This window comes from Streptomyces sp. NPDC002787, from assembly GCF_053592095.1.
The window spans coordinates 57,672-154,793 of sequence record NZ_JBSFVC010000027.1 but is presented as its reverse complement, the minus strand read 5'-3'; the positions used below and the strand labels follow the sequence as shown (position 1 = coordinate 154,793).

The following is a 97,122-nucleotide window of genomic DNA, read 5'->3' as shown; positions in this document are numbered from 1 at the left end:
TACCACCGCGACCCCGAGCCCCACCCCCGGGGACTTCCGGGGGCCCCCGCCGCACCCCGCCCCCCAAAGGGGCGCGGGAAACTGCGCGAGCAACCCCACGCGACCCGCACCGAACCAACCACCGCACACCCCGGTGCGGCCCCCATGGAATCCGCCGCGCACCCCTCGTGTTTCACGGGTAGACGGCCCTCACTGTGGCCTGAAGGCGATCCTGGGGCCCGGGATCGCTACCATGGGTGCTCCGGAGCCTGACCGGGGGACCCGGATCGCGCACGAGGAGCCCTCTTGCCAGACGAGGCCCAGCACCTGACCGCCGCCAAGCCCGAGTCCGCCTCGGGCCCCGCGGCCAAGCCCGCGCAGCACACGACGAAGGCGAACCCCGCGACGTCCGCGCAGGGCTCGGTCGAGCACGCCCAGTCCGCGCCCGCGGACAAGGCCGCCGGCCCGTCGCGCCCCAAGCCGGCCACACCCGAGAGGCCCGCGCCCGCGCCCACTCCGGCGCCCCCGGCCCGCCCCACGGCCACGGGCCAGCCCGCCCGCACCGGCTCCTCCAACCGCGTACGCGCCCGGCTCGCCCGCCTCGGTGTACAGCGCTCCAACCCGTACAACCCGGTCCTGGAGCCGCTGCTGCGGATCGTGCGCAGCAACGACCCGAAGATCGAGACATCGACGCTCCGCCAGATCGAGAAGGCCTACCAGGTCGCCGAGCGCTGGCACCGGGGCCAGAAGCGCAAGAGCGGCGACCCGTACATCACGCACCCCCTCGCGGTGACCACCATCCTCGCCGAGCTGGGCATGGATCCGGCCACCCTGATGGCGGGCCTGCTGCACGACACGGTCGAGGACACCGAGTACGGCCTCGACCAGCTCCGCCGCGACTTCGGCGACTCCGTCGCCCTCCTCGTCGACGGCGTCACCAAGCTCGACAAGGTCAAGTTCGGCGAGGCCGCCCAGGCCGAGACCGTGCGCAAGATGGTCGTCGCCATGGCCAAGGACCCCCGCGTCCTGGTCATCAAGCTCGCCGACCGCCTGCACAACATGCGCACCATGCGCTACCTCAAGCGCGAGAAGCAGGAGAAGAAGGCGCGCGAGACCCTGGAGATCTACGCGCCGCTCGCCCACCGCCTGGGCATGAACACCATCAAGTGGGAGCTGGAGGACCTCGCCTTCGCGATCCTCTACCCCAAGATGTACGACGAGATCGTCCGGCTGGTGGCCGAGAGGGCACCGAAGCGTGACGAGTACCTGGCCATAGTGACCGACGAGGTCCAGCAGGACCTGCGGGCCGCCCGTATCAAGGCGACCGTCACCGGCCGACCCAAGCACTACTACAGCGTCTACCAGAAGATGATTGTCCGCGGCCGTGACTTCGCGGAGATCTACGACCTGGTCGGCATCCGCGTCCTGGTGGACACCGTCCGCGACTGCTACGCGGCCCTGGGCACGGTCCACGCCCGCTGGAACCCGGTTCCGGGGCGGTTCAAGGACTACATCGCGATGCCCAAGTTCAACATGTACCAGTCGCTGCACACGACGGTCATCGGACCCAACGGCAAGCCCGTCGAACTCCAGATCCGCACGTTCGACATGCACCGCCGCGCCGAGTACGGCATCGCCGCGCACTGGAAGTACAAGCAGGAGGCCGTCGCCGGCGCCTCGAAGGTCCGTACGGACGCGCCGAGGAGCACCGGCAAGGACGACCACCTCAACGACATGGCCTGGTTGCGGCAGCTGCTGGACTGGCAGAAGGAGACCGAGGACCCCGGCGAGTTCCTGGAGTCCCTGCGCTTCGACCTGTCCCGCAACGAGGTCTTCGTCTTCACCCCGAAGGGCGACGTCATAGCGCTGCCGGCCAGCGCGACCCCCGTCGACTTCGCGTACGCGGTCCACACCGAGGTCGGCCACCGCACCATAGGCGCCCGGGTCAACGGCCGCCTGGTCCCCCTCGAATCCACCCTCGACAACGGCGACCTGGTGGAGGTCTTCACCTCCAAGGCGGCCGGTGCGGGCCCCTCCCGCGACTGGCTCGGCTTCGTGAAGTCGCCGCGCGCCCGCAACAAGATCCGCGCCTGGTTCTCCAAGGAGCGGCGCGACGAGGCGATCGAGCAGGGCAAGGACGCCATCGTCCGCGCCATGCGCAAGCAGAACCTGCCGATCCAGCGGATCCTCACCGGCGACTCGCTGGTCACCCTCGCGCACGAGATGCGCTATCCGGACATCTCCGCGCTGTACGCCGCCATAGGCGAGAGCCATGTCTCCGCGCAGAGCGTGGTGCAGAAGCTCGTCCAGGCCCTCGGCGGTGAGGAGGCCGCCACCGAGGAGATCGACGAGGCCGTACCGCCCACCCGCAGCCGCAAGCGGCGCGGCAGCAACGACCCCGGTGTCGTGGTCAAGGGCGTCGACGACGTCTGGGTCAAGCTGGCCCGCTGCTGTACGCCCGTCCCCGGCGACCCCATCATCGGCTTCGTCACCCGGGGCAGTGGCGTATCGGTTCACCGCAGCGACTGCGTCAACGTCGAGTCGCTCTCCCGTGAACCCGAGCGCATCCTCGACGTCGAGTGGGCCCCGACCCAGTCCTCGGTCTTCCTCGTCGCCATACAGGTCGAGGCCCTGGACCGCAGCCGACTGCTGTCGGACGTCACCCGTGTCCTGTCCGACCAGCACGTCAACATCCTGTCAGCCGCCGTCCAGACCTCCCGCGACCGCGTCGCCACCTCCCGCTTCACCTTCGAAATGGGCGACCCCAAGCATCTGGGCCACGTCCTGAAGGCGGTCCGGGGCGTGGAGGGCGTCTACGACGTGTACCGCGTGACGTCGGCGCGGAGGCCGTAGCGGCCGTCGAAGACCGACAGCGGGCTGAAGCGAACAAGTGAGGGGCTCCCGTACGAACCGTACGGGAGCCCCTCACCCATGAGCCGTCGGCGTCAGCCGCCGAACTCCTGCAGACCCTTCAGCGCCTGGTCCAGCAGCGCCTGGCGGCCGTCGAGCTCGCGCTGGAGCTTGTCGGCCTTGGCGTTGTTGCCCTGGGCGCGAGCGGCCTCGATCTGGCCCTTCAGCTTGTCGACGGCGGCCTGGAGCTGCCCCGTGAGACCGGCCGCGCGGGCGCGGGCCTCCGGGTTGGTACGGCGCCACTCGGCCTCCTCGGCCTCCTGGATGGCGCGCTCCACCGCGTGCATCCGGCCCTCGACCCTCGGGCGGGCGTCCCGCGGCACATGGCCGATGGCCTCCCAGCGCTCGTTGATCGAGCGGAACGCGGCACGGGCGGCCTTCAGGTCCGTGACCGGCAGGATCTTCTCCGCCTCCCCGGCCAGCTCCTCCTTGAGCTTGAGGTTCTCCGACTGCTCCGCGTCACGCTCGGCGAACACCGAGCTGCGGGCGGCGAAGAAGACGTCCTGGGCGCCGCGGAAACGGTTCCACAGATCGTCCTCGTGCTCGCGCTGGGCGCGGCCCGCCGCCTTCCAGTCCGCCATCAGCTCGCGGTAGCGCGCCGCCGTGGGACCCCAGTCGGTCGAGTTCGACAGCGCCTCGGCCTCCGCGACCAGCTTCTCCTTGGTCTTGCGGGCGTCCTCGCGCTGCGCGTCCAGCTGTGCGAAGTGGGCCTTGCGGCGCTTGGAGAACGCCGAGCGGGCGTGCGAGAAGCGGTGCCAGAGCTCGTCGTCGGACTTGCGGTCCAGCCGCGGCAGACCCTTCCAGGTGTCCACCAGCGCGCGCAGCCGCTCACCGGCGGCCCGCCACTGATCGGACTGGGCCAGCTCCTCCGCCTCCGTGACCAGCGCCTCCTTGGCGTGCCGGGCCTCGTCGGACTGCTTGGCCCGCTGCTGCTTGCGCTCCTCGCGGCGCGCCTCGACGGTCTCGACGAGCTTGTCCAGCCGCACCTTGAGGGCGTCCAGATCACCGACGGCGTGGTGCGCGTCGACCTGCTCGCGAATGTGGTCGATCGCGGCCTGCGCGTCCTTCGCCGACAGGTCGGTGGTCTTCACGCGCTTCTCGAGGAGGCCGATCTCGACAACCAGGCCTTCGTACTTGCGCTCGAAGTAGGCCAGCGCCTCCTCAGGGGAGCCGGCCTGCCAGGAACCGACGACCTGCTCGCCGTCGGCCGTACGCACGTACACGGTCCCCGTCTCGTCGACGCGGCCCCACGGGTCGCTGCTCACAGCGCCTCCTCCACATGATGCCTGCGGGGGGCCTGAAGCTCCCCCGGGCATCGTCCACAGTTTCGTCACGGCCAACATAGGCGACCGGCGGGTTGCCTGTCCGCATCCCGCGCGACCGAAATTTCACTGTTGGCGGTCAGGACTTCTTGACAGTCGCCTTGTTGATCACCACGGTCGCGTTGGGCGTCCCATCACCCATCCCCGTGTTCTCACCCGCGTCGGCGATCTTCTTCAGGACCTTCATGCCGTCCTCGGAGATCGTGCCGAACGGCGTGTAGTTGGCCGGAAGCGGGCTGTCCTGGAAGACCAGGAAGAACTGGCTGCCGCCGCTGTTCTTGCCCTCGCCGGTCTGCGCGTTGAACTGGTTCGCCATCGCGACCGTGCCCGCCGGGTACACATCGCCCTTCAGACGCGAGTCCTTGAGGTTCTCGTCCGGGATCGTGTAGCCGGGACCGCCCATGCCGGTGCCCTGCGGGTCACCGCACTGCAGCACGTAGATGCCCTGCGTGGTGAGCCGGTGGCACTTGGTGTGGTCCAAGTACCCCTTGTTCACCAGGAAGTTGAACGAGTTGACGGTGTGCGGGGCCTTCGCCGCGTCCATCGTTATGGGGATGGAACCGCAGGTCGTCTGCAGATCCATCGTGTACTTCGCGGTCTTGTCGATGGTGATCGCGGGCTCCTTCTTGAAGGTGAGCTCCTTCACCTTGCCCGCGGCCGCCTTCTCGCAGGGGTCCGGCGCCTTGCTGGGCGAGGCGCTCGGGGTCACCTCCGCGCTCGCGTTGTCCTTCTTGTCGTCGCCCTTGAGGACGTCGGTCGTGTAGAGCGCCACACTGCCCACCAGGATCACGCCGAGCACCGAAGCGATCACGGCGTTGCGGACCTGTGCCTTGCGCCGCGCGGACGTGCGCCGCTGCTGCTGCCGCAAGAACTTCTCCCGGGCGAGCTGACGCCGCCGCTGCTCCTGGCTGACCACCGGGTTCTCTCCTCAAGCGTCTGTACGTCGACGGGTACGTCGCACGTCTCGTGAGTCGACTGTTTGCGTGTGACCCGTACCGTATATGGGTTCGCTGAGGAAACGGCAGCGCCGGTAGGCTCTGATCCACAGCAACCCACCCTCGTACGACACAAGAAGGACGATCGTGCTCATTGCCGGGTTCCCCGCCGGGGCCTGGGGGACCAACTGTTATCTGGTCGCCCCCGCCGCCGGTGAGGAGTGCGTGATCATCGACCCGGGCCACCAGGCCACCCAGGGAGTCGAGGAGACGCTGAAGAAGCATCGGCTCAAGCCCGTCGCCGTCGTCCTCACCCACGGCCACCTCGACCACGTGGCCTCGGTCGTCCCGGTGTGCGGCGCGCACGACGTACCGGCGTGGATCCACCCCGACGACCGGTACATGATGAGCGACCCGGAGAAGGTGCTCGGCCGGTCCATCGGCATGCCGCTCATGGGCGAGCTGACCATCGGGGAGCCCGACGACGTCAAGGAGCTGACCGACGGCGCGAAGCTGGAGCTGGCCGGTCTGGAGCTGTCCGTCGCGCACGCGCCCGGCCATACCAAGGGGTCGGTGACCTTCCGGATGCCCGAGACCACGGAGATCCCCTCCGTGTTCTTCTCCGGGGATCTGCTCTTCGCCGGCTCCATCGGACGCACCGACCTGCCCGGCGGTGACATGGCCGAGATGCTCGACTCGCTGGCCCGCGTGTGCCTGCCGCTCGACGACTCGACCGTGGTGCTGTCCGGCCACGGCCCCCAGACGACCATCGGCCAGGAGCGCGCCACCAACCCGTATCTGCGGCAGGTGGCGGCCGGCGGCCAGGGAGAGGGTCCGACGACCCCTCCCCGACGAGGAATGTGACGAGAGACCTTCCGTGAGCACCTTTCAGGCCCCCAAGGGCACGTACGACCTGCTGCCCCCGGACAGCGCCAAGTACCTCGCCGTCCGCGAGGCCATCGCCGCGCCGCTGCGCAACTCCGGTTACGGCTACATCGAGACCCCCGGCTTCGAGAGCGTCGAACTGTTCGCACGCGGTGTCGGTGAGTCCACCGACATCGTGACCAAGGAGATGTACGCCTTCGAGACCAAGGGCGGTACCAAGCTCGCCCTGCGTCCCGAAGGCACCGCCTCCGTGCTGCGCGCCGCCCTGGAGGCCAACCTGCACAAGGTCGGCAACCTCCCGGTCAAGCTCTGGTACTCCGGCTCGTACTACCGCTACGAGCGACCCCAGAAGGGCCGCTACCGCCACTTCTCCCAGGTGGGCGCCGAGGCCATCGGTGCCGAGGACCCGGCCCTGGACGCCGAGTTGATCATCCTGGCGGACCAGGCGTACCGCTCGCTTGGCCTCAGGAACTTCCGCATCCTCCTCAACAGCCTGGGCGACAAGGAGTGCCGTCCCGTCTACCGGGCCGCCCTCCAGGAGTTCCTGCGCGGCCTGGACCTGGACGAGGACACGCTCCGCCGTGCGGAGATCAACCCGCTGCGCGTCCTCGACGACAAGCGCGAGTCGGTCCAGAAGCAGCTCGGGGACGCCCCGCTGCTGCGCGACTACCTCTGCGACGCCTGCAAGGCGTACCACGAGGAGGTGCGCGAGCTGATCACCGCCGCGGGCGTCGCCTTCGAGGACGACCCCAAGCTGGTGCGCGGCCTGGACTACTACACCCGTACGACCTTCGAGTTCGTCCACGACGGTCTGGGCTCGCAGTCCGCGGTGGGCGGCGGCGGCCGCTACGACGGCCTCTCCGAGATGATCGGCGGCCCCGCGCTGCCCTCGGTCGGCTGGGCCCTCGGCGTCGACCGCACGGTCCTCGCCCTGGAGGCGGAGGGCGTCGAGCTCGAACTCCCCGCCGCCACCAGCGTCTTCGCCGTCCCGCTCGGCGAGGAGGCCCGCCGCCTCCTCTTCGCCAAGGTCACCGAACTGCGCAAGGTGGGCATCGCGGCCGACTTCTCGTACGGCGGGAAGGGGCTGAAGGGCGCGATGAAGAACGCCAACCGCAGCGGCGCGCGGTACGCGATCGTCGCCGGTGAGCGCGACCTCGCCGAAGGCATCGTCCAGCTGAAGGACATGGAGTCCGGCGAGCAGGTCGCCATCGGCGTGAACGAGATCGTCGCCGAGCTGGAGGCCCGGCTGGGCTGAGTTCGAACCGTTGTCGCCCTCGTCGCCCTTTACGGGTGGCGGGGGCGACTTTTACGTCCAGTGAACGGTGCGCGCGCGAGGGTGTACGGCACAATGACCGTGCCCAGCGGCCCCTTCGAAGCTATGGAATCGACGGAATCGACGTGATGAGCAAGACGACAGTCAGGGACGTCTCGACCACCGACCGGGAACACACCGAGGCCCCGCGCACGGTGGGCGGAAGCCGGGCCTTCGCGATCCTGCTGCTGATCACGGGTACGGCCGGGCTGCTCGCGTCCTGGGTCATCACGCTCGACAAGTTCAAGCTGCTCGAAGACCCGAACTTCACGCCGGGGTGCAGTCTCAACCCGGTGGTCTCCTGCGGCAACATCATGAAGAGCGACCAGGCCTCCGTCTTCGGGTTCCCCAACCCGATGCTCGGCCTCGTCGCGTACGGCATCGTCATCTGTGTCGGCATGAGTCTGTTGGCCGGGGCCACCTACCCCCGCTGGTACTGGCTCACCTTCAACGCCGGCACCGTCTTCGGCGTCGGTTTCGTGACCTGGCTCCAGTACCAGTCGCTCTACAACATCAACTCGCTCTGCCTGTGGTGCTGTCTCGCCTGGGTCGCCACCATCCTTATGTTCTGGTACGTCACGTCCTCCAACATCCGGAGCGGCCTCCTTCCCGCGCCCGGCTGGCTGAAGGGCTTCTTCGGCGAGTTCACCTGGGTCCTGCCCGTGATGCACATCGGCATCATCGGCATGCTGATCCTGACCCGCTGGTGGGATTTCTGGACCAGCTGACGGCCCGACCGGACTGTCAGTGGCGTGACATAGGGTTTTCGGTGTGGAGCCCGATCTGTTCACCGCCGCCGCAGAAGAACGCCAGGAGAAGGACCCGGCCGCCAGCCCCCTGGCCGTACGGATGCGCCCGCGCACCCTCGACGAGGTCGTGGGCCAGCAGCACCTGCTGAAGCCCGGATCGCCCCTGCGCAGACTGGTCGGCGAGTCCGGCGGCGGCCCGGCCGGCCCCTCCTCGGTGATCCTTTGGGGACCACCCGGCACGGGCAAGACGACCCTGGCGTACGTCGTCTCCAAGGCCACCAACAAGCGCTTCGTGGAGCTCTCCGCGATCACCGCCGGTGTCAAGGAGGTCCGCGCGGTCATCGAGGGCGCCCGCCGCGCCACCGGCGGCTTCGGCAAGGAGACCGTCCTCTTCCTCGACGAGATCCACCGCTTCAGCAAAGCCCAGCAGGACTCCCTGCTCCCGGCCGTCGAGAACCGCTGGGTCACCCTGATCGCCGCGACCACCGAGAACCCGTACTTCTCGGTGATCTCCCCCCTCCTGTCCCGCTCCCTCCTGCTCACCCTCGAACCGCTCACCGACGACGACCTGCGCGGCCTCCTCAAGCGCGCCCTCACCGACGAGCGCGGTCTCAAGGGCGCCGTCACCCTCCCCGAGGACACCGAAACCCACCTCCTGCGGATCGCGGGCGGCGACGCCCGCCGCGCCCTGACCGCTTTGGAAGCAGCGGCCGGCGCGGCCCTCGACAAGGGGGAGCAGGAGATCGGGCTCCAGACGCTGGAGGAGACCGTCGACCGCGCCGCCGTGAAGTACGACCGCGACGGCGACCAGCACTACGACGTGGCCAGCGCCCTCATCAAGTCCATCCGGGGATCGGATGTGGACGCCGCGCTGCACTACCTGGCGCGGATGATCGAAGCCGGTGAGGACCCACGCTTCATCGCCCGCCGTCTGATGATCTCCGCCAGCGAGGACATCGGCCTCGCCGATCCGAACGCGCTGCCGATGGCCGTCGCCGCTGCCCAGGCCGTCGCCATGATCGGCTTCCCCGAGGCCGCCCTCACCCTCAGCCACGCCACCATCGCCCTCGCCCTGGCCCCGAAGTCGAACGCCGCGACGATGGCCATCGGCGCCGCCATGGAGGACGTGCGCAAGGGCCTGGCCGGTCCCGTGCCGCCCCATCTGCGGGACGGGCACTACAAGGGCGCGGCCAAGCTCGGTCACGCCCAGGGGTATGTGTACCCGCACGACCTGCCCGAGGGGATCGCCGCCCAGCAGTACGCGCCGGACGCGATCAACGGACGCGAGTACTACACGCCGACCAGGCACGGAGCCGAGGCCCGGTACGCCGACGCGGTGGAGTGGACCAGGAAACACCTCGGTCGGAAGCAGTCCTGAAGCCCCTGTAGACTCCTCTGTAGTGCTGCGTCCCGTGTCCGGCTCCGGTCGGCGCCTCAGGCGGGACATCCAGCCGGATCTTTTGATCCAGGAGCGTCGCGCACCGTCGTAGGTGTCGCGGGCAGCCCACCACCACTCGGATTCCCGGGACCGGTCGGTGGGCCGTTCGTGTGCTGCACGTATGTGCCCAGACCAGGGGAGCGGCTGCCCGGCAAGTCCTCGTGGACCTGACGGGAATCCCCCGGCTGCGGATGCGACCTCCCGTAACCCTGAGGCAGCCGATTGAAGGAAAAGGAAAAGAAGTGGCGAACCAGTCCCGCCCCAAGGTCAAGAAGTCGCGTGCCCTCGGCATCGCGCTGACCCCGAAGGCCGTCAAGTACTTCGAGGCCCGCCCCTACCCGCCGGGTGAGCACGGCCGTGGTCGCAAGCAGAACTCGGACTACAAGGTCCGTCTGCTCGAGAAGCAGCGTCTGCGCGCGCAGTACGACGTGTCCGAGCGCCAGCTCGTCCGCGCCTACGAGCGTGCCTCCAAGGTCCAGGGCAAGACCGGTGAGGCCCTGATCATCGAGCTCGAGCGCCGTCTCGACGCGCTGGTCCTGCGTTCGGGCATCGCCCGCACGATCTACCAGGCCCGCCAGATGGTCGTCCACGGCCACATCGAGGTCAACGGCCACAAGGTCGACAAGCCGTCCTTCCGCGTCAAGCCGGACGACGTCGTCATGGTCCGTGAGCGCAGCCGTCAGAAGCCGCTGTTCGAGGTCGCCCGCGAGGGTGGCTTCGCCGCCGACGGTGAGACCCCGCGCTACCTGCAGGTGAACCTCAAGGCCCTGGCCTTCCGCCTGGACCGCGACCCGAACCGCAAGGAAATCCCGGTCATCTGCGACGAGCAGCTGGTCGTCGAGTACTACGCCCGTTGATCCTCTTTCGACGTACGTAGTACACACGCACCGAGCGTCAGCCCGTCGTCTCCCCGCCCTTTTCCGGCGGGCGGGGCGGCGGGCTCTCGCCTTACTGCGGTACGCGTTAATGCGGTTCTGAGCGATCGCCCCGGCGCGATAGGCTCGGGACACGACTTTCGACGTTCAGGCATGTTCCAGGGAGCGGGTGCACACAGTGTCCGGTGGAGAGGTGGCCGGGATCCTGGTGGCCGTCTTCTGGGCGATCCTGGTCTCCTTCCTCGCCGTCGCGCTGGCGAGGCTGGCCCAGACGCTCAAGGCGACCACCAAACTCGTCGCGGACGTGACCGACCAGGCCGTCCCCCTCCTCGCCGACGCGTCCACCGCGGTCCGCTCCGCGCAGACCCAGATCGAGCGGGTCGACGCCATCGCGTCCGACGTCCAGGAGGTCACGTCGAACGCCTCGGCGCTCTCCACCACCGTCGCGTCCACCTTCGGCGGCCCCCTCCTCAAGGTCGCCGCCTTCGGCTACGGCGTACGCCGGGCCATGGGCGGCCGCCGGGAGGGTGAGCCCGCCAAGGAGCAGCGCCGTACCGTGATCGTGGGACGCACCGTCGCCGGCACCCGCCGGAGCCGGCGCGACACCCGTGGAAAGAAGGACTGACCGAGCGATGTTCCGCCGTACGTTCTGGTTCACCACAGGTGTCGCCGCCGGAGTGTGGGCCACCACCAAGGTCAACCGCAAGCTCAAGCAGCTCACCCCCGAGCACCTCGCCACCCAGGCGGCGAACAAGGCGATCGAGGCGGGCCACAAACTCAAGGACCGGGCGGTCGGGTTCGCGCTCGACGTCCGCGACAACATGGCCCAGCGCGAGGCCGAACTGGGCGAGGCACTCGGCATCGAGACCAACCCCGACGAGTACCCGGAGCTTCCGGCCCCGAGGCGCGTCGTCGCCATCGAGAACAGCAACACCCCGAAGTACAGCAGGAATTCGAGGTACGTCGACAGCTCGTCGTACCCGTACAACCGGAATGAGGACCACTGATGGAGTCGGCCGAGATTCGTCGCCGCTGGTTGAGCTTCTTCGAGGAGCGCGGTCACACCGTTGTCCCTTCGGCGTCGCTCATCGCGGACGACCCGACTCTGCTCCTGGTCAACGCGGGCATGGTCCCCTTCAAGCCGTACTTCCTCGGTGAGGTCAAGCCGTCCTTCGCCCGCGCCACCAGCGTGCAGAAGTGCGTCCGTACGCCGGACATCGAAGAGGTCGGCAAGACCACCCGGCACGGCACCTTCTTCCAGATGTGCGGCAACTTCTCCTTCGGCGACTACTTCAAGGAAGGCGCCATCAAGCACGCCTGGGAGCTGCTCACCAGCCCCCAGGACAAGGGTGGTTACGGCCTGGAGCCGGAGAAGCTCTGGATCACCGTCTACAAGGACGACGACGAGGCCGAGCGCATCTGGCACGAGCAGATCGGCGTGCCCAAGGAGCGCATCCAGCGCCTCGGCATGAAGGACAACTACTGGTCCATGGGCGTCCCCGGCCCGTGCGGCCCGTGCTCCGAGATCAACTACGACCGCGGCCCGGAGTTCGGCGTCGAGGGCGGCCCCGCCGTCAACGACGAGCGGTACGTGGAGATCTGGAACCTGGTCTTCATGCAGTACGAGCGCGGCGAGGGCACCTCGAAGGAGGACTTCGAGATCCTCGGCGAGCTGCCCAGCAAGAACATCGACACGGGCCTCGGCCTGGAGCGCCTCGCCATGATTCTGCAGGGCGTGCAGAACATGTACGAGATCGACACCTCCATGGCCGTCATCAACAGGGCCACCGAGCTCACCGGTGTCTCCTACGGCGACGCCAAGGACTCCGACGTCTCCCTGCGCGTGGTCACCGACCACATCCGCACCGCCGTGATGCTCATCGGCGACGGCGTCACCCCCGGCAACGAGGGCCGTGGCTACGTCCTGCGCCGCATCATGCGCCGCGCCATCCGCAACATGCGCCTCCTCGGCGCCACCGGCCCGGTCGTCCAGGACCTCATCGACGTCGTCATCGGCATGATGGGCCAGCAGTATCCCGAGCTGCTCACCGACCGCGAGCGCATCGAGAAGGTGGCCCTCGCCGAGGAGAACGCCTTCCTCAAGACGCTGAAGGCCGGCACGAACATCCTCGACACGGCCATCACCGACGCCAAGGCCGCCGGTGGCAAGCAGCTGCCCGGCGACAAGGCGTTCCTGCTCCACGACACCTGGGGCTTCCCGATCGACCTCACCCTGGAGATGGCCGCCGAGCAGGGCCTCTCCGTGGACGAGGACGGTTTCCGCCGCCTGATGCAGGAGCAGCGGGACAAGGCCAAGGCCGACGCCCGTTCCAAGAAGACCGGCCATGCCGACCTCGGCGCCTACCGCGAGATCGCCGACGCCGCCGGCGAGACCGAGTTCATCGGCTACTCCGACACCGAGGGCGAGTCCACGGTCGTCGGCATCCTCGTCGACGGGCTCTCCTCGCCCGCCGCCACCGAGGGCGACGAGGTCGAGATCGTCCTCGACCGCACCCCGTTCTACGCCGAGGGCGGCGGCCAGATCGGCGACACCGGCCGGATCAAGGTCGACTCCGGTGCCGTCATCGAGATCCGCGACTGCCAGAAGCCGGTCCCGGGCGTCTACGTCCACAAGGGTGTCGTCCAGGTCGGCGAGGTCACCGTCGGCGCCAAGGCCCACGCCTCCATCGACGGCCGCCGCCGCACCGCCATCGCCCGCGCCCACTCGGCCACGCACCTGACCCACCAGGCCCTGCGCGACGCCCTCGGCCCGACGGCCGCCCAGGCCGGTTCCGAGAACCAGCCCGGCCGCTTCCGCTTCGACTTCGGCTCCCCGTCCGCCGTCCCGACGGCCGTGATGACCGACGTCGAGCAGAAGATCAACGAGGTGCTCGCCCGCGAACTGGACGTCCGCGCCGAGGTCATGGGCATCGACGAGGCCAAGAAGCAGGGCGCCATCGCCGAGTTCGGCGAGAAGTACGGCGACCGCGTCCGCGTCGTCACCATCGGCGACTTCTCCAAGGAGCTGTGCGGCGGTACGCACGTCCACAACACCGCGCAGCTCGGCCTGGTGAAGCTGCTCGGCGAGTCGTCCATCGGCTCCGGTGTCCGCCGTATCGAGGCCCTGGTCGGTGTCGACGCCTACAACTTCCTCGCCCGTGAGCACACGGTCGTCGCCCAGCTCCAGGAACTGATCAAGGGCCGTCCGGAAGAGCTCCCGGAGAAGGTCTCGGCCATGCTCGGCAAGCTGAAGGACGCCGAGAAGGAGATCGAGAAGTTCCGCGCCGAGAAGGTTCTGCAGGCCGCCGCCGGTCTCGCCGAGTCCGCCAAGGACGTCTCCGGCGTTGCTCTGGTGACCGGTCAGGTCCCGGACGGCACCACCGCCGACGACCTCCGCAAGCTGGTCCTCGACGTGCGTGGACGCATCCAGGGCGGCCGGGCCGCCGTGGTCGCCCTCTTCACCGCGGTGAACGGCAAGCCGCTGACGGTCATCGCCACCAACGAGGCCGCCCGCGAGCGCGGCCTCAAGGCCGGCGACCTGGTCCGTACGGCCGCCAAGACCCTCGGCGGTGGCGGCGGCGGCAAGCCCGACGTCGCCCAGGGCGGTGGCCAGAACCCGGCCGCCATCGGCGAGGCCGTGGACGCGGTCGAGCGCCTGGTCGCCGAGACGGCCAAGTGAGCACAGCGGATCACACGAGCGAGGCCGACGGCCCGGCCATGCGCCGCGGCCGTCGGCTCGCGATCGACGTCGGGGACGCCCGCATCGGAGTCGCCTCCTGCGACCCCGACGGGATCCTCGCCACCCCGGTCGAGACGGTTCCCGGACGTGATGTCCCGGCTGCTCAGCGGCGGTTGGGTCAACTCGTCGAGGAGTACGAACCGATCGAGGTCGTCGTCGGCCTCCCTCGTTCCCTCAAAGGGGGCGAGGGCCCGGCGGCGGCCAAGGTCCGTGGCTTCGCCCAGCAACTGGCGCGCATGATCGCGCCGGTTCCGGTCAGACTCGTCGACGAGAGGATGACCACAGTGACGGCGAGTCAAGGCCTGCGCGCTTCGGGGGTGAAGTCGAAAAAGGGCAGGTCGGTCATTGACCAGGCAGCAGCCGTGATCATCCTGCAACAGGCGCTGGAATCCGAAAGGGTGTCAGGTAAAGCTCCTGGCGAAGGCGTCGAACTGGCCGACTGATCGCGATACGGTAACGTTCCGCGCGATGCGGTGGCCTTCGAACAGCCTCCGCACAAAAAGAGGCGGGGACGAAAGCCGAGCCACAAGCCCCGCGTGACCGCCGCCTCGCGGCTCTAGGGGATCGATGACTGAGTATGGCCGGGGCCCAGGCTCCGAACCGTGGCATCCGGACGACCCGTTGTACGGGGACGGCGGATGGGACGGGCAGCAGGCCCAGGCGGGCAGGCAGTCCCCTTACGGCGGCCAGCCGCAGCAGCACTACCCGGAGCAGCAGTACCAGCAGCAGTACGGCAACGGAAACAGCAACGGCAACGGCGGCTGGGGCAACGGCCATCAGGACGCCTACGCCCAGCAGCAGTACCAGCAGGAGTACGGGGACGCCGGGCAGCAGTACCCCGGCCAGAACCAGCACCAGCATCAGAATCAGAACCAGCAGCAGTACGGTCAGGTCGACGGCGGCTGGAACAACGGAACGCACCAGCAGGCGCAGGGCGCTTACGTCGCCGATCCGGCCGACCCCTACGGGGGGCAGCAGCAGGCGATGGCCTACGGCGGTGGTCAGCCCGACTTCTACGGCACGCCCGACGCCTATCCACCGCCGGAGCCGCCGTCGCGCCGTGGCGCGGAACCCGCATCCGCCCCCACACCCGAACCCGAGCCCGAGCCCGAGAAGCAGCCGGCCGCCGAACGGACCGACTGGGACCCCGGACCGGACCAGGGTGAGCACGCGTTCTTCGCGGGCGGCGGGGACGACGACGATGACGACGATGACGACGAGGCCGAGGGACGCGGTGGCCGCGGCGACCGGAAGGGCCGCGGCGGCAAGTCCGGGAAATCGGGCAAGGGCGGCAAGAAGCGCCGCAGCGGTTGCGCCTGCCTGGTGGTCGTCATGGTCTTCGGCGGCGGTTTCGCCGGGGTCAGCTATTTTGGCTACCAGTTCTATCAGAGCCGTTTCGGGGAGACTCCCGACTATTCGGGATCCGGCACGAACGAGACCGTTACGATCACGGTCGCCAAGGGCGAATTCGGGTCGGTGATCGGGCAGAAGTTGAAGGCGGCCGGAGTCGTCAAGAGCGTTGACGCCTTCACGGCCGCACTGGCGCAGAATCCGGACAAGAACCAGATTCAGGCGGGCGTTTATCTCCTCAAGAAGGAGATGTCCGCTGAAAGCGCTATCGCGCTGATGCTCGACCCGAAGAGCCAGAACAACTTCACCGTCCGCGAAGGGGAGCGGAACAACGCGGTCTACACCTTGATCGACAAAGAGTTGGGGCTCACGAAAGGCACGACCGAGGACGTCGCCGAGAAGAAGTGGGAGTCACTCGGCCTTCCGGAGTGGGCGAACGACAACCCCGACATCAAGGATCCGCTGGAGGGATTCCTCTATCCGTCGACCTATCCGATCGCCAAGGGCATGAAGCCCGAGGCCGTCCTGAAGGAAATGGTCGACCTCGCCAAGGCGAAGTACGAGGAACTCGACCTGGAAGACAAGGCTGATGATCTGAAGCTGGACAATCCGCTTCAGGTGCTCACCGTGGCGAGCCTCGTTCAGGCCGAGGGATACAGCAAGAAGGACTTCGAAAAGGTCGCCAGGGTCGTCTACAACCGGCTCGATGCGAACAACACCGAGACGTATGGTCTGCTCGACTTCGACTCGACGGTGAATTATCTGCGCGGTGAGTCCAAGCTGGCCACGGGTTCGGTCGACTCCCTACGACAGATCGACGACCCGTACAACACGTACAAGATCAAGGGCCTGCCCCCCGGTCCGATCGACAACCCGGGTGAGGTGGCCATCAAGGCGGCTCTCAAGCCGGCCAAGGGCGACTGGTACTACTTCGTCTCCATCAGCAAGGATGAGACGCTGTTCGCCGTGACCAACGAAGAGCACAACAAGAACCGCAGGAAGTACCAGGAAGCACAGAACGGACAATGAGCCGCACCGCCACCAAGAACCGGGCCGCCGTGCTCGGTTCCCCGATCGCCCACTCGCTCTCCCCGGTGCTGCACCGGGCCGCGTACGCCGAACTCGGGCTCAGCGACTGGACGTACGACAGTTTCGAGGTCGACGAGGAGGCGCTGCCCGGGTTCGTCGAGCAGCTCGGGCCGGAGTGGGCGGGCCTCTCGCTGACGATGCCGCTCAAGCGGGCGGTCATTCCGCTGCTGGACGAGATCAGCGAGACGGCGACCTCCGTCGAGGCGGTCAACACCCTGGTGTTCACCGAGGACGGGCGGCGGGTCGGCGACAACACCGACATCCCCGGGATGGTGGCCGCCCTGCGGGAGCGGGGGATCGAGCAGGTGGAGTCGGCGGCCATTCTCGGCGCGGGAGCCACGGCCTCCTCCGCGCTGGCCGCGCTCGCCCGGATCTGCACCGGCGAGGTCGTGGCGTACGTACGCAGCGAGGCCCGGGCCGCCGAGATGCGGCAGTGGGGCGAGCGGCTGGACGTCGAGGTGCGTACCGAGGACTGGGAGCGGGCCGAACGCGGGCTGAGCGCACCGCTCGTCATCGCCACGACGCCGGCCGGGGCGACCGACGCGCTCTCCGGCGCGGTGCCGGAGCGGCCGACGACGTTGTTCGATGTGCTGTACCACCCGTGGCCGACGGAGTTGGCGGCGCGGTGGTCGGCGTACGGCGGTGCCGTGGTCAGTGGCCTTGACCTGTTGGTGCACCAGGCGGTTCTGCAGGTCGAGCAGATGACCGGGTGCAAGACAGCTCCCGTCGGTGCGATGAGGCAGGCGGGGGAGCGGGCGCTGGCCGAGCGGGGGTAGTGCCGTGTGTGGTGATGCTGGTTACCCCTTGTACCAAGGGGTAACCAGCGGCAATCATCACCGGGCGGCCCGGCGACGCAGGCGGGGCGTCGAACGGAGCTTCCATGTCACGTCACTCCCGGCGCAGGTTTCTCACCTATCTGGTGGCCGCGCCCACCCTCGCCGTCGCGACCAAGATAGGTCTGGACGTCTATGAGCCCGGCACGGCGGACGCGGCGATTCCCACGCTGCCGGCGCCGGCGGACCTGGTGGACCTGGGCGATCTGCTGATCCTGGCCGGGGCGCCGACGGCGAACATGCTGGTGCTGACGGTCGACGAGGAGGGCATCGCCCACTTCCGGCTGCCGAGGGAAGAGGTCGGGCAGGGGCTCACCACGGCGGTGGCGATGCTGGTGGCGGAGGAGTTGGACACTCCGCTCGACCGGATTCGCGTCCAACTGGACGACGCGCGGCCCGAGTTGCTGTTCAACCAGCTCACCGGCAGCTCCAACTCCATCCGCTCGCTCTACGACCCGGTGCGTCACACGGCGGCCGCCGCACGCGCCCGTATGGTCCACGCCGCCGCGAAGCGCTGGGGGCTCGGTGCCAGTGACTTGACGGTGCGTCAGGGTGTCGTGATCGCGCCGGACGGACGTACCGCCTCCTACGGCTCGCTGTCGACGGCCGCCGCCTCCCTCGACCTCGGCTCGCTCACCGTCACTCCCAAGAAGGAGTCCGAGCACACCCTCGTCGGCACCCCCACCTCCCGTATCGACGCCCGTGCGCTGGTCACCGGCAAGCAGGCCTACACGCTCGACCTCGACGTGCCCGGGGCCAAGCCGTGCATGGTGCGCCGGCCGCCGACGATCAACGGCACCGTGAGGTCGGTGAACAACGAGGCGGCCGTGCGGGCCATGCCGGGTGTGCTCGACGTCGTGACCATCGACACGGGTGTCGCCGTGGTCGCCGAAACGTTCGGGCAGGCTCTCGACGGCAAGGAGGCCCTGGACGTCACCTGGGGCCCGGGGAGCGTCGACGCCCTGTCGGACGACGGCATCAAGGCCAGACTGAAGGCGGCCACGTCGTCGCCGGACGTGCTCGGGCCGCTGGTGAAGAAGGTGGAGGCGGAGTTCGACTTCGCGTTCGCCAGCCATGCGCCGTTGGAGACCAACTCGGCCGTGGCGGACGTGCGGGCGGACCGGGCCGAGGTCTGGTCGGGGCTGAAGTCGCCGATCGTCGCGCAGGCCGCCATCGCGAAGGCCGTCGGACTGCCCGTGTCCAAGGTCGACGTACATGTGGTGCAGTCGGGCGGGTCCTTCGGACGGCGGCTCTTCCACGACGCCGCTCTGGAGGCCGCCGTCGTGTCGAAGAAGAGTGGACGTCCCGTACGGCTGATGTGGTCGCGGATCGACGACATGCGGCACGGACGGATGCGGCCGGCCACACATCACCGGGTCCGGGCCACGTACGCGGCGGGCCAGGTGCTGACCTTCCAGCACCGGGTGGCGGCAGTGGAGACCGACTTCCGGCACGGCCTCGGCGACGCGATCACCGCCGCCGCGGCGAGCCTGCCCTCCGGCATCGGCAACGCGACCTTCGCGCAGACCCTGTTCCTGACCACGGTGAAGTCCCCGTACAACTTCGGCATCACGACGCAGACGCTCACCGAGGTGCCGATCAGGATGCACACCGGGTCGTGGCGGTCGGTGTACTCGGCCAACACGCGGGGCGCCGAGGAGATGGTCGTCGACGAACTGGCGGCCAAGCTCGGCAAGGACCCCGTCGCCTTCCGGCGGGAGTTCCTGAAGACCGCGCGGCAGCGGGCCGTGCTCGACAAGGTCGCGCAGGAGGGGGACTGGGGGCGGAGTCTCCCGGACGGTTGGGCGCAGGGCGTCGGCTTCCACGACGAGTACAAGGCCTGCACGGCCTGTCTGGTCGAGATCGACGCCACCGATCCGAAGAAGCCCCGGGTGACCAAGGCGGTCATCGCGGCCGACGTCGGCCGGGTGATCAACCCGCGCGGACTGGAGGCCCAACTGCTCGGCGGGCTCACCGACGCCATCTCCACCACCCTGCGGGCCGGGCTCCACATCGACGAGGGGCTGCCACTGGAGGGCAGCTACTCGCAGTTCCACTACGCCCGCCAGAAGGACTCCCCGAAGGACGTCAGCCTCTTCGTCATCGAGGGAGCGCACGAACCCGGCGGCGCGGGCGAGCTCGGCGTCCCGGCCGCCGTGGGCGCCGTCGCCAACGCCTACGCGCGGGCCACCGGCACCAAGCCCCGCAGCTTCCCCGTCAACTTCGACGTGGACTTCACGCCCTTCCCCCGCTGACCCACGCCAGGCTCCAGGAGCACATCCATGCCCTCCCACACCTTCACCGTCAACGGCGAGACCGTCACCGTCGAGGCCCCCGACGATCTGCCCCTGCTGTGGGCCCTGCGTGATCTGCTCGGCGTCCGAGGCCCCAAGTACGGCTGCGGCATCGACGTCTGCAAGGCCTGCACCAGCCACCTCGACGGCGAGGCCGTCCGGCCCTGTGTGGTGCCGGTCGCCGAGGCGGCGGGCCGTGAGGTCACCACCATCGAGGGGCTGGCCGACGGCGACGAATTGCACCCCGTCCAGGAGGCGTGGCTGGAACAGGACGTCGCCCAGTGCGGCTACTGCCAGCCCGGTCAGATCATGGCCGCCGTCGCTCTGCTCAAGCGCACGAAGAACCCCACCGACGCCGACATCGACGAGATCGCGAACGTCTGCCGCTGCGGCACGTACTTCCGCATCCGCGAGGCGATCAAGAGCGCGGCGGCCAAGATGGCGTGACTCGCGGCGATCTCCCGCACGGCCCGTCCGTCTGCTGGACCTGTGACCGGGCCGAGCCCCGGACGTGGGAGGATCGGAGGTGGCGGGCCGGGGCCGCGCACCCGGTAGCCGTCGCCGTACGCGAGGACGCGTGTACACGAAGGCAGTACGCAGGGGCGCGAGCACTGAGGAGCACCGTTGAGCAGGTTGCGCTGGCTGACCGCGGGGGAGTCCCATGGTCCCGCACTTGTGGCGACGCTGGAGGGCCTTCCCGCCGGCGTGCCGATCACCACGGAGATGGTGGCGGACCATCTGGCCCGTCGGCGCCTGGGGTACGGCCGCGGTGCGCGGATGAAGTTCGAGCGCGACGAGGTCACGTTCCTCGGCGGGGTGCGGCACGGTCTGACCATGGGTTCGCCGGTGGCGATCATGGTGGGGAACACCGAGTGGCCGAAGTGGGAGCAGGTCATGGCGGCCGACCCGGTCGACCCGGAGATCCTCGCCGGCCTCGCCCGCAACGCCCCGCTGACCCGCCCCCGCCCCGGTCACGCGGACCTGGCCGGCATGCAGAAGTACGGGTTCGACGAGGCTCGTCCGGTGCTGGAGCGGGCTTCGGCGCGGGAGACCGCGGCCCGTGTGGCCCTGGGCGCGGTGGCCCGGTCGTACCTGAAGGAGACGACCGGCATCGAGATCGTCTCGCATGTGGTGGAGCTGGCCGCCGCTAAGGCACCTCGGGGTGTCCACCCGACCCCCGCCGATGTCGAGAAGCTGGACGCCGACCCGGTGCGCTGCCTGGACGCCGACGCGTCGAAGGCGATGGTCGCCGAGATCGACCAGGCCCACAAGGACGGCGACACACTCGGCGGAGTCGTCGAGATCCTGGCGTACGGGGTGCCGGTGGGCCTCGGCTCCCACGTGCACTGGGACCGCAAGCTGGACGCCCGCCTGGCCGGTGCGCTCATGGGCATCCAGGCCATCAAGGGCGTCGAGATCGGTGACGGTTTCGAGCTGGCGCGGGTGCCGGGCTCCAAGGCGCACGACGAGATCGTGAACACCCCCGAGGGCATCCGGCGGGTCTCCGGCCGCTCCGGCGGCACCGAGGGCGGCCTCACGACGGGTGAGCTGCTGCGGGTACGCGCCGCGATGAAGCCGATCGCGACCGTGCCCCGCGCGCTGCAGACCGTGGACATCACCACCGGCGAGGCCACGCAGGCCCACCACCAGCGATCGGACGTCTCCGCGGTGCCGGCCGCCGGTATCGTCGCCGAGGCGATGGTGGCCCTCGTCCTGGCGGACGCGGTGGCGGAGAAGTTCGGCGGCGACAGCGTCACCGAGACGGCCCGCAACGTCCGCTCCTACCTCGACAACCTCGCGATCCGGTGAGCCCGGTGCCTCTGGTCGTCCTCGTCGGCCCCATGGGTGTCGGCAAGTCCACCGTCGGACGGATGCTCGCCGAGCGCCTCGGTGTCGGCTACCGGGACACCGACGACGACATCGTGGCCGAGCAGGGCCGCGAGATCGCGGAGATCTTCGTCGACGAGGGCGAGCCCGCCTTCCGCGCCGTCGAGAAGCAGGCCGTGCGTGCCGCGCTCGCCGGGCACGACGGCGTCCTCGCCCTCGGCGGCGGCGCCATCCTCGACGCCGACACACGCGCACTGCTCGCCGGGCAGCGGGTCGTCTACCTCTCGATGGACGTCGAGGAGGCCGTCAAGCGCACCGGCCTCAACGCCGCCCGCCCGCTGCTCGCCGTCAACCCGCGCAAGCAGTGGCGGGAGCTGATGGAGGCCCGGCGGAACCTGTACGAGGAGGTCGCCACGGCCGTCGTGCCCACCGACGGCCGCACTCCCGAGGAAGTCACCCAAGCGGCCCTGGACGCACTGGAGTTGAAGGAAGCATGAGCGAGACAGTGACCCGGATCCAGGTCGGCGGCACGGCGGGTACCGAGCCGTACGAGGTCCTGGTGGGGCGTCAACTCCTGGGCGAGCTGGGCGGGTTGATCGGCAACCGGGCCAAGCGGGTCGCGGTGGTCCATCCCGAGGCGCTGGACGACACCGGTGAGGCCCTGCGGGCGGATCTGGCGGAGCAGGGCTTCGAGGCGGTCGCCATCCAGGTGCCGAACGCGGAGGAGGCCAAGACGGCCGAGGTCGCCGCGTACTGCTGGAAGGCGCTGGGGCAGTCCGGGTTCACCCGCACCGACGTCATCGTCGGCGTGGGCGGCGGCGCCACCACGGACCTCGCGGGGTTCGTGGCGGCGACCTGGCTGCGGGGGGTGCGCTGGATCGCCATCCCCACCACCGTCCTGGCCATGGTGGACGCGGCGGTGGGCGGCAAGACCGGCATCAACACGGCCGAGGGCAAGAACCTGGTCGGTTCCTTCCATCCGCCGGCCGGGGTGCTGTGCGACCTGGCCGCGCTGGACTCGCTGCCGGTCAACGACTACGTGTCCGGGCTGGCCGAGATCATCAAGGCCGGGTTCATCGCGGACCCGGTGATCCTGGACCTGATCGAGGCCGACCCCCAGGCCGCCCGCACCCCTGCCGGGCCGCACACCTCGGAGCTGATCGAGCGGTCGATCCGGGTCAAGGCCGAGGTCGTCTCCGGGGACCTGAAGGAGTCCGGGCGCCGCGAGATCCTCAACTACGGCCACACCCTGGCCCACGCGATCGAGAAGAACGAGCGCTACCAGTGGCGCCACGGCGCGGCGGTCTCCGTCGGCATGCACTTCGCGGCCGAACTGGGGCGCCTCGCGGGCCGGTTGGACGACGCGACCGCCGACCGCCACCGCACGGTCCTCGAATCCGTCGGCCTGCCGCTGCACTACCGCTACGACCAGTGGCCCAAGCTGCTCGAGACGATGAAGGTCGACAAGAAGTCCCGGGGCGATCTGCTGCGCTTCATCGTGCTGGACGGTCTGGCCAAGCCCACGGTCCTGGAGGGCCCCGACCCGGCCGTCCTCCTCGCCGCCTACGGCGAAGTGGGCCAGTAACACCCACTCGGGCGGCTCTTGTCCGATTCGCCTTGTGGTCATGGCCACTTGGGCACTTCGGGCTGCCCCCGGCCGTTCACCAAACGGTGGCCGGGGACGGTACCGTTCGGTAGGGGCGGGGTCGAAAGGCCCCGCCCGCCAGTGTCGATGTGACTGTACGAGACGGAGTGGCACCGGATGCAGCACGCAGTGGGAGCTCCGCTGCCGCCGCCCCATCGGCCGGGGCAGGACCCGGCGACCCCGTGGTCGCCGACCGTGAACCACCAGGGTCACCCCGCCCCCGCTCACCCGGGACCGCCGGGCGCGAACCCTCCGGGCCACGTGGGTCCGAGCCAGCCCGTCCCCCCGGGCACACATCCGGGCCCGGTGCCGCCGCCCCCGCCCGCTCCCGCGGCCCCGCCCGCACCGGCCGTGCCGCCGGCCTCGGCCCCTCCGCCCGCCCCCGCCCCTCCCGCGTCGGTGCCGCCCGCCCCGGGCTTCGCCGGCGGCCCCGGGCACCCGCACACCTCGGCCCCGCAGCAGACCGCAGTTCCGAGGGACACGACCGGACACGTGCAACTGCCGCCGGGCGGCCCGGTCACCATGCCGAGCCCGCCGCCCGCCACCGGCTCGCCCGACGTCACGACCACCACGCTCGCGGTCCTGCTCATCGGGCCCGCCGGGGCCGGCAAGACCAGCGTCGCCAAGTACTGGGCGGACCACCGCCGGGTGCCCACCGCGCACATCAGCCTGGACGACGTACGCGAATGGGTGCGCTCCGGGTTCGCCGACCCCCAGTCCGGCTGGAACGACAACTCCGAGGCGCAGTATCGTCTCGCCCGCCGCACCTGCGGCTTCTCCGCCCGGAACTTCCTGGCCAACGGCATCTCCTGCATCCTCGACGACGCCGTCTTCCCCGACCGCCCCGTCGTCGGCCTCGGCGGCTGGAAGCGGCACGTCGGCCCCGGCCTGCTCCCCGTGGTCCTCCTGCCGGGCCTGGAGATCGTCCTCGAGCGGAACGCCGAGCGCTCGGGCAACCGCCGCCTCACCGACGAAGAGGTGGCCCGCATCCACGGCCGCATGGCTGGCTGGTACGGCTCCGGCCTCCCGATCATCGACAACTCCCAGCTGGACGTCCCGGCGACGGCGAGGGTCCTGGACGAGGTCCTGGCAAGGTCGATCGCGAGCCCGCCGAAGTGGTAGCCGCGGGGAAGCGGACGGCCCCGGTGAACACGCTGGACTGAGCCGGCCCAAGAGGGGCGCGGGGAACTGCGCGACAAGCCCCCACCGGCTCACAGACGGCGCACAACTGCTCGTCGCACCCCGTCCCGCGTCAGGGCGCACCCCCACTCGGCCTCACTGAACCGGCGGCTCACCTGCGGAGCTCATACGCTCGACTCATGTCAGAGGTCTACGCGGCCCGCCGAGCCCGGCTGAGAGAACGCTGCCAAGCCGGCGGCAGCGCCACCGCACTCGTGACCCGCCCGGCCAACGTCCGGTATCTCGCGGGCGCGGCACCCCGCGACGCCGTCCTGCTGCTCGGGCGGAGCGAGGACGTACTCGTCTGTGGCTCGCCCCCGAGCGGTCAGGTCGGTGAGGGCCGCCCCGACGAGGCCGTCCGTGTCCAGGTGCTGCCGAGACCCGGCGGCGACCCGGCGGTCGCGGCCGCCGACCTGGCCACGGCCCTCGGCGCCGAGTCCCTCGCCGTGGAGGAACACCACCTCACCGTGGCCCGGCACAGGGCGATCCGCTCGGTCGCACCCCGGCTGCGGCTCGCCGACGTCGGCTGCGCGGTCGAGCAGTTGCGCGTGGTCAAGGACGAGGAGGAGATCTCCTGCCTGCGGATCGGCGCGGAGATCGCCGACCAGGCACTCGGCGAGCTGCTCGAATCCATCCTCGTCGGCCGCACCGAGCGTCACCTCGCCCTGGAGCTGGAGCGTCGCCTTGTCGACCACGGCGCCGACGGCCCCGCCTTCAGCACCTCCGTCGCCACCGGCCCGAACTCCGGCCGCCCCGGTCACCTCCCCACCGAGCGCCGGGTCGAGGAGGGCGACTTCCTTTCCGTGTGCCTCGGCGCGACGTACCGCGGCTACCGCTGTGAGATCGGCCGTACCTTCGTGATCGGGACCTCGCCCGCCGACTGGCAGATCGAGCTGTACGACGTGGTCTTCGCAGCCCAGCGGGCCGGTCGGGAGGCCCTGGTGCCCGGTACGGCGTACCGCACCGTGGACCGCGCGGCCCGCCAGGTTCTGGACTCCGCGGGGCACGGTGACGGCCTCCCGGTACTGATGGGGCACGGGGTCGGGCTCGAAATCGACGAGGACCCGCAGTTGGCCCCCGCGGCCATGGGTAAACTGGACGCTTGTGTGCCGGTCACCGTCGAACCGGGGGTCCACCTCCCGGGCCGGGGCGGTGTCCGGATCGATGACACGCTCGTCGTACGCCCCGAGGCGGACGGCGGACCCGAGCTACTCACCATCACGACCAAGGAGCTGCTCGCGCTCTAGCTCATCGGCTGGGCGTGTGGCCCGGGGTCGTCCACGTCAGTCCAGGAGATTCCGCAACCGTGGCTTCCACGAACGACCTCAAGAACGGCCTGGTGCTCAAGCTCGAAGGCGGCCAGCTCTGGTCCGTCGTCGAGTTCCAGCACGTCAAGCCCGGCAAGGGCCCGGCCTTCGTGCGCACCAAGCTCAAGAACGTGCTCTCCGGCAAGGTCGTCGACAAGACGTTCAACGCCGGCGTCAAGGTCGAGACGGCCACTGTCGACAAGCGCGACATGCAGTTCTCCTACATGGACGGCGAGTACTTCGTCTTCATGGACATGGAGACCTACGACCAGCTGATGGTCGACCGCAAGGCCGTCGGCGACGCCGCCAACTTCCTGATCGAGGGCTTCACCGCCACCGTCGCGCAGCACGAGGGCGAGGTGCTCTTCGTCGAGCTGCCGGCCGCCGTCGAGCTCGTCATCCAGGAGACCGAGCCGGGCGTCCAGGGCGACCGCTCCACCGGTGGCACCAAGCCGGCGACGCTGGAGACCGGTCACCAGATCCAGGTGCCGCTCTTCATCACCACCGGCGAGAAGATCAAGGTCGACACCCGCACGAGTGACTACCTCGGCCGGGTGAACAGCTAACCGTGGCTGCCCGTAACACGGCCCGCAAGCGTGCCTTCCAGATCCTCTTCGAAGGCGACCAGCGCGGGGTCGACGTCCTCACCGTCCTCGCGGACTGGATCCGGCACGCCCACAGCGACACGCGACAGCCCCCGGTCAGCGAGTACACCATGCAGCTGGTCGAGGGGTACTCGGAGCACGCCAAGCGGATCGACGAGTTGATCGCGCAGTACTCGGTGGGGTGGACGCTCGACCGGATGCCGGTCGTGGACCGCAACATCCTGCGGCTCGGGGCGTACGAGCTGATCTGGGTCGACGCGACTCCGGACGCGGTCGTGCTGGACGAGATGGTGCAGCTGGCGAAGGAGTTCTCCACGGACGACTCGCCGTCGTTCGTGAACGGTCTGCTCGGCCGGCTGAAGGACCTGAAGCCTTCGCTTCGCCGGGAAGCCGAGTAAGAAGCGGGGGAACGCAGCGCCGCTGGGGGTGCTGTGCGGAGTCGGCTGCGGGTGGTCCGTGGCTGGCCGCGCAGTTCCCCGCGTCCCTTCGGGGCGCTGCCGCCGCTCCTCTGTGACAGCGCGCCGCACGACAAGCCGAAAAACCGCCGGGGTGGCCCGAACCGAATGGTTCGGGCCACCCCGGCGGCACGTTTCTGCTGAGCCCGGGGGCCCGGTCAGCTCTCCTCGTGGGAGACCGCGCGGCGCGCGTCCGCGTCGAGGACGCCCCAGCTGATCAGCTGCTCGGTGAGAACCGAGGGGGACTGGTCGTAGATGACGGCGAGTGTGCGCAGGTCGTCCTGGCGGATCGAGAGCACCTTGCCGTTGTAGTCACCGCGCTGAGACTGGATCGTCGCCGCGTAACGCTGCAGCGGACCCGCCTTCTCGGCCGGCACATGGGCCAGGCGCTCCAGATCGAGGACAAGCTTCGGCGGGGGCTCGGCGGCGCCACCAGGGGTCGTACCAGGAAGCAGCTCCTGCACAGGGACCCCGTAGAAGTCCGCCAGCTCCGCGAGGCGCTGCACGGTGACGGCGCGGTCGCCGCGCTCGTACGAACCGACCACGACCGCCTTCCAGCGTCCCTGGGACTTCTCCTCGACACCGTGGAGGGAAAGGCCCTGCTGGGTGCGGATGGCCCGGAGCTTGGCCCCGAGCTGTTTGGCGTATTCGCTGGACATATAGCTCCCCGGACGAAGGCTGGTGACTCACTGTGAGGTTACGCAGCGTGACTCTCCCCCGTCAAGCCGAATGGTCCGGACCGACTCTTCCGTGGTAACCGTGATCGGTTGCGCCAAGGGGGTGATCAGGGGTGTTGTCGGGGCCTGCTAACGTTGACGGCGCAATTCCGACGTCCTTTAAGGTCCGTCCCGTGAGGCGGAGAAGGAGGTCCGTTTCGTATGGACACGCAAGACAATCCGCAACAGGTTCAGTCGTCCGACGCGAGGCCGGTGCTCGAAGGCCCGGACATCGCGCGCGTACTGACCCGTATCGCCCACGAGATCGTCGAACGCGCCAAGGGCGCCGACGACGTGGTACTCCTCGGCATTCCCACCCGGGGCGTCTTCCTCGCCCAGCGCCTCGCCGCCAAGCTGGCGGAGATCACCGACCGCAAGATCCCGGTCGGCTCGCTGGACATCACCATGTACCGCGACGACCTGCGCATGCACCCGCCGCGTGCGCTGGCCCGCACCGAGATCCCCGGTGACGGCATCGACGGCCGCCTGGTCGTCCTTGTCGACGACGTGCTCTTCTCCGGCCGCACGATCCGCGCGGCCCTCGACGCGCTGAACGACATCGGCCGCCCGCGCGCCGTCCAGCTCGCGGTCCTCGTCGACCGCGGCCACCGCGAACTGCCCATCCGCGCCGACTACGTCGGCAAGAACCTCCCCACGTCGCTGCGGGAGACGGTCAAGGTCCAGCTCGCCGAGGAGGACGGTCGGGACACCGTGCTGCTCGGCGCGAAGCGGACCGCACAGCAGTAGCACCCGCGCGTACGGCCCCGCGCCGTACGTCGCCCCGTGGTGCCCCTGACTGCCCGGAATCTCCCGAACTGCCTTACGGAGCCTGACAGATGCAGCGTCATCTCATCTCGGCCGCCGACCTCACCCGCGACGACGCCGTCCTGATCCTCGACACCGCCGAGGAGATGGCCCGGGTCGCGGACCGGCCGATCAAGAAACTGCCGACCCTGCGCGGCCGCACGATCGTCAACCTCTTCTTCGAGGACTCCACCCGCACCAGGATCTCCTTCGAGGCCGCCGAGAAGCGCCTCTCCGCGGACGTCATCAACTTCTCCGCCAAGGGCTCGTCGGTGTCGAAGGGCGAGTCCCTCAAGGACACGGCCCAGACCCTGGAAGCCATGGGCGTCGACGCCGTCGTCATCCGGCACGGTGCCTCGGGGGCCCCGTACCGCCTGGCGACCTCCGGCTGGATCGACGCCGCCGTGATCAACGCCGGCGACGGCACCCACCAGCACCCCACCCAGGCCCTCCTCGACGCCTTCACCATGCGCCGCCGCCTCGTCGGCCGGGACGCCGGGCTCGGGCAGGACCTGTCCGGCAGGCGCATCACGATCGTCGGCGACGTCCTGCACAGCCGTGTCGCCCGCTCCAACGTCGACCTGCTGCACACCCTCGGCGCCGAGGTCACCCTCGTCGCCCCGCCCACCCTGGTCCCGGTCGGCGTCGAGACCTGGCCCTGTGAGGTCTCCTACGGCCTCGACAGCACGCTCGCCAAGTCCGACGCGGTGATGATGCTGCGCGTGCAGCGTGAGCGGATGAACGCCGCGTTCTTCCCGACCGAGCGCGAGTACTCCCGCCGCTACGGCCTCGACGGCGACCGCATGGCGCGGATGCCCGAGCACGCCATCGTGATGCACCCCGGCCCGATGGTCCGGGGCATGGAGATCACGGCCGAGGTCGCCGACTCCGACCGCTGCACCGTCGTCGAGCAGGTCGCCAACGGCGTCTCCATCCGGATGGCCGTGCTGTACCTGCTGCTCGGCGGCAACGAGCCCGCCGTCGCCCACACGTCGCCCGCCACCACCCTTTCAACGAGGCGCTTCGCGCCCACCTCCGAATCCCGCACCACCGAGGAGAAGTAAGTCCATGAGCAAGATCCTGATCCGTGGTGCGAAGGTGCTGGGCGGCGAGCCGCAGGATGTGCTGATCGACGGCGAGATCATCGCCGAGGTCGGCACCGGTCTCTCCGACGAGGACGCCGTGGTCGTCGAGGCCGAGGGCAAGGTGCTCCTGCCTGGCCTCGTCGACCTGCACACCCATCTGCGCGAGCCCGGCCGCGAGGACTCCGAGACCGTGCTGACCGGCACGCGCGCGGCGGCCTCCGGCGGCTACACGGCCGTCTTCGCCATGGCCAACACCTTCCCCGTCGCCGACACCGCCGGTGTGGTCGAGCAGGTCTACCGGCTCGGCCGGGAGCACGGCTACTGCGACGTCCAGCCCATCGGCGCCGTCACCGTCGGCCTGGAGGGCAAGAAGCTCGCCGAGCTGGGCGCGATGCGCGAGTCGGCCGCCGGGGTCACCGTCTTCTCGGACGACGGCAAGTGCGTGGACGACGCGGTGATCATGCGCCGGGCGCTGGAGTACGTGAAGGCCTTCGGCGGAGTCGTCGCCCAGCACGCCCAGGAGCCGCGCCTCACCGAGGGCGCCCAGATGAACGAGGGCGTCGTCTCCGCCGAACTCGGGCTGGGGGGCTGGCCGGCGGTGGCCGAGGAGTCGATCATCGCCCGCGATGTCCTGCTCGCCGAGCACGTGGGCTCCCGCGTCCACATCTGCCACCTCTCGACCGCCGGCTCGGTGGAGATCGTCCGCTGGGCCAAGTCGCGCGGCATCGACGTCACCGCCGAGGTCACCCCGCACCACCTGCTCCTCACCGACGAGCTCGTGCGGACGTACAACCCGGTCTACAAGGTCAACCCGCCGCTGCGCACCGAGCGCGACGTGCTGGCCCTGCGTGAGGCGCTCGCCGACGGCACGATCGACATCGTCGCCACCGACCACGCCCCGCACCCGCACGAGGACAAGGACTGCGAGTGGGGGGCGGCCGCCATGGGCATGGTCGGCCTGGAGACCGCGCTGTCGGTGGTCCAGGAGACGATGGTCACCACCGGTCTGCTCGACTGGGCGGGCGTCGCGGACCGCATGTCCGTCAAGCCCGCCAAGATCGGGCAGGCGGCCGGTCACGGACGTCCCGTCTCGGCAGGTGAGCCCGCCAACCTCACGCTCGTCGACACGGCATACCGTGGGTCCGTGGACCCCGCGGGCTTCGCCTCGCGCAGCCGCAACACCCCGTACGAGGGCCGCGAGCTGCCGGGCCGTGTCACGCACACGTGGCTGCGGGGCAAGGCCACGCTCGTCGACGGGAAGCTCACGTGACACCTGTAATTCTGCTGGCCGCCGAGAAGGAATCGGCCGAGGTCACCGACTGGGCCGGGCGCATCGGCTGGGTCGTCGGACTCGCCCTCTTCGTCGCGCTCGTCTACTGGCTGATGCGCGAGGGCTGGAAGTGGCGCGGCACGCTCCAGAGCGATCTGCCGGAACTGCCCACCTCGCCGGACGAGCCCGGCGAGGCCAGACTGAGCATGAGCGGCCGCTACCACGGCTCCACCACCGCCGGGCAGTGGCTCGACCGCATCGTGGCGCACGGCCTGGGCACCCGCAGCCGGGTCGAGCTGACGCTGACGGACGCGGGCCTGGACGTCGTACGCCCCGGAGCGACGAACTTCTTCGTCCCGGTCGAGGCCCTGCGTGAGGCCCGGCTCGACAAGGGCATCGCCGGCAAGGTCCTCACCGAGGGCGGGCTGCTGGTCGTCACCTGGGAGCACGGCGGCAAGCTGCTCGACTCCGGGTTCCGCTCCGACCGCGCGGCCGAGCACAACGAGTGGGTCAAGACCCTGAACCAGATGATCAACAAGACGGAAACGGAAGGCGCACGATGACGACCTCCACTCAGGGGAACGCCTCGAAGAGGAAAGGGGCGCTTCCCGCCGTACTCGTCCTGGAGGACGGCCGGATCTTCCGCGGCCGCGCCTACGGGGCCGTGGGGGTGACCTTCGGCGAGGCCGTGTTCTCCACCGGGATGACCGGCTACCAGGAGACCCTCACCGACCCGTCGTACCACCGCCAGGTCGTCGTCATGACCGCCCCGCACGTCGGCAACACCGGCGTCAACGACGAGGACCCCGAGTCCAAGAAGATCTGGGTCTCCGGATACGTCGTCCGCGACCCCGCGCGCGTGCCCTCCAACTGGCGCTCCCGCCGCTCCCTGGACGAGGAGCTGGACCGACAGGGTGTCGTCGGCATCAGCGGCATCGACACCCGGGCCCTCACCCGCCATTTGCGTGAGCGCGGCGCCATGCGCGTCGGCATCTTCTCCGGCAACGCGCTGCCCGACGAGGGCACCATGCTCACCGAGGTCCGCCAGGCCCCCGAGATGAAGGGCGCGAACCTCTCCGCGGAGGTCGCCACCAAGGAGGCCTACGTCGTCCCCGCGATCGGCACGAAGAAGTTCACCGTCGCCGCCGTAGACCTCGGCATCAAGGGCATGACCCCGCACCGCATGGCCGAGCGCGGCATCGAGGTGCACGTGCTCCCGGCCACGGCGACGGTCGAGGACATCTACGCCGTGAACCCCGACGGCGTGTTCTTCTCCAACGGCCCGGGCGACCCGGCCACCGCCGACCACCCCGTCGCCCTCATGCAAGCGGTCCTGGAGCGCGGCACCCCGCTCTTCGGCATCTGTTTCGGCAACCAGATCCTGGGCCGCGCCCTCGGCTTCGGCACCTACAAGCTGAAGTACGGCCACCGGGGCATCAACCAGCCGGTGCAGGACCGTACGACCGGCAAGGTCGAGGTCACCGCGCACAACCACGGCTTCGCCGTCGACGCCCCGCTCGACAAGGTCTCCGAGACCCCTTACGGCCGCGCCGAGGTCTCCCACGTGTGCCTCAACGACAACGTGGTGGAGGGCCTCCAGCTCCTCGACCGGCCGGCCTTCAGCGTCCAGTACCACCCCGAAGCGGCAGCGGGCCCGCACGACGCCGCCTACCTGTTCGACCGCTTCACCTCTTTGATGAACACCGTCCTGATGGAGGGCCAGCGTGCCTAAGCGCACCGATATCCAGTCCGTCCTGGTCATCGGCTCCGGCCCGATCGTCATCGGCCAGGCCGCCGAGTTCGACTACTCCGGCACCCAGGCGTGCCGGGTCCTCAAGGCCGAGGGCCTGCGCGTCATCCTCGTGAACTCCAACCCGGCGACGATCATGACCGACCCGGAGATCGCCGACGCCACGTACGTCGAGCCGATCACCCCGGAGTTCGTCGAGAAGATCATCGCCAAGGAGCGCCCGGACACTCTCCTGCCGACCCTCGGCGGTCAGACGGCCCTCAACACGGCCATCTCGCTGCACGAGGCCGGGACGCTGGAGAAGTACGGCGTCGAGCTGATCGGCGCCAACGTCGAGGCCATCAACAAGGGCGAGGACCGCGACCTCTTCAAGGACGTCGTCGAGGCCGTCCGCGCCAAGATCGGGCACGGCGAGTCCGCCCGCTCGGTCATCTGCCACTCCATGGACGACGTGCTCAGCGGCGTCGAGACCCTCGGCGGCTACCCGGTCGTCGTCCGCCCCTCCTTCACCATGGGCGGCGCCGGCTCCGGCTTCGCCCACGACGAGGACGAGCTGCGCCGCATCGCCGGCCAGGGCCTGACCCTGTCTCCCACTACCGAGGTGCTCCTGGAGGAGTCCATCCTCGGCTGGAAGGAGTACGAGCTGGAGCTGATGCGCGACAAGCACGACAACGTCGTGGTCGTCTGCTCCATCGAGAACTTCGACCCCATGGGCGTCCACACCGGCGACTCGATCACCGTCGCCCCCGCGATGACCCTGACCGACCGCGAGTACCAGATCCTCCGCGACATCGGCATCGCCGTCATCCGCGAGGTCGGCGTCGACACCGGCGGCTGCAACATCCAGTTCGCCGTGAACCCCGTCGACGGCCGGGTCATCGTCATCGAGATGAACCCGCGCGTCTCGCGGTCCTCGGCGCTCGCCTCCAAGGCGACCGGCTTCCCCATCGCCAAGATCGCCGCCAAGCTGGCCGTCGGCTACACGCTCGACGAGATCCCGAACGACATCACCGAGCAGACCCCCGCCTCCTTCGAGCCGACGCTCGACTACGTCGTCGTGAAGGCCCCGCGCTTCGCCTTCGAGAAGTTCCCGTCGGCCGACTCCACGCTGACCACCACCATGAAGTCGGTCGGCGAGGCCATGGCCATCGGCCGCAACTTCACCGAGGCGCTGCAGAAGGCGCTGCGGTCGCTGGAGAAGAAGGGCAGCCAGTTCACGTTCGTCGGCGAGCCCGGCGAGAAGGAAGAGCTGCTGCGGGAGGCCGTACGGCCCACTGACGGCCGCATCAACTCCGTCATGCAGGCCATCCGCGCGGGCGCCACGCCCGAGGAGGTCTTCGAGTCCACCAAGATCGACCCGTGGTTCGTCGACCAGCTCTTCCTGATCAAGGAGATCGCGGACGAGCTGGCCGCCGCCGCGAAGCTCGACCCCGAGCTGCTCGCCGAGGCCAAGCGGCACGGCTTCTCCGACCAGCAGATCGGCGAGATCCGCGGGCTGCGCGAGGACGTCGTGCGCGAGGTCCGGCACGCGCTGGGCGTACGCCCGGTGTACAAGACGGTCGACACCTGCGCCGCCGAGTTCGCCGCGAAGACGCCGTACTTCTACTCGTCCTACGACGAGGAGACCGAGGTCGCCCCGCGCGAGAAGCCCGCCGTGATCATCCTCGGCTCCGGCCCGAACCGCATCGGCCAGGGCATCGAGTTCGACTACTCCTGCGTCCACGCCTCCTTCGCGCTCAGCGACGCGGGCTACGAGACCGTGATGGTCAACTGCAACCCGGAGACCGTCTCCACGGACTACGACACCTCCGACCGCCTGTACTTCGAGCCGCTGACGCTGGAAGACGTGCTGGAGATCGTCCACGCCGAGTCGCTGGCCGGCCCGATCGCGGGCGTCGTCGTGCAGCTCGGCGGCCAGACCCCGCTGGGCCTGTCGCAGGCGCTCAAGGACAACGGCGTACTGGTCGTGGGCACCTCCCCGGAGGCCATCCACGCCGCCGAGGACCGCGGCGCCTTCGGCCAGGTCCTCGCCGAGGCCGGCCTCCCCGCGCCGAAGCACGGCACGGCGACCACCTTCGCCGGCGCCAAGGCCATCGCCGACGAGATCGGCTACCCGGTCCTCGTCCGCCCGTCCTACGTGCTCGGCGGACGCGGCATGGAGATCGTGTACGACGAGACCCGACTGGAGTCGTACATCGCCGAGTCGACCGAGATCAGCCCCTCCCGGCCGGTGCTCGTCGACCGCTTCCTCGACGACGCCATCGAGATCGACGTCGACGCCCTGTACGACGGCCACGAGCTCTACCTCGGCGGCGTGATGGAGCACATCGAGGAGGCCGGCATCCACTCCGGCGACTCGGCGTGCGCCCTGCCCCCGATCACCCTCGGCGGCTTCGACATCAAGCGCCTGCGCGCCTCCACCGAGGCCATCGCCAAGGGCGTCGGCGTGCGCGGCCTGATCAACATCCAGTTCGCGATGGCCGGGGACATCCTCTACGTCCTCGAAGCCAACCCGCGTGCCTCCCGCACCGTCCCCTTCACCTCGAAGGCGACGGCGGTGCCGCTGGCCAAGGCCGCCGCCCGGATCTCGCTCGGCGCGACCATCGCCGAGCTGCGGGCGGAGGGGCTGCTTCCGGCCAACGGCGACGGCGGTGAGCTGCCGCTCGACGCGCCGATCTCCGTCAAGGAGGCCGTCATGCCGTGGTCGCGCTTCCGCGACATCTACGGCCGCGGAGTCGACACGGTCCTCGGCCCGGAGATGCGCTCCACCGGCGAGGTCATGGGTATCGACTCCGTCTTCGGTACCGCGTACGCCAAGTCGCAGGCCGGCGCGTACGGGCCGCTGCCCACCAAGGGTCGCGCCTTCATCTCCGTCGCCAACCGCGACAAGCGCTCGATGATCTTCCCCGCGCGTGAGCTGGTCGCCCACGGCTTCGAGCTGCTCGCCACGTCCGGCACGGCCGAGGTGCTCAAGCGCAACGGCATCAACGCCACGGTCGTCCGCAAGCAGTCCGAGGGCACCGGCCCGAACGGCGAGAAGACCATCGTCCAGCTCATCCACGACGGCGAGGTCGACCTCATCGTCAACACCCCGTACGGCACCGGAGGCCGCCTCGACGGCTACGACATCCGTACGGCCGCCGTGGCGCGCTCGGTGCCGTGTCTGACGACCGTCCAGGCGCTCGCCGCGGCCGTCCAGGGCATCGACGCGCTCAACCACGGTGACGTGGGTGTGCGCTCACTCCAGGAACACGCCGAACATCTGACCGCGGCCCGCGACTAGCAGCCCGAGGGGGACACCGGAAACGGTGTCCCCCTCCGCATGAGGACACTCACATGTACAAGCTCTTCTTCCGTCTGGTCTTCCAGCGGATGGACCCCGAGCAAGCCCACTACCTGGCCTTCCGTTGGATCAGGCTCGCCGTCCGAGTCCCCGTGCTGCGTACGTTCGTCGCCGCCGCCCTCGCCCCCCGCTACAAGGAGCTGCGCACCGAGGCGTTCGGGCTGCGCATGCACGGGCCCTTCGGGCTGGCCGCCGGCTTCGACAAGAACGCCGTCGCCATCGACGGGATGTCGATGCTCGGCTTCGACCACGTCGAGATCGGCACGGTGACGGGGGAGGCCCAGCCCGGCAACCCCAAGAAGCGGCTGTTCCGCCTCGTCGCCGACCGCGCCCTGATCAACCGCATGGGCTTCAACAACGAGGGCTCGCTCGCCGTCGCGGCCCGCCTGGCCTCCCGTACGCCCGTGTTCAGGACCGTCGTGGGCGTCAACATCGGCAAGACCAAGGTCGTCGCGGAGGACGAGGCGGCCGGGGACTACGTGAAGTCCACCGAGCGCCTCGCGCCGTACGCCGACTACCTGGTCGTCAACGTCTCCTCACCCAACACCCCCGGCCTGCGCAACCTCCAGGCCACCGAGGCCCTGCGACCCCTGCTGACCGCCGTCCGCGAGGCCGCCGACCGTACGGTGCGCACGCGCCGGGTGCCGCTGCTGGTGAAGATCGCGCCGGACCTCGCCGACGAGGACATCGACGCCGTCGCCGACCTCGCCGTGGAACTCGGCCTGGACGGGATCATCGCCACCAACACCACGATCGCGCGCGAGGGGCTCGGTTTGAAATCCGAACCCTCCCTGGTCAAGGAGACGGGCGGCCTCTCCGGCGCCCCCGTCAAAGCCCGCTCCCTCGCCGTCCTGCGCCGCCTCTACGCGCGCGTGGGCGACCGGATCACCCTCGTGGGCGTCGGCGGCATCGAGGACGCCGAGGACGCCTGGCAGCGCATCCTCGCCGGCGCCACGCTCGTCCAGGGCTACAGCGCCTTCGTCTACGAGGGCCCCTTCTGGGCCCGCGCCATCCACAAGGGCCTCGCCGCGCGCCTGCGGACGAGCCCGTACGCCACCCTTGCCGACGCGGTCGGCGCCGACGTGAGGAAGACGGTATGACCGAGCCCTTCGGCGCGCGGCTGCGCCGTGCCATGGACGAGCGCGGCCCGCTGTGTGTCGGCATCGACCCGCACGCCTCCCTGCTCACCGACTGGGGCCTGAACGACGACCTCGCGGGTCTGGAGCGCTTCAGCCGCACGGTCGTGGAGGCGCTGGCGGACCGGGTGGCCGTGTTCAAGCCGCAGAGCGCGTTCTTCGAGCGCTTCGGGTCGCGCGGCATCGCCGTACTGGAGACGTCGGTACAGGAAGCCCGGGCGGCCGGCGCGCTGGTCGTCATGGACGCCAAGCGCGGCGACATCGGCTCCACCATGGCCGCCTATGCCGAGACCTTCCTGCACAAGGACGCGCCCCTGTTCTCGGACGCGCTGACCGTCTCCCCGTACCTGGGCTACGGCTCCCTGAAGCCCGCCGTGGAGCTGGCGCGCGAGAGCGGGGCCGGACTGTTCGTGCTGGCGCTCACCTCCAACCCGGAGGGCGGCGAGGTGCAGCACGCCGTGCGCGGTGACGGCCGGAACGTCGGCGCGACCATGCTGGCGCACCTGGCGGCCGAGAACGCGGGGGAGGAGCCCCTCGGGTCCTTCGGCGCCGTCGTCGGCGCCACGCTGGGTGACCTCTCGTCGTACGACCTGGACATCAACGGACCTCTCCTCGCGCCCGGCATCGGTGCCCAGGGAGCCACGCCGGCCGATCTTCCGGCGGTCTTCGGGGACGCTGTGCGCAACGTGGTTCCGAACGTCAGCCGAGGTGTTCTTCGTCACGGTCCCGACGTTGTCGCGCTGCGTGACGCCTCGGATCGTTTCGCGGACGAGATCCGCACCGCGACGGCGACCACCTGAGACCTCCGATGAGTCCTGAGGGGCGGTTCCCGGACGGCTTGAGTCTGAATACATTCTCAAATCCGGGGCATTATGCGGCTTATGTCCGACTCCATGGAGGCTGACCAGGACTTTTCCGCTGTTCTCGCTGACTCTGGCGGAGTTGGCCGCTAGTCTCCGAGCAGGGTCAACGGGCAAGCGTGTTGCTCGTGGCACCCCAGGTGTGGGGCGACTAGGTTCCTCACCGGTCCGTATCCGACAGTTCGACATCCGAGGTGACGTAGGCGTGGCTCTTCCGCCCCTTACCCCTGAACAGCGCGCAGCCGCGCTCGAAAAGGCCGCCGCGGCTCGCCGGGAGCGGGCCGAGGTCAAGAATCGACTCAAGCACTCCGGCGCCTCCCTGCACGAGGTCATCAAGCAGGGCCAGGAGAACGACGTCATCGGCAAGATGAAGGTCTCCGCCCTGCTCGAGTCCCTGCCGGGCGTGGGCAAGGTCCGCGCCAAGCAGATCATGGAGCGACTCGGCATCTCCGAGAGCCGTCGGGTGCGCGGCCTCGGTTCCAACCAGATCGCTTCCCTGGAGCGTGAGTTCGGCAGCACCGGTTCCTGATCCCGCCCGCTGACGGGAAGGGAGTCCCGGGCACTCCGGGATTGCTGGAATAATCGCTGCATGGCTGCAACATTCCGGGGGACGACCCCCGAGCCCCCGGACGTACGTCCGCGGCTGACCGTGCTCTCCGGCCCCTCAGGGGTCGGCAAGAGCACGGTCGTCGCCCATATGCGCAAGGCGCATCCCGAGGTCTGGCTCTCGGTGTCGGCGACGACCCGCAAGCCGCGCCCTGGTGAGCAGCACGGAGTCCACTACTTCTTCGTCACCGACGAGGAGATGGACAAGCTGATCGCCAACGGTGAGCTGCTGGAGTGGGCCGAGTTCGCCGGCAACCGCTACGGCACTCCCCGGGCCGCCGTTCTCGAACGCCTGGAGCGGGGCGAGCCGGTCCTGCTGGAGATCGACCTCCAGGGGGCCCGGCAGGTCCGCGAGACCATGCCCGAAGCCCAGCTGGTGTTCCTGGCTCCTCCCTCCTGGGAGGAGCTGGTGCGCCGGCTCACCGGGCGGGGCACCGAACCGCCCGAGGTGATCGAGCGCCGCCTGGAGGCGGCCAAGATCGAGCTGGCGGCCGAGCCCGAGTTCGACGTGACCCTGGTCAACACCTCCGTCGAGGACGTGGCCCGCGAGCTGCTAGCCTTGATGGATGTTGTGTGATCACGGGTTCTGTCCGCTTTCTGTGATCACGACCGATCTTTTCCCATCCATCGGAAGGTAGAGCGTGTCCTCTTCCATCTCCGCGCCCGAGGGCATCATCAACCCGCCGATCGACGAGCTCCTCGAGGCCACCGACTCGAAGTACAGCCTCGTGATCTACGCGGCCAAGCGTGCCCGCCAGATCAACGCGTACTACTCGCAGCTCGGCGAGGGCCTCCTCGAGTACGTCGGTCCCCTCGTCGACACCCACGTCCACGAGAAGCCGCTCTCGATCGCCCTGCGCGAGATCAACGCGGGTCTGCTGACGTCCGAGGCCGTCGAGGGCCCCGCGTAAGTCGTATTGGCAGATCGCAGTAGATTTTTCCACAGGCCCGGCAGTGCGACTGTCGGGCCTGTGGTGTGTCATTGAGGCGTACACAGAGGCGTACACATCCGAGTGCGGGGAGGCCCGGTGGGCAAGCCGAAGGTCGTTCTGGGGGTCAGCGGTGGCATCGCCGCCTACAAGGCGTGCGAGCTGCTGCGCCGGCTGACCGAGTCCGGGCATGACGTACGGGTCGTACCGACCGCCTCCGCGCTGCACTTCGTCGGCGCCGCCACCTGGTCCGCGCTCTCCGGCCACCCCGTCTCCACCGAGGTCTGGGACGGCGTCCACGAGGTGCCGCACGTCCGCATCGGCCAGGAGGCCGACCTGGTGGTCGTGGCCCCGGCCACCGCCGACATGCTGGCCAAGGCCGCCCACGGCCTGGCCGACGACCTCCTCACGAACACCCTCCTCACCGCCCGCTGCCCGGTCGTCTTCGCCCCCGCCATGCACACCGAGATGTGGGAACACCCGGCCACCCAGGAGAACGTGGCCACGCTGCGCCGCCGAGGTGCCCTCGTCATCGACCCCGCCGTGGGCCGGCTGACGGGCGTGGACACCGGCAAGGGGCGGCTGCCCGACCCCGCCGAGATCTTCGAGGTGTGCCGCCGGGTCCTGGCCCGCGGTGTCACCGAGCCGGACCTCGTCGGCCGGCACGTCGTCGTGACCGCCGGCGGCACCCGTGAGCCCCTCGACCCGGTCCGCTTCCTCGGCAACCGCTCCTCCGGCAAGCAGGGCTACGCTCTCGCCCGCACGGCCGCCGCGCGGGGCGCCCGGGTGACGCTGATCGAGGCCAACACCGGGCTGCCGGACCCCGCCGGCGTGGACGTCGTCCGGGTGGGCACGGCGGTCCAGCTGCGCGAGGCGGTGCTCAAGGCGGCGCCGGACGCGGATGTGGTGGTGATGGCGGCGGCGGTGGCCGACTTCCGCCCCGAGACGTACGCCAGCGGCAAGATCAAGAAGAAGGACGGTCAGGAACCCGAGCCCGTCGTCCTGGTGCGTAATCCGGACATCCTCGCGGAGATATCCGCGGACCGCCCCCGCCCCGGTCAGCTGGTGGTCGGATTCGCCGCCGAGACCGACGACGTCCTCGCCAACGGCCGCGCCAAACTGGCACGCAAGGGGTGCGACCTGCTGGTGGTGAACGAGGTGGGGGAGCGCAAGACCTTCGGCTCCGAGGAGAACGAGGCCGTTGTGCTCGGAGCCGACGGGAGCGAGACTCCGGTGCCGTACGGCCCGAAGGAAGCCTTGGCCGAAACCGTGTGGGATCTGGTGGCGAGCCGCCTGGACTGACTACTCCATTCGCGCCACGGGCCCCTCGAACCTCGCACATTGAGGCGTGGCGACCCTGGCGGACACCGACGGCCATTGGGCAGAATGCACGTGCCGCAGGTCACAGAGCTCCCGAGAGGCGAGACAGGTGGGCCGGTGGCCGAGCCCGACCGATAAACTGTTCTCGGACGACGCCGGGCGCAGCCCCCAGCCCGTCCGCCCATGATCAGCCAGCAGCCGCTGCAACCCCAGGGAGCGTTGTGTCCCGTCGTCTGTTCACCTCGGAGTCCGTGACCGAGGGTCACCCCGACAAGATCGCTGATCAGATCAGCGATGCCATTCTCGATGCGCTCCTGCGTGAGGACCCCACGTCCCGTGTCGCAGTGGAGACGCTCATCACGACCGGCCTGGTGCACGTGGCCGGAGAGGTCACGACCAAGGCGTACGCGCCGATCGCCCAGCTGGTGCGCGACACGATCCTGGACATCGGCTACGACTCGTCGAAGAAGGGCTTCGACGGCGCCTCCTGCGGTGTGTCGGTGTCGATCGGCGCGCAGTCCCCTGACATCGCGCAGGGTGTGGACACGGCCTACGAGTCCCGGGTCGAGGGTGACGAGGACGAGCTGGACCGCCAGGGTGCGGGCGACCAGGGCCTGATGTTCGGTTACGCGACGGACGAGACGCCGACGCTGATGCCGCTGCCGATCTTCCTGGCGCACCGTCTGTCGAAGCGCCTGTCCGACGTCCGCAAGAACGGCACCATCCCCTACCTGCGTCCCGACGGAAAGACCCAGGTCACCATCGAGTACGACGGTGACAAGGCGGTCCGCCTGGACACGGTCGTCGTCTCCTCCCAGCACGCGAGCGACATCGACCTGGAGTCCCTCCTCGCCCCCGACATCCGCGAGTTCGTCGTGGAGCCGGAGCTGAAGGCCCTCCTGGACGACGGCATCAAGCTGGACACCGAGGGCTACCGCCTCCTGGTCAACCCGACCGGACGCTTCGAGATCGGCGGCCCCATGGGCGACGCCGGCCTCACCGGCCGCAAGATCATCATCGACACCTACGGCGGTATGGCCCGCCACGGCGGCGGCGCCTTCTCGGGCAAGGACCCGTCCAAGGTCGACCGCTCCGCCGCGTACGCGATGCGCTGGGTCGCCAAGAACGTCGTCGCGGCGGGCCTCGCGTCCCGCTGCGAGGTCCAGGTCGCCTACGCCATCGGCAAGGCTGAGCCCGTCGGTCTCTTCGTCGAGACCTTCGGCACGGCCAAGGTCGACACCGACCGGATCGAGAAGGCCATCGAAGAGGTCTTCGACCTCCGCCCGGCCGCGATCATCCGCGACCTCGACCTCCTCCGCCCCATCTACGGTCAGACGGCCGCGTACGGCCACTTCGGCCGCGAGCTTCCCGAGTTCACCTGGGAGCGCACGGACCGCGTGGACGCCCTGCGTCAGGCTGCTGGGCTGTAAGGCCTGCGGCTCTTCGCTTCTTCGGCGAGGCCCGGTGTCCCTTGTGGACGCCGGGCCTCGGCGCGTTCGAGGGACGCCCGCGGGGAGCTCGGGCGGCGCCGGGTGTCAGTGGGGTTTGGTAAGAATGCAGGCGTGAGCAGCGAGGACGGGAAGAGGGGCGGCGGCGCGGCGGGGGACGCGGGGCCGGAGCAGCTCGCGCTTGTTCGGGAGGCCGTGCGGAAGGCCAAGGTGCCGCGGGCGAAGCCGCGGACCTGGCGGGGGGCGCCGCTGGCGAAGGAGTTGCCGGTCGCCCGCGTGCTGGTCGACAAGGGTGTGCTGCATCTCGACCGGTACTTCGACTATGCCGTGCCGGAGGAACTGGACGCGGTCGCACAGCCCGGGGTGCGGGTGCGGGTGCGGTTCGGGGCCGGAGGACGGAACGTCAGAGAGGGGCGGCGGGAAGGGGGCTCGCTGATCGACGGGTTTCTCGTCGAGCGGGTCGCCGAATCGGACTACGCGGGGCCGCTGGCCGCGCTCGCGCAGGTCGTCTCGCCGGAGCCCGTGCTGGGGCCCGAGCTGCTGGGGCTGGCGCGGGCTGTCGCCGACCGGTATGCGGGGAGCCTCGCGGACGTGCTGCAGCTGGCCGTGCCGCCGCGGCACGCTCGGGCGGAGGCCGTGAAGATGGGCGGGCCACCGGCTCCGCCTGCCGCGCCGGACCCCGGGCCCTGGCAGCGGTACGGGCGCGGGGAGGGGTTCCTGCGGGCCTTGGCCGACGGTGGCGCCCCTCGGGCCGTGTGGACCGCGTTGCCGGGGCCGGAGTGGGCCGAGGAGATCGCGCGGGCCGTGCGGGCGACGCTGGCCTCGGGGCGGGGGGCGCTTGTCGTCGTACCGGCCGGGCGGCCGGCCGCCCGGGTCGACGAGGCGCTCACGGCATTGCTCGGGGAGGGGCGGCATGCGCTGCTGACGGCCGAAGCGGGGCAGGAGCGGCGGTACCGGGAGTGGCTGGCGGTGCGGCGAGGGGCCGTGCGGGCTGTCGTCGGCACCCGGGCGGCCATGTTCGCACCCGTGCGGGATCTCGGGCTCGTGGTGATCTGGGACGACGGCGACGCCAGTCACAGTGATGACAACGCTCCGTTCCCGCATGTGCGGGAGGTGCTGGAACTGCGTGCCTCGCGCGACAAGTGCGGCTTCCTGCTGGGGAGTTGGAGTTGCACGGTCGAGGCCGCCCAGCTCGTCGAGAGCGGGTGGGCCGCGCCGATCGTCGCCGCGCGGGAGCGGGTACGGGCCGCCGCGCCGCTGGTGCGGACCGTCGGGGACGGGGAACTGGCCCGGGACGAGGCGGCCCGGGCGGCACGGCTGCCCAGCCTGGCCTGGCAGGTCGCCAGGGACGGGCTGAGGGACGGGCCCGTGCTCGTGCAGGTGCCTCGGCGGGGGTATGTGCCCCGGATGGCCTGCGCGCGGTGCCGGGAGCCCGCGCGGTGCCGGCACTGTGCGGGGCCGTTGGAAGCGCGGGACGGCGCCGGGGCACTGGTGTGCGGGTGGTGCGGGCGTGAGGAAGCCGGCTGGCACTGTCCCGAGTGCGGGGGGTACCGGCTGCGGGCACAGGTCGTGGGGGCGCGGCGGACCGCCGAGGAACTGGGGCGGGCCTTTCCCGCCGTGCCTGTGCGGACCTCCGGGCGGGAGCAGGTGCTGGACACCGTGCCCGGGACGCCCGCACTGGTCGTGAGTACGCCGGGGGCGGAGCCCGTCGCCGAGGGCGGGTACGCGGCCGCCCTGCTGCTCGACGGGTGGGCCATGCTCGGACGGCCCGATCTGCGGGCGGGGGAGGACGCGTTGCGCCGTTGGATCGGTGCCGCCGCGCTCGTGCGCAGCCAGGGGGCCGGCGGGACGGTGGTCGTCGTCGCCGAGCCGACGCTGCGGCCCGTGCAGGCGCTCGTGCGGTGGGATCCGGTCGGGCACGCGGTGCGGGAACTCGCCGAGCGGCGCGAGCTGGGGTTTCCGCCGGTTTCGCGGATGGCCGCCGTGTCGGGTCCGGCCCAGGCCGTGGTCGACTTTCTGGGTGCGGTCGAACTGCCGCCTGACGCCGAGGTGTTGGGGCCGGTGCCCATGGCTGCGCCTGCCGCTGGGGCTGGGGTCACTGCGGATGCGGGGAGGGCGCGGCGGGTGGGGGTGCCGGCGGCGGGGGAGCAGTGGGAGCGGGCGTTGATCCGCGTACCGCCGGGGAGCGGGGCGGCGTTGGCCGGTGCGTTGAAGAGCGCGCAGGCGGCGCGGATGGCGCGTGGGGGGAGTGAAGGGGCGGCGCGGGTGTGGATTCGGGTGGATCCGTTGGACATCGGGTGAGGGACTGCGGGCTTGCGGGCTGCGGGGCACGGCTGTGGGGTGCCTGGCGTGCGTGTGGGTACGGCCGTGGGGACTGGGGACTGGGGGCCGGGGCGGCTGAGGCTGCTGGGCGTCTCTGGCATGCGACTGCCTCCCGGTTGAGGGCCGGGAGGCAGTCAGCGGGTCTCGGTCAGCCGTTGCGTGGGCCGGGGAAGACCGTGGGTCTCACCTCGTCGCGAAGTGTGGGGCTGCCCGCTGTGGGCTGGGCCGGCATGTGCGCGGGCATCTGCGCGGGCATCTGCGTCGGCACCGAGCGGGCCGCGGGGACGGTGGGCACCGCGGGCAGGCCGGGGCCGACGTTGACGGTGCGGGTGCCCTGGGGCTCTCCCGTGCGTTCCGCTTCCGCCGCGGCCTGGGCGGCGGCGCGGCGGGCGCCGTAACGGCGGTGTACGGCCTGTTTGGTGACTCCGAGGGCCGAGCCCACCGCGTCCCACGAGAAACCGAGTGAGCGGTCGAAGTCCACGGCGGCCGTGACCAGGGTCTCGACACTGTCCCGCAGCTCCTGGGCGAGGCGGACGGTCGGGGCGGGGGCGCGTCCGTAGACGACGAAGCCCGTGGAGGGGCCGGAGCGGCGCGGGCGGTAGACGTTGCCCAACTGGGCGGTGAGGGTCCGCAGTGCGTCCACCTGCCGGCGGACCCGCTCGATGTCCCGCACCAGCAAGTGCAGGCTGGCCCGAGCCTGGGCGTCGTGGGTTGCGTGGTCGGCCATGAACAAGCCTCTCGAACCGGCGTTGAAGAAAGGGATGTGCCGCGATTGCGGCCCGTAGTGTCAACTCTTTCTTGACCAACGCGAATTCGCTCCGCTGGTCACGGTGTGGGGGCGTGGCGGCATATGCGCGGGGCGCGCGCGTGGGGGTGCGCCCCCGCTGCCGCTGGGCTTTGACAGGGGTCTCGCACCCGCGCACCGCCCGTGCGAGCCGGCTGACAGGTACGGGTCTCCCTTGGGGGTGCTTCGCCGTTGGCGGCTGTGACCTCGTCAGGCCTGCGGCGGCCGCGGGTTGTCGTACCGGCGTGCGGCCGCCGTGCGTTGTCGTCCGGGCCTGCGGCCGTTGTGGTGGTGCAGTCCCGGCCTCGGTGGGTGCGAGGAACATAGACTGGGGTGTTGTCCCGTGTCGGGTGCGTGGGGCGTTGGAGTTCTGTTCGAGAGGCCGTCAGTTATTCATGAAGCTTGTCTTCGCTGGTACCCCAGAGGTCGCTGTCCCCGCGCTGGACGCGTTGCTGACGTCGGGGAGGCACGAGGTGGCCGCTGTCGTCACGCGGCCGGACGCGCCTGCGGGGAGGGGACGGCGGCTGGTCGCGAGCCCGGTGGCGCAGCGGGCGGAGGAGGCGGGCATCGAGGTGCTGAAGCCGAACCGCCCCCGGGACGAGGAGTTCCTCGCACGGCTCCGGGAGATCGCTCCCGACTGCTGCCCCGTCGTCGCGTACGGGGCCCTGCTGCCCCGGGTCGCCCTCGATGTGCCCGCCCATGGCTGGGTCAATCTGCACTTCTCCCTGCTGCCCGCGTGGCGGGGTGCCGCGCCCGTGCAGCACTCGATCATGGCGGGGGACGAGATCACCGGGGCGTCCACGTTCCTGATCGAGGAGGGGCTCGACTCCGGGCCCGTGTACGGGACGGTCACCGAGGAGATCCGGGCGACGGACACCAGTGGTGACCTGCTGACCCGGCTCGCCTTCGCGGGGGCCGGGCTGCTGGCCGCCACGATGGACGGGATCGAGGACGGTTCGCTGAAGGCCGTGCCGCAGCCCGCAGAGGGGATCACCCTCGCGCCGAAGATCACGGTGGAGGACGCCCGGATCGACTGGGCCACGCCCGCGTTGCGCGTGGACCGGGTCGTGCGGGGGTGTACGCCCGCGCCGGGGGCCTGGACCATGTTCCGTGGTGAGCGGCTGAAGCTCATCCACGTCGTGCCGGTGCCCGAGCGGACCGATCTCGCCCCGGCCGCGCTCGACGTCGGCAAGAACAACGTGTACGTCGGGACCGGGTCGTACGCCGTCGAACTGCTCTGGGTGCAGGCGCAGGGCAAGAAGCCGATGCGGGCCGCCGACTGGGCGCGTGGGGTGCGCATCTCCTCCGGCGAGTCCCTCGGCGCCTGAAACAGTTGGCGTAGGCACCGGTGACGGCCTTGGACCTCGTTCAGGCTGCCCCCGGCCGACCTCAGCCCACGGCGTACGCTGGGCTCGGTATCTCGTCCCGTATCCGGAGCACCTTTTTCGTGAGTGAGCAGTCCAGCCGTCCGCGTAAGCCGGGCAAGCCGTACCGTCGGCCTCAGAAGGACCCTGTCCGCATGCTCGCCTTCGAGGCGTTGCGGGCGGTGGACGAACGGGACGCGTACGCGAACCTCGTTCTGCCGCCGCTGCTGCGCAGGGCGCGGGAGAAGGAAGGGCCCGACAAGTTCGACGGGCGCGACGCGGCGCTGGCGACCGAGCTGGTCTACGGGACGCTGCGACGGCAGGGGACGTACGACGCCGTCATCGCGGAGTGCGTGGACCGGCCGTTGCGTGAGGTTGACCCGCCGGTGCTCGATGTGCTGAGCCTCGGCGCGCATCAGTTGCTGGGGACGCGGATTCCCACCCACGCCGCCGTGTCCGCCTCCGTCGATCTCGCGCGGGTCGTACTCGGGGACGGGCGGGCCAAGTTCGTGAACGCGGTGCTGCGCAAGATCGCGCAGCACGATCTCGACGGGTGGCTGGAGCGGGTCGCGCCGCCCTACGAGGACGATCCGGAGGATCACCTCGCCGTCGTGCACTCGCATCCCCGATGGGTCGTCTCCGCGTTGTGGGACTCCCTCGGTGGCGGACGGGCCGGGATCGAGGATCTGTTGGAGGCCGACAACGAGCGGCCCGAGGTCACCCTCGTCGCTCGGCCCGGGCGGGCCACCACCGAGGAACTGCTACGCGAGGAGTCCACGGTGGCGGGGCGCTGGTCGCCGTACGCCGTGCGGCTCGCCGAAGGCGGGGAACCGGGTGCCGTCGACGCCGTACGGGAAGGCCGTGCGGGTGTGCAGGACGAGGGCAGCCAGCTCGTGGCGCTCGCCCTGGCCAACGCGCCGCTCGACGGGCCCGACAAGGCGTGGCTCGACGGGTGTGCCGGGCCCGGCGGCAAGGCCGCGCTGCTCGCCGCTCTCGCCGCCGAGCGCGGGGCCGTGCTCCTCGCCTCCGAGAAGCAGCCGCACCGGGCGGGGCTGGTCGCCAAGGCCCTGCACGGCAACCCCGGCCCGTATCAGGTCATCGCGGCGGACGGGACCCGTCCCCCTTGGCGGCCAGGCGTGTTCGACCGGGTGCTGATGGATGTGCCCTGTACGGGGCTGGGTGCCCTGCGCCGCCGCCCCGAGGCGCGTTGGCGGCGACGGCCCGAGGACCTGGAGGGGTTCGCCCCGCTCCAGCGCGGGTTGCTGCGGACCGCACTGGAGTCCGTGCGGGTCGGCGGTGTCGTCGGCTACGCGACCTGCTCGCCGCATCTCGCCGAGACCCGCGCGGTCGTCGACGACGTGCTCAAGCAGTACGGCGACGCGGCCGAGCTCGTCGACGCACGGCCCCTGCTGGAGGGCGTACCGGCGCTCGGCGAGGGCCCCGACGTACAGCTGTGGCCGCATCTGCATGGGACCGATGCCATGTATCTGGCCCTGATTCGCCGGGTCGCATAGCCCTCAGCCGTCAGGTCGATCGACGGTTTCGGGGTGTCTCACCTGCTGGGTCTCACGACCGGACGAACGTATGCTGGCCGTCATGAGGCGGACATCCTTTGCGCAGTGGCCCTGCTCGATCGCGCGGACCATGGACTTGCTCGGGGACTGGTGGACGCCGTTGGTGCTGCGTGAGGCGTTCTACGGAATCCGGCGCTTCGACGCGTTCCAGGAGTCGCTGGGGATCGCCCGCAACACACTGACGGACCGGTTGCGGCGGCTGGTGGAGGAGGGGCTGCTGGAGAAGCAGCCTTACCAGACGGAGCCGGTCCGGTACGACTACGTGCTCACCGAGAAGGGGCGCGACTTCTACGGCGTACTGCTGGTGATGAACCGGTGGGGGGACCGCTGGCTGGCCGGCGAGGCGGGTCCGCCGGTGGTCGTGCACCACGACGTGTGCGGGCAGGAGAGTCATGCCGAGGTGGTGTGCGCCGCCTGCGGAGAGCCGATGACCGCGGACAACACCCGCTCCCGGATGGGGCCCGGCTATCCGCCGCATCTGGCCGAACGGCCAAACGTACGAGAACGGTTCGCGGGCTGACCCAACGGTCCGGGGTTCGGGGTAGCCCTGTCTGCCCTTGACAAGTGAGTCTATCTACACAACTTTACTGGTCAGATTCCTGGTGGTGAAGGGATCTTGCTACGGGCAAGGAGGCGTCAGGATCATGGAGTGGACGGGTGCCCGCTATGCGGACAAGCCGACGGCCGAGGTCAGCACCTGGATCGCGGCTCCGCCGGCCCGGGTGTGGACACTGGTGGCCGACATCGAGCTGATGCCGCGTCTGAGCGCCGAGCTGCAGTCGGTGGAATGGCTGGACGGCCGGAGCGGCCCCGCTCTCGGCGCCCGGTTCGTCGGCCGCAGCAAGCACGACGCGCTGGGGGAGTGGGCGACCACCTCCCACATCGTCGAGTACGACCCGCCGAGGGTGCTGGCCTGGGCGGTCCAGGATCCTCAACACCCCACGGCCACCTGGCGGTTCACCCTGGCGCCGAAGGACGGCGGCACGCTGCTGGGCCAATGGATGCAGATGGGGCCGGCCCGTTCGGGCCTCTCCTTCGCCATCGATCGCATGCCGGAGAAGGAACAGAAGATCGTCTTCGTGCGGATGCGGGAGTTCGAGGCCGGCATGGCCGCCACTGTCGAAGCGATCAAGAAGCTGGCCGAGAGTGCTCCGTCGGAAGAGGCGAGCCGCTGATGCGTACGTCCACCACGATCGAGGCCTCCGGGGGCGACTGGCGGGAGACCGTCGACTACGTCACCGAGGCGGAGCGGCTCGGCCTGGACATCTGCTGGGTCGCGGAGGCCTGGGGCTCCGAGGCGCCGTCACCGCTGGGCTACCTCGCCGCGAAGACCGAGCGCATGCTGCTCGGCTCAGGAATCATCCAGCTCGGCACCCGCACACCCATGGCCATCGCCCGCGCCGCCATCACGCTGTCGCAGATCTCCCAGGGACGCTTCCTCCTCGGGCTCGGCCCCTCTGGACCGCAGGTGATCGAAGGATTGCACGGTGTACCGTTCGCCCGGCCGCTGTCCCGGATGCGCGAGACCGTCGAGATCGTGCGCCAGGCTGCCTCGGGGGAGAAGGTCTCCCACCTGGGCCGGGAGTTCCAGATTCCGCTGCCCGGGGAGGCGAAGCCGATGCGTCTGTCGATGCGCGCCGAGCACGACATCCCCGTCTACCTGGCGACCCTCTCGCCGAAGATGCTCCAGTTGACCGGGGAGATCGCCGACGGCTGGCTGGGCACCAGTTTCGTGCCCGAGGGCGCGCGTGAGGCGTACTTCGATCACCTGGACGCGGGGCTTGCCGCGGCCGGTCGCAAGCGGGTGGACCTCGACATCTGCCAGGGCGCCGAGGTCGCCTTCGCCGTCGACGAGGACGAGCTGCGCGCGATGGTGGCCGGACGCAAGAAGGAGCTGGCCTTCAGTCTGGGCGGTATGGGCTCCGCGAACACGAACTTCTACAACAACGCCTACAGCCGTCAGGGTTGGGCCGAGGTGGCGGCGGAGGTTCGGACGCGCTGGCAGGCCGGGGACCGGGACGGCGCGGCCGGCCTGGTCACCGACGAGATGGTGCTGGCGACCACGCTGATCGGAACCGAGGACATGGTGCGCGAGCGGCTGCGCGTGTGGCGCGCTGCCGGAGTCGACACCGTTCGCTTCTATCCCGCCGGAGAGACCCTCGACGCCCGGCTCGCCACGCTGGGTCGGGCCATCGAATTGGTCCGCGATATCGAGGACGAGGCGGCACGCTAATGCTCTGGCCGCATAGGCGCGCCGGGGTGTCGTGGCGCGTCCGATCGCTATTGCTTGGTTCGGTGCACAGGGCACAGCCGTCGCTATGACGTCGGATGACCTGCCCGGCTGGCTGGTCGGCTGGTGTGTGGACCAATTGGGGAACGAGCCGGTCAGCGTGCTGTTCGGGAGGCGGTCGCTGTCGGCGGTGTTCGGGCTGCGGCTGGTCGGTGGGCGAGACGTCGTAGTGAAAGCGCGGGAGGGCGACGGCGGAGCCGATTGCCTTTGGCCTCGGCGGCCTGCAGTCCGTCGTAGTCAGCTCGCGCTGGAGGTCGCACAACAGATCGCTGCCCTGCTCCAGGCACCCTTGCTGCGGTCGGCGAAGGTGCGGGCTGCGGTGACGAGGCTGTCGGAGCGGCTCCCCGGATCGGGTCGCGAGCCGGACAGCGACGGCCGTTCCCTGGTGATCGCCGTTGCCCGCGACACTTCCGGCCGGCCGCTGGCCTCGACAGCTCTTACGGGGCCCGATCCGTATGAGATGACAGGCGCCCTCCTGGCGTGGGGCGCGGTCCACGCGGCGGCACCGGATGCCGTTCTCAAGCCCGGCGCACGCGGCCCGGTCGCGGCCTTCGGGCTCGAGACTCTCACGCTCGGTGCAGCCGAGGCTGGTGTACACGAGGTCGCCGAGGCGTCGGCCCGCCCTCGATGATGGTCCACCAGGGCATAGATCACGGCATCGGAACGCTGAAGCGGAGGTCCAGGTGACTGCTCCCGAGGCGGTCGACGATGTGGTCGCCCTCCTCGTCCTGCAGCGGTGTGCTGAGGCGGGCGGCGACGGAAGCCGTCGCTGTTGAATAGGTGAACAAAACAGGTTTTTCGATCGGGAGCGGGTCGGCCCCTCAGCGGAGGCCGGCCGCCTCAGCGGAAAGGAACAGTCCATGGAGGAGCAGGGTGAGCGCTTCGACGTCGTCGTTCTCGGCGCCGGCCCCGGCGGGTACGTGGCCGCCATCCGGGCCGCCCAGCTGGGCAAGAGCGTCGCGGTCGTCGAGGAGAAGTACTGGGGCGGCGTCTGCCTGAACGTGGGCTGCATCCCCACCAAGGCCCTGTTGCGCAATGCCGAACTCGCGCACGTCTTCACGCGCGAGGCGAAGACCTTCGGCATCAAGGTCGATGGCGAGGTCTCCTTCGACTACGGGGAGGCCTACCGCCGCAGCCGCAAGGTCGCGGACGGCCGGGTCAAGGGCGTCCACTACCTGATGAAGAAGAACAAGATCACGGAGATCAGCGGCCGCGGGACGTTCCTCGACGCCCACACGATCGAGGTGGCCGACTACGACGGCAACACCCGCACGATCGGCTTCGAGAACTGCGTCATCGCCGCCGGGGCGACCCCCAAGCTGCTGCCCGGCACCAAGCGCAGCGCGCGCGTGGTGACGTTCGAGGAACAGATCCTCGCCGAGGACCTCCCGCAGTCGATCGTCATCGCGGGTGCCGGGGCCATCGGCATCGAGTTCGCCTACGTCCTGCACAACTACGGCGTGAAGGTGACGATCGTCGAGTTCCTGGACCGCGTCGCCCCGCTGGAGGATGCCGAGGTGTCCGCCGAACTCGCCAAGCAGTACCGGAAGTTGGGCATCGACGTCCTCACCTCGACCCGCGTCGCGTCGATCGACGAGTCCGGTCCGCAGGTGCGGGTCACGGTCACCGGGAAGGACGGCACTCAGCGGGTCCTGGAGGCCGACAAGGTCCTGCAGGCGATCGGCTTCGCGCCGAACGTCACCGGCTACGGACTGGAGAACACGGGAGTCCGGGTCACCGAGCGAGGCGCCATCGACGTCGACGGCCGCTGCCGCACCTCCGTCCCCCACATCTACGCCATCGGGGACGTCACGGCGAAGCTGATGCTCGCGCACGCCGCAGAAGCGATGGGCGTGGTCGCCGCCGAGACGCTCGCGGGCGCGGAGACCATGGAGCTGGACTACGTGATGATCCCGCGGGCCACCTTCTGTCAGCCCCAGATCGCCAGCTTCGGCTATACCGAGGCGCAGGCGACGGAGAAGGGCTTCGACGTCCAGGTGGCGAAGTTCCCGTTCACGGCGAACGCCAAGGCCCATGGCCTGGGCGATGCGACCGGCTTCGTGAAGCTGATCAGCGACGCCAAGTACGGCGAGCTCCTCGGCGGCCACCTCATCGGCCCCGACGTCACCGAGCTGCTGCCCGAACTGACTCTGGCCCAGCAGTGGGACCTCACCGTCCACGAGGTCGCGCGCAACGTCCATGCCCACCCCACCCTGGGCGAGGCCGTCAAGGAAGCGGTCCACGGGCTCGCCGGCCACATGATCAACATGTAGGGGGCGGCGCACACCTGGGCCACGGCGTGGGTACGGCCCGGGTGCGCTGCCCATTCCCCCGCACTGTGCGCGAGGCAGCGGAGATGGGGTGCCATGCCTTCCCATGCGTCGGAGGGCGGGATCGTCACCTAACGCAGGTGCAAGGTGCGGGCTGGGTGGTGGCACCGTCTACCGGGGACTTCGCAGTGCACAGTCCTCGGGATGCAGTCCTGCCCGCACCGTCGGCGCAGGGGAAGATCTCACTGGGCCTGTTTCATGCGGAACCCGGGGCCGGGGATGCTTTCGACGTCACCGGCCTGGACGGGGTGGCCTTCTGAGCAGCGGATCTGGGTGTGGACGTGGGCGCCGCATCCGCGGTGTCGTGTCAGCATGGCCGGTCCTTCCGGGTCTGCGCGGTAACGGTCGCCCCACTGCAGGAGCCCCAACACGGCGGGCACCAGGTCCATGCCCTTGGGCGTGATCACGTACTTGGGCCGGCTGCGCGCGCCGGGTTCCTTGTAGGTCTCGGTGGCCAGGATCCCTTCCTCCACGAGCATGCGTAGCCGGGTGGCGAGGAGGTTGCGGGGACAGCCCAGGACGCGTTCGAAGTCACTGAAGCGGGACGAGCCGTACCAGACCTCGCGCAGGATCAGGATCGTCCACTTCTCGCCCACGATCTCCAGGGTCCGGGCGATCGAGCAGTTCGACGTGTCCCGGTCGAGTCGGGGGTCCAGGCCGGTGTCTGCCAGTGCCTCGCTCAATGCATCCATGTGGTGATACTAACCGCAGCTGAGTTTACTTTTCTATACTCAGCGCGGTAGCGTCGACACCAGCACACCAACCTCGCCGCGCACCGAACACGGACGCGACCCCCGCACAAGGAGCGCCACCATGGCAGTCAGCCGGCAAGCACACGAGTTCGCAGAGTTCCTCGCCGGCGTGAGCGCGAAGTCGTCCACGCCGGGTCTCGACCTGGCCGTCATCCGCGACATCGTCGACTCCAACCACAAGGCGTCCGCGGAGCCGGAAGGGGTCACCTACGCCGAGGTTGACGCAGGCGGCGTACCCGCCCTCTGGGCCATCCCCGAAGGCGCCGACCCCGGCAAGGCGCTGCTCCACTTCCACTTCGGCGGCTCGGTCGCCGCCTCGATGCACTCCGACCGCAAGGCCGCCGGCCACATCGCCAAGGCGGCCGGGGTCCGCTCCCTCGTCGTCGACTTCCGCCTGGCACCCGAGCACCCGTACCCCGCGCAGCTCGACGACGCCGAGACCGCCTACCGCTGGCTGCTTTCCCAGGGCTACGAGCCCCGCAACATCGGCAGCACCGGCCACTCGATCGGCGGCACCCTCGCCGTCATGCTGCCGCTGCGCCTCCTCGCCAACGGCGAGGCCACCCCCGGCGCAATCGTCAGCATCTCGCCGTGGACGGACCTCACCATCCAGAACGCGTCGGTGGACGAGAACGAGGACAACGACAAGATGCTCAGCAGGACCACCCTCGAACTCTTCCGCGCCGCCTGGCTGCAGGAACCCGGCCTCGACTTCGCCGACCCCCGCATCAGCATCGCCAACGCCGACCTCACCGGTCTGCCCCCCACCACCGTCCACTACGGCGAGTACGAAACCCTCGCCGACGACGGCGCCGACCTCGGCCGCCGACTTGCGGACTTCAAGATCACCTCCGAAGTCCACCCCATGCCTGAAGGGCAGCACTCCTTCATCCTGGGCGCGGGGCGCGTGCCCGAGGTGGACCAGGCGATCCAGCAGATGGGTCAGTGGCTCCGCCGGCACCTCGGCAACTGAAACGCACCAGCTGCCCGAACAAACGCACCCACCGTGAAGAAACCCCCGAAAAAGATCACGCAGAAGGCTGACTGACATGAAGGCATTCGTCGTCGAGAAGTACGGCAAGGACGGCGCGCGCGCCGCAGAGGTGCCGGAGCCCATCGTCGGGGACCGCGACGTGCTGGTCAGAGTGAGCGCCAGCAGTATCAACCCGCTGGACAAGATGATCCGCAACGGGGAGTTCAAGCAGCTCCTGAAGTACAAGGCTCCGTTCGTGCTCGGCCACGACGTGGCCGGGGTCGTGACGCGGGTCGGCTCCGCCGTACGCGGCTTCAAGGTCGGCGACGAGGTCTACGCCCGTCCGCGCGATCTGCGGATCGGAGGCTTCGCGGAGTTCATCGCGATCGACCAGGACGACGTCGCGCCCAAACCGGCCTCGCTCACCCTCCAGGAGGCGGCCTCAGTGCCGCTGGTGGCCCTGGCCGCCTGGCAGGCTCTCGTCGACCGTGCAGCTGTGAAGCAGGGCCAGAAGGTGCTCATCCACGCCGGTGCCGGCGGCCTCGGATCCACGGCCGTCCAACTCGCCAAGCACCTCGGAGCCACCGTGGCGACGACCGCCGGCGCCGATTCCGAGAAGCTGGTCAGAAGCCTCGGCGCCGACGTGGTCGTCGACTACACCAAGGAGGACTTCTCGAAGGTGCTGTCCGGCTACGATCTGGTGCTGGACTCCGTGGGCGGGGCGAACCTGGAGAAGTCGCTGACCGTGCTGAAGCCCGGCGGCCTGGCCATCAGTGTTGTCGGCCCGCCGGACGCCGGGTTCGCCAAGCAGCTCGGCGCCCCCTCGTTCATGGGCCTGGTCATGAACACGCTCAGCCGCAAGGTGCGTAAGCAGGCCAAGTCACTGGGCGTGCGTTACCAGTTCTTCTTCATGCAGGCCAACGGCTCCCAGCTGCGTGAGCTCGGTGCTCTCTACGACAGCGGGAAGCTCCGCCCCGTCATCGATCGGACCTTCCCGTTCGACCAGACGCTCGAGGCGATGGCGTACGTCGAGCAGGGCCGCACCAAGGCCGGCAAGGTCGTGGTGTCGATGGTGCCCGACAACGATTGAGGGTACGGCAGGAGTTGGCAGACAGGCGTCCGCCGCCTGGCGGGCAGACAACGGCTACGTACTCCGGCGAACAGGGACGGTCGCTCCGCGGTTCGCCGACTACCTGGGGCTAGTCTCCCCCCTCTGAACGGCCCCTGCAGGGAGCAGGTGCGCGAGCAACAAGGATTGCCCCATTGCGCAGTGCGGCCGTCGGCGTGTCCACGTGTGAGATCGCGGATCCGAACACTGTGACCGGGACCTCTTCCACAGCGAAGGGTGGGTGGACGCAGGTGTCCCAGGTCTCGGAGAATTGGGCGTGCCGGGAGAGCGCTTGCACGGTCTTCGAGTCGTGCTTGTCGGAGCCGCTGAGCGTGGTGGTGCAGGCCGAGCATGGTGGTGTGTATGTGCTTGAGGTCGTGGAAGCGTGTTCTGTCCGAAGCCCGGCTTGCTTCACGGCCTTTCGCCACTTCTGGTGGAAGTCGCCGGGCAGTACAGGTCGGCCGTGGCGGTTCGTTACGATCAGACCCTCGTCCAGCGGCTCGACGTAACCGCGTGCCGGCGGCGGCGTTCGGCACCCGGCGAGACGGGTTCCGGCTCAGAGAACCGTGACATGTGCGGTGCCAGCCGCTCGAGCAGGAAGCGATCCACCGGCAAGGTTGCGTAACTGGCCTTGGTCTTGAGGCGTACGGCCCTTACCGCACTGCCGTTGTTCTTCGATGTGAAGGGTGACTCTGCTCAGCAGCGCAGCTCGTCCGGCTGCAGGCACAGGTCACCGTAGGGGTAAATGTGCGGCAGGGCCGTGGCGCGCGGATGCAGGGGCAGGGGCGGGCCGGTGATCGTCACGCGTGGCCGGTGCCGGTGCCGGTACGTGATCCGCACCATGTAGCGCCTGTTAGCGGGAGTGGGCTGCAGGGGAACAGCGCAGACGAGTTCGCCGCCGTGCACGGTTCCCTGTGCCTCGGGAAGAAGTGCCTTGATCGAGGCGAGCTGCAGGCCGAGGTTGATCGCGCGCGGCGGAATGCTGGCCATAGAAGGTGTGGTCCCGCTTACGGGGACCGTTCGCGTACGGGGAGAGCAGGCCGGTGGCGCCCATCCGCTGGTGGGCGGCGGTGCCCATGTGCTCCGCGTGCCGGGTTGGGCACCCACCACTCGTCGCCGCTCTTCTCGATGTAGCGCGGCATGCCGTCCAGCACGCTGCGTACTGCGGTGAACAGGTCCTCCTCGCCGGTGTAGGCGCGTCCGGCGAGCGTCGTGATGAGGATGGACGGGGGCCGGTTGTCGGTGTCGTCGGCGAACATGACCATGCAGTGCCACTTGAGGATCTGGACGACCCGCTGCAGCGGGCTTCGGGTCTGCCGGGTAGGGACGTCGGCGACGTTGACGTGCCGCTTTTCGAGGATCTTGCGAGACAGCTCCGAGCGCTTGTGGAACCAGGCCGCATATCCGCGGGGGTTGCCGCGCTGCCACTCCCACAGCTCCTTGTCCGTCAGGCGGATACCGGTGGGCGGATGTTTCTCGTCCGGGATGGCCGGCAGGACGTCGAGACGGAATCCCGGATACTCCAGAGTCCAGCAGCGGCGGCGGGTTCGAGGCTGTCGGGGCCATCGGTGTGACCCTGGCCGTTGTTCGCCCCTACCCCGCCGTCGATGAGCCGTGCCCGTCCAGGGACATCCCGGGAAGGTAGGTCGGAGCGGCGTAGGTGGCCAGTGCAACGTTCACGGCCTGTTCCCGCCAGTCGCGCTTGAGGGCGGGCAGATGCAGGGTCCGGAAGAGGTAGACGTCGTCGGCGGCGACGTTGTACGAGGTGATCACCAGGCGCTTCGTGCTCTCCCTCCGAAGGTCCGCTCGTCCGAACACATGACCGTGAGGCGAACTGCTCATGGCACTACTGAGACGCGACTGATCAGTGCAGGTAGGCGGGGTGCGATTGGTCAGCGGATTCGAGAACCTACACGTTACGCCGTGCTCTTCGCCGGTTCCTCCGGCGGTGTGGCGCCCCCGTCCTCGTGGGCCAGGCGGTGGGGCCACCACACCTTCGGTCCTACGTCCAGGAACAGTGCCGTGACCAGCACGGACCGCACGACGAAGGTGTCCAGGAGGACGCCCAGGGCGACCGCGAAGCCGATCTCGGCGAAGGCGACCATCGGGAGGGTGCCGAGGGCGGCGAAGGTGCCGGCGAGGACCAGACCGGCCGAGGTGATCACCGCGCCCGTCGCCGCGAGGCCCGTCACCACACCCTTGCGGGTGCCCTGGTGGGCGGCCTCCTCGCGGATGCGGGTGGTCAGGAAGATGTTGTAGTCGATGCCCAGGGCGACCAGGAAGACGAAGACGAACAGCGGGAAGTCGGTCGACTCGCCCGCGTAGTCGAAGAGGTGTCTGAAGGCGAGCGCGCTGATGCCCAGCGCGGCGGCGAAGGACAGGATCACCGTCCCGATCAGCAGGAGCGGGGCGATCAGGGCGCGGAGCAGGACACAGAGGATCAGCAGGACCACGACCAGCACCAGCGGGATGATCAGGATGTTGTCGTGGGTGGTCGCCTCGTCCATGTCCAGCAGGGCCGCGGTACCGCCGCCCACCCGGGCGTCGGCGTCCGGCACGTCGTGGACGGCGTCCCGGACGCGTTCCACGGTCTGCTTCGCGGCCGCGCTGTCGGAGGGGTCGGACATGGTGGCCTCGAAGAGGACCTTGCCCTCGTGGGCGGGCTTCGTGCCGGGTGGCAGGCCGAGCGAGTCCGCCACGACGCCTTCGGTGTCGGCGACCACGCGGCCCACCTGCCGCGCCTGCGCCTGGTTGCTGATGATCACGAGGGGGTCGCCGCTGCCCGCCGGGAAGTAGCGTGCGGAGACCTCCTGGCCGACGATCGAGTCCGGCTCGCCGGTGAAGGCGTCCGCGTTGCTGATGCCTTCCGCGCGCAGCTGGATCAGACCCAGCGAGCACAGGGCGAGGGCGGCCGCCGTGGCGACCCAGACCATGCGGGGCCGGCGGCTGAAACGGCGTCCCATGCGGGCCCACACACCGCGCTCGGTCGGGTCGGGGGTCCCGAGGTGGGGAATGACCGGCCAGAAGATCCAGCGGCCGAAGATCACCAGCAGGGCGGGGAACAGGGTCATCATCGCGAGCAGGGCGACGGCGACGCCGATGGCGGCGACCGGGCCCAGACCGCTCGTCGAGTTCATCTCGGCGGCCAACAGCACCAGCATGCTGAGGACGACCGTGGCACCGGACGCCAGCACCGCCGGGCCCGCGCGGTGCAGGGCCAGGGCCATCGCCTCGTGGCGGTCCTCGTGGCGGCGCAGTTCCTCGCGGTAGCGGGCGACGAGCAGCAGGGCGTAGTCGGTGCCCGCGCCGAAGACGAGGACGGTGAGGATGCCCGCGCTCTGGCCGTTCACGGTCAAGCCGGTGTGCTCCGCCAGCAGATAGATCAGGGCCTGGGCCGTGAACAGGGCGGCGACGACCGCGATCAGCGGGACCAGGATCAGGGTCGGACTGCGGTAGGTGAGCAGGAGCATCACGATGACCACGGCCATCGCCGACATCAGCAGCGTGGAGTCGATGCCCTCGAACGCCTCGGAGAAGTCGGCGGACGTGCCGCCCGGACCCGTGATGTGCACGGCGAGACCGCCGCCGCCCTCCCCCACGTCGTCCCGGATCGAGTCGACCGCCGGCGCGATCCGCTCCCAGCCCTTCTCGCCCATCGTGATCGGCACGTAGACCTGGGCGGCCCTGGGGCCGGTTTCACGGTCGTGGACGGGACCGCGCGTCTGGGAGCCGATGATCCCGTGGTCGGTCAGCTGCCTGAGCTCCCGTACGTCCGCCTCGATCCGCGTCCGGTCCTCGGCCGTGAGGCCGCTCTCGCGGGCGTAGACGACCACCGCGGGGATCTGCTCGGGCCGGAAGCCCTCGGAGAGCTCCAGGACCTGGGTGGACTCGGCCGAGCCCGGCAGCCAGGAGGCCGCGTCGTTGTCCTGGGCGTCGGTGAGCTTCGAGGCGAATGGGGCGGTCAGGAACAGCACCACCAGCCACAGCACCAGCACGACCCACTTGGCGCGCCGCCCACAGACGAGATGCCCGATGCCCCGGTTCGCTGTCATGGCCGCTCCTGGTGACGCGCCCCGTCAGGGGCGCGGGACTGTGTCATGTGCGGCTCCGTCGCGTGGGCGCGGCGGAGCCACCGACGGTCAGCAGCCGAGATACCAGCGTCCCGACCCGAGACCGATGCCCGCGACACCTGGCGGGCATGGCAGGCTTGGTCCATGGCCGCGCAGATCAACCCAAGCATCCTGTCCGCCGACTTCGCCCGTCTCGCCGACGAGGCGAAGGCGGTCGAAGGCGCCGACTGGCTCCATGTGGACGTGATGGACAACCATTTCGTCCCGAACCTCACGCTCGGTGTGCCGGTCGTGGAGTCCCTGGCCCGTGCGACGCAGACGCCGTTGGACTGCCATCTGATGATCGAGGCCCCCGATCGGTGGGCGCCCCAGTACGTGGAAGCGGGTGCCGGTTCCGTCACCTTCCATGTCGAGGCGGCCGCCGCACCGGTGCGGCTCGCCCGCGAGATCCGGGCCAAGGGCGCAAGGGCCTCCATGGCACTCAGGCCGGCGACGCCGATCGAGCCGTACGAGGACCTGCTGCCCGAACTCGACATGGTGCTGATCATGACGGTCGAACCGGGCTTCGGAGGCCAGGCCTTTCTCGACATCATGCTCCCCAAGATCCGCCGGACCCGCGAGTTGATCAGCAAGCACGGACTCGACCTGTGGCTCCAGGTCGACGGCGGGGTCGCCGCGTCCACCATCGAGCGCTGCGCCGAGGCGGGCGCCGACGTCTTCGTCGCCGGTTCCGCGGTGTACGGGGCCGAGGACCCGGCCGAGGCGGTGCGCGCACTGCGGGCCCAGGCGGACGCCACGACGGCAACCGCCGGCTGGGCCTGCGGCCACTGAGTCAAGGAGGTGCGGAGGTGCGATCGCCGAGGCGGGCGGGGCACGTCGTGCGACCAGAGGGCCAAGGGAACGTGAACGGCGCCCCATCGGGCTGATCGAAAACGCCGGATCTGCAAGGATGAACGGCGTATCCATGTGTGAAGAGCAGTGAGGAGATGGCCGTGTCGGGTATGTCGGCGGGCCGGTCAGCCATGCGGATGGGACCCGCTGAGCTGGTTCAGGCGGCGGCCATGGCCCGCCGCTTCTACCTCGAGGGCAAGTCCAAGATCCAGATCGCCGAGGAGTTCGGCGTGAGCCGCTTCAAGGTGGCCCGAGTTCTGGAGACCGCCCTCGAACGGGATCTCGTACGCATCGAGATCCGCGTCCCCGCGGAACTGGACGCGGAGCGCTCCGACGCGCTGCGCGCCCGCTACGGCCTCAGGCACGCCGTGGTCGTCGAATCCCCGGCCGAGGCCCAGGAGTCGCCCGACCCGGAGAACCTCGGCGAGGTGGCGGCGGACCTGCTCGGCGAACTGGTCAACGAGGGCGACGTCCTCGGTCTCGCCTGGGGGCGCTCCACCATCCACATGGCGGCCGCCCTGGACCGGCTGCCGCCCTGCACCGTGGTGCAGCTGACGGGTGTGTACGACGCCGGGACCGCCGAGCGCGGCTCGGTGGAGGCCGTACGGCGGGCCGCGCAGGTGTCGGGCGGCGACGCCCACCCCATCTACGCGCCGATGCTGCTGCCGGACGCGGCCACCGCGGCCGCGCTGCGCCACCAGACCGGGATCGCCCGGGCCTTCGAGTACTTCGACAAGGTCACCGTCGCCTGTGTCTCCATCGGCTCCTGGGAGGCGGGCATCTCCACGGTGCACGACATGCTCAGCGACGAGGAACGGGGCCACTACGCCTCCCTCGGTGTCGCCGCCGAGATGTCCGCGCACCTCTTCGACGCCGACGGTCGCCGGGTGGGGCGCGATCTCGGCGAGCGGTGCATCACGGTCAAGGCCGACCAGCTCCGCCGTATCCCCGAGGTCGTCGCGATCGCGGGCGGGCAGCGCAAGGCGGCCGCGATCGACGCCGTGCTGCGGTCGGGGCTGGTCACCAGCCTCGTCACCGACACCTCCGCGGCGGACTACCTGCTGACGGCCGGTCAGACGCCGCGTCCGGCGCTCAACCGGGCGGACCCGGACGGGCCCTGACGGGGCGCTCCGGCGCTCCGCGAGTGACCGACGCGGCGCTCCGCGATGGCTGCTGACGGGATGCGTCCGCGGAGCCGGGTGTGTGCATCGCCGCGGGTCCGCCGGGCAGGGGCGCATCCCTTCGGGGCGCGTCCCGGCCCGGCGGACCCGTACGGCGTGGTGTGCTACATCGGTGATCACTACGACTCGACCGGGACGGTACTCACATGACTGACGCCACGCTCGCGGAAGCGCTGGCCGTCGGCGGCTGGGCACACATCGAACTGGACCTCGCGGGCGTCACCGCCAAGCCCGCCTTCATGGACCGCTGCGCCCGCGCCCTCGACCTGCCCGACCACTTCGGCCGCAACTGGGACGCCCTCGCCGACTGCCTCACCGACCTGTCCTGGGCGCCGCCCGTACGGGGCCGGCTGGTCGTGATCTCCGGCTGGCGGGAGTTCGCCCTGGCCGTGCCGAACGACTGGAGCATGGCGCAGGAGGTGTTCACCGAGGCCGTCGACCACTGGAACGGCACCGCGACCGAACTGAAGGTCGTGCTGGCGCTGGGCGGGGCCGCCTAGCGCGTGCGGCCTCGGAGGATCCTCCGAGGCCGCCCGGGGGTCCTCTGGATGATCCGTCGGGGCCGCTCGTACCCGCCGACATGGGACAATGAAGTACGTGCTCTTCCCCCTGACGGTCCTGTCAGGGGGTCACCTCTGAACGACTGGGATGTGCGGCACGTGCGTTTCCTCAATGACATCCAGCCCGCGTACGACCTGACGTACGACGACGTCTTCATGGTCCCGAGCCGTAGCGCCGTCGGATCGCGGCAGGGCGTCGACCTGGCCTCCCCGGACGGTACGGGCACCACCATCCCGCTCGTCGTCGCGAACATGACCGCCATCGCCGGCCGCCGCATGGCCGAGACGGTCGCCCGCCGCGGTGGCCTGGTGGTCATCCCGCAGGACATCCCGATCGAGGTCGTCACCGACGTCATCTCCTGGGTGAAGAGCCGCCACCTCGTCCTCGACACCCCGATCGTGCTGAACCCGCACCAGACGGTCGCCGACGCGCTGGCCCTGCTGCCGAAGCGGGCGCACAACGCGGGCGTCGTCGTCGACGAGGGTCTGCGGCCCGTCGGTGTCGTCACCGACGCGGACCTGAGCGGCGTCGACCGCTTCACCCAGCTCGAAGTCGTCATGTCCAAGGACCTGTTGCTCTTCGACGCCGACATCGACCCCCGTGAGGCATTCAACCGGCTCGACGCGGCCAACCGCCGGTACGCGCCCGCCGTCGACAAGGAAGGCCGCCTCGCCGGCATCCTCACCCGCAAGGGCGCGCTCCGCGCCACCCTGTACAGCCCCGCCGTCGACGCCGACGGCAAGCTGCGCGTCGCCGCCGCCGTCGGCATCAACGGCGACTTCGCGGACAAGGCCCAGCAACTGCTCGACGCGGGCATCGACACGCTCGTCATCGACACCGCGCACGGCCACCAGGAGTCGATGATCAGCGCCGTCAAGCTGGTGCGCGACCTCGACCCCCGGGTGCCGATCGTCGCGGGCAACATCGTCGCCGCCGAGGGTGTGCGGGATCTGATCGAGGCGGGCGCGGACATCGTCAAGGTCGGTGTCGGACCGGGTGCGATGTGCACGACCCGCATGATGACCGGGGTCGGGCGGCCGCAGTTCTCCGCCGTCCTGGAGTGCGCGGCCGAGGCCAAGAAGTACGGGAAGCACGTGTGGGCCGACGGTGGCGTGCGGCACCCCCGCGATGTCGCCATGGCGTTGGCGGCGGGTGCGTCGAACGTGATGGTCGGGTCCTGGTTCGCGGGGACGTACGAGTCGCCGGGGGACCTTCAGCAGGACGCCGGCGGGCGGCTGTACAAGGAGTCGTTCGGGATGGCTTCCGCGCGGGCCGTGCGCAACCGTACGAGCGAGGAGTCGGCGTACGACCGGGCACGCAAGGCGCTGTTCGAGGAGGGCATCTCGACCTCGCGGATGTTCCTGGATCCGGCGCGGCCCGGGGTGGAGGACCTGATCGACTCGGTCATCGCGGGGGTGCGGTCCTCCTGCACCTATGCGGGGGCCGGGTCTCTGGAGGAGTTCGCCGAGCGGGCCGTGGTGGGGATCCAGAGTGCGGCTGGGTATGCGGAGGGCAAGCCGCTGCACGCCAGCTGGAGTTAGGGCGCCTTCGAGCTCGGGGCGAACGGTGAGTTGGCGGGTGCGGGTTCGTCGTGGTCGTCCGCGCGGCTCACCGCGCCCCTGACCATGGTGCCGTTCACCCTTTTCCGACAGTACGCGCAACAGACCGAACGGGTCGTGCAACGAAGCTGCGCCCTGGCCCGATGCACGCAACGATCTTGCGGGAGTGCGCAAGGTTGCCGCATTACGCTCGCGAAGCTCTGGCCCATAGGGTCATGCGCTGTACGTGGCGTGGCGGGGACCTCCTGCTCGGTGGCCCCCTGCTGTTCGGTGCTGTCGGTCCTCACCCCGCCCTGACCGGCAGCGATGAAGGAGCCACGCGTGCTCGACCAAGGCGCACCCCCGCAGAACGAGAGTCGGCCCGCCCCGCCGCCCGGAGGCGTCGGGGCGCGGCTGATGCGCCGCAAGCCCGTGGAACGCCTGGTCGCGGAGGGCGGCCAGGGGGAGGGAGGGTCGCTGCGACGGTCCCTCGGGCTGTGGCAGCTGACGATGATCAGCATCGGTGCCACGCTCGGCACCGGCATCTTCGTCGTCCTCGGCGAGGCGGTCCCCAAGGCCGGACCCGCCGTCACCCTCTCCTTCGTGATCGCCGGTCTCACCGCGCTGTTCTCGGCCCTGTCGTACGCGGAGCTGGCCGGCACCATCCCGGTCTCCGGGTCCTCGTACTCGTACGCGTACGCAACCATGGGGGAGCTGGTCGCGTGGGTCTGCGGCTGGTGTCTCGTGCTGGAGTACGGCGTGTCCGTGTCGGCCGTCGCGGTCGGCTGGGGCGAGTACCTCAACGAACTGCTCGACGGAACCATCGGCGTGACCATTCCGGCCGCGCTCTCCGCGCCGCCCGGTGACGGCGGCATCTTCAATCTGCCCGCGCTGATCGTGGTGCTGCTCGCGATGGCCTTTCTGCTGGGCGGCGCCCGGGAGTCCGCCCGGGCCAACACGATCATGGTCGTGGTGAAGATCGCCGCTCTGCTGCTCTTCTGCCTCATCGGTCTGCAGGGCTTCCGGTCCGGCAACTACGAGAACTTCATGCCCCTCGGCATGGCGGGCGTCAGCGCGGCCGGGGCCACGCTCTTCTTCTCGTACATCGGGTTCGACGCCGCCTCGACCGCCGGTGAGGAGGCGAAGAACGCACAGCGCGATCTGCCGCGCGCGATCATGCTCTCGCTGGTCATCGTGACCGCGCTGTACGTGCTGGTCGCCGCCGTCGCGATCGGGGCGCGGCCCTGGGAGCGGTTCGGCGAGTCCGAGGCCGCGCTCGCCGGGATCATGAAGGACGTCACCGGGGACGCGTTCTGGGGGACGCTGCTCGCGGCCGGCGCCGTCATCGCCATCGCGAGTGTCGTGCTGACCGTGCTGTACGGGCAGACCCGCATCCTGTTCGCCATGTCCCGGGACGGGCTCGTGCCCAAGGTGTTCTCGCGTGTCCACCCGAGGACCGGGACGCCGCGCGTCAACACCGTGATCGTCTCGCTGTTCTGCGGTGTCCTCGCCGCCGCGATCCCGTTGGGGCAGCTCGCCGACGCCACGAGCATCGGTACCTTGTTCGCGTTCGCGCTGGTCAACGTGGCGGTCGTGGTGCTGCGGCGGACCCGGCCGGACATGCCGCGGACGTTCCGTGTGCCGTTGTCGCCGGTGCTGCCCGCGCTGGGATTCGGGTTCTGTGTCTGGATGATGGGCAGCCTCGACACCGTCACCTGGGTCGTCTTCGGGGTCTGGATGGCCGTCGGGCTCGTGTTCTACTTCAGTTACGGCTATCGCCGCTCCCGTCTCGCGGCCGCCGCGACTCCGTCATCGCCCTCGACTCCAGAGAAGTGATCCACCCGCAGTGCTGAACGATCTCGACGAACGCATCGTGCACGCCCTCGCCGAGGACGCCCGCCGCTCCTACGCCGACATAGGCCAACTGGTCGGGCTGTCCGCGCCCGCGGTCAAGCGCCGGGTGGACCGGCTGCGGGCGACCGGGGCGATCACCGGATTCACCGTACGGGTGGACCCGGCCGCGCTCGGGTGGGAGACCGAGGGGTTCGTCGAGATCTACTGCCGGCGGAACACCTCGCCGGAGACGATCCAGCGGGGGCTGGAGCGGTATCAGGAGGTCGTCGCGGCGTCCACGGTCACGGGGGAGGCCGATGCCGTCGTGCAGGTGTTCGCCTCGGACATGCGGCACTTCGAGCGGGTGCTGGAGCGGATCGCCGGGGAGCCGTTCGTCGAACGGACGAAGTCCGTGCTCGTGCTGTCGCCCTTGTTGCGGCGCTTTTCTTCCGGGTCGCCCGCCTAGGAGCTCGGGGCGCCGGGCGGCTGCGGGTTCGTCGTGGCCGGCCGCGCGGTTCCCCGCGTCCCTTTGTCGCTGGTCGGCGGCTGAGAAGTCGCCCCCGGCCAGTACACCCAGCGCCTATGATCGGTGCTATGACCTGGCGACATTGATCCACCAGTCGTGCCTCCCGAGGGCCGCCTCGGGCGTCGTGTGTCCGACGTCCGAATCGCTCCTGCGGGAAGGCCTCATGACTCTTTCACCTGCGCGTCCGCCGAGCGCCGGGACCATCGGTGTCCGGCGGCTGACGGCCACGCTGTACGGTTACGCGTTCCTCGACGACTTCGTGCTGCTCTACCCGGTGTACGCGCTGCTGTTCAGCGACACCGGTCTGTCGATCTGGCAGGTCTCGTCACTGTTCGCCCTGTGGTCCATCACCGGGATTCTGCTGGAGGTCCCCTCCGGTGCCTTGGCCGATGCCGTTTCCCGGCGGCTGCTGCTGTGGCTGGGGCCGTTGCTCACCGCCGTCGGCTTCGCCCTCTGGGTGATCGTCCCGTCGTACTGGGCCTTCGCCCTCGGCTTCGTCCTCTGGGGGGTGCGCGGCGCCCTCGGCTCCGGTGCGCTGGAAGCGCTGGTCTACGACGAGCTGGACCGGCTGGGCGCCGCGGACCGGTACGCCCGCGTCATCGGTCGGGCCCAGGCGGTCGGGATGGTCGCCGTCATGGCCGCCATGGGGCTGGCCGGGCCGGTGCTCGACCTCGGCGGCTACCCGGCCGTGGGGGCGGCGAGTGTGCTGGTCTGTGTGCTGACCTCGGTGGTGGCGACGCGCTTCCCCGAGCACCGGGAATCGGTGACTCCCACCGAGGAACGGGACTCCACGCTCACCACGCTGCGGGCCGGGCTCGCCGAGGCCCGCCGGAACCGGTCCGTACGCGGGGCGCTGCTGCTCGTTCCGGCCGTCGGCGCGGTCTGGGGCGCGCTCGACGAGTACACGCCGTTGCTGGTCCGGGACACCGGGGTGGCCGAGCAGACGGTTCCGTATCTGCTGCTGGTGATCTGGGTGGGGCCGGCGATCGGCAGTCTGCTGACCGGAGTGGCGGAGCGGCTGAGCCCGGCCGGGATGGGGGTGGTGCTCGCGGGGTGCGCGTTCGCGATGGCCGTGGGGTCGCTGATGGGCACTCCGGCCGGCGTCGGTCTTGTCGCTGTCGCCTTCGGCGGCTTCCAGCTGGTCAACGTTCTCGCTGACGCGCGACTGCAGGACCGGATCGAGGCGGCTCGGCGGGCGACGCTGACGTCCGTCGCGAGCATGGGGACCGAGACGGCGACGGTCGCTGCCTTCGCCGCGTACGCCGTCATCGGCGCCTCCCATGCGCACGGGGTGGTGTTCGCCGTGTTCGCGGTGCCGTATCTGGTGACGGCGAGCGTGTTGGTGGTGCGGAGGGGCGCCTAGGGGCGGGGCGTGGGGGGCGTCGGGCGGCCGCGGGTTCGTCGTGGCTGGTCGCGCGGTTCCCCGCGCCCCTGCAGCGAGCCCTTCTCAGGAGGTACGCAACGAATCGTCGTCCACGCCATCCCGCACGCAACGAATCCCTCAACGGCGCGCAATGGCTGCCGCTTGTCCGGTCCGGCGCGGCGACCGTACCGTCTATCTGGCCCCCCAATCCCCCTTCGTCCCGGTGAGGAACACGCATGCGTACCGCCCTGCTCCAGAGCTCCGGTCGTCCCGGCTCGGTCGTCGGGAACCTGAAGGTGCTCGACGAGGCCGCGGGGCGGGCCGCGGTGGCCGGGGCGCGGCTGGTGGTGGCGCCGGAGATGTATCTGACGGGGTACGCCATCGGAGACGACATCGCGCGGCTCGCCGAGGCGGCCGACGGTGACTCGGCCGACGCGGTCGCCGAGATCGCGGAACGGCACGGGGTCGCGATCGCGTACGGCTACCCGGAGCGGGCCGGTGAGGCGGTCTTCAACTCGGCGCAGCTCGTCTCCGCCGACGGCGTCCGGCTGGCGAACTACCGCAAGACCCACCTCTTCGGCTGCTTCGAGCGCGATCACTTCACCCCGGGCGAACAGGCCGTCGTACAGGCCGAACTGGACGGGCTCCGGGTCGGGATCATGATCTGCTACGACGTGGAGTTCCCGGAGAACGTCCGCGCCCACGCCCTCGCCGGCACCGACCTGCTCGTCGTGCCCACGGCCCAGATGCACCCGTTCCAGTTCGTCGCCGAGTCGATGATCCCGGTGCGGGCCTTCGAGAACCAGATGTACGTCGCTTACGTCAACCGGGTCGGCCGGGAAGGGGAGTTCGAGTTCGTCGGGCTGTCCACGCTGGCCGGGCCCGACGGGGTCGCGCGCACCCGCGCCGGACGCGGCGACGAGCTGGTCCTCGCCGATGTCGACCCCGCCTTCCTCGCGGCCTCGCGCGAGACGAACCCGTACCTCCAGGACCGTCGCCCCGGTCTCTACGGGTCCCTCGTCTGAGACCCGCCCCCACCCCGTACACCTTTTCCGCAAGGAGTCCGTACCCCATGACGTCCACCGTGCCCAACGCCGTCGAGCACGCAGACGAGCAGCAGCCTCCGATCACCATGTTCGGCCCGGACTTCCCGTACGCGTACGACGACTTCCTGGACCACCCGGCGGGGCTGGGCCAGATACCCGCCACCGAGCACGGCACCGAGGTCGCGGTCATCGGCGGCGGGTTGTCCGGGATCGTGGCGGCGTACGAGCTGATGAAGATGGGTCTCAAGCCGGTCGTGTACGAGGCCGACCGGATCGGCGGGCGGCTGCGGACCGTGGGGTTCGAGGGGTGCGATCCGTCGCTCACCGCCGAGATGGGGGCCATGCGCTTCCCGCCGTCCTCCACGGCACTCCAGCACTACATCGACCTGGTGGGGCTGGAGACCCGGCCCTTCCCCAACCCCCTCGCGGAGGCTACGCCTTCCACCGTCGTCGACCTCAAGGGCGAGTCCCACTACGCCGAGACGATCGACGATCTGCCGCAGGTGTACCGGGACGTCGCCGCCGCCTGGAACGCCTGCCTCGAAGACGGCGCCGACTTCTCCGACATGAACCGGGCGCTGCGCGAGCGCGATGTGCCGCGCATCCGGGAGATCTGGGCGAAGCTCGTCGAGCGGCTCGACAACCAGACCTTCTACGGCTTCCTCTGCGACTCGGAGGCCTTCAAGTCCTTCCGGCACCGCGAGATCTTCGGCCAGGTCGGCTTCGGCACGGGCGGCTGGGACACCGATTTCCCCAACTCGATTCTCGAGATCCTGCGGGTCGTCTACACCGAGGCCGACGACCACCACCGCGGCATCGTGGGCGGCTCGCAGCAGCTGCCGCTGAGGCTCTGGGAGCGCGAGCCGGAGAAGATCGTGCACTGGCCGTACGGGACGTCCCTGAAGTCCCTGCACACCGATGGCGAGCCGCGCCCGGCCGTGACCCGGCTGCACCGCACCGCAGGCAACCGGATCACCGTGACGGACGCGAACGGTGACATCCGTACCTACCAGGCGGCGATCTTCACCGCACAGTCCTGGATGCTGCTGTCGAAGATCGCCTGCGACGACTCCCTCTTCCCGATCGACCACTGGACCGCCATCGAGCGGACCCACTACATGGAGAGTTCGAAGCTCTTCGTGCCCGTCGACCGGCCCTTCTGGCTCGACAAGGCCGTCGACGACAGGGGAAATCCGACCGGCCGGGACGTCATGTCGATGACGCTCACCGACCGTATGACGCGCGGGACCTATCTGCTCGACGACGGTCCCGACAAGCCCGCCGTCATCTGCCTCTCCTACACCTGGTGCGACGACAGCCTGAAGTGGCTGCCGCTGTCCGCGAGCGAGCGGATGGAGGTCATGCTGAAGTCGCTCGGCGAGATCTACCCGAAGGTCGACATCCGGAGCCACATCATCGGCAACCCGGTGACCGTCTCCTGGGAGAACGAGCCCTACTTCATGGGCGCGTTCAAGGCCAACCTGCCCGGCCACTACCGCTACCAGCGGCGCCTGTTCACCCACTTCATGCAGGACCGGCTGCCCGAGGACAAGCGGGGCATCTTCCTCGCCGGCGACGACATCTCCTGGACGGCCGGCTGGGCCGAGGGCGCGATCCAGACCGCGCTCAACGCGGTCTGGGGCGTCATGCACCACCTCGGCGGGGCGACGGACGCGACCAACCCCGGGCCGGGGGACGTCTACGACGAGATCGCTCCGGTGGAACTGCCGGAGAACTAGGGGCAGTTCGGCGGGGCTACCGCGGGGCTGGGGAGCATTCGGCGGGACTGCCGCGGGGCTGGGGAGCATTCGGGCGGGGCTAGACCCCGGCGGCCCGTGCCGACTCGTACACCTCCGCGGCCACGTCCTTCAGCTCCTCAGCGTCCCGCAGGCCGTACTGGAGGTCGAGGAAGATCTCGTCGAGGCCGATCGCGGCGTGGGCGGCGAGGTCCTCGGCGAGCTGGTCGGCGTTGCCCTGGAAGGGGTGGCGGTCGGTGCCCTCGTAGGCCTTGGTCTGGTACTGCACATTGATCCGGAGCACCGAGCGGAGCGGCCTGATGCGGCGGCGCTCGGCGGCCAGGTTCCGCAACTGGCGCCACTGGGCGGCCAGTTCGTCGACGCCCAGGCCGACCGGCAGCCAGCCGTCGGCGTGGTCGACGAGTCTGCGGCGGGCTCTCGCGGTGCTCCCGGAGAGCAGGATGGGGATGGGCCGGCGGGGCTTGGGGCCGACCATCGCGGAGGCGATCTTCGTGAGCCTCCCGTCGTACGACACCGGGTCCGGGCCCCAGACGGCCCGGCACACGCCGATCAGCTCCTCCAGCACCTGGCCGCGCTCCTCGAAGGGCCGGACGGCCGCGGCGGCGTACTCGTCGAGGGACCAGCCCGTACCGAGGCCCGCGACCACCCGGCCGCCGCTCGCCGCGTCCAACGAGGCGAGGGACTTGGCGAGTTGGAAGGGAACGTGCAGCGGGGCGATCAGGCTCGTGCCCAGCCGGGCCCGCTCGGTGGCCGCGGCGGCGAGTGTGAGGGTGACCAGGGGCTCGGCCACATGCCGGTAGTGGTCCGGCCAGGGCAGGCCCTCCAGGCCGTACAGGCCCTGCGACGGTGGCTCGGGGAACAGGGCCCGTTCGAAGACCCACAGACTGTCATAGCCGATGCCCTCGGCCGTACGCGCCACGTCGGGCACGTCCTTTCCGATGTCGTACTGCCGCATCTGGGGAAGGGCGAGCCCGAGCCGTAACGCCATGCCGTGTGCTCCTCTGCGAGGGATCTTCTCAGGTCGAACGTATTACGTTCACATGGGAGTGCGTCCGGCGCGGGTGTGTTCGCTTCGGCTCGGCGGGTCGGTGCGCTGTCTTCCGTCGGGTCGGTGCGCTCCCGTCCGTCGGTGGCGTCGGGGGCAGGCGGGATCAGTCCGGCAGCGGTGTCAGCAGCATGCGGCCCGCCAGGCCCACCGCCGCGTCCAGGCGGTGGCCGAACTCCTCGGCGAGATCGGGGAGTTCGCGCAGCGCCCACAGTGCGCGGGCCGCCGACCAGGTGGCTTCGCGGGCGCGCTCCAGGCTCCACGCGCCGAGCAGGTGGGTGAGGGGATCGGCGATCTGGAGGAGATCGGGGCCCGGCATCAACTCCTCGCGGATGCGCTCCTCCAGTGACACGAGGACATCGCCCACATGCTCGAACTCGTCCTCCAGATCGACGGGTTCGCAGCCGAGCGTACGACAGGTGTCCACGACGGCGAGCGCGAGATCGTGCCCGATGTGCGCATTGATGCCGGAGAGGGCGAACTGCAGTGGCCGTACGCCGGGATGGTGCCGGAACTGCAGCAACGGCCGCCAGCACGCGGGCACGCGACCGCCCTCGGCGACGCTCAGATACCGCTCGGCGAAGAGCACGTCCAAGGTGATCGCGGCCCGCGCGTCCGGGAAGCGGCCGGCGTCCAGCCGCCGGTCGATGGCCTCCGTGACCGTGAGGTAGACGCGGTTGAAGACCGCGATCCCGTCCCGCTCGGGCAGGACGCTGTCGAGGGCGCGCATGCGGCAGATGACGGTGTCTACCGAGTCCACGGAATTGGTGAAATGTTCCAACTGCGCCATAACGGGCAGGGTCCCAGGCCTAGGCTGACAGCGGTGCCGCCGTGCCCGGTGCGTCCCCGGAACGGGGTAACGCGGGCGCGGCGGGAAGTACCGGAAGCCGACGAAGCGCAGTCCGGGGAGCAGGGGGGAGCACCACGTGTCAGGCTTACGCGCCCAGCGTCTGGCCGCACGCCGAGCCGAACGCAGGCGGGCGGCGAGGCGAGGCGCCATGGTCGCCGCGGCATCGGTCGTGGCCGTCGTCGGAACCGTCACCGGGATGGTGGCCGCGCTGAACGGCGACAGAGGCGCCGACAGAAGCGCCGACGAGGCCCGACCGCTGGTGAGCCGCGCACCGGTCCTCCCGTCCGATCCGGCCGAGCCGCCCCCGGTTCCGCCCTCCCTGTCGCGCACCTCGCCGCAACCGTCGTCCGCGAAGCCGTCCTACCCCTCCAGGAAGGCCGGTGTGCGGCCCTCGGCGGAGAAGACCGAACAGCGGACGGAACCCGTCACCGACGCCGGCGAGCTCTACCGCCACCCCGACTCCCAGGTCCTCGACTGGGTCCGCGACAACCCGGGCGACCCGCGCAGCGCCGTCATCGAGGCCGGCATCGCCGACCGGCCGGCCGCCGTCTGGTTCACCGACCCGACCCCGGCCACCGCCACCTCCCAGGTCGCGGCGGTCGCCGCCGGGGGCGCCGCGCACGGGCAGGTGCCCGTCCTCGTGGCCTACGCGATCCCGGACCGCGACTGCGGCGGGGCCTCGCAGGGCGGGGCGCCGACCCTGGACGCGTACGACGCGTGGATCGACGCGTTCGCCGCCGGGCTCGGCTCGGACGACGTCATCGTGATCCTGGAACCGGACGCGATCGCCCAGTCCGACTGCCTCTCCGCCGGTACCCGCGCCGACCGCTTCGCCTCGCTCGCCCGCGCCGGGCGCGTCATGAAGGCCGCCAACCCTGACGCCCGCGTCTACTACGACGCCGGGCACGCGGAATGGAACGCGCCGGACAAACAGGCCGCACTTCTCCGCCAGGCGGGCGCCGCCTCGCCCGACGCCTCCGACGGCGTCTTCAGCAACGTGTCGAACTTCAACCCCACGGAGGCCGAGGTCGCCTACACCCGCCGGGTCCTCGACGCCCTCGGCGGCCCCGCGAGCCTCGGCGCCGTCATCGACACCAGCCGCAACGGCAACGGCGCCCCGGCCGGCGGCCAGTGGTGCGACCCCGCCGGCCGCGGCCTCGGCCGGCCGCCGACCCTCACCACCGGCGAGTCCCGCGTCGACGCCTACCTGTGGGTGAAGCTGCCGGGCGAGTCCGACGGGTGCCGGGGGAGAGCGGGGGCGTTCTCGCCGGAGTACGCGTACGAGCTGGCGCGGGGCTGAGCGAGCCGGGTGCCACGCGGCCCAACGCCGCGGGGCTGAGCGGCCCGGGTGCCCAGCGGCCGACCGCGTGGACCGGGCCGCCTCAGGGCCTCGGTCCGGGAACCGCCGCGTCCGGTCGGCTGACCCGCGGACGGTCCCGCTCGGCGGTGCGCAGCACGCCCGCGAAGGCGACCAGCCCGCAGGCCAGTACGGTCACCAGGCCGAACGACACGACGAGGCTGGTCAGCTGCGCCAGACCGCCGATCGCGCTCGGCGCGACCAGCCCCGAGGTGTACGTGATGGTCGCGACGCCCGCGATGGCCTGGCTGGGGTTCGGCCCGCTGCGGCCGGCGGCGGCGAAGCAGAGCGGTACGACGACCGCGATGCCGAGGCCCATCAGCGCGAAGCCGGCCATCGCGACCACCGGCCGGCTCGCGACGACGATCAGCAGCCCGCCGAGCGCGGCGAGGACCCCGCTCGCCCGTACGGTACGGACCGCGCCGAACCGGTTGACCACCGCGTCGCCCGCGATCCGGGCCACCGCCATGGTCAGCATGAAACCGGTGGTGCACGCCGCCGCGAGCCCGGCCGAGGTCGCCAACTGGTCCCGCAGATAGACCGCCGACCAGTCCAGGGCCGCCCCCTCCGCGAACACCGCGCAGAACCCGACCGCGCCGATCAGCAGCGCCGACTTCGGCGGCAGCGCGAAGCGGGGCGGCGGCTCCTCGTCCTCGGTGGGCCTCAGGTCCAGCACCCACTGGCAGGCGACGAGGCCGAGGACGGTGAGCACGGCGGCCGCCAGCGCGTGGTGCAGCCGGGCGTCCGAACCCAGGTGGGCGGCGAGCGTGCCCGCCGCCGAACCGACCAGGGCGCCCGCGCTCCACATGCCGTGCAGCCCCGACATGATCGACTTCCCGAGGCGGTTCTCGACCTCCACGCCGAGCGCGTTCATCGCCACGTCCGCCATGCCCGCCGTCGCGCCGTACACGAACAGCGCCAGGCACAGCGTCCACAGGTTGGGCGCGAGGGCCGGGAGGATCAGCGCGAGCGTCCACAGCGCGATCAGGCCGCGCATCGCCGTACGGGCGCCGAAGCGGTGGCTGATCCGGCCCGCGACCGGCATCGCCACGGACGCGCCGAGCGCCGGGAAGGCGAGCGCGAGCCCCAGTTGGCCCGTGCTGACCCCCGCGTGGTCCTGGATCCACGGCACGCGGGTCGCGAAGGAGCCGGTGACGGCGCCATGCGCCGCGAACACGGCCGCCACGGCGTACCGTGACCGCCTCACCTCGCGTTGTCCGTGGATCACCGCGCTCATTCTCCGCCCTCCCTGGTTCTTCGGTGTGCCCGCGTTTCCCTCGGACTTCCGCCTTCCCGGAGGACGGGCGGCGACCTTCGTTCGCGCCGCCGTAAACTATCAGGAACCCTGCCTGATAGATAGAGTGCCTCGTCCGAGGCCACCGGCCGTACGGCGCCAGCGATCTGGGAGGATCCCGGCATGCCCGCATCACCCAGCACCGCCCGGGCCATCAACGACCGGCTCGCCCTGCGGCTGCTGCAGCGGGAAGGGCCGCTGACGGCAGGGCAGTTGAAGCAGCTCACCGGTCTGTCCAGGCCCACGGTCGCCGACCTCGTGGAGCGGCTCTCCGACGCCGGTCTGATCGAGGTCGTGGGGGAGTCGGGGGAGCATCGGCGCGGGCCCAACGCCCGTCTCTACGGCATCGTCGCGGACCGGGCACATCTCGCTGCCCTCGATGTGCGCACCGAGGGCGTCACGGTGGTCGTAGCCGACCTGCTCGGTACGGAGCTGGCGCGGTCCTCCGTCCCGATCGCGGACGGCACCGGCACGGGGCCGGCGGTGGAGCAGGCGGTCACGCTGGTGGAACGCGCCGCGAAGGGGGCGGGCGCCGACCGCTTGCACACGGTGGCGATCGGCGCGCCCGGCCTGATCGACCCGGCCACCGGCGAACTCCGCGACTCCATCGGCCTCCCCGAGTGGCACCGCCGCCTGGCCGCGGCTCTCGGGGAACGCCTCCCCGCCCGGGTCCTCGTCGAGAACGAGACCAACCTGGCCGCCCTGGCGGAACAGCGCGACGGCGCCGCCCGCGACCGTGACACCTTCGTCCTCCTCTGGCTCGGCCTCGGCACCGGCGCCGCCGTCGTCCTCGACGGCCACCTCCGCCGGGGCGCCTCCGGCGGCACGGGCGAGATCGGTTTCCTCCCGGTCCCGGGCACCACCGCGATCCCCTCGGCCACCGACTGCGAGGGCGGATTCCACTCCTTGGGCGGCGCGGTGGCGGTGGCGTCCCTGGCCGCCGAGCACGGCGTGGTGACGACCAGGGAGGGGCACGAGCCGTACGCGGCCGCGTTGGTCCGGGCGGCTGTGGCGGGGCTTTCGGTGGACGGTGCAGCCGGCGCGGCGCCCGGACCGGGCCTTCCGCTGAGCATGACGGGTTCAGCCGATTCGAACGACCGCTTCCTCGACGTCCTGGCCGACCGTCTGGCCCTGGGCGCCGCCTCCGTCGTCGCTGTTCTCGATCCCGGCTGTGTGGTGCTCGGCGGCGAGGTCGGGCAGGCCGGTGGGGACGTACTCGCCGCTCGGGTGGAGGCACGGCTGACGGCCATGTCACCCCTGCCGACCGAGGTCCGGCCGAGCACCCTTGGCGGAGCCGCCGTGCTGCGGGGCGCGCTGCTGATGGCCCGGGAGGCGGCTCAGGACGAGCTGTTCGGGCCGACGCCTCGCTGACTCACCGCACCGCCGTACCCCCGAACCGCTCCGCCAGATACTCCCCGAAGGTGCCCTTACCCACCGCCCGCTCCGGCGTGAGGTGCCCCCCGGCCAGGAAGCCCCGGTACGCCTTGCCGAACAGGGGCACGTTCAGCAGGCGGCGTCGGCGGCCGGTGGCTGCCAGGTAGGCGCGGGCCAAGTCGGGGAGGGGCAGGACCTCGGGGCCGCCCATGTCGGCGACGCGTCCGGCGGGGGCACCGGCGGCCAGGTCGACCAGACGGCCCGCGACCTCGGCGGCGGCGACCGGCTGGTCGCTCACCCCGGCGGGCAACAGCATGACCGGCGGCTTGGCAAGGACCTGGAAGAGCATCACGAGGAGGTCGTGGAACTGGGTCGCGCGCAGGATCGTCCAGCCCAGCCCCGACTCCTCGACCAGCCGCTCGACGGCCAGCTTGGACCGGTAGTAGCCGAACGGAACCCGGTCGACGCCGACGATCGAGATGTACACCAGATGGGGTACCCCGGACCGCCGCGCCGCCGCGATCAGGTTGGCCGCCGCCTTCTCGTCGCCCCCGCGCGGCGACGACGCGCAGTGCACGATCGTGTCCACCCCCGCCACGGCCGCGTCCAGCCCGCTCCCACCCGCGACGAGATCGACGGCGTACGGCTGCGCGTGCCGGCTGAGCACCCGCACCTCGTGCCCGTCCGCCCGCAGCCGCTCGGTGACGAGCCGGCCGAGGACACCGGTGCCCCCGGTCACCAGGATCGTGGTCATGCTGTCCATCCCCTCTGTCCGGGCCGGCTGCCGTCCCGCGAACTCCAGCTTCTCCGGGATCACCACGACCCGCACGTCCGTCACCACAGCCCGGACGAGCAGCCAGGGCGAGCGGTTGACCCGGAGGTTGGTGACTCGAACTCGTCGGCGGTGGGACCCGGCGACGGGGCAAGGGCCGTCGTCACCGCCGCCGGGCCGTTCGAGGCGAGTACCGCGCCGCCAGACTTTAAAAGGACTAGACCAAACTGGTCAATGGGTGTGGACCGCGTCGAGTAGAGCCTGTGTCACGGAAGTTGACCCATGGTCAGTGATAGCCGAAACCCGTCGTTGCCGCCGGGGAAGTCCAGTGACACGGCCTGTGAGCCACCCCACAGCCCTCACCCGCATGGGCGAGGACCCGGCGTGGCACACTGGCCCTGTACCAGAAGCAGCGCACTCCGGGGTCGGTGAAAGTCCGAACCGGCGGTTACAGTCCGCGACCCGGTCGCTTCCAGCGGCCGGTTGACCAGGTGAAATTCCTGGACCGACGGTTAAAGTCCGGATGGGAGGCAGTGCGCGGCGGGCGGGCATTCGTGCGCGCCGCCGTCTGTTCTTGACCTACCCCGAGCAGGGGTGGGTCTTCAAACGGCGTCGCTCCCTGTGCCGCTGTCCGCTCATGTCTGTCGTCTTCGACAGCCCCGGAGTCCGTGCCCTACGAGGCAGGAGGACCCGGGAAGTGTTCACCGGAATCGTCGAAGAACTGGGTGAGGTCACCGCCGTCGAGAACCTCGGCGACTCCTCCCGCTTCCGACTGCGCGGCCCCGTCGTCACACAGGGCGCGAAGCACGGCGACTCCATCGCCGTCAACGGCGTCTGTCTCACCGTCGTGGAGCACGAGGACGACTGGTTCACCGCCGACGTCATGGCGGAGACCCTCGACCGCTCCAGTCTCGGCGCCCTGAGCGTCGGTTCCCGCGTCAACCTCGAACGCCCCATGGCCGTCGGCGAACGCCTCGGCGGGCACATCGTGCAGGGCCATGTCGACGGCACCGGCCAGGTCATCGAACGCAAGCCGTCCGACAACTGGGAGATCGTCAAGATCTCGCTCCCCGCCGACCTCACCCGGTACGTCGTCGAGAAGGGCTCCATCACCGTCGACGGCATCAGCCTCACCGTCGTCGACGCGGGCCCCGACTACTTCACCGTCAGCCTCATCCCGACCACTCTCGACCTGACCACGCTCGGCCGCAAGCAGCCCGGCGACCCGGTCAACCTCGAGGTCGACGTCATCGCCAAGTACGTCGAGCGGCTGCTGGGCCCCCAGGGCGCGGCGAGCACGCGGGGAGCGGGACAGTGAACTCGCTGAACTCCGTCGCCTTCACCGCCTTCGGCCAGCAGATCCTCTGGTCGGACATGATCGGCAACATCCTCGGTCTGATCGCCCTCGCCCTCGGCGCCATCCGCTCCCTGTGGAACTGGCCCGTGCAGTTCCTCTCCGGCCTCATCCTCTTCGGCGCCTTCGCCGGTCACCTCACCGGCAGCGCCGGCAAACAGGTCATCGTCATGGCCGTCGCCGCGTACGGCTGGTGGCAGTGGAACCGTACGAAGGGGCAGACGGCGGACGGCGCCATCGCCCCGCGCTTCGCCACCTGGCGCGAGCGCGGTTACCTGATCGCAGGCGCCGTCCTCGGCACCCTCGCCGTCGGCGGCCTCTTCACCGCGGTCCCGTCCCTGTCCTGGGACCCCTGGCCGGACGCGTACATCTTCACCGGCACCATCGTCGCCATGTACGCCCAGGCGCGCGGCATGGTCGAGTTCTGGTTCGCCTGGCTGCTCGTCGACCTGGTCGGCGTACCGCTCAACTTCGCCAACGGATACGCCTTCTCCGGTTTCGTCTACATCATCTACGGCGCGCTCGTCCTGTGGGGCATGCGCGACTGGTGGCTGCGCTCCCGCAAGCCCGCCCTGGAAGGAGCCCCCGCATGAGCACGGCGCCGATCCTGTACAGCACCGACGGCATCGAGAACTTCGGGCTCGACCCGATCGAGCAGGCCATCGCCGACATCGCGGCGGGCCGCCCGGTCGTGGTCGTCGACGACGAGGACCGCGAGAACGAGGGCGACCTCGTCGTCGCCGCCGAGAAGGCCACCCCCGAGATCGTCGCCTTCATGATGAGCGAGTGCCGGGGCATGATCTGCGCCCCCATGGAGGGTGACGAGCTGGACCGGCTCGAACTGCCGCAGATGGTGCAGCAGAACACCGAGTCCATGCGCACCGCCTTCACCGTCACCGTCGACGCCGCCCCGCAGCACGGCGTCACCACCGGCATCTCCGCCTCCGACCGCGCCACCACCCTCCAGCTCCTGGCGAGCGGCACCGCCGAGCCGGGCGACTTCGTCCGCCCCGGCCACATCTTCCCGCTGCGCGCCCGGTCCGGCGGGGTGCTCGTGCGTGACGGCCACACCGAGGCCGCCGTCGACCTCGCCCGGCTCGCGGGCCTGCGCCCGGCCGGCGCCATCGTCGAGATCGCCGGCGAGGACGGCCGCATGCTGCGCCTGCCCGAACTGATCCCGTTCGCCCGCAAGCACGGCCTGACGATCATCTCCATCGAGGACCTGATCGCCTACCGCCGCAGCTCCGAGCCCACCGTCAAGCGCGAGGCAAAGACCCAACTCCCCACCGCCTTCGGCGACTTCACGGCGTACGGCTACCGCTCCACCGTCGACGGCGTCGAGCACGTCGCCCTCGTCCACGGCGAGATCGGCGACGGCGAGGACGTCCTCGTCCGCGTCCACTCCGAATGCCTGACCGGCGACATCTTCCACTCCCTGCGCTGCGACTGCGGCCCCCAGCTGCAGACCTCCCTCGAACGCATCGCCGCCGAGGGCCGGGGCGTGGTCGTCTACCTGCGCGGCCACGAGGGACGCGGCATCGGACTGCTGTCCAAGCTGCGCGCGTACGAACTCCAGGAACTCGGCCGTGACACCCTCGACGCCAACCTGGAGCTGGGTCTGCCCGCCGACGCCCGGGACTACGCCGCCGGCGCGCAGATCCTGAAGGACCTCGGGGTCCGCGGCGTACGGCTGATGACGAACAACCCGGAGAAGACCGACGCCCTCGTCCGCCACGGCCTCACGGTCGTCGACCGGGAGCCGATGCCCGTCCGCGCGGGCGAGCACAACCTCCGCTACCTGCGCACCAAGCGGGACCGGATGGGCCACGACCTGCCCTGGCTGGACGCGACCACCGCGTCCACCTGCGGCAACCAGTGACAACGACGACACGAAAAACTCGTACGAGATTCAGGAACCAAGGAGCAACGTGAGCGGCAAGGGCGCACCCGAACTGTCCGTACGCAACTGCGGCGACCTGCGCGTCGCGGTCATCGCGGCCCAGTGGCACGAGAAGGTGATGGACGGCCTCGTCGAGGGCGCCCTGCGCGCCCTGCGCGACCTCGGCATCGACGAGCCGACCCTCCTCAGGGTCCCCGGCAGCTGGGAGCTGCCCGTCGTCGCCAAGGTCCTCGCGGGCCGCGGCTACGACGCGATCGTCGCCCTCGGCGTCGTCATCCGCGGCGGCACCCCCCACTTCGAGTACGTGTGCCAGGGCGTCACCCAGGGCCTCACCCAGGTCTCCGTCGACACCGGAGTCCCCGTCGGCTTCGGCGTGCTGACCTGCGACACCGAGGAACAGGCCCTGGACCGCGCGGGCATCGAGGGCTCGAACGAGGACAAGGGGCACGAGGCGGTGACCGCGGCGGTGGCGACCGCGGCCACCCTCCGCTCAGTATCTGAACCCTGGCGCTGAGACACCGGCCGTTGCGCGTAGGCTGAGCCTCACCATGTCCAAGAAGACGTTCGAGGAGCTCTTCACCGAGCTCCAGCACAAGGCCGCCCACGGCGACCCCGCCACTTCCCGCACCGCCGAACTGGTCGAGAAGGGCGTCCATGCCATCGGCAAGAAGGTCGTCGAAGAGGCCGCCGAGGTCTGGATGGCCGCCGAGTACGAGGGCAAGGAAGCGGCCGCCGAGGAGATCTCGCAGCTGCTGTACCACGTCCAGGTGATGATGGTCGCCCGCGGCATCTCCCTGGACGACGTGTACGCCCACCTCTGAGCCATCACGCCGTAACGCCGTCACCGCACACATTCCGTTTCCGTACGAACGAAGGAAGCTCGCCTCATGCTGCGCATCGCCGTCCCCAACAAGGGTTCCCTGTCCGGCCCTGCGGGGGAGATGCTGCATGAGGCCGGCTACCAGCAGCGCCGGGAGTCCAAGGAGCTGCGGATCGTCGACCCGGTCAACGAGGTCGAGTTCTTCTACCTCCGCCCCCGCGACATCGCGATCTACGTCTCCTCCGGCCGCCTCGACATCGGCATCACCGGCCGCGACCTCCTGATCGACTCCGGCGCCAACGCCGAGGAGATCCTCCCGCTCGGCTTCGCCCGCTCCACCTTCCGGTTCGCCGCGAAGCCGGGCGAGGCGAACGGCGTCGCGGACCTGAAGGGCAAGACGGTCGCGACGTCGTACGAGGGCATCGTCGCGGGCCACCTCGCCGACAACGGCATCGACGCCTCCGTCGTCCACCTCGACGGCGCCGTCGAGACCGCCATCGAACTGGGCGTCGCCGAGGTCATCGCCGACGTCGTCGAGACCGGCACCTCGCTGCGCAACGCGGGCCTGGAGGTCTTCGGCGACCCGATCATGAAGTCCGAGGCCGTCGTCATCCGCCGTGTCGGGGCCGACACGTCCTCGGAGAACGAGCCCAAGGTGCAGCAGTTCCTGCGCCGCCTCCAGGGCGTCCTCGTGGCCCGGACCTACGTGATGATGGACTACGACTGCCGCGTCGAGCAGTTGGAGAAGGCCGTCGCGCTCACACCGGGCCTGGAGTCCCCGACGGTCTCGCCGCTGCACAACGAGGGCTGGGTCGCCGTCCGCGCGATGGTCCCGGCCAAGGAGGCCCAGCGGATCATGGACGACCTCTACGACATCGGTGCCCGGGCCATCCTGACCACGGCCATCCACGCCTGCCGCCTCTGACGGCCCGGGAGTCGTACGCCATGTCGGACCAGTCCTCCTTGCCCGCCCTGCCCGTCACTTTTCGGCCGGGCCGTACCCGGGCCGTGCTGCTCACCGCGGCGGGCGCGATCTTCGTGGTCATCACGGTGGTCGCGCTGCTGCTGCCGACGCTCGGACCGGGGGAGCGGCTCAGCTTCGTCTTCACGGCGGCCATGCTCGCCGGAGTGCTGTGCTTGCTCTCCCGGCCCAAGGTCGTCGCCGCCGAGTCCGGTGTGACCGTCGTCAACATCGCCGGGAAGCGGCAGCTCGGCTGGGCGGAGATCGTCCAGGTGAACCTGCGGGTCGGCGACCCCTGGGTCTTCCTCGACCTCACCGACGGCACCAGCCTGCCCGCGCTCGGCATCCAGCCGGGCATCGCCAAGCAGCGCGCCATCGAGGACGCCCGGACCCTGCGGGCGTTGGTCGAGGCCCGGTCGGTCGCCGGGCCCGGGCAGCGTCAGGACTGATCCGGTTCCGCGCAGGGGCCGACCCCGAGCAAGATCAGGGCCGACTCGGGGCCACCGCCCCTGCCGCACCGGCCCCTGTCTTGATTAATCTGTTGGCGGAGGCGTTTTCGTCGCGCCTCCGCCTCTGCCGTTCCCCCCGGAAGGCAGGGGCTCCCTGCTATTCGAGGAGTGACTCCCTCCAGCGATGGACGGATCGTCCTGTAGTACCTGCGCCGCCCCCTCCCGGCATATCGAGGCGGCGGCATGACCATCCCCCTGCTGCTCCTCGGAGCCGCGTTCCTGCTGATCCTCGCCAACGGCTTCTTCGTGGCGGCCGAGTTCGGCCTCGTGACGGTCGAGCGGCCCGAGGCCGAGAAGGCCGCGGCCGAGGGCGACCGCCGGGCCCACAAGGTGGTGGACGCGCTCAAGGAGCTGTCGTTCCAGCTCTCCGGCACCCAGCTCGGCATCACCATCACCTCCCTCGTCGTCGGCATGCTCGCCGAACCGGCGCTCGCGGAGATACTCCACGGCCCCTTCACCGCCATCGGTATACCCGAAGGCGCCGTGTCCGGAGTCTCCGTGGTCGTCGGCATGCTGCTGGCCTCCGCCGTGCAGATGGTGATCGGCGAACTGGTGCCCAAGAACTGGGCGGTGTCGAAGCCGATGCAGGTCGCCCGCTTCGTCGCGGGCCCCCAGCACGTCTTCTCCCGGCTCTTCCGCCCGGTCATCGCCGGCCTCAACGCGGTCGCCAACCGTCTGGTCCGCGCCTTCGGCGTGGAGCCCACCGACGAGCTGGCCTCCGCCCGCACCCCCGGCGAACTGGTCTCCCTCGCCCGCCACTCGGCCCAGGCCGGCGCCCTGGAACAGGACACGGCCGACCTCTTCGTACGGACGCTGTCCCTGGGCGAGCTGACCGCGGAGAACGTGATGACGCCGCGCGTGAAGGTCAGCGCCCTGCAGTCCACGGCCACCGCCGAGGACGTGGTCAACCTGACCCGAGCCACCGGCCTCTCCCGCTTCCCCGTCTACCGGGAGCGGATCGACGAGATCGTCGGCATGGCCCACCTCAAGGACGCCCTCGCGATCCCGGCCCACGACCGGCTGCACACCCCGGTCGGCCGCATCGCCAAGGCACCGCTGCTCGTCCCCGAGTCACTGCCCGTACAGCCCCTGCTGGCCCGACTGCGCAGTGAACAGCCCATCGCCGTCGTCGTCGACGAGTACGGCGGTACGGCCGGGGTCGTGACCCTGGAGGACATCGTCGAGGAACTGGTCGGCGAGGTGCGCGACGAGCACGACGGGCACGAAAGGCCCGAACTCGCCGCCGCCCCGCCCGAGGACGGCCGCCCCGCCTGGGACGTCGACGGCAGCTGCCGCGTCGACGTGCTCCAGCGCATAGGCCTCGACGTCCCGGAGGGCCCCTACGAGACGGTCGCCGGCCTCGTCGCCGACCTGCTCGGCCGCATCCCCGCCCCCGGCGACCGCGCCGAGCTGCCGGGCTGGCGGCTGGCGGTACGCCAGGTCGGGCACTACCGGGCAGAGCGCGTACGCCTAGTACGCATCGCTCCCGCCACGGACGCTCTCACCGTGGTGGAGGCGGCCCGATGAGCGTGCTCCAACTCCTGTTCGCCCTGCTCCTCGTGCTCGCCAACGGCTTCTTCGTCGGCGCCGAGTTCGCCCTGGTCTCCGTCCGCCGCAGCCAGATCGAACCGCTGGGCACCACGCGCGCCCGACAGGTCCTCTACGGCCTGGAGAACCTGCCGCAGATGATGGCGGCGGCCCAGTTCGGCATCACCGTCTGCTCCCTGACGCTCGGCGCGGTGGCCGAGCCGACGGTGGCGAAGCTGCTCGAGCCGGTGTTCGAGGCGATCCACCTGCCGCACGGCATGATCCACCCCTTGGGGTACGTGATCGCCCTCGCCGTCGTCGTCTTCCTGCACCTCGTCGTCGGCGAGATGCTGCCGAAGAACCTGGCGATGGCCGCGCCGGAGAAGACGGCGCTGTGGCTGAGCCCCGCGCTGGTGGCCTTCGCCAGGCTGTGCAAGCCGGTGACGGTCGGTCTGGGGGCGTGCGCCCGGGTCGTCCTGAAGCTCTTCCACGTCGAGCCCAAGGACGAGGTCGAGGCCGTCTTCACCAGCGTCCAGCTGGGCCGGCTGGTCGAGGACTCCGGTCAGGCCGGGCTCCTCGATCCCGAGGAGCAGGAACGCCTGGAGGACGCCCTCGAACTGGGTTCGCGCCCGGTGACGGACGTCCTGCTGAAGCGCGACTCCCTGGTGACGGTGGGGCCCTCGGTGACCCCCGCGCAGGTCGTGGCGCTGACCGCCCGCACGGGTTACTCCCGCTTCCCGGTCGTCGCGGAGAACGGCGCCTTCATGGGCCGCTACCTCCACGTCAAGGACGTCCTCGACCTGGAGGACTCCGACCGCGGCGTCCCCCAGCAGATCTGGCGCCCCATGACCACCCTCCGCGCCGAGCTGCCGCTGGACGACGCGCTGACGGTCATGCGCCGTGCCGCCACCCATCTGGCCCAGGTCGCGGACGCCTCCGGCAAGGTGCTCGGCCTCGTCGCCCTGGAGGACGTACTGGAACTCCTGGTGGGCGAGGTCCGCGACCCGGCCCACCGCGAGGTCCAGCCGCTCCGGGTGACGGAACCGAGGGGCAGCGAAGCCCAGGAGGAGGCCATGGCCAGCTGATTCCGCCCCCGCCGCCGAACGGCGCGTTGTCGGTGGGGGTCCGGCGGGGCCTGCGGCCCTTCGGTACGAAGCACGGGGCGCAGCCCCTGCTTTTCAGGGGCGCGGGGAACTGCGCGAGAAGCCCCACTCACCCGCATCCGACGACGCGCCACTCGGGGTCGAAGGGGCAGCGCCCCTGATGGGGGCACCTCCCGCTCGAGCGCAGCCGAGAGTGGGGGAGGGACGGGTAGGGGCGGCGGGGGCGAGAAACTCACATCGCCGAAGGATCCTGCGGCCCCCGCCCCGACAGCACCTCCCCGTACGCCTGCATGAGATCCGGCAGCCGAAGCGTCGACAAGTCGTCCCGCGTAGGAATCGACGGATACCCCGACAGCCGCAGATCCCGGTACGCGCAGCTCTTCTCGTACAGCGTCCGCAGAAACCGCCCGTTCCCGAGCTCGTCGATCCACCCCTGCTCGACCACATGCCCGGAGATGGACCGCAACTCGTCGAGCGCCTCCTCGTCCCAGACGTCCCCGTTCTCGGCCGCGAGCACCTCCCCGATGGAGGTCAGCTCCAGCGGCCGGTAGGAGGGGAAATCGACACGCGTCGTGAAGCGGGACGACAGACCGGGATTCGCGGCCAGCAGCCGGTCCATGCCCTCCGGATAGCCCGCGAGGATCACGACCAGATGGTCCCGGTTGTCCTCGGCCCGCTTCAGCAGCACCTGCAACGCCTCGTCCCCGTAGGCGTCACCCTTCCCGTAGCCCGAGTTGGACAGGGAGTACGCCTCGTCGACGAACAGCACCCCGCCGATCGCCGAGTCGATCAGCTCATTGGCCTTCACGGCGGTCTGCCCGAGGTACTCGCCCACGAGGTCCGCCCGCTGCGCCTCGACGAGATGGTCCCCGCCCAGCAGCCCGAGCGCGTAGAAGACACGGCCCAGTATTCGCGCCACGGTCGTCTTCCCGGTCCCGGACGGACCGGAGAAGACGAAGTGCCGCTTGGGCGGCTGGACCGGCAGCCCCTGCCCCGCCCGCAGCCGTGCCATGTTCAGCTGCGCGGACAACGCCTTGACCTGCCGCTTCACCGGCTCCAGGCCGACCATCCGCTCCAGCTCCGCGAGCGCCTCCTCCAGCAGCTCCGGATCCGTCGGTCCGGCCGGCAGCGACACCGGCTGCACCGGCACCACGGACTTCTCCCGTACGAAGGTGTCGCCGGCCTCGGGCGGCAGCCCGCCGGGCGGTGGCGGACCGGGATCGGAGACTTTCACGTCCCGGCCCTCGGCGTCGAAGAACGGCTCCAGCCCGTCGCCGTCCAGGACGTCCTGCCCGATGCCGGCGAGCGCGATCGCCGCGAAGTCGGACGCCTCGTCGTCGTACCCGTCCCCCTCGGAGATCGCCGCGAGCCGCGCGGAGGTGTCCATGAAAGCGGGGTCGACCCGGTGCACGGCTCGGTAGAGCGGCAGCGCGGCGGCGCTGCGACCGGTGCCCTCATGGGCGCGCGCCAGCCAGTACCGCAGCTCCTTGCGCTGCGGCTGCTCGCTGCGACAGCGCATCAGCGCGGCGGAGAGCAGCGGCTCGGCCTGCCCGTACGTCTCCAGCCGGACCCGGGCCATCCCCCCGAACAGGCCCGCCTCGATCCCCAGCAGCGGATCGTCGAGCAGCGGATCGGTGTGCCGGACCAGCTGCTCCCAGTCCTTGACGAGGTAGGCGCGGCAGGCGTGCAGAAAGCGCACCTGGTGGTCCGCGTCGACCGGGGGCAGCCCCGCGAGCGCCCGGTCCAGCTCGGGCACATGGCGCCCGTCCAGCCAGTGCGAGGCGTGCGCGAGCAGCAGGTCACGCGGACTCTCCAGCACCGGCTGCACCCACCAGCCCAGCCAGTACCAGGAGTTGAGGGTGCGCCGGTGCCGGGTGCGCTGCTCCCCGAAGCGCTCCCGGTGCCGGAACATCCGTAGCAGCGCGGTCGTCGTGTCCACCCGCAGCGCGTGCAGCCCGAGCCAGCCGTCGGCCATCCCCGGATCCATCCGCACCGCGGCGCGGAACTCCTCCTCCGCCTGCGGATAGGCGCCCATCGTGTAGGCGTCCACGCCTCGCAGCCAGGCGAGGTCGGCCGGGGCCTCGGGGCCCCGCGAGCCGAAGTCCATCACGTCCCCCACAAACCGTGCCCCCGTTGGAAACCGAACGGGCCGGTGCCCGTCGGCAGCCTTCGTCGAACCGCTGTGCCGCGGACGGGAGTTGCGTCGGTGCGTTGCTGCAGCCGTCCGAAGGTCGCACCTTGGGCATCGTACCTGCGGGTCGGTCGCCCTTCGAAGGGTGCCGCAGCCCTCGTCTTACGAGGTGGGAGCAGACGGGGCGCATCGCGGACGGTGACCGAGGGTGAAGGAATCGTGTCCCAGGGGCTCCGGAAAACCGGAACAGGGCAGAACGAAGCCCCCGATCACGGGGGAACAACCGGGGGCTTCGCGTATCTGGGCGGTGTCGAATGACCGCACATTGAGAACGTAAGTCCTGTACGGCCCCCTGGTCAAGCCGAGTTGGGGCACTGGAGGAACTTCGCGCGTGACGGCCTTCACGAGTTCAGCACATTGCGGATGGTCCGTCACCCTGAGTGAGATGGGGACGCGATCCGGGAGTCGCGCCAGGTCCCGTGAGCACCTCGTACCCCCTCTGTCCCGGCCGAATCAGGAGATCGGCGAACGGCCGAGAAGGATCCTCGGCGAAATGCCGCCGCTCCGCCCGGACCCAGCCGGCCCAGAATTCACTCTGCTCCGCCCCGTCCCGCGCCCGTCCCCGAGCCCAGGCCTCCTCGTGGGGCAACTCCATCCACACCAGTCGCGCCAGATACGGACGCAGCGCGCGCCGGCCCGCGCCCACGCCCTCGACGAGGACCACGGGCGCGCACGGCAGGTCGCGCGCGGGGCCGAAGCGACGCTCACGCCAGTCGTACGGGGCATAGCGCGCCCTCTCCCCGCGCCGCAGCGGCTCGATCACCTGCTCCAGCAGGCGGTCCGTCCACGCGAACAGTTCCTCGTGCGTGGCGATGTCGTCGAGGTGCAGCACCGGCGCCCCGCCGAGCGCGTCGGCCAGCCGTCCGGCAAAGGTGCTCTTCCCGGAACCCGCGTGCCCGTCGACCCCGACCAGCCGGACCGGCCCGCAGGAGGGCGGCAGCCGGCGCAGCCGGGCGGCGAGGGCGTCGACGGCGGGGTCCGCGGGGGCTGGGGAGGCACGCATACGTGGATTGAACACCTTGCCGGGCGCCCCCGGAGTACGCCAGTGGTGTCGACCAATATCGGCGGGCGTGGCGAGGCGCGAGGTGCTGGCAGAAGTCATCCCCCGGCGTCCATAGTTGGCGAACAGCCGTGCGTCTGAACCGTTCCTTCCGGACCACTGGGGGTCACCCACAGATGACGAGCCTTTCCGAGCCGTCCCGCAGGACCGTCCTGGCCGCAGCCGTCGCCACCGCCGCCGCGGCGGCCGGCGGATCAGCGGCTCCGGCGGCCGCCGACACCACGAGCGTCCGGGGGGCGGTCCCCGGACGCCCCGCGCGAGCGCCGGAACGCTTCGCGGACAACCGTTTCTGGACCTCGTACACCGACTGGCGCGCGGGCAGCGCGAACGGCACCCGGGCGAAGGCGGGGGTGCGGCCGGGACTGGTGATCGAGGCGCCGGTCGGCACCCTCGAGTACACCGATCCGCACACCGGCCGTACGGCCGCCTGGGAGTACGCGACCTGGACCTCCCCGGTCCACCGGCTCGCCGTGCCCGCCACCGAGGCCATCGCGTCCTGGAACGCCCACACCCCCGACGGCACCTGGCTCCAGGTCGAGCTGCGGGGCACGTACTCCGACGGCACGGCCACGCCCTGGTACGTGCTGGGTCGATGGGCGGCCGGCGACCAGGACATCAGACGGACCTCGGTCGACGGCCAGGAGGACGGCCGCAGCAGCGTCTGGACCGACACCTTCGCGATCGACGACCCGGCCACGGGCCTGCGCCTCGCCTCGTACCGGCTGCGTCTGACCCTGTACCGCAGGCCCGGCACCCGGCTCACCCCCACGGTGTGGCGGCTCGGCGCCATGGGCTCCGACGTCCCCGACCGCTTCACCGTCCCGGCCTCCACGCCCGGCCTCGCGCGGGAACTCGACGTGCCGCGCTACTCGCAGGAGACCCACAAGGGCCAGTACCCCGAGTACGACAACGGCGGCGAGGCCTGGTGCAGCCCCACCTCCTCGCAGATGATCATAGAGTTCTGGGGCCGGAAGCCCAGCGCCGAGGACCTGGCCTGGGTCAACCCGGAGTACGTGGACCCGCAGGTGTGCCACGCGGCCCGGTTCACCTACGACTACCAGTACGAGGGCTGCGGCAACTGGCCGTTCAACGCCGCCTACGCCGCCACCTACAAGGACTTCCAGGGCATGGTGACCCGGCTGGGCTCGCTCACCGACCTGGAGACGCTGATCGCGGCGGGCATCCCGGTGATCACCTCCCAGTCGTTCCTCGCCGAGGAGCTGACGGGGGCCGGTTACGGCACGGCCGGGCATCTGATGACGGTGATCGGCTTCACCGCCGACGGTGACGTCATCGCCAACGACCCGAACTCGCCGACCAACGAGGCGGTGCGCCGGATCTACCGGCGGCGGGAGTGGGAGAACATCTGGCTGCGGACCAAGCGGTACAACGCCGCCGGCAAGGTCGTCTCCGGCACCGGCGGCGTCTGCTACCTGTACTTCCCGGCGCGCCCCACGCCTCGCCAGCGCGCGGCGCTCGCGGCGGTGGGCGTTCGCTGAGGAACTACCGGGACATGGCGCGGCTCCCTGGGGAACCGGGGGCCGCGCTGTGCGTGTGACCAAGCTCTCGGCCGCGAACCGCCCACGCGGTGGCAAGGTGGACGCAACGGTGGGGAAGCCCACCGCACACCGATCACACCAGCGAGCTGCCATGACCGCGACCTCCGCCACCGCCACCCGCGTCCGTGCCCGCACGGGCGGCCCCCAGGACGACGGGCCGAAGATCGTCGAGCACGTGATGGGCTGGATCCTGGTCGTGGTCGTCGCGATGCTGGTGACCCAGTTGGGTCTGCTGTGACCTGAACCCCTCCGCTCGATTCTGTCGATCAGAGTCGAACAAGCTGGTGGCGAGGGTCTGCCATACTGCGGTTGTCCCGCTGGCAGTCGGAGACCAGGACCGAAATTGCATAGCAGTCAACAGCGTGGGGTCGAACCACCGCGGGCCCGCGGCACCGACCGCTCCCTGGCGCGCCGCGCCGAACTCATCTCCATCGGGCGGAAGTTGTTCGCCGACACGTCGTACGACACCTTGTCGATGGACGACATAGCGCGCCAGGCGCACGTGGCCAAGGGACTGATCTACTACTACTTCAAGTCCAAGCGCGGCTACTATCTCGCGATCGTCGAGGACTCGGTGGCCGATCTGATCACGTACGCCGCGAGCGGCCTCCAGCTGCCGCCCGTGGAGCGGGTGCACCGGACCATAGACTGCTATCTGCGCTACGCGGAGGACAACCAGGCCGCCTACCGCACGATCGTCAGCGGCGGCGTCGGCTTCGACACCCAGGTGCACGCCATCCGGGACGGCGTCCGTGAGGCCATCGTCGCCACCATCGCCGAGGGCGCGTACGGCAGCAGCGACATCGAACCGGTGGCCCGCATGGGCCTGTTCGGCTGGGTCTGCGCGGTGGAGGGGGCCACGCTCGACTGGATCGACCGCCCCGAGCTGCCCCGCGACACCATGCGCGACCTGCTCGTCAAGATGCTGGGCGGCTCGCTGCGGGCCATCGAGGAGCTCGCCCCGGCCTATCTCGCGCCGGAGCCCGCCCGCCGGGACACCTGACGTCCCCCGCCGGTGACATCCCGGCAGCGCACCCGGGGTGGGGGTCCGCCGACCGCCCCCACCCCAAGTCCCCCGTCGTGGCGGCTACTTGATCGCCTTGATCAGCTCACCGTTCGCGGTGTCGCCGCTCAGCTCCCAGAAGAAGGTGCCGCCGAGGTTCTGCGCGTCCTTGTAGGCCATCTTTCCCTTGATGGTCTGCGGGGTGTCGTAACTCCACCAGTCGTCACCGCACTTGGCGTACGCGGTGCCGCCGACGATGCCGTTGGCCGGGCACGTCGTCTTCAGCACCTTGTAGTCCTCGTAGCCCGCCTCGTACGTCCCCGCCGCCGGGCCGGTCGCCGTGCCGCCGGGCGCCGACCGGGTGACGCCGGTCCAGCCGCGTCCGTAGAAGCCGATGCCGAGCAGCAGCTTGGAGGACGGGATGCCGAGGCTCTTCAGCTTCCTGATGGTGGCGGCGGCGTTGAACGCCTTGTCCGCGATGCCGGGGTACGGGTACAGCGGCGAGTGCGGGGCGGTGGTCGCGTCCCACGAACCGAAGTAGTCGTAGGTCATCGGGTTGTACCAGTCGACGTACTTCGCGGCGCCCGCGTAGTCGGCCGCGTCGATCTTTCCGCCGCTCTTGGCGTCGGCCGTGATCGCCGCGGTGACCAGCTCCTTCTTGCCGAATCGCTTGCGCAGCGCGGCCATCAGGTCCTCGAAGGCCTCGCTTCCGCTGGTGTCGCAGGTGAGGCCGCAGGCGTTGGGATACTCCCAGTCGATGTCGATGCCGTCGAAGACATCCGCCCACTTGGAGTTCTCGACGAGGTCGTAGCAGGAGTTCGCGAAGGCCTCCGGGTCCTTCGCCGCCTCACCGAAGCCGCCGGACCAGGTCCAGCCGCCGAAGGACCAGATGATCTTGAGGTTCGGGTGCAGCTTCTTCAGCTTGCGCAGCTGGTTGAAGTTGCCGCTCAGGGGCTGGTCCGCGCTGTCGGCGACGCCGTCCACGGACTCCTCGGCGGTGAAGGGCTTGTCGGTGTCCGCCCAGGCGTCGCCGATCGTGCACTTGCCGTCGACGACGTTGCCGAAGGCGTAGTTGATGTGGGTGAGCTTCTTCGCCGAGCCGGACGTCTCGATGTTCTTGACGTAGTACTGGCGGCCGTAGATGCCCCAGTCGATGAAGTAGCCGACTACCTTCGAGCCGCTCGTGTCGGCCGCGTGGGGCTTGGCGCCGGGCTTCACGGGCGTGGCGGTCGCGGTGCCCGCTCCGGCGAGGAGCCCGGCGCCGAGGGCGGCGCAACACGTGGCGGCGACAAGCGTCCTGACGGGGACGCGGGAGCTGTGCGGTCTGAGCATCGTGACTCCGGGGGAGGGGAGCGTGACGGGGAGGGTGCCGCTGGAGCTGCTGTGCCGATTGGCATGAACGCGGTGACGCGGCGTTGGGGGAGACCGTAGAGGACTAGACCACTGGGGTCAATGGTTCGGACCAATTCCCGGCCCCGTGCGGCGTGCCGTCGAATGTGTCGTAATGAACGGTCGTTAACTGGTGACTCGCTGCTCCGGATCGGGCATACTCCAAGCGCCACCGCCGCTGATCAGCGGCTTCCGTGATCCGGAGGAGGACCATCGGCCGTGGCACGTGAGACCCGGCGGCACCACTTCATCCCCTGTGTGTGTCCGCCGCAGTGCCCGACAGGGAGGAGAGCGTCGCCATGTCAGACCGCGCGCCGCAGCCGGTGGACCGTCAACTGCCCACGGAAGAGGCCCGGGATCTGATCTCGCTCGTCCGCGAGATCGCGCAGCGGGAGATCGCCCCGCACGCGGCCGAGGAGGAGGACGCCGGCCGCTTCCCGCGCGCACTCTTCGGCCTGCTCTCGGAATCGGGACTGCTCGGCCTGCCGTACGACTCGGAACACGGCGGGGGCGACCAGCCGTACGAGGTCTATCTCCAGGCCCTGGAAGAGCTCGCCATGGCCCGCCTCACCGTCGGCCTCGGGGTCAGCGTCCACACCCTCGCCTGCCATGCCCTCGCCAACTACGGCACCAAGGAGCAGCAGGTCGAGCACCTGCCGGCGATGCTCGGCGGCGGACTGCTCGGGGCGTACTGCCTCTCCGAGCCCTCGTCCGGCTCGGACGCCGCGTCCCTGCGGACGAAGGCCGTGCGGGATGGCGACCACTGGGTGATCACCGGCACCAAGGCCTGGATCACCCATGGCGGCATCGCCGACTTCTACACGGTCATGGCCCGCACGGGCGGTGAGGGCTCCCGGGGCATCACGGCCTTCCTGGTGCCCGGCGACGCCGAGGGGCTGAGCGCCGCCGCGCCCGAGAAGAAGATGGGCATGAAGGGGTCACCCACCGCACAGCTCCACTTCGACGGGGTGCGTGTCTCCGACAGCCGGCGCCTCGGCGAGGAGGGGCAGGGCTTCGCGATCGCCCTGTCGGCGCTCGACTCCGGGCGGCTCGGTATCGCGGCCTGCGCGATCGGTGTGGCCCAGGCGGCACTGGACGAGGCGGTCGAATACGCCACCGGGCGGCGTCAGTTCGGGCGGCCGATCTCCGACTTCCAGGGGCTGCGGTTCATGCTCGCGGACATGGCGACGCAGATAGAGGCGGGCCGCGCGCTCTACCTCTCCGCCGCGCGGCTGCGCGACGCGGACAGGCCGTTCTCCAAGCAGGCGGCCATGGCGAAGCTGCTGTGCACCGATGCCGCGATGAAGGTCACCACCGACGCCGTGCAGATCCTCGGCGGGTACGGCTACACGGCGGACTTCCCCGCCGAGCGGTACATGCGCGAGGCGAAGGTCCTCCAGATCGTCGAGGGCACCAATCAGATCCAGCGGATGGTCATCGCCCGTCACCTCGCGGGGCCCGAGTCACGCTGAACGAGCCGCGGGAGGGGCCGGCGCGGAGAAGGGATCCGTGGCGGCGCCGAACTGGTCGAGGCCGCTCGGCGGCTTCGACAGCCGCACCCACTCCGGGTCGTGACGCCCCGGCAGGGTGCGGCCCCGGTCGGCCCAAGTCCGCATCAGAGCCCGGTAGATCGGCGGGTCCTGATGCGAGGCCGACCCCTGCGGAAGCGATTCCGCCGAAGCCGGAACGAAGGTATGACGCCGACGCCCGGTCACCGAAAATGTAGGGGTCATACCGGGCCAACGCGTATGAGGCGGACCGGTCACCGCTCCCGCAAATCGTGCCTGAGTTCGCGACGGAGTCGAACGGGGCACGGTGAACCCGCCCCCGAACGCGCTCGACCCGCACCGGCGCACTGAACCGCACCATGGCAGCTCGCGTGACGCCATGGTGCGGGACGACTGCTGGGAACGGATCCTCCGGTACGGCCGCGTCGGCTCGACTGCGGAGTACGGAGGCGGCGGGCCGAACCGGCCCTGGAATCAAGCGGCCTGACGCCGCAGCACCGGCACGCGCATCGGGCGCGAGCCCGGGCCGCCGACGTGCGAGAAGGGCTGTGTCCGCCAGTCGAGTCCCTGAGGGAGCGTCAACAGAAGGGCGGTGTCCTGCTCCTGCGGCTCGACGGACTCGTCCGCAGACCGGGCGTCGCTCGCCGAACGGCCCGTACCGGCGCAGACCGTGAGCCCGAACGGGTTCCACGGCGACACGACCAGCGCGTGCTCCGGCAGGGTGTCCTCGTCGGACAGCAGGGCGATGGGCTGTGCGCAGTCCGGGCAGATCACCCGGTACATCTCGAAGGTGTCGTACGCGTCGAACTCGTCGTCCGGTTCGACGCCCTCCGGCTCGGGCTCGATGACCGCCTGGAGACGCTTGGGTGCGGTACGACCAGGGCGCTTAAGACTCTGCATGGGATTCTCCCCCTCGGGCTGGGTCGTGACGGCACTGCGGCCTCGACCACAGCAAGCACTTCCCGCCCCGTCTCGGCGGTAATCACGAGATCATCACGAAGCCTGTTCGGGTGATGTGGTCTTCGTCACATGCCGCCCGCAGGTGCCCGGCGCGGCGCCGATGGGACCCGCTGGCTCACGGGTGATCCTCAGCCACATCACGAACCGGGCATGACCTGCGCCGCTCAGGTACCGGAGGAGATCAACCGCACTGTAGGTTCTTGCGCCATGGAGGAGCTGGACCGACAGATCGTGCAGCTGCTCGTCGCGGACGGGCGGATGAGCTACACCGACCTGGGCAAGGCCACGGGCCTGTCCACGTCGGCGGTGCATCAGCGGGTGCGCCGACTCGAGCAGCGTGGCGTCATCCGGGGCTATGCCGCGGTCGTCGACCCGGAGGCCGTCGGGCTGCCGATGACCGCGTTCATCTCGGTCAAACCCTTCGACCCCAGCGCCCCCGACGACATCGCCGAACGCCTCGCCGGCGTCCCGGAGATCGAGGCCTGCCACAGCGTCGCCGGCGACGAGAACTACATCCTCAAGGTCCGTGTGGCGACCCCGCACGAACTGGAGGAGCTGCTGGCGCGCCTGCGGTCGCTCGCGGGGGTGTCGACGCGTACGACCGTGGTGCTGTCGACGCCGTACGAGGCCCGCCCGCCGAGGATCTGACGGGGGGCGCGGCTTCCACCGCCGTTGCGGGGTGGGCGCAGCCGACAGCGCCGGGTGCCTTGAAACCGCGGCCCTGGTGCGGCGCGGCGGCCGGCACACGCGAGACTGTCCCCATGAGTGATCGCACCGCCTCCTCGGAAACCGTGTTGCTGCGCGGTGGAGAAGTCCACAGCCCCGCCGACCCGTTCGCCACCGCGATGGTCGTGGAGCACGGCCAGATCGCCTGGGTCGGCTCGGAGGGCGCGGCGGACGCGTACGCGACCGGCGTCGACGAGGTGATCGACCTCGAAGGAGCCCTGGTCACCCCGGCGTTCACCGACGCCCATGTGCACACCACCGCCACTGGCCTCGCGCTCACCGGCCTCGACCTCTCCGCCGCACCCACCCTGGACGCCGCCCTCGTTCTCGTACGGGAATTCGCTGCCGCCCGCCCGGCCGACCGTGTCCTCCTCGGCCACGGCTGGGACGCCGCCCGCTGGCCCGGCGGACGCCCGCCGACCCGCGCCGAACTCGACGAGGCCACCGGTGGCCGTCCGCTCTACCTCAGCCGGATCGACGTCCACTCGGCGGTCGTCACCACCGCCCTGCTCGACCTGGTCCCGGGCGCCGACGCCTTCGAGGACGGCCCGCTCACCCGCGACGCCCACCACGCCGTACGCGCCACCGCCCTCGGCGCCATCACCGCCGCCCAGCGCACCGAGGCCCAGCGGGCGGCCCTCGCGCACGCCGCCTCGCTCGGCATCGGCTCGGTCCACGAGTGCGCGGGCCCGGAGATCTCCTCCGAGGACGACTTCACCGAACTGCTGCGGATCGCCGCCGAGGAGCCCGGCCCGCGTGTCGCCGGTTACTGGGCCGAGCGCGACATCGAGAAGGCCCGCGCCCTCGGGGCCGTCGGCGCCGCGGGGGACCTCTTCGTCGACGGCGCCCTCGGCTCGCACACGGCGTGCCTGCACGAGGCGTACGCCGACGCCGCGCACACCGGCACGGCCTACCTGGACGCGGCGGCCGTGGCCGCCCATGTGGTCGCCTGCACCGAGGCGGGCCTCCAGGCGGGCTTCCACGCCATCGGGGACGCCGCGGTGGCCTCGGTGGTCGAGGGAGTGCGGGCGGCCGCCGAGAAGGTCGGCCCGGCCCGCGTACGGGCCGCCCGGCACCGCGTCGAGCACGCCGAGATGCTCACCCCCGACACCGTCGCCGCCTTTGCCGAACTCGGCCTCACGGCTTCCGTCCAGCCCGCCTTCGACGCGCTGTGGGGCGGCGAGGAGGGCATGTACGCCCAGCGGCTCGGCGCCGAACGTGCCCGCACCCTCAACCCGTTCGCGGCCCTGCTGCGCGCCGGCGTACCCCTGGCCTTCGGCTCCGACAGCCCGGTCACGCCCCTCGACCCGTGGGGCACCGTCCGCGCGGCGGCCTTCCACCGCACGCCGGAGCACCGGGTCTCCGTGCGCGCCGCGTTCACGGCGCACACCCGGGGCGGCTGGCGGGCGATCGGACGGGACGACGCGGGTGTCCTCGTGCCGGGCGCGCCCGCGGACTACGCGGTGTGGCGCACCGGCGAACTCGTCGTCCATGCCCCCGACGACCGCGTCGCCCGCTGGTCCACCGATCCCCGTTCCGGCACCCCCGGCCTGCCCGATCTCAGCCCCGGCACCGACCTGCCCGTCTGCCTGCGGACCGTGG

General features: G+C 70.4%; 87 protein-coding genes and 1 riboswitch (1 of these 88 cut by a window edge). Of the genes, 70 read left to right on the top strand and 17 right to left on the bottom strand.

What is annotated here, in order from left to right:
* The first annotated feature begins 285 nt into the window (after nucleotides 1-285).
* The gene (locus tag ACWD26_RS32940; RefSeq protein WP_451275612.1) at nucleotides 286-2,832 is read left to right on the top strand and encodes a RelA/SpoT family protein; all 2,547 of its coding nucleotides are present in this window, start codon (nucleotides 286-288) and stop codon (nucleotides 2,830-2,832) included.
* Between the two features lie 92 nt (nucleotides 2,833-2,924).
* On the opposite strand, the gene ACWD26_RS32935 is transcribed toward ACWD26_RS32940, so the two are convergent.
* Nucleotides 2,925-4,154 carry a DUF349 domain-containing protein gene (locus tag ACWD26_RS32935; RefSeq protein WP_451275611.1) on the bottom strand — a complete coding sequence of 410 codons (1,230 nt, stop codon included), beginning with the start codon at nucleotides 4,152-4,154 and terminating at the stop codon, nucleotides 2,925-2,927.
* 136 nt (nucleotides 4,155-4,290) lie between these two features.
* Nucleotides 4,291-5,127: a peptidylprolyl isomerase gene (locus ACWD26_RS32930; RefSeq protein WP_451275610.1), complete on the bottom strand. Its 837-nt coding sequence runs from the start codon at nucleotides 5,125-5,127 to the stop codon at nucleotides 4,291-4,293.
* A gap of 166 nt (nucleotides 5,128-5,293) precedes the next feature.
* Here ACWD26_RS32930 and ACWD26_RS32925 point away from each other — a divergent pair, with 166 nt between their 5' ends.
* The 20 genes from ACWD26_RS32925 (at nucleotide 5,294) to nusB (ending at nucleotide 26,671) form a co-directional block, all read left to right on the top strand.
* On the top strand, nucleotides 5,294-6,010 hold the full coding sequence (locus tag ACWD26_RS32925) for an MBL fold metallo-hydrolase (protein WP_451275609.1): 717 nt from the start codon (nucleotides 5,294-5,296) through the stop codon (nucleotides 6,008-6,010).
* Between the two features lie 13 nt (nucleotides 6,011-6,023).
* Nucleotides 6,024-7,286: a histidine--tRNA ligase gene (hisS, locus tag ACWD26_RS32920; protein WP_451275608.1), complete on the top strand. Its 1,263-nt coding sequence runs from the start codon at nucleotides 6,024-6,026 to the stop codon at nucleotides 7,284-7,286.
* Nucleotides 7,287-7,432: 146 nt separating this feature from the next.
* Nucleotides 7,433-8,071, top strand: coding sequence for a vitamin K epoxide reductase family protein (locus ACWD26_RS32915; RefSeq protein ID WP_451275607.1), 639 nt, complete (start codon nucleotides 7,433-7,435; stop codon nucleotides 8,069-8,071).
* A gap of 43 nt (nucleotides 8,072-8,114) precedes the next feature.
* Nucleotides 8,115-9,470, top strand: a complete 1,356-nt coding sequence (locus tag ACWD26_RS32910) for a replication-associated recombination protein A (protein ID WP_451275606.1) — start codon at nucleotides 8,115-8,117, stop codon at nucleotides 9,468-9,470.
* Between the two features lie 302 nt (nucleotides 9,471-9,772).
* A complete protein-coding gene (rpsD, locus tag ACWD26_RS32905; RefSeq protein WP_033532580.1) occupies nucleotides 9,773-10,387 on the top strand; it encodes a 30S ribosomal protein S4 in 615 nt (204 codons plus the stop codon).
* A 196-nt stretch (nucleotides 10,388-10,583) separates the two neighbouring features.
* Nucleotides 10,584-11,030 carry a DUF948 domain-containing protein gene (locus tag ACWD26_RS32900; protein WP_451275620.1) on the top strand — a complete coding sequence of 149 codons (447 nt, stop codon included), beginning with the start codon at nucleotides 10,584-10,586 and terminating at the stop codon, nucleotides 11,028-11,030.
* A 7-nt stretch (nucleotides 11,031-11,037) separates the two neighbouring features.
* Entirely contained in the window at nucleotides 11,038-11,412 is a 375-nt protein-coding gene (locus ACWD26_RS32895; protein WP_451275605.1) for a hypothetical protein, read from the top strand.
* Complete coding sequence (alaS, locus tag ACWD26_RS32890) at nucleotides 11,412-14,084, top strand: alanine--tRNA ligase (RefSeq protein ID WP_451275604.1); 2,673 nt, start codon at nucleotides 11,412-11,414, stop codon at nucleotides 14,082-14,084. The genes ACWD26_RS32895 and alaS overlap by 1 nt, the downstream gene beginning before the upstream one ends.
* Before the next feature lie 38 nt (nucleotides 14,085-14,122).
* On the top strand, nucleotides 14,123-14,587 hold the full coding sequence (gene ruvX, locus ACWD26_RS32885; RefSeq protein WP_451275619.1) for a Holliday junction resolvase RuvX: 465 nt from the start codon (nucleotides 14,123-14,125) through the stop codon (nucleotides 14,585-14,587).
* A 124-nt stretch (nucleotides 14,588-14,711) separates the two neighbouring features.
* Nucleotides 14,712-16,523 carry an endolytic transglycosylase MltG gene (gene mltG / locus ACWD26_RS32880; RefSeq protein ID WP_451275603.1) on the top strand — a complete coding sequence of 604 codons (1,812 nt, stop codon included), beginning with the start codon at nucleotides 14,712-14,714 and terminating at the stop codon, nucleotides 16,521-16,523.
* Entirely contained in the window at nucleotides 16,520-17,359 is an 840-nt protein-coding gene (locus ACWD26_RS32875) for a shikimate dehydrogenase (protein WP_451275602.1), read from the top strand. Before mltG ends, ACWD26_RS32875 begins: the two co-directional genes overlap by 4 nt.
* A 104-nt stretch (nucleotides 17,360-17,463) precedes the next feature.
* Nucleotides 17,464-19,671: a molybdopterin cofactor-binding domain-containing protein gene (locus tag ACWD26_RS32870; protein WP_451275601.1), complete on the top strand. Its 2,208-nt coding sequence runs from the start codon at nucleotides 17,464-17,466 to the stop codon at nucleotides 19,669-19,671.
* A gap of 27 nt (nucleotides 19,672-19,698) precedes the next feature.
* Entirely contained in the window at nucleotides 19,699-20,157 is a 459-nt protein-coding gene (locus ACWD26_RS32865; protein ID WP_451275600.1) for a (2Fe-2S)-binding protein, read from the top strand.
* Nucleotides 20,158-20,334: 177 nt separating this feature from the next.
* Nucleotides 20,335-21,519, top strand: coding sequence for a chorismate synthase (aroC, locus tag ACWD26_RS32860; RefSeq protein WP_451275599.1), 1,185 nt, complete (start codon nucleotides 20,335-20,337; stop codon nucleotides 21,517-21,519).
* A 32-nt stretch (nucleotides 21,520-21,551) separates the two neighbouring features.
* Nucleotides 21,552-22,034, top strand: a complete 483-nt coding sequence (locus ACWD26_RS32855; RefSeq protein ID WP_451275618.1) for a shikimate kinase — start codon at nucleotides 21,552-21,554, stop codon at nucleotides 22,032-22,034.
* The gene (gene aroB / locus ACWD26_RS32850; protein ID WP_451275598.1) at nucleotides 22,031-23,122 is read left to right on the top strand and encodes a 3-dehydroquinate synthase; all 1,092 of its coding nucleotides are present in this window, start codon (nucleotides 22,031-22,033) and stop codon (nucleotides 23,120-23,122) included. Before ACWD26_RS32855 ends, aroB begins: the two co-directional genes overlap by 4 nt.
* A 177-nt stretch (nucleotides 23,123-23,299) precedes the next feature.
* Nucleotides 23,300-24,304 (top strand): AAA family ATPase, encoded by a 1,005-nt coding sequence (locus ACWD26_RS32845; protein WP_451275597.1) that lies wholly within the window; start codon nucleotides 23,300-23,302, stop codon nucleotides 24,302-24,304.
* Nucleotides 24,305-24,501: 197 nt separating this feature from the next.
* The gene (locus ACWD26_RS32840) at nucleotides 24,502-25,608 is read left to right on the top strand and encodes a M24 family metallopeptidase (RefSeq protein WP_451275596.1); all 1,107 of its coding nucleotides are present in this window, start codon (nucleotides 24,502-24,504) and stop codon (nucleotides 25,606-25,608) included.
* A 59-nt stretch (nucleotides 25,609-25,667) separates the two neighbouring features.
* Entirely contained in the window at nucleotides 25,668-26,234 is a 567-nt protein-coding gene (gene efp / locus ACWD26_RS32835; protein WP_033532566.1) for an elongation factor P, read from the top strand.
* A gap of 2 nt (nucleotides 26,235-26,236) precedes the next feature.
* The gene (gene nusB, locus ACWD26_RS32830; RefSeq protein ID WP_451275595.1) at nucleotides 26,237-26,671 is read left to right on the top strand and encodes a transcription antitermination factor NusB; all 435 of its coding nucleotides are present in this window, start codon (nucleotides 26,237-26,239) and stop codon (nucleotides 26,669-26,671) included.
* A 215-nt stretch (nucleotides 26,672-26,886) separates the two neighbouring features.
* On the opposite strand, the gene bldD is transcribed toward nusB, so the two are convergent.
* Nucleotides 26,887-27,387, bottom strand: coding sequence for a transcriptional regulator BldD (gene bldD / locus ACWD26_RS32825; RefSeq protein ID WP_003956405.1), 501 nt, complete (start codon nucleotides 27,385-27,387; stop codon nucleotides 26,887-26,889).
* A gap of 219 nt (nucleotides 27,388-27,606) precedes the next feature.
* On the opposite strand from bldD, the gene pyrR reads away from it, so the two are divergent.
* The 14 genes from pyrR to ACWD26_RS32755 all read left to right on the top strand — a co-directional run bounded on the left by pyrR (nucleotide 27,607) and on the right by ACWD26_RS32755 (nucleotide 44,296).
* On the top strand, nucleotides 27,607-28,191 hold the full coding sequence (gene pyrR / locus ACWD26_RS32820; RefSeq protein WP_451275594.1) for a bifunctional pyr operon transcriptional regulator/uracil phosphoribosyltransferase PyrR: 585 nt from the start codon (nucleotides 27,607-27,609) through the stop codon (nucleotides 28,189-28,191).
* 89 nt (nucleotides 28,192-28,280) lie between these two features.
* Nucleotides 28,281-29,312, top strand: a complete 1,032-nt coding sequence (locus ACWD26_RS32815) for an aspartate carbamoyltransferase catalytic subunit (protein WP_451275593.1) — start codon at nucleotides 28,281-28,283, stop codon at nucleotides 29,310-29,312.
* Between the two features lie 4 nt (nucleotides 29,313-29,316).
* The gene (locus tag ACWD26_RS32810) at nucleotides 29,317-30,603 is read left to right on the top strand and encodes a dihydroorotase (RefSeq protein ID WP_451275592.1); all 1,287 of its coding nucleotides are present in this window, start codon (nucleotides 29,317-29,319) and stop codon (nucleotides 30,601-30,603) included.
* Complete coding sequence (locus ACWD26_RS32805; protein WP_451275591.1) at nucleotides 30,600-31,166, top strand: PH-like domain-containing protein; 567 nt, start codon at nucleotides 30,600-30,602, stop codon at nucleotides 31,164-31,166. The genes ACWD26_RS32810 and ACWD26_RS32805 overlap by 4 nt, the downstream gene beginning before the upstream one ends.
* Nucleotides 31,163-32,335 carry a glutamine-hydrolyzing carbamoyl-phosphate synthase small subunit gene (gene carA, locus ACWD26_RS32800; protein WP_451275590.1) on the top strand — a complete coding sequence of 391 codons (1,173 nt, stop codon included), beginning with the start codon at nucleotides 31,163-31,165 and terminating at the stop codon, nucleotides 32,333-32,335. Before ACWD26_RS32805 ends, carA begins: the two co-directional genes overlap by 4 nt.
* Complete coding sequence (gene carB / locus ACWD26_RS32795) at nucleotides 32,328-35,636, top strand: carbamoyl-phosphate synthase large subunit (protein WP_451275589.1); 3,309 nt, start codon at nucleotides 32,328-32,330, stop codon at nucleotides 35,634-35,636. The genes carA and carB overlap by 8 nt, the downstream gene beginning before the upstream one ends.
* A gap of 53 nt (nucleotides 35,637-35,689) precedes the next feature.
* Entirely contained in the window at nucleotides 35,690-36,796 is a 1,107-nt protein-coding gene (locus ACWD26_RS32790; protein ID WP_451275588.1) for a quinone-dependent dihydroorotate dehydrogenase, read from the top strand.
* The gene (gene pyrF, locus ACWD26_RS32785) at nucleotides 36,793-37,632 is read left to right on the top strand and encodes an orotidine-5'-phosphate decarboxylase (RefSeq protein ID WP_451275587.1); all 840 of its coding nucleotides are present in this window, start codon (nucleotides 36,793-36,795) and stop codon (nucleotides 37,630-37,632) included. Before ACWD26_RS32790 ends, pyrF begins: the two co-directional genes overlap by 4 nt.
* A 265-nt stretch (nucleotides 37,633-37,897) precedes the next feature.
* Nucleotides 37,898-38,221 carry an integration host factor gene (locus ACWD26_RS32780; protein WP_003977346.1) on the top strand — a complete coding sequence of 108 codons (324 nt, stop codon included), beginning with the start codon at nucleotides 37,898-37,900 and terminating at the stop codon, nucleotides 38,219-38,221.
* Nucleotides 38,222-38,281: 60 nt separating this feature from the next.
* Nucleotides 38,282-38,875, top strand: coding sequence for a guanylate kinase (gmk, locus tag ACWD26_RS32775; RefSeq protein ID WP_257547625.1), 594 nt, complete (start codon nucleotides 38,282-38,284; stop codon nucleotides 38,873-38,875).
* A 64-nt stretch (nucleotides 38,876-38,939) separates the two neighbouring features.
* The gene (rpoZ, locus tag ACWD26_RS32770) at nucleotides 38,940-39,209 is read left to right on the top strand and encodes a DNA-directed RNA polymerase subunit omega (protein ID WP_005485492.1); all 270 of its coding nucleotides are present in this window, start codon (nucleotides 38,940-38,942) and stop codon (nucleotides 39,207-39,209) included.
* A gap of 117 nt (nucleotides 39,210-39,326) precedes the next feature.
* Nucleotides 39,327-40,529, top strand: a complete 1,203-nt coding sequence (gene coaBC / locus ACWD26_RS32765; RefSeq protein ID WP_451275586.1) for a bifunctional phosphopantothenoylcysteine decarboxylase/phosphopantothenate--cysteine ligase CoaBC — start codon at nucleotides 39,327-39,329, stop codon at nucleotides 40,527-40,529.
* A gap of 239 nt (nucleotides 40,530-40,768) precedes the next feature.
* Nucleotides 40,769-41,977: a methionine adenosyltransferase gene (gene metK / locus ACWD26_RS32760; RefSeq protein WP_451275585.1), complete on the top strand. Its 1,209-nt coding sequence runs from the start codon at nucleotides 40,769-40,771 to the stop codon at nucleotides 41,975-41,977.
* Nucleotides 41,978-42,109: 132 nt separating this feature from the next.
* Complete coding sequence (locus ACWD26_RS32755; RefSeq protein WP_451275584.1) at nucleotides 42,110-44,296, top strand: primosomal protein N'; 2,187 nt, start codon at nucleotides 42,110-42,112, stop codon at nucleotides 44,294-44,296.
* 169 nt (nucleotides 44,297-44,465) lie between these two features.
* On the opposite strand, the gene ACWD26_RS32750 is transcribed toward ACWD26_RS32755, so the two are convergent.
* Nucleotides 44,466-45,044: a hypothetical protein gene (locus ACWD26_RS32750; protein ID WP_451275583.1), complete on the bottom strand. Its 579-nt coding sequence runs from the start codon at nucleotides 45,042-45,044 to the stop codon at nucleotides 44,466-44,468.
* A gap of 452 nt (nucleotides 45,045-45,496) precedes the next feature.
* Here ACWD26_RS32750 and fmt point away from each other — a divergent pair, with 452 nt between their 5' ends.
* The 7 genes from fmt to lpdA all read left to right on the top strand — a co-directional run bounded on the left by fmt (nucleotide 45,497) and on the right by lpdA (nucleotide 52,602).
* Nucleotides 45,497-46,429, top strand: a complete 933-nt coding sequence (fmt, locus tag ACWD26_RS32745; RefSeq protein ID WP_451275582.1) for a methionyl-tRNA formyltransferase — start codon at nucleotides 45,497-45,499, stop codon at nucleotides 46,427-46,429.
* Nucleotides 46,430-46,548: 119 nt separating this feature from the next.
* A complete protein-coding gene (locus ACWD26_RS32740) occupies nucleotides 46,549-47,979 on the top strand; it encodes an RsmB/NOP family class I SAM-dependent RNA methyltransferase (RefSeq protein ID WP_451275581.1) in 1,431 nt (476 codons plus the stop codon).
* 82 nt (nucleotides 47,980-48,061) lie between these two features.
* Nucleotides 48,062-48,559 (top strand): winged helix-turn-helix transcriptional regulator, encoded by a 498-nt coding sequence (locus tag ACWD26_RS32735; protein WP_451275580.1) that lies wholly within the window; start codon nucleotides 48,062-48,064, stop codon nucleotides 48,557-48,559.
* A gap of 124 nt (nucleotides 48,560-48,683) precedes the next feature.
* Nucleotides 48,684-49,214 carry an SRPBCC family protein gene (locus ACWD26_RS32730; protein ID WP_451275579.1) on the top strand — a complete coding sequence of 177 codons (531 nt, stop codon included), beginning with the start codon at nucleotides 48,684-48,686 and terminating at the stop codon, nucleotides 49,212-49,214.
* The gene (locus ACWD26_RS32725) at nucleotides 49,214-50,272 is read left to right on the top strand and encodes an LLM class flavin-dependent oxidoreductase (RefSeq protein ID WP_451275578.1); all 1,059 of its coding nucleotides are present in this window, start codon (nucleotides 49,214-49,216) and stop codon (nucleotides 50,270-50,272) included. The genes ACWD26_RS32730 and ACWD26_RS32725 overlap by 1 nt, the downstream gene beginning before the upstream one ends.
* 85 nt (nucleotides 50,273-50,357) lie before the next feature.
* Nucleotides 50,358-50,960: a hypothetical protein gene (locus ACWD26_RS32720; protein WP_451275577.1), complete on the top strand. Its 603-nt coding sequence runs from the start codon at nucleotides 50,358-50,360 to the stop codon at nucleotides 50,958-50,960.
* 229 nt (nucleotides 50,961-51,189) lie between these two features.
* Entirely contained in the window at nucleotides 51,190-52,602 is a 1,413-nt protein-coding gene (gene lpdA, locus ACWD26_RS32715; protein ID WP_451275576.1) for a dihydrolipoyl dehydrogenase, read from the top strand.
* Nucleotides 52,603-52,841: 239 nt separating this feature from the next.
* Here lpdA and ACWD26_RS32710 read toward each other — a convergent pair whose 3' ends face one another.
* Entirely contained in the window at nucleotides 52,842-53,351 is a 510-nt protein-coding gene (locus ACWD26_RS32710; protein ID WP_451275575.1) for a winged helix-turn-helix transcriptional regulator, read from the bottom strand.
* Nucleotides 53,352-53,472: 121 nt separating this feature from the next.
* Here ACWD26_RS32710 and ACWD26_RS32705 point away from each other — a divergent pair, with 121 nt between their 5' ends.
* Both ACWD26_RS32705 and ACWD26_RS32700 read left to right on the top strand, forming a co-directional pair.
* A complete protein-coding gene (locus ACWD26_RS32705; RefSeq protein ID WP_451275574.1) occupies nucleotides 53,473-54,384 on the top strand; it encodes an alpha/beta hydrolase in 912 nt (303 codons plus the stop codon).
* A 76-nt stretch (nucleotides 54,385-54,460) separates the two neighbouring features.
* Nucleotides 54,461-55,474, top strand: coding sequence for an NADP-dependent oxidoreductase (locus tag ACWD26_RS32700; protein ID WP_451275573.1), 1,014 nt, complete (start codon nucleotides 54,461-54,463; stop codon nucleotides 55,472-55,474).
* Nucleotides 55,475-56,188: 714 nt separating this feature from the next.
* Here the strand turns inward: ACWD26_RS32700 and ACWD26_RS32695 are convergent.
* The 4 genes from ACWD26_RS32695 to ACWD26_RS32680 all read right to left on the bottom strand — a co-directional run bounded on the left by ACWD26_RS32695 (nucleotide 56,189) and on the right by ACWD26_RS32680 (nucleotide 59,544).
* Nucleotides 56,189-56,482, bottom strand: coding sequence for a hypothetical protein (locus ACWD26_RS32695; RefSeq protein WP_451275572.1), 294 nt, complete (start codon nucleotides 56,480-56,482; stop codon nucleotides 56,189-56,191).
* A 17-nt stretch (nucleotides 56,483-56,499) separates the two neighbouring features.
* The gene (locus ACWD26_RS32690; protein WP_451275571.1) at nucleotides 56,500-56,757 is read right to left on the bottom strand and encodes a hypothetical protein; all 258 of its coding nucleotides are present in this window, start codon (nucleotides 56,755-56,757) and stop codon (nucleotides 56,500-56,502) included.
* A gap of 328 nt (nucleotides 56,758-57,085) precedes the next feature.
* Entirely contained in the window at nucleotides 57,086-57,334 is a 249-nt protein-coding gene (locus tag ACWD26_RS32685) for a hypothetical protein (RefSeq protein ID WP_451275570.1), read from the bottom strand.
* Between the two features lie 74 nt (nucleotides 57,335-57,408).
* Nucleotides 57,409-59,544: an MMPL family transporter gene (locus ACWD26_RS32680; protein WP_451275569.1), complete on the bottom strand. Its 2,136-nt coding sequence runs from the start codon at nucleotides 59,542-59,544 to the stop codon at nucleotides 57,409-57,411.
* Between the two features lie 162 nt (nucleotides 59,545-59,706).
* Here ACWD26_RS32680 and rpe point away from each other — a divergent pair, with 162 nt between their 5' ends.
* From rpe to ACWD26_RS32635, 9 genes are all read left to right on the top strand, one after another.
* Nucleotides 59,707-60,393 (top strand): ribulose-phosphate 3-epimerase, encoded by a 687-nt coding sequence (gene rpe / locus ACWD26_RS32675; RefSeq protein WP_451275568.1) that lies wholly within the window; start codon nucleotides 59,707-59,709, stop codon nucleotides 60,391-60,393.
* A gap of 137 nt (nucleotides 60,394-60,530) precedes the next feature.
* Nucleotides 60,531-61,574, top strand: coding sequence for a sugar-binding transcriptional regulator (locus ACWD26_RS32670; protein WP_451275567.1), 1,044 nt, complete (start codon nucleotides 60,531-60,533; stop codon nucleotides 61,572-61,574).
* A 206-nt stretch (nucleotides 61,575-61,780) separates the two neighbouring features.
* Nucleotides 61,781-62,134 carry a barstar family protein gene (locus ACWD26_RS32665; protein ID WP_451275566.1) on the top strand — a complete coding sequence of 118 codons (354 nt, stop codon included), beginning with the start codon at nucleotides 61,781-61,783 and terminating at the stop codon, nucleotides 62,132-62,134.
* A 159-nt stretch (nucleotides 62,135-62,293) separates the two neighbouring features.
* A complete protein-coding gene (locus ACWD26_RS32660) occupies nucleotides 62,294-63,736 on the top strand; it encodes a GuaB1 family IMP dehydrogenase-related protein (protein ID WP_451275565.1) in 1,443 nt (480 codons plus the stop codon).
* A gap of 339 nt (nucleotides 63,737-64,075) precedes the next feature.
* Complete coding sequence (locus ACWD26_RS32655) at nucleotides 64,076-65,569, top strand: amino acid permease (RefSeq protein WP_451275564.1); 1,494 nt, start codon at nucleotides 64,076-64,078, stop codon at nucleotides 65,567-65,569.
* A 10-nt stretch (nucleotides 65,570-65,579) separates the two neighbouring features.
* Nucleotides 65,580-66,032, top strand: a complete 453-nt coding sequence (locus ACWD26_RS32650) for an Lrp/AsnC family transcriptional regulator (RefSeq protein WP_302002159.1) — start codon at nucleotides 65,580-65,582, stop codon at nucleotides 66,030-66,032.
* A gap of 223 nt (nucleotides 66,033-66,255) precedes the next feature.
* Nucleotides 66,256-67,455: an MFS transporter gene (locus ACWD26_RS32645; RefSeq protein WP_451275563.1), complete on the top strand. Its 1,200-nt coding sequence runs from the start codon at nucleotides 66,256-66,258 to the stop codon at nucleotides 67,453-67,455.
* 236 nt (nucleotides 67,456-67,691) lie between these two features.
* A complete protein-coding gene (locus ACWD26_RS32640; protein WP_451275562.1) occupies nucleotides 67,692-68,480 on the top strand; it encodes a carbon-nitrogen hydrolase family protein in 789 nt (262 codons plus the stop codon).
* Nucleotides 68,481-68,527: 47 nt separating this feature from the next.
* Nucleotides 68,528-70,240: a flavin monoamine oxidase family protein gene (locus tag ACWD26_RS32635; RefSeq protein ID WP_451275561.1), complete on the top strand. Its 1,713-nt coding sequence runs from the start codon at nucleotides 68,528-68,530 to the stop codon at nucleotides 70,238-70,240.
* A 79-nt stretch (nucleotides 70,241-70,319) separates the two neighbouring features.
* Here ACWD26_RS32635 and ACWD26_RS32630 read toward each other — a convergent pair whose 3' ends face one another.
* Nucleotides 70,320-71,246, bottom strand: coding sequence for an LLM class F420-dependent oxidoreductase (locus ACWD26_RS32630; RefSeq protein WP_451275560.1), 927 nt, complete (start codon nucleotides 71,244-71,246; stop codon nucleotides 70,320-70,322).
* Nucleotides 71,247-71,409: 163 nt separating this feature from the next.
* Entirely contained in the window at nucleotides 71,410-72,093 is a 684-nt protein-coding gene (locus ACWD26_RS32625; RefSeq protein ID WP_451275559.1) for a DUF5995 family protein, read from the bottom strand.
* Between the two features lie 208 nt (nucleotides 72,094-72,301).
* Here ACWD26_RS32625 and ACWD26_RS32620 point away from each other — a divergent pair, with 208 nt between their 5' ends.
* The gene (locus tag ACWD26_RS32620) at nucleotides 72,302-73,453 is read left to right on the top strand and encodes a glycoside hydrolase family 6 protein (protein ID WP_451275617.1); all 1,152 of its coding nucleotides are present in this window, start codon (nucleotides 72,302-72,304) and stop codon (nucleotides 73,451-73,453) included.
* Nucleotides 73,454-73,535: 82 nt separating this feature from the next.
* Here ACWD26_RS32620 and ACWD26_RS32615 read toward each other — a convergent pair whose 3' ends face one another.
* Complete coding sequence (locus ACWD26_RS32615; protein ID WP_451275558.1) at nucleotides 73,536-74,747, bottom strand: MFS transporter; 1,212 nt, start codon at nucleotides 74,745-74,747, stop codon at nucleotides 73,536-73,538.
* A 180-nt stretch (nucleotides 74,748-74,927) separates the two neighbouring features.
* On the opposite strand from ACWD26_RS32615, the gene ACWD26_RS32610 reads away from it, so the two are divergent.
* Nucleotides 74,928-76,175: an ROK family transcriptional regulator gene (locus tag ACWD26_RS32610; RefSeq protein WP_451275557.1), complete on the top strand. Its 1,248-nt coding sequence runs from the start codon at nucleotides 74,928-74,930 to the stop codon at nucleotides 76,173-76,175.
* Nucleotide 76,176: 1 nt separating this feature from the next.
* On the opposite strand, the gene ACWD26_RS32605 is transcribed toward ACWD26_RS32610, so the two are convergent.
* Entirely contained in the window at nucleotides 76,177-76,932 is a 756-nt protein-coding gene (locus tag ACWD26_RS32605; protein ID WP_451275616.1) for an SDR family oxidoreductase, read from the bottom strand.
* A 428-nt stretch (nucleotides 76,933-77,360) separates the two neighbouring features.
* A riboswitch (FMN riboswitch) is annotated at nucleotides 77,361-77,491 on the top strand.
* 156 nt (nucleotides 77,492-77,647) lie between these two features.
* Between ACWD26_RS32605 and ACWD26_RS32600 the strand changes: the two genes are divergently transcribed.
* The 9 genes from ACWD26_RS32600 to ACWD26_RS32560 all read left to right on the top strand — a co-directional run bounded on the left by ACWD26_RS32600 (nucleotide 77,648) and on the right by ACWD26_RS32560 (nucleotide 85,106).
* Complete coding sequence (locus tag ACWD26_RS32600; protein ID WP_451275556.1) at nucleotides 77,648-78,268, top strand: riboflavin synthase; 621 nt, start codon at nucleotides 77,648-77,650, stop codon at nucleotides 78,266-78,268.
* The gene (locus ACWD26_RS32595) at nucleotides 78,265-78,897 is read left to right on the top strand and encodes a nicotinamide mononucleotide transporter family protein (RefSeq protein ID WP_451275555.1); all 633 of its coding nucleotides are present in this window, start codon (nucleotides 78,265-78,267) and stop codon (nucleotides 78,895-78,897) included. The genes ACWD26_RS32600 and ACWD26_RS32595 overlap by 4 nt, the downstream gene beginning before the upstream one ends.
* Nucleotides 78,894-80,183: a bifunctional 3,4-dihydroxy-2-butanone-4-phosphate synthase/GTP cyclohydrolase II gene (locus ACWD26_RS32590; protein WP_451275554.1), complete on the top strand. Its 1,290-nt coding sequence runs from the start codon at nucleotides 78,894-78,896 to the stop codon at nucleotides 80,181-80,183. The genes ACWD26_RS32595 and ACWD26_RS32590 overlap by 4 nt, the downstream gene beginning before the upstream one ends.
* Before the next feature lie 49 nt (nucleotides 80,184-80,232).
* Nucleotides 80,233-80,718 carry a 6,7-dimethyl-8-ribityllumazine synthase gene (gene ribH, locus ACWD26_RS32585; protein WP_033532534.1) on the top strand — a complete coding sequence of 162 codons (486 nt, stop codon included), beginning with the start codon at nucleotides 80,233-80,235 and terminating at the stop codon, nucleotides 80,716-80,718.
* A 34-nt stretch (nucleotides 80,719-80,752) separates the two neighbouring features.
* Nucleotides 80,753-81,025 carry a phosphoribosyl-ATP diphosphatase gene (locus ACWD26_RS32580; protein ID WP_048458133.1) on the top strand — a complete coding sequence of 91 codons (273 nt, stop codon included), beginning with the start codon at nucleotides 80,753-80,755 and terminating at the stop codon, nucleotides 81,023-81,025.
* A gap of 66 nt (nucleotides 81,026-81,091) precedes the next feature.
* Nucleotides 81,092-81,949: an ATP phosphoribosyltransferase gene (gene hisG, locus ACWD26_RS32575; RefSeq protein ID WP_451275553.1), complete on the top strand. Its 858-nt coding sequence runs from the start codon at nucleotides 81,092-81,094 to the stop codon at nucleotides 81,947-81,949.
* Between the two features lie 20 nt (nucleotides 81,950-81,969).
* A complete protein-coding gene (locus ACWD26_RS32570) occupies nucleotides 81,970-82,434 on the top strand; it encodes a PH domain-containing protein (protein ID WP_451275552.1) in 465 nt (154 codons plus the stop codon).
* A gap of 243 nt (nucleotides 82,435-82,677) precedes the next feature.
* On the top strand, nucleotides 82,678-84,021 hold the full coding sequence (locus ACWD26_RS32565; RefSeq protein ID WP_451275551.1) for a hemolysin family protein: 1,344 nt from the start codon (nucleotides 82,678-82,680) through the stop codon (nucleotides 84,019-84,021).
* Nucleotides 84,018-85,106, top strand: coding sequence for a hemolysin family protein (locus ACWD26_RS32560; RefSeq protein WP_451275550.1), 1,089 nt, complete (start codon nucleotides 84,018-84,020; stop codon nucleotides 85,104-85,106). The genes ACWD26_RS32565 and ACWD26_RS32560 overlap by 4 nt, the downstream gene beginning before the upstream one ends.
* A 250-nt stretch (nucleotides 85,107-85,356) precedes the next feature.
* Here the strand turns inward: ACWD26_RS32560 and ACWD26_RS32555 are convergent, their stop codons facing one another.
* Complete coding sequence (locus tag ACWD26_RS32555) at nucleotides 85,357-87,231, bottom strand: AAA family ATPase (protein WP_451275549.1); 1,875 nt, start codon at nucleotides 87,229-87,231, stop codon at nucleotides 85,357-85,359.
* 433 nt (nucleotides 87,232-87,664) lie between these two features.
* Nucleotides 87,665-88,318, bottom strand: a complete 654-nt coding sequence (locus tag ACWD26_RS32550; RefSeq protein ID WP_451275548.1) for a uridine kinase family protein — start codon at nucleotides 88,316-88,318, stop codon at nucleotides 87,665-87,667.
* A 173-nt stretch (nucleotides 88,319-88,491) separates the two neighbouring features.
* Between ACWD26_RS32550 and ACWD26_RS32545 the strand changes: the two genes are divergently transcribed.
* The 3 genes from ACWD26_RS32545 to ACWD26_RS32535 all read left to right on the top strand — a co-directional run bounded on the left by ACWD26_RS32545 (nucleotide 88,492) and on the right by ACWD26_RS32535 (nucleotide 90,937).
* Nucleotides 88,492-89,874 (top strand): peptidase C39 family protein, encoded by a 1,383-nt coding sequence (locus tag ACWD26_RS32545; protein WP_451275547.1) that lies wholly within the window; start codon nucleotides 88,492-88,494, stop codon nucleotides 89,872-89,874.
* A 151-nt stretch (nucleotides 89,875-90,025) separates the two neighbouring features.
* The gene (locus tag ACWD26_RS32540; RefSeq protein WP_451275546.1) at nucleotides 90,026-90,172 is read left to right on the top strand and encodes an SCO1431 family membrane protein; all 147 of its coding nucleotides are present in this window, start codon (nucleotides 90,026-90,028) and stop codon (nucleotides 90,170-90,172) included.
* Between the two features lie 105 nt (nucleotides 90,173-90,277).
* Nucleotides 90,278-90,937 (top strand): TetR/AcrR family transcriptional regulator, encoded by a 660-nt coding sequence (locus tag ACWD26_RS32535; RefSeq protein WP_451275545.1) that lies wholly within the window; start codon nucleotides 90,278-90,280, stop codon nucleotides 90,935-90,937.
* Nucleotides 90,938-91,021: 84 nt separating this feature from the next.
* Here the strand turns inward: ACWD26_RS32535 and ACWD26_RS32530 are convergent, their stop codons facing one another.
* On the bottom strand, nucleotides 91,022-92,269 hold the full coding sequence (locus ACWD26_RS32530; protein ID WP_451275544.1) for a glycoside hydrolase family 18 protein: 1,248 nt from the start codon (nucleotides 92,267-92,269) through the stop codon (nucleotides 91,022-91,024).
* Nucleotides 92,270-92,625: 356 nt separating this feature from the next.
* On the opposite strand from ACWD26_RS32530, the gene ACWD26_RS32525 reads away from it, so the two are divergent.
* Nucleotides 92,626-93,798 carry an acyl-CoA dehydrogenase family protein gene (locus ACWD26_RS32525; RefSeq protein ID WP_451275543.1) on the top strand — a complete coding sequence of 391 codons (1,173 nt, stop codon included), beginning with the start codon at nucleotides 92,626-92,628 and terminating at the stop codon, nucleotides 93,796-93,798.
* Between the two features lie 510 nt (nucleotides 93,799-94,308).
* Here the strand turns inward: ACWD26_RS32525 and ACWD26_RS32520 are convergent.
* Entirely contained in the window at nucleotides 94,309-94,734 is a 426-nt protein-coding gene (locus ACWD26_RS32520; protein ID WP_451275542.1) for a hypothetical protein, read from the bottom strand.
* A 267-nt stretch (nucleotides 94,735-95,001) separates the two neighbouring features.
* Here ACWD26_RS32520 and ACWD26_RS32515 point away from each other — a divergent pair, with 267 nt between their 5' ends.
* The gene (locus tag ACWD26_RS32515; RefSeq protein WP_033532524.1) at nucleotides 95,002-95,442 is read left to right on the top strand and encodes an Lrp/AsnC family transcriptional regulator; all 441 of its coding nucleotides are present in this window, start codon (nucleotides 95,002-95,004) and stop codon (nucleotides 95,440-95,442) included.
* A gap of 113 nt (nucleotides 95,443-95,555) precedes the next feature.
* Nucleotides 95,556-97,122: the 5' portion of an amidohydrolase gene (locus ACWD26_RS32510; RefSeq protein WP_451275541.1), read on the top strand. It continues 38 nt past the right edge of the window; the window shows 1,567 of its 1,605 coding nt (coding positions 1-1,567); its start codon is at nucleotides 95,556-95,558; its stop codon lies off the right edge, out of view.

Bases quoted from the DNA above. Each gene is read 5' to 3' on its own strand.
- ACWD26_RS32915 (WP_451275607.1), top strand. From the start codon at position 7,433: ATGAGCAAGACGACAGTCAGGGACGTCTCGACCACCGACCGGGAACAC.
- ACWD26_RS32895 (WP_451275605.1), top strand. From the start codon at position 11,038: ATGTTCCGCCGTACGTTCTGGTTCACCACAGGTGTCGCCGCCGGAGTG.
- alaS (WP_451275604.1), top strand. From the start codon at position 11,412: ATGGAGTCGGCCGAGATTCGTCGCCGCTGGTTGAGCTTCTTCGAGGAG.
- ruvX (WP_451275619.1), top strand. From the start codon at position 14,123: ATGCGCCGCGGCCGTCGGCTCGCGATCGACGTCGGGGACGCCCGCATC.
- mltG (WP_451275603.1), top strand. From the start codon at position 14,712: ATGACTGAGTATGGCCGGGGCCCAGGCTCCGAACCGTGGCATCCGGAC.
- ACWD26_RS32875 (WP_451275602.1), top strand. From the start codon at position 16,520: ATGAGCCGCACCGCCACCAAGAACCGGGCCGCCGTGCTCGGTTCCCCG.
- ACWD26_RS32870 (WP_451275601.1), top strand. From the start codon at position 17,464: ATGTCACGTCACTCCCGGCGCAGGTTTCTCACCTATCTGGTGGCCGCG.
- ACWD26_RS32865 (WP_451275600.1), top strand. From the start codon at position 19,699: ATGCCCTCCCACACCTTCACCGTCAACGGCGAGACCGTCACCGTCGAG.
- ACWD26_RS32855 (WP_451275618.1), top strand. From the start codon at position 21,552: ATGGGTGTCGGCAAGTCCACCGTCGGACGGATGCTCGCCGAGCGCCTC.
- aroB (WP_451275598.1), top strand. From the start codon at position 22,031: ATGAGCGAGACAGTGACCCGGATCCAGGTCGGCGGCACGGCGGGTACC.
- ACWD26_RS32845 (WP_451275597.1), top strand. From the start codon at position 23,300: ATGCAGCACGCAGTGGGAGCTCCGCTGCCGCCGCCCCATCGGCCGGGG.
- ACWD26_RS32840 (WP_451275596.1), top strand. From the start codon at position 24,502: ATGTCAGAGGTCTACGCGGCCCGCCGAGCCCGGCTGAGAGAACGCTGC.
- bldD (WP_003956405.1), bottom strand. From the start codon at position 27,387: ATGTCCAGCGAATACGCCAAACAGCTCGGGGCCAAGCTCCGGGCCATC.
- pyrR (WP_451275594.1), top strand. From the start codon at position 27,607: ATGGACACGCAAGACAATCCGCAACAGGTTCAGTCGTCCGACGCGAGG.
- ACWD26_RS32815 (WP_451275593.1), top strand. From the start codon at position 28,281: ATGCAGCGTCATCTCATCTCGGCCGCCGACCTCACCCGCGACGACGCC.
- ACWD26_RS32810 (WP_451275592.1), top strand. From the start codon at position 29,317: ATGAGCAAGATCCTGATCCGTGGTGCGAAGGTGCTGGGCGGCGAGCCG.
- carA (WP_451275590.1), top strand. From the start codon at position 31,163: ATGACGACCTCCACTCAGGGGAACGCCTCGAAGAGGAAAGGGGCGCTT.
- ACWD26_RS32790 (WP_451275588.1), top strand. From the start codon at position 35,690: ATGTACAAGCTCTTCTTCCGTCTGGTCTTCCAGCGGATGGACCCCGAG.
- pyrF (WP_451275587.1), top strand. From the start codon at position 36,793: ATGACCGAGCCCTTCGGCGCGCGGCTGCGCCGTGCCATGGACGAGCGC.
- gmk (WP_257547625.1), top strand. From the start codon at position 38,282: ATGGCTGCAACATTCCGGGGGACGACCCCCGAGCCCCCGGACGTACGT.
- ACWD26_RS32750 (WP_451275583.1), bottom strand. From the start codon at position 45,044: ATGGCCGACCACGCAACCCACGACGCCCAGGCTCGGGCCAGCCTGCAC.
- fmt (WP_451275582.1), top strand. From the start codon at position 45,497: ATGAAGCTTGTCTTCGCTGGTACCCCAGAGGTCGCTGTCCCCGCGCTG.
- ACWD26_RS32735 (WP_451275580.1), top strand. From the start codon at position 48,062: ATGAGGCGGACATCCTTTGCGCAGTGGCCCTGCTCGATCGCGCGGACC.
- ACWD26_RS32730 (WP_451275579.1), top strand. From the start codon at position 48,684: ATGGAGTGGACGGGTGCCCGCTATGCGGACAAGCCGACGGCCGAGGTC.
- ACWD26_RS32725 (WP_451275578.1), top strand. From the start codon at position 49,214: ATGCGTACGTCCACCACGATCGAGGCCTCCGGGGGCGACTGGCGGGAG.
- ACWD26_RS32720 (WP_451275577.1), top strand. From the start codon at position 50,358: ATGACGTCGGATGACCTGCCCGGCTGGCTGGTCGGCTGGTGTGTGGAC.
- lpdA (WP_451275576.1), top strand. From the start codon at position 51,190: ATGGAGGAGCAGGGTGAGCGCTTCGACGTCGTCGTTCTCGGCGCCGGC.
- ACWD26_RS32710 (WP_451275575.1), bottom strand. From the start codon at position 53,351: ATGGATGCATTGAGCGAGGCACTGGCAGACACCGGCCTGGACCCCCGA.
- ACWD26_RS32705 (WP_451275574.1), top strand. From the start codon at position 53,473: ATGGCAGTCAGCCGGCAAGCACACGAGTTCGCAGAGTTCCTCGCCGGC.
- ACWD26_RS32700 (WP_451275573.1), top strand. From the start codon at position 54,461: ATGAAGGCATTCGTCGTCGAGAAGTACGGCAAGGACGGCGCGCGCGCC.
- ACWD26_RS32695 (WP_451275572.1), bottom strand. From the start codon at position 56,482: ATGGCCAGCATTCCGCCGCGCGCGATCAACCTCGGCCTGCAGCTCGCC.
- ACWD26_RS32690 (WP_451275571.1), bottom strand. From the start codon at position 56,757: ATGGTCATGTTCGCCGACGACACCGACAACCGGCCCCCGTCCATCCTC.
- ACWD26_RS32685 (WP_451275570.1), bottom strand. From the start codon at position 57,334: ATGAGCAGTTCGCCTCACGGTCATGTGTTCGGACGAGCGGACCTTCGG.
- ACWD26_RS32680 (WP_451275569.1), bottom strand. From the start codon at position 59,544: ATGACAGCGAACCGGGGCATCGGGCATCTCGTCTGTGGGCGGCGCGCC.
- rpe (WP_451275568.1), top strand. From the start codon at position 59,707: ATGGCCGCGCAGATCAACCCAAGCATCCTGTCCGCCGACTTCGCCCGT.
- ACWD26_RS32665 (WP_451275566.1), top strand. From the start codon at position 61,781: ATGACTGACGCCACGCTCGCGGAAGCGCTGGCCGTCGGCGGCTGGGCA.
- ACWD26_RS32645 (WP_451275563.1), top strand. From the start codon at position 66,256: ATGACTCTTTCACCTGCGCGTCCGCCGAGCGCCGGGACCATCGGTGTC.
- ACWD26_RS32640 (WP_451275562.1), top strand. From the start codon at position 67,692: ATGCGTACCGCCCTGCTCCAGAGCTCCGGTCGTCCCGGCTCGGTCGTC.
- ACWD26_RS32635 (WP_451275561.1), top strand. From the start codon at position 68,528: ATGACGTCCACCGTGCCCAACGCCGTCGAGCACGCAGACGAGCAGCAG.
- ACWD26_RS32630 (WP_451275560.1), bottom strand. From the start codon at position 71,246: ATGGCGTTACGGCTCGGGCTCGCCCTTCCCCAGATGCGGCAGTACGAC.
- ACWD26_RS32625 (WP_451275559.1), bottom strand. From the start codon at position 72,093: ATGGCGCAGTTGGAACATTTCACCAATTCCGTGGACTCGGTAGACACC.
- ACWD26_RS32620 (WP_451275617.1), top strand. From the start codon at position 72,302: ATGGTCGCCGCGGCATCGGTCGTGGCCGTCGTCGGAACCGTCACCGGG.
- ACWD26_RS32615 (WP_451275558.1), bottom strand. From the start codon at position 74,747: ATGAGCGCGGTGATCCACGGACAACGCGAGGTGAGGCGGTCACGGTAC.
- ACWD26_RS32610 (WP_451275557.1), top strand. From the start codon at position 74,928: ATGCCCGCATCACCCAGCACCGCCCGGGCCATCAACGACCGGCTCGCC.
- ACWD26_RS32605 (WP_451275616.1), bottom strand. From the start codon at position 76,932: ATGACCACGATCCTGGTGACCGGGGGCACCGGTGTCCTCGGCCGGCTC.
- ACWD26_RS32590 (WP_451275554.1), top strand. From the start codon at position 78,894: ATGAGCACGGCGCCGATCCTGTACAGCACCGACGGCATCGAGAACTTC.
- ACWD26_RS32580 (WP_048458133.1), top strand. From the start codon at position 80,753: ATGTCCAAGAAGACGTTCGAGGAGCTCTTCACCGAGCTCCAGCACAAG.
- hisG (WP_451275553.1), top strand. From the start codon at position 81,092: ATGCTGCGCATCGCCGTCCCCAACAAGGGTTCCCTGTCCGGCCCTGCG.
- ACWD26_RS32570 (WP_451275552.1), top strand. From the start codon at position 81,970: ATGTCGGACCAGTCCTCCTTGCCCGCCCTGCCCGTCACTTTTCGGCCG.
- ACWD26_RS32565 (WP_451275551.1), top strand. From the start codon at position 82,678: ATGACCATCCCCCTGCTGCTCCTCGGAGCCGCGTTCCTGCTGATCCTC.
- ACWD26_RS32560 (WP_451275550.1), top strand. From the start codon at position 84,018: ATGAGCGTGCTCCAACTCCTGTTCGCCCTGCTCCTCGTGCTCGCCAAC.
- ACWD26_RS32555 (WP_451275549.1), bottom strand. From the start codon at position 87,231: ATGGACTTCGGCTCGCGGGGCCCCGAGGCCCCGGCCGACCTCGCCTGG.
- ACWD26_RS32550 (WP_451275548.1), bottom strand. From the start codon at position 88,318: ATGCGTGCCTCCCCAGCCCCCGCGGACCCCGCCGTCGACGCCCTCGCC.
- ACWD26_RS32545 (WP_451275547.1), top strand. From the start codon at position 88,492: ATGACGAGCCTTTCCGAGCCGTCCCGCAGGACCGTCCTGGCCGCAGCC.
- ACWD26_RS32540 (WP_451275546.1), top strand. From the start codon at position 90,026: ATGACCGCGACCTCCGCCACCGCCACCCGCGTCCGTGCCCGCACGGGC.
- ACWD26_RS32530 (WP_451275544.1), bottom strand. From the start codon at position 92,269: ATGCTCAGACCGCACAGCTCCCGCGTCCCCGTCAGGACGCTTGTCGCC.
- ACWD26_RS32525 (WP_451275543.1), top strand. From the start codon at position 92,626: ATGTCAGACCGCGCGCCGCAGCCGGTGGACCGTCAACTGCCCACGGAA.
- ACWD26_RS32520 (WP_451275542.1), bottom strand. From the start codon at position 94,734: ATGCAGAGTCTTAAGCGCCCTGGTCGTACCGCACCCAAGCGTCTCCAG.
- ACWD26_RS32515 (WP_033532524.1), top strand. From the start codon at position 95,002: ATGGAGGAGCTGGACCGACAGATCGTGCAGCTGCTCGTCGCGGACGGG.